Source organism: Anabaena sp. CCY 9910, assembly GCF_963920875.1.
In the GTDB taxonomy this organism is placed as follows: domain Bacteria; phylum Cyanobacteriota; class Cyanobacteriia; order Cyanobacteriales; family Nostocaceae; genus Trichormus; species Trichormus variabilis.
Map to the genome: position 1 here is coordinate 57,672 of NZ_CAWUDJ010000013.1, position 83,010 is coordinate 140,681.

Genomic DNA, 83,010 nt, shown 5'->3' on the forward strand with positions numbered 1-83,010 from the left:
AACTCCTCTCCTACTTGCTCATAGCCTTGAATATGATTTGTACCTGTGGTACTTCTTTGACCAACATACTCTGGCTGTTTAATCCTGGTAGCTGCCAAAATTGCTTCCACTTGTTGACGCACACCCTCTGGATCTTTCAATGCTCCCAATTGTTGCCACCAAGCTAAATTTCGTGTTAACACTTCACCTGCACTGGTTTGCAACATGAGAGGCCAAGGTAGGCGCTCTAATAACTGTACCAATGGTTGGAGTTGGTCACCTCTAGACGCTGGTGGAGCATCTCGCAGAGAACGGGCGACATCCTGCAATGAATGTAGCGTCGGCGTTCCACTCTCCATAGGTGATCCCCTCAAACCAGCCTCGACACCATCTATATATGTAGAGTTAGGGGCATGAGAATGATTCGCTGTTTGCTCTTTTGCCAATGCTGCCAATAAACGCACACTGTCGAGAATCCCCAAGAATTTACCTTCTTCATCAACCAGTACATATTCCCAGTTATGGGCTTGGTGATACCGCCAAAATACGCCTAATTGCTCTACACTATGGCTGACTGGTAATATCTGTATTGGTTCAATTAAGGCTTGACTAAAGGTTGACAGTGGCTGTTGTAAGTTTAAAAATAGTTCATTACCTGTGGCTGCTAACAACTTCCGTGCTAGCTGGCCAGAGTGCAGCAACCCAACGGGGCATTGCTGCTCATTTACTATCACCAAGCGATCGCCAAAGGCGGGCGGTAGGCGATCGCATTGCTGTTGCTCAAAAATCTCCAGCACCATTGCCAGAGTACTTGTTTCTAAGCAACTGGTTACATTGGCTAGAAATTCATCAAGCGGATACTGTAGCATTGACATAAGGCTTTGGGGGATCATTCTTCCTCTGAAAGCCTCTAGCTCCACCATAAGCATTGGAGCAGATAGTGTTACTGCCGGAGGCAATATCTTTCAAGAAGACTCATATAAGAGATTTTGGTAGAGCTTTAACACTATTGAAACAATAGATTGGTTCTCTCGAACACTGCTATTTGCATTCACTAGCTTTCAGAGCGGTGACATTTTCCTTTGCTCCTCCGAACTCTGGCAAGATCAGCACGCCAGTTTTCTACAGATGTTTCAATTTTTTGTTGATAATGACGGCTAGAACAATTATGGCTCCAAACATTCGCTTTAGAACCTTGAGGAATTATAATGATTGAGAATGCGACAATACTTTAATTCCGTTTAAGTATCTTATCAAGGAGCAGAATAGGAAATCTCTATTCAGATAGATATACATCTGTAAATCATGAATTAGCTAACGTATTTTCGATTATGTGCAACTTTACAAAATGTAATCATTTTACTTATTTACTATTACAGATAGACAAATGAGTAAAAGACCATAACTCTATGTTTTGACATAGGCTATCTTTTAACAATGGGATTACTAATTTAAAAAATACCAATTATTCTCACTAATTTTCATACCTCTATGGATGACAGTAATTGCAAAATACACAAGTATGTAAATGCTACTATTAATATTGGTTCTTCCACCAGATGTTAAAGAAAATTTAGATCATCCACTAAAACTAGCTACTGGTGCAGTATTACGCACATGGCCGTGGATTTTAAGGTGGTCTACAAACATTTCCCCATCCCTCTCGTCTCTATTTGCTGCCATCAGTACAAAAACCTATCACTTACTGAGATGGTCAAAACCAGAGACTAACGGAAATCTTTTCAGTAAATCTCCTTATTCGTATGCCAAAAGCAACAAGCACAGTAGGTTTGTCAGCACATGACTCAAGAAGTTGATCAGCAAGTATTATTGCAGCAACTCAAATCAGATTATCGCCAGATTCTTTTAAGTTACTTTACTACAGACAAAGCATTAAAAGAAAAAATTGATAAATTTATCAATGCAGTATTTTGTGCTAATATTCCTGTGCCAGAAATTATTGAAATTCATATGGAACTAATTGATGAATTTTCTAAACAACTACGACTAGAGGGCAGAGGTGATGAAACTTTAATGGATTATCGCCTCACCCTGATAGATATCCTGGCTCATCTTTGTGAAGCCTATAGAGGGGCAATCTTTAAATAATAGAATTTCCTTACACCATAAGTAGTCACAAAAAAGAAACATAACTGACTACAAAATTCATGAAGATACCTTATATTGAAATGCTTACTTCTATCATCTACCTTTATGAATAAAGCCAGAAAGACATACGTCCTCAAGCTTTACGTAGCAGGCAATACACCGAACTCAGTCAGGGCGTTAAAAACACTCAAAAATATTTTAGAACAGGAGTTTCAAGGTATTTATGCCCTAAAAGTAATTGATGTGCTGAAAAATCCACAATTAGCAGAAGAAGATAAAATATTAGCCACCCCAACATTATCAAAGATTTTACCCCCACCAGTCCGCAAAATCATTGGTGATCTTTCAGACCGTGAAAGAGTTCTGATTGGTTTAGATTTGTTGTATGAAGAACTAACAGAAGAAGATTGGGAAGCACAAAGTAGTCTTTAATCTTTGGTGTTAAAAATAATTTACCAACTTTAGTCATATAAAAACTGGGGATAGCACCCCATTATTAGCAAACGATGAGTGAGAAAGAGCAGCCGGAACAACAAAATACATCTGGTAATGGTGTAGAAAAAATTCGCACAATGATTGAAGGCTTTGACGATATTAGTCATGGCGGTTTACCTGTTGGTAGAACTACGTTAGTCAGTGGAACCTCTGGAACAGGCAAAACTTTATTATCTCTACAGTTTCTCTTTAACGGTATTAGCTTCTTTGATGAACCAGGAGTATTTGTCACCTTTGAAGAATCGCCCAGCGACATCATCAAAAATGCCCATATTTTTGGCTGGAACTTACAACGCCTAATTAATGAGGGTAAATTATTTATTCTGGACGCATCTCCAGACCCAGAAGGCCAAGATATCGTTGGCAACTTTGATCTTTCCGCATTAATTGAGCGCTTGCAATATGCAATTCGTAAATACAAGGCCAAACGAGTATCCATCGACTCCATCACCGCCGTATTCCAGCAGTATGAAGCAGTGGGGGTTGTGCGTCGAGAGATTTTTCGCCTAGTAGCGCGTCTCAAACAACTCAATGTCACTACAATAATTACCACCGAACGCAGCGAAGAATATGGGCCAGTAGCCTCCTTTGGTGTAGAGGAATTTGTATCCGATAACGTGGTCATAGCCCGTAACGTTTTAGAAGGAGAACGTCGCCGCCGCACCATTGAAATATTGAAATTGCGTGGTACAACTCACATGAAAGGTGAGTATCCTTTCACAATTACCAATGATGGTGTGAACATTTTCCCATTAGGAGCAATGCGCTTGACTCAAAGGTCTTCTAATGTCCGGGTTTCTTCTGGTGTCAAAACTCTAGATGGAATGTGCGGTGGTGGGTTCTTTAAAGACTCAATTATTTTAGCCACAGGGGCTACTGGTACAGGTAAAACCTTGTTAGTGAGTAAATTCTTACAAAATGGCTGCGTCAACAACGAGCGAGCAATATTATTCGCTTATGAAGAATCACGCGCTCAACTATCTCGGAATGCTTATTCTTGGGGTATTGATTTTGAAGAATTAGAAAGCCAAGGTTTACTGAAGATTATTTGTACCTACCCAGAATCAACTGGATTAGAAGACCACCTGCAAATTATTAAGTCGGAAATTGCCTATTTTAAACCAGCAAGAATTGCTATTGATTCCCTGTCAGCACTAGCTAGAGGTGTAAGTAATAATGCTTTCCGGCAGTTTGTTATTGGTGTCACAGGTTATGCCAAACAAGAAGAAATTACGGGCTTCTTTACTAACACAACTGACCAATTTATGGGATCTCATTCCATAACCGACTCTCACATCTCTACAATTACCGACACAATCTTAATGCTACAGTACGTAGAGATTCGTGGGGAAATGTCAAGGGCAATTAACGTATTTAAGATGAGAGGTTCCTGGCACGACAAAGGAATTAGAGAATATAATATCACGGCAGATGGTCCAGAAATTCAAGATTCTTTCCGTAACTACGAAAGAATTGTCAGTGGCTCTCCAACCCGCGTTAGTATTGACGAGAAAGCGGAACTTTCTCGGATAGTCCGACGTTTTGAAGACAAACAGGGTTCCGATTCCTAAATTTGGTATCGTACTATATTCCTCTTTAAATTTAGTATCGTGCTATATTCTGTGGTGAAGAAAAGTTTTCTGCCGCCAGATCAATTTTCGTGTGAGGGGATGCGGTGAAAGGACAACACTTATTCTATAGTTTCTTGCCTGGTGTAACAGCAGCAGTATTGACGACTCAGCCAGCTGTGGCTGAAGCAATGAAAGTAAGTAGTGTACAACTTGTGCCTTCTTCTAGTGTTGTGACTACTCAAAATAGTCAAACTTTGCTAGTAGACAAAAATCAGACACAACTGCCTAATGCTACAGTCCAGATTTTTCCAGACATCATTCCCACTTCTGGTGTGACTACACCAAAATTACAATTTTCCAGTAGTCACAGTCACCCAGTAATCTTGACAGAAAATACTGGTATCGATAGAGAACAAAAATCCCGAAAAGATGAAGTTAAAAATTTCCCTCTCAAATCTAAACTGACTCTTTCTCAAAGGCTAAAACAAAAGCGTTTTCCCAGCCAACAAAAACAAATTAACTCAGGGATTACTAAACCGAAGTTAGTAACAAAAGTAGCTTCTGCTACCTCTACTACGCTGCTGGCTGAACAACAAACTTTTTCTCCGTCTTATATACAAAATCCTGCGCCACAGAAAAAACTGCAAACCCAGTTACCAATGGTTTTACAGGCAACAGCAAATCACGTCGGCGCAGCAAAACTCCTAAATATCAGCAGTTGCTCACCACAAACTTGTCAACTCACCAAGCTAACCGGACAGCAGATAGCTCAGGGTAATACTACACAAGACCCTACTGCTGCTCCTGTACCGGAAGAATCAACCATAGTAGATATTCAAGCGCCGACAGCTACTCCTGTCCAGACGGAATCAGTACCAGCAGATACTCAGTCACCAAGAGTTGCACCTGTCCAGACGGAATCAGCGCCAGTAGAGACTCAAGCACCTGTAGGTGCTGTAGAAGTGCCACCAAACCTGATTCCCAATGCCAATCCTCTGCAATTTCCCACCAAACCAGAAGAAGTGACACTCAAGGAGAATCAGCCGATTACCTTGACTCAGGCGCTGGAACTGGCACGGCGGAGCAATCGGGATTTACAAGTTTCTCTGTTGGAACTGCAACGCACTCAAGCCCTGCTACGAGAAGCACAGGCAGCTTTATTACCCAACTTATCTGTCAGTAGTGATGTTACCCGCAGTCAGTCTGCAGGCGGTCAACTCCAGAACGAACTGATTAGTAAACAGGGGGGAGTTGGCAACAACGATGAACCTGGTACAGCCTTTAATAGCCAAGCACAATTATCCTACGACCTTTATACTTCTGGGAGAAGGAAAGCTGCTATTCAAGAAGCTGAGGAACAGGTACGTTTTAATGAATTGGATGTAGAGCGCCAGTCAGAAGAAATTCGCTTGAGCGTGACTAGAGCATATTACGACTTGCAACAGGCAGATGAACAAGTCCGTATTGCTCGGTCGGCGGTAGAAAATGCCCAAGCTAGCTTGCGAGATGCGGAAGCCTTAGAAAGGGCTGGGGTGGGTACCAGATTTGATGTACTGCGATCGCAAGTAAACTTAGCTAATAATACCCAACAGCTAACCAATAACCTATCTCGGCAACAAACCACTCGCCGTCAACTAGCAACCCTGTTAAGCATTCCTCAGGCGGTAAATATCAGCGCTGCCGACCCTGTACAATTAGCAGGACTGTGGAACCAATCCCTAGAACAAAGCATCATCCTCGCTTATCAAAACCGTCCCGAATTGCATCAGCAATTGGCACAAAGAAACATCAGCGAGCAACAACGTCGGCAAGCATTAGCAACCTTGGGGCCACAAGTCAGCTTCGTTGCTAACTACAACTTACTGGATCAGTTTGATGATGGTGTCGGTCTGACTGACGGTTATTCTGTCGGAGTGAGAGCAACCTTAAACTTGTATGACGGTGGAGCCGCTAGAGCCAGAGCATCCCAAGCTAGAGCTAATATTGCGATCGCCGAAACTCGATTTGCTAGCCAGCGAGACCAAGTCCGCTTCCAAGTAGAGCAGGCCTTTACCAACCAACGCTCCAACCTAGAAAACGTGCAAACTGCCAATGTTGCCCTAGAACAGGCTAGAGAAGCACTGCGTCTAGCGCGGTTGCGTTTCCAAGCTGGTGTAGGTACTCAAACAGATGTGATTAACTCAGAAAATGACTTAACACAGGCTGAGGGTAACAGAATCACGGCAATTCTCGATTACAATCGTGCCTTAGCCGAACTACAACGTGCTGTTACTTCTAGAGCATTAATTAGTAGTCAGTAGTCGGTAGTCAACCGTCAACTAACCATAACCTATAAACTATGGACTATGGACTACTGATTATTTACTCATGACAACAGTTACATCACAAGAAATAGCATTGTTTCGCTCTCAATTGGCAGATGATCTGGGAGCAATGGAGGCTTTGGACTTAATTGAGGACTGCGAAGGAGATTTAGAAGATGCGGCGATGACACTAGCCATCAAAGCAGGACAAGAACCAGAACGAGCTAACGCCGAATGGCTAGATGCTCTGGCAAGAAAGTGGCGTGCTGTTATTTGTGAGCCAGAATTCCGTAGTTCCTTGCTTAACGGCTCAATTATCGAGATGATGGCTCATCTCAAAACCATGCCCACCTTCCCGAATATTTTGGCAACACCAGTTTTGATATATATTCTCAAGCAAGGTGTCGATGACTTTTGTGAGCCTTTAGATGCGCTTAAGTGAGGAGGTAGGGGATTGGGGACTGGGGACTGGGGATTGGGTAAATTTTTCTCCCCTGCTCCTCTGCCTCATCTCCTCACTGTCTGCATTGATGGAACAATGACTGATAACCTGTTAATTAGGGCAAAATTTTTATCAGACAAATTTTTCTATCAATGAATTACCTTGTAGCCGTATTACCAGATCGCATCCAAGCAGAAGCTGCTTACTTAGCCTTAGAACGAGAAGGTATTAATAGCACGATCTTGGGTAGAGGGTATAAAACTGCTGATGAGTTTGGCTTGATTGATCCCAATCTCCAAGCTAAAAAGCAAGTGAAGCTAATGGCATATTGGTTAGTACCATTCGGCTTTTTTGCCGGTTTTACCTTTAGCTACATCACTGGTTTGAATACCTTCGCCTGGGCGGGTGAAATTGGTAATCACGTTGTAGGCGGTATTTTAGGCGCTGCTAGTGGTGCTATGGGTAGTGTAGTTGTTGGCGGAGGAGTAGGCTTAATTATTGGTGGTGGTGATGCTTTACCTTACCGTAATCGCTTAGATGCAGGTAAATACTTGATTGTAGTTCAAGGTTCGGAAACGCTGTCTCGCCAAGCAACCCGAATATTGCGCCAGTTTGAGCCAGAAAATATCCAAGGTTACGCTGATACAAGTCCTGTGTGAGGAGTTGGGGATTGGGGACTGGGGATTGGGGACTGGGATTAGGCAAGTATCGAACGATAACAACCGACAACTGACAACTGACAACCGACAACTGACAACCGACTATATAAAAATGCTGCCACGAGAAGAACTTTTAAAGGGTGTGGAAAATCGAGATAGTGTAGCTCGTGTAATTGACCAAGCAGAGCAAGCTATTAAGACTTGGGAAGTGGTTGTGACAGATTTTTTGTCTCCGCCGGAGTTGGCAGAGATTCAACGGGTGTTTAGTCGGTTAACAGACGTGCAGTTGGTGGCCTGGGGTGGATATCCGCAAGCAGAACGCCAAAGATTAGCGATCGCCCGTGCTGAGTTACCCTTAGATCAATCTCAAGTTAGTTTGGTAGTGCTAGAAATTGCAGGTAATTTCCTATTTGACTCGGCGACTCACCGCGATTTTTTAGGCGCAATGCTGGGAACGGGGATTGTCAGGGAGAAAACTGGCGATATTATTGTTTTGGGTGAACGGGGAGCGCAAGCCATTGTTGTTCCAGAGTTAGCAGAATTTTTGCAAATTCATCTTAATCAGGTGCGTTCTGTTCCTGTGAAAACCCAACCCATTGAGCTAGCTGAGTTAAAAGTTCGGGAACCGAAGAAGAAAGAATTGACGACAGTGGAAGCTTCTTTGCGGTTAGATGCGATCGCCTCTGCTGGTTTTGGGATGTCTCGCAGTAAGATGGTAGACTTGATTGATTCGGGTGATGTCCGTGTCAATTGGAAAGAAGTCACCCAAGCCAGTTCCCAAGTAAAATCAGGTGACTTAATCGCTATTCGCGGTAAAGGACGCTTAGAAGTTGGAGAAATTGCCGTAACGAAAAAAGAACGTTATCGTGTCCAACTGACTAGATATATGTAAGTTGAGAGTTGACAGTTGACAAAATAAAAAATTAACCGCAATTGATGGTTTGGTGGGGTGCTAACACTACTGGCGACAGCTATATCCGAGAACTAATACTAATTCTCTATAAATTTGCGCCCAATAGATGATGTAGAGACGTTGCATGCAACGTCTCTACAGTACAGAATAAAGTGCATCTCCATCAAGAACCGGTATAAGCTTTAAAGTGTTTAGCTAAAAGACTAAGCAAAGTTTTGCGTGGTACAAGTCGAGCCACATTGCTTCTAAGTTGGGTACTAGTATCACTGATAATTACCGTTGGTTCCCAGTTTTCCAAGGCTTTGAGTGATTTCAAGACAACTTCTTCAGAACTCATTACCTTATTTGTGGTTTCCGCCAAAGCTTGGGGAAAATTAGCCTCAGTAAAAAAGTCAGTTTCTGTTGGCCCTGGACAAGTAACTAAAACACGAACACCATATTGGCGATTTTCTGCCCATAAAGCTTCACTAAAACTCACAATAAAAGCCTTACTTGCGGCATAAACGGAAAGATAAGGTATCGGTTGAAAGCCTGCAATAGAAGCGACGTTAATAATGCTTCCCGAACGGCTTTGACGCATTAAAGGCAAGAATCTATGGGTTAAATCTACCAATGCTAAAACGTTTAACTGGACAATTTTAATTTGTTTTGTGCGATCGCTTTGGGCAAATTCACCATAATCGCCGAACCCAGCATTGTTAATTAAACAATCAATCGTCAGTCCCTTGCTTTTGGTGATATCAAATACATCCGCGACTGCATCTGTTTCTGTTAAGTCTTTAGCGATTACATCTACTTGAATTTTGTGTTGCTGTTGTAATTCTTGAGCTAATTGATGTAACTTATCTTGCGATCGCGCTACAAGCACAAGATTGCTCCGACGCGCCGCTAATTCTTGAGCAAAGGCTTTACCTATACCGCCAGAAGCACCCGTAATTAAAGCAGTTGGCATTTGAGATAATAAGTATTTTCTTATGCTACTTATAAATTTTAACAATATATCTTATGGTCTTTAGTCATTTGTAAAAATCCAGTACCGTAGATTATTGACCTGATGACACGCTGTCTTATTTCTGCCAGTTAAGTTTTTTGGGTGATGATGGGAATACTAGTATCATAAATTATACTTTATCTCTATGTATCGCCTCAATCAAAGAGCCTGGAAACTATTGCTAGCAGAAGTGGAAAAATGTAGTGGTAATGACCAAGTTAGTAAGATTGAACGGGAAATAGTAATTAAACGATTAGAGAAATTGCGTTTAGAAACAGGCTCTCCTGCTCAGATAGACGAGTTACGGGATATATTTTTGGACATATATCCGCAATTCAGTGAGAAAGTCCTCAAGCAAGCTGCAAAAGCAAATCAAGCGCCTGGACTTTTTACCAAAATCAAATGGACAGTAATTCTCGTGGGTAGTTCGGCGGGGATTGTCTGGCTAGTGAATTTACCTTATCCCATGATTCGCTGGCCTGTGGCGAGAACAGTACCAATCCTACTGTTACCCAGCTATATGAGTATGGACTATCACTATCGGGGAGTAATTCAAAATCTGGAGCAAGCTGACCAGTTAATTAATAAAGCTACTAGTTCATTTGATATTGAGGAGGGCGCAAAAAAGGTTCAAGAAGCACAAAAACATCTAGATAATCTACCAGTTTGGTTTCTTGGATATTATCCCCAGGCTTACTGTAGTTTGTTTGGTTGCAGTTGGCGATTTACTTTAGATGAGTTTGAAGCAGCTCGTCAACGGACTGCACGAATTAGTGCTGTTGTTTTCCAAGACAAGAATGCTTTAACACCACTTAATCAAGGTGAACTAGCCATAGAATTGGCGAAAAAACAATATGAACAAGCGGCTAATAGCAAAGATAGAGAACAGGCGATCGCCTCTTGGCAAGCAGGAATCGACCAGTTAGAAGAAATTCCCTCGCAAACATTAGCTGCAAAAACCGCAAAAGCGAAGCTAAGAGCCTACACACGGGATTTTGACAACGCTCGAATTGGTAGTTTTATTGTTGCGGCTCAAGAATTTGATCTCGCCGCCGAGAAAATCAAACAAACACAGCCACAAACAGCCTCGGAATTATGGCAACAAGCCATGAACCGCATTAACCAGGTTCCCTTGGAAAACCCTAGATACTTGGAAGCACAAAAGTTATTGGCAATTTACCAGGGCAAAATTCAGGGCATTGTTGATCCTAAAAGTGGCAAATTAATTGAGGGAGCCAAACAATTCGCCTTGGCTGCGGCTCAAGCCTCCCAAAACCCACCACATACAGAAACAAAATGGAAGCAAATTGCTAAACTGTGGTCAACAGCAATTGAGCAATTACAAAATGTGCGCGTAGAAGAACCCGGTTATGTGGAAGCGCAGAAGTTATTAGCAAGTTACCAAACCAACTTAGGAATTATCGAAACTCGACTGCAAGCTGAAACTGAGTCGCAGTCATCACTGAAACAAGCTAATGAACAAATTCAAAGTTTGATTGCGGCTCCTCCCTCCGACCCGCAACAGTTCCAAGGTCAAATACAAGGGATTATCAATCAGCTCAACACTATTAAGCCTGGAACAACAGCCTACCCTGAAGGGCAAAGACTAATAGCTTTGGCACAGCAGCGACTGAAACAATAAAACTTTGCTTTTATAGGAAATGTGTGTTACTGTTATAAATCGTGTGGTTAAGGACGTATAGCTCAGTTGGTTAGAGCGCTACGTTGACATCGTAGAGGTCACTGGTTCGAATCCAGTTACGTCCATTTTTTTAAGGCAAAAATACTTTATTTGATTTGCAAAAACTTATCTAAGGCTGACACCATACTAGGCGGCCAGCGACGGATATTTTTTACCCAGTTCATATCTTTATATCGGGTATCTAAACCATAAGCCGCAACCCAGTTGCTTTCAGCTTCACCTTGTTGTCCGTTTACCCAGTAAATAGCTGTTAGGGCGGCGCGGACATCTGCGAAGTTGGGGTATTTACGAACAATATTACGCATCTCCCGGATTGCCTCATCTTTTTGCCCAGTTTCATAAAGGGCAATGGCGTAGTTAGCACGGGCGAAGGCAAAGTTGGGAGCAATTTCAAAGGATTTTTGGTAATCGGCGATCGCTTCCGACCATTGCCCTAAACCTGCTTTAGCATTACCCCGATTGTTATAGGCCATTGCATCGTTAGGGTCGAGGTCTAGGACATGATTATAATCGGCGATCGCTTCAGACCATTTCCCTAAGCCTTCTAATGCTGTACCCCGATTTAAATACGGGTCGGTAACATTCGGGGCTAATTCTATAGCTTTGTTGAAATCTGTCAGCGCTGCTTGTAACTTATTCTGACTCACCCGCGAATTGCCGCGATTACTCCAAGCCCCAGCATTAGTAGGGAAATTATCAATAATTTTTGTCCAATACTTTTCTGCGGTGACAAAATCACCTTTATTTGTGGCCTTAAATGCCTGATTTTTCCATTCCTCCCCTTGTGCTATTTGTTCCTGAGTAATCGATGGTTGCGGAGATTGTGCCATGACTGGTGTACCCCAGCCAAACAAAACTAATAAGCTGAGAACAACACTAATTAACTTAATTATCATCTGGGTTGAGTTGGGGCTATGGGATTGGGGATTGGGGACTGGGGACTGGGGATTGGGGATTGGGTAGTGTAAAACGATTGACCAATTACCGATTACCCATTACCCATTACCAATCATTAAAGTAAAGATAGCTGCTCATTTGGTGGTGTGAAGCCCATGTGTTTATAGGCGGCTTTGGTGGCTGTGCGACCACGGGGAGTCCGACTGAGATAGCCAATTTGCATCAGGTAAGGTTCGTATACTTCTTCTATTGTTTGGGTATCTTCTCCGGTAGCTGCGGCAATTGTTTCTAAACCTACGGGGCCACCGTTAAACTGCTCGATAATCACACTGAGCATTCGACGGTCTGTCCAATCGAGTCCGCATGGGTCTACTTGAAATAGCTGTAGTGCTTCGGCAGCAATATTTTGGCTAACTTCTGTGCAGGATTTTACCTGTGCATAATCGCGGACACGTTTAAGTAAGCGATTGGCGATACGTGGTGTTCCCCGTGAACGACGGGCGATTTCTGTGGCTCCGTCGTCGGTAACTTGGGTTTGGAGTAACTGAGCGCTCCGCAGGACTATTTGGCTGAGTTCGTCAACTTCGTAAAAGCGCAGTTTTTGAATTAAGCCGAAGCGATCGCGCAATGGTGAAGTTAATGCACCTACGCGGGTTGTTGCCCCCACTAAGGTAAACTTGGACAAAGGTATACTCCGAATCCGGGCGCTGGAACCTTTACCCACGGTGATATCTAAGCGGTAATCTTCCATTGCCGGATAGAGGATTTCTTCGGTCATCCGCGAAAGTCGATGGATTTCATCAATAAATAAAATATCACCGGGTTTGAGGTTCACTAGTAGCCCGACAATATCTCTGGGACGTTCTAAGGCGGGCGCACTAGTGATTTTGTAATTGACTCCCATTTCCGAAGCTAATATCATTGCCATTGTTGTTTTACCCAATCCTGGCGGGCCATACAGTAGCAAGTGATCCAAAACTTCACCCCGCGACTTGGCTGCTTTGATGGCAATGTCCAGCACGTCTTTCAGGTCTTTCTGCCCAATGTAGTCGGCAAATCTTTGTGGTCTGATACTTTCTTCTTGCTTACCTTGCTCATCAATAGCAGCTTCAGGTTGCAAAACCTTCTCTTTAGGTATGGGTGCTGCTGACTCCGGGCGCTTGTTTGGTTGTCCGTTGGGTTCTGGGGGCTGTTTTTTTGAGGAGATGATCGCCATAATTCAGCTTGCAACTCTAAGTTTAGGACTGTTTGCGTTAATTCTTCGCCGTAATACTGGTAGTAGAAATGGTGGCGAAGATTTTGGTGAGAAAATACACAGGTCAATTTAAAATTTAAATTCCGGACAATTACCCAGGAGTAAAAAATTATTATGTTATCTAAAAGAATCTTACCTTGTTTAGATGTGAAGGCGGGACGGGTAGTTAAAGGAGTTAACTTTGTTGATCTCAAGGATGCTGGCGATCCGGTAGAACTGGCAAAGGTTTACAACGATGCTGGGGCTGATGAGTTAGTGTTTCTGGATATTACGGCTACTCATGAAGACCGGGATACTATCATTGACGTTGTTTACCGGACTGCCGAGCAGGTCTTTATTCCCCTGACTGTAGGTGGTGGTATTCAATCCTTAGAAAATGTTAAAGCTTTGTTACGCGCTGGGGCAGACAAGGTTAGTATTAACTCTGCGGCGGTACGTGACCCAGAATTGATTGATCGGGCGAGCGATCGCTTTGGTAATCAGTGCATCGTTGTAGCGATTGATGCTAGACGTAGAGTAGATCCCAGTAATCCCGGCTGGGATGTTTACGTGCGTGGTGGTAGAGAAAACACTGGTTTGGATGCCTTATCATGGGCGAAAGAAGTTGAAAAGCGCGGTGCAGGTGAACTCTTGGTAACGAGTATGGATGCTGATGGTACTCAAGCTGGTTACGATCTAGAGTTAACACGGGCAATTGCTGAGTCTGTAGAAATACCAGTTATTGCTTCTGGTGGTGCGGGTAACTGTGAACATATATACACTGCTTTAACTGAAGGGAAAGCGGAAGCTGCTTTATTGGCATCTCTGCTACATTACGGTCAACTCAGCGTGGCTGAAATTAAGAATTATTTGCGTGATTGCCAAGTTCCAGTCCGCTTATACGCATAGTTCTAAAGACATCATGGAATTTACATTACGTCTAGCACAAGTCGGGTACAGTTCTCGAAAAGGATGTTAAGATTGATTTACAAGTATTAATAAATATTAAAAAATATGTTGATTCCTATTTTATTATTTGATGTAGCCTTGGTGGCATGGTCGCTGCACCTAATGGAGAAGGCTGTGGAGAATAAGGAATTCTCTCTTATGTTGGCAGGGACATTAGTGGCGCTGGCTGCTGCGGCTATGTTAGTAGTCTACTTTCTCATGGGGCATTGTATGAGCTATCTGTTACAAGTTAAGTAATCAGTAACCAAGAGCAAGTATAATGAAATCCTATTTATAATATTGGTTAAACTTGAGGAACTTGTGAGGATTGAGGGACTGACAAATAAAATCTAACTAATCACTGCCTCAGCACAATAGTAGGAAGCTTTTATCATTCCTAACCTCCACAAACATTATTGGTGCAATGGTAATTTAATAGTGAAAGTAGTTCCTTGTCCCTCACCCAGGCTATTCACATGAATCGCCCCGTCGTGTAATTCTATGAGATAACGGGCGATCGCTAACCCTAAACCCAAACCGTGTTGTTTATGTTGACAGTCCGCTTGACGGTAGCGCTCAAAAACGTAGGGTAAAAATTCTGGCTTAATCCCAATACCTGTATCAATCACTGTGATGTGAGCTTCAGAGTCTGTGTATGATAGTTGGACTGTGATCTGTCCCTCTGGAGGTGTGAATTTAATCGCATTTGAAAGCAGATTGCCTAAAACTTGTAACAAGCGATTGATATCACCAGGAATCAGTGGAATTGATTCATCTATCACCGACTTTAAATGAATATTTTTAGCTTTGGCTGAGGGATAAGCAGTCTCAATTGCTACGCCGATAATAGCAGGTAACTCCACTAGGCAAAACTCCAACTGTAACTTACCCCTGAGGATACGAGACATATCCAGTAAGTCCTCCAAAAGTTTTGACTGTGATTGCGCGTTGCGTTCAATGGTTTCTAAGGCACGGGTAAATGTGCTTTCATCAAGCTGACGAGTTCGTAACAATTGTGACCAGCCGAGAATTGCATTCAATGGCGATCGCAAATCATGAGATACCATCGCCACAAACTCGTCTTTCGTTTGATTGGCGGCTTCTGCTTCCGCACGGGCTAATTTTTCTAATTGCAATAGTTGGTTGCGTTCTGCTTCCGCAAGTTTGCGATCGCTAATATCGGTTGCACTACCGACTACTCGCACCGGCTGGCCATTTTCATCCCTGGTGATTAACCCTTGGTCTAATACGTATAAATACTGATTATTTTTGTGTCGGATGCGATATTCAAAAGTATAATGAGTTTGATTAACAGGTGGATTTTGGAATTGCTCAACCAAAAAGTCCTGGTCGTCAGGATGAATTTGCTCTTGCCACCATTCAATAGTTGGGGTGGCTTCCTCCACAGAGTAGCCTAAAATCCGTGTCAATCCCTCCGTCCTAGTGACCGTACCTTTTTTTATATCCCATTCATAAATGAGAGAATTCACGGCGGCGGCTGCTAGTCGGAAACGTTCATTGCTAGAGCGTAGTTCTTCTTCAGCTTGCTTACGAGCGGTGATATCAAAGGCTGTACCGACTATTTGGCGTGGTGAACCATCACTGTTTCTCATGAACACAGAATTACGACTATAAAACCAACACCATCCACCATCAGCGTGTCGCATCCTATACTCATGTTCGATGATGTCTCCGTCTTTGGCTGAGTCAAACTGCTGAAATACTTGCGGAAGCTGAACTAAATCCTCAGGGTGCATGAATGTAATGAGAAATTCTTTTCCCAAATTTTGAATTGTTTGGGGAGTATGACCTAATAAATTAGCAACCTTACCATTGATATAAACATTCCGCTTTTCGACTAAATCGTGAACGTACAAAATCCCCGGAGTGGTTTCTGCAATGCGTTCAATAAATTTTTGGCTGTCGTGTAATTGTTCCTGACTCCGGGAAAGTTCTTGGCGTAATCGCGTTTGGATAATTGCAGAGTGAAGAGTGGAACGCAAACGTTCTGCTGTCGTTTGTTCTTTCACTAAATAGTCATGAACACCACTTTTCATTGCTTGTACGGCGATCGCTTCATTACCGTAACCCGTTAACATGACTATAGCTGGCATACTTCCTTGCAGCAGCTTTTGTAATTCAGCCAGAAGTTCTAGTCCATCTTGGTCTGGCAGTAAAAAGTCTAATAAAATTACATCAGGTTGCAACTGCCGACATAATTCCAGTGCCTGCTCTCCTGATTCTTGTTCCAGAATTGTATAGTGATGCTCTTGGTCTTGCTGGAGATAGCGGCGATAAACTTGGCGATCTTCAGCACAATCATCAATAATTAAAACGGTTAGCGGTTGTGCCATGACTAATTGCTAACAGCATCAGGAAGAATCACAATATCTAACCAATAAGTTAAAAAGCTTTGAATAGTTTTAACTAAACGGTTAATGTCTATAGGCTTAAGGATATAACTAGCGGCGCAATATTGGTAACATATTTCAATATCTTTAGGATTACAAGAAGTTGTGAGGACAATCACAGGAATATGTTTGAGATTATGATCCTGTTTAATTTGCGCTAATATTTCTCGCCCATCAGTTCCCGGTAAATTTAAATCAAGCAAAATAATCGAGGGACAAGGAGCCGTTGCTGGGTCGAGATAAGCTCCTGTATGGTAGAGAAAATCTAAAGCATCTTCACCATCAGTGCAACGAAAAACAGGATTTAAGACAACTTCTCGTTGTATGACTCGCTGCAAAGCCTCAAAATCTTCGTCGCTATCTTCAATTACTAATAAAGGTTGGGTGTTGCTACCAATCATCTGGGGAGTGCTTAAAAGTTCTCTAAATTTTGAATTTTATTGGCGCAGCCTAGTTGTAGGCTATTTGAAATTGGTTATGTTTCTACACACCTTGCAGTGTGAAATAGAAGGTACTACCTTCGCCGTAGGTTGACTCCACCCAAATTTTACCGCCATGTCGTTCGACAATTTTTTTGGCTATGGTCAGGCCTGCACCTGTACCACCACCATATTTGTTGGGGCTGTGTAGTCGTTTGAAGATACGGAAAATGGCTTCAAAGTGTTTTTCTCGAATACCAATGCCATTATCTCGCACGTAAAATGTGGGTGGTAGAGGTTGGTTGTCAATGTAGCCAATTTCAATCCATTTGTTGGCTTTGTCGTTGTATTTGATGGAGTTGGCAATGAGATTACTGAAGACTTCGCCGATTTGTATGCGATCGCAGTACACTACAGGCAGTAATTGTACAATCCTAATTTCCACCCCAGTCTCCTCAATTCGCCCACTTAACATATCTAGAATGCGATGCACAATTTCATTGAGGTCGGTGTCCTGCATGGATAAATCAACCCGTCCCAAACGGGAAAAATGCAGCAGCGAATCGATTAAATCTTCCATCCGTTGGGTGAGACGAATCAGGGTAAGTAACTTTTCCTTTCCTTGTGCATCGATAATTTCGCCATAATCTTCCATTAAAAAGTTGGAATAATTATGAATTCCCCGCAATGGTTCTTTCAAGTCGTGAGAAGCGATATAAGCGAAAGCATCTAGTTCCTGATTGCTGCGTTTCAGTTCAATATTTAGCTGTGCTAGTTCATCTGCTTTTTGCAACACTATACCAATAATTGCACTTCTTAACTCTAGTGCTGCATTCACTTCATAAGATTTCCACGGATGTGATTTTAAAAGTACTGTTTCTTTCCATAATTCAAAAGACTTACGAGGTGATAAGCGTATTCCACCATTGGCTATAACTTCTACAGGTTTATGAGGATTTCCTCCCCAATCTACAGTTCTTACCACCTCTGGACGAAACCATAAAACATAGTTTTTCTGACTTCTAGAAATAGAAAGTGCTATCAAGCCGCTAGCCACTTCCCGCGACTTTTCTGCATCTGGGTAAACTGTTGCGAGTGAATCTGTGGCAAAAATCTCCTCATGTATATTTTGGCTCATCCATTCCACAAGAACTTGAATATCTGGGATTGGCGGAACTTGGCCGACTGTACGAAAATTACCGTTAAAACAAACTGCTGCTCCTTGTGCGTTTACCAGGTCAAGTATATTCGGCTGATGGTCAATTAAGGCATTAATAAAGTCATTTTCCGCCGACATATATTGTACTAATTTGCTATGCACAGACTTCACTTGAATTTTATCTGCTGTATCTTCACTATCTTCCTTAGCACTCATTTCTACAGAAGTCATTTGTCCTAAAAATTCACAGGCACTCCGTATTTCATAGGGTATGTATTTTGGTGATTGATGATGGCAAGCAATGAGTCCCCATAATTTCTGATTTTTCATGATTGAAATCGACATAGAAGCTGTCACGCCCATATTCTGCATATATTCAATGTGTATTGGGGAAACACTACGAAGAACTGAGCGACTTAAATCTAAAGGCTGGTTATTGAGCGGATGATTAGTAGGAACAATTGGTACTGGTTGATATTTAGCATCTGGGATTAGCCTCAGCCAGTTTTGGCTATAGAGTTTTCTAGCTTGTTGGGGAATATCAGATGCTGGATAATGTAAACCTAAATAAGATGTAAGATATTCTGGTCTTACTTCGGCAATAACTTTACCATTCCACTGTTCATCAAAGCGATAAACCATCACTCTGTCAAAGCCAGTAATCTTTTGGACTTCTTGAGCTAATATCTGGCTGGTTTCTGTTGTTGTTGCCGCACCTTGGAGTTTTAGCATCGCTAGCTTTACAAGGTGATAAAATCGGAAAAATGAATAATTTTTGTCTGATAAATTAGCTTCCAATTCTAAAATCAACAAACCATTAGAACGATGGACAATAACATCGAAATTAATGCTTTGGTTGTGGAATTTTATAATAAATTCTAGGGGATTGATTATTTGTAAATCTTCTTGCGTCAAACAATCCTGTAATAAGTTAATTTGTTCTGCTTCTAGTAAACAACTTAAATGTTGATTGAGTAACTGTTCAGGATGTCTTCCTAAGAGATTGAATGTATTATTACTAACTTGCAGAATCGTTAAGTCTACTTCTTGTAATGCTAAAAGTACTCCATGAGGTTGAATTAACCCAGGAATATGAATTGGCTCTTTGTTACAGTTACTGAGGTCTACATGAAAGGGAATAGTGATATCGTTGATGTTCACTTCTCAATCCTTAAGATTACAATCAGTACCAAGACTGATTTTTGATGTAACAATTCTCTTGAAGCATCAAACAATACTGAAGTCTTGTTCATCAAAAATACTTGACTGTCTCAGCATAACAATTCGTGCAGATATGAGTAATCATCTCTTTACTCATTATCTTTACTTACATACATGAGTAGGCTTATATTCAATTCAAAATGCTAAATATAGGAGTAAGACTTTGTTTGTGGAAGTATAAATAAAGATGTAGTTGTATTAAATCAAATAAAGCGATCGCCATCCTATTTGATTTTTTCGTAGCTAGGTGCGATGACAACAGCCTTTTTTCCCTATTCTCTATTTCGATCCAGTTTCAAAACTGATTTGCTCAGACTCATAGGCTGGTGGTTCGACGTGAATGATAATCCTGACTGGACTGAAGCGTTCTTCTAGCCGTCTTTCAACCTCTTCGGTAATGCGATGAGCAGTTTCCACATCTGGCGCATCGACTATTAAGTGCATTTCCATGAAGACTTGACGACCAAGGACACCCCGTGAGGCGATATCGTGACAATTAATTACCCCAGGTACAGCAACAGCGATCGCGTGTATGGCTTCTGGTGCGATCGCCATTTGATCTACCAACCAAGGTAAATTCTCTTTTAAAACTGACCAACCACTCCAAAATACCAACAACGCTACCGGAAAAGCTAACACTATATCTAGCCATTGATACCCAAGCCAAACCCCAATCAAACCAAATATTACCGAGATTGTTACCCACACATCACTCATAGTATGGGTCGCATCAGCAATTAAGATTTGACTACCTACCCGCTTACCCTCATTACGTTCATAGAACGCCACAAAAATATTTACTCCCAAAACAATCAGCAACAACCACAACTCAGGCGGCGAAATTCTTACAGGTGCGCCACCCTTGAGAATGCGCTCAATCGCACCTTGGAGAATTTCAAAGCAGGCTATTCCTAAAAATGCGGCGATTCCCAAAGCACCTACAGCTTCAAATTTGTGGTGTCCGTAAGGATGTTCGCGATCGGGATATGGAGAAGAAAAGTTACTAGCAAATAATCCCAGAATATTGTTGGCGCTATCTGTGACACTATGCAACGCATCGGCTAACAAGCTGAGAGAACCAGTTAAATACCCTACAACTGCTTTTAACCCCATCACAAACAAATTTAGCAGTAGGGTAATCAGTAAAACTTTGCGTACTGCCGCACGGTTATCGTAAGCCATAGATATTTTTAAACACCCAGTTCTATGACTTATAAGTTTACTTCTAATGTAGATATTTAAACATCAATCAAATGTATCAAAGTCTTACACCGTATGAGTTATATATCTCTATTACCGTTAATTTAATATCTATTTTATTGAGATTAATTATAATTTAAAATCGTTATAACATAGGTAGAGAGTAGTAATTGCTTGAAAAAATACAGCATATTTTTATCATTAAGAGCGAACAGTCAACCCTCCGAGTGATGCTCCTAATGTCCCTACCACTACGCTAACGGCATTCCGCCTACGACGCAAAGCGTCTTCCCTACCGGACATTGAACGCGCAGCGTCTGTCTTGGCTACGCAACGCTACCGCGAAGGTAGAGAAGAATACTACTGCCTCACAGTCAACAGTCCTTCCTCATCTCCCTCACTCTCCGTTTTTCTGGGAAAATGGACAAAAAAAATGCCAAATTGGCTGAATTAATCGTAGGAAAATTGTATTCTGTAGTTTAGGTAACTGTTTTGCGATAAATTTTTTGTCTGTGAAAATAGTATCTGGGGTTAAGAAATGGTAATAAGTCTTCAATCTTCCAACGGCAAAATTCAACAATGGGATCATCAAAGTGATGCTCTTGATCACTTAATTACTATCTTCAGCATTCCAGAACAGACAAAATTACACACCATCGAGTCAGCAAAACTTTTCTTGGGCAATTGCTAACTATTTTGACGATTACTAGGCCTGATCGTTATCACAAGCATCTTTTGATTAAAAAATCATGGTAAGTGCTTCTAAACTCTTATAGTTGAAAAATTTTACTTAACTCAACTACTGGGTTTAAAAAGCAAGATGGATGGAGCTAAGAAGGCTATCTTAATCGCAAATGAACTGACCGACAGCAAAGTTTTCATTCAATTCAGCTTCCATGAAAATACCATATCCAAAATGTACGGTGCATCAATGTGATAGCACCTAAATATGCTCAGAAATTATTCATACTGACGCACCCTATCAAACCATCAATTTCGGATAGTTTATTTTTTCTGTTCCCTAAACAGCTAAACACTGATGTAATCAGTCTATAACTTTCATATTTAGATAAATATCTCCAACACATTATGAGCTACCACATAAATTCTTCCCAAAATCGGTTTCACAAAATAATTACTACTGAACAGTTGAATCAAGTCATTGAAGCTATTACTGATGGAAGATATTCTTGGGCTTGTGTTTTAATTTTACGTTTTGTTGGGTACAATCCTCTCCACTTTATTCCCCAACGGACTTATAGCCGTCTTATGAAGGACAATAGACAAGTTGCCAATATACCTGTTTCATTAAATAACGGAAAATCCATAAGTACCAATTCCTCCGTAACTAACTCTAGCGTAGTTAATAAAGTTTCCTCTCAGGGTTTAAAGCAGTCGAATGCTTCTGATTACTTAACCACTTCCGAACCAGATAAGGTGAAAAATATCCCAGGGTACTTAGAAACAAAAATAGCTGTAATGTATAGCAGGAATAAATAGAAAGCAGGACTCACCCAGGTTCTCTGTTGTTTGGGTGTAAGGGGGTCAGCCGAACTGGTATAGGGGTATAAATGTTTAAAACCTTTACACCCCTCTTTTATCTCCTCTGTGTGGTAAATACAAACCACATGACAACAACCATCAAACCCAAATATGCTGATACAGTCAACCATTCTTGCCAGCTACCAGATAAATAATTCATCAGTAAAAACGCGGTAAATTACAACAAAATCTCTGCTTATCACCATCTTACGCCCTCAAACTATCAGTATATTCCTCGTTGAAACCACAAAAAATTTCTGCTATTTTTCCGGAATTGCTAAAAATGCCGTGGTATTACCTATCAGTACAGCGAATTATACAGAACTTCTATATCAAAACCTTTGGGGAATATATCCCCACTGCATTTACAAAAGCCCGGACATAACCACCGGGCTTTTGTCTGTGATATCCCCCTGTGGTAGCAAACAGCATACTAATATTTTTGAGTAGATTAAAAATAGGCTATCTCTAGGACAGTTATGACTTTTGGAAGAACTGAAGACTTGGTGTTAGTGGTTGGTGCGACTGGTGGAGTAGGACAAATCGTAGTTGGTAAGCTATTGGAGAAGGGTGCAAAGGTTCGCATCCTCACACGGAACGCCGAAAAAGCTAAAAAGTTGTTCAATGAAAAAGTTGAGGTTTTTGTGGGCGACATCCGCAAAGCCAATACACTTCCAGCAGCAGTTGATAATGTCACCCACATTATATGTTGTACTGGAACTACAGCCTTTCCCTCTGCTAGATGGGAGTTTGATCCAGAACCCAACTTTTTTGAATGGGGTAAAATTCTTCTAGATTCTGACTATAGAGAAGCAACAGCAAAAAACACTCCCACAAAAGTTGATGCAGAGGGTGTGAGTAACTTAGTCGCCGCCGCACCTAAAAATTTGAGTAGGTTTGTCTTTGTATCTTCCGTGGGGATTCTCCGTAAGGATCAGCCGCCTTTTAATATTTTGAATGCTTTCGGTGTGCTGGATGCCAAAAAAAAGGGAGAGGAAGCGATTATTCATTCCGGGCTACCTTACACCATCATTCGCCCAGGACGCTTGATTGATGGCCCCTATACTTCCTATGACCTGAATACACTCTTGAAAGCAACCACAGGCGGTAAGCTAAATGTAGTCATTGGCAAAGGTGACACTTTAGCAGGGGATGCTAGTAGAATTGATGTCGCCGCAGCTTGTGTGGAATCTATTTTTTATTCAGCTAGTGAAAGACAAGTTTTTGAACTGGTCAATAAGGGAACAAGACCACCTACTATTGATTGGGAAAGACTTTTTTCACAATTACCCACATAAAAAGCCGAATTAAGGATTAGTCTCGCCGCTAGCCGCAATACATCCTCCAGCTAGTAAAAAAGCTAAAATCAACCCAATTAGACCTGCAATTGGTGTAATTTGTTGGGGTTGGGGAAAAATTGCTCCAAATAAACTCATCGCTAAAGCAAACCCACCAAAATACATCCCAATTCCCAAACCTTCCCAAGGTTGAGACACTAGTCGTAAACAAAACGGAATTGTACCGTTGATAATGACACTAAATCCCACAATTAGGGTTAAGAAAAAAGGAATTGGGATATTGAAGCAAACCATAATTAGTAGTGACAAAGTAGTTAGGCCAATACCAATCAGCATGGCTTGACGATCGCCTATTTTCATAGTGAACCATGCCGCAGGTAAGCTGGCAACTGCGATCGCTAGTCCCACCCATACCATCAACCAATCATTATTGGTGATTTGCAGTTGGACTGGGAGAATTTTTCCCAAAATATCCATGACTAACCGCGAACCCCAGGCCACACCAAAACCGGTACCCAAAATTAAACTTAATTCTCTGTTGGGTAACTGTGTAATTTCTCTTGGTTCGGCTACGGGTGCATTAGGAGGGTTGACTAAGCGCAATGCAGCCGTTACCACCAGTAATACGAAAGAGGCGATCGCAAAAGCGAAAATTGGCCCTAAATTGAGGATAAATTTATTGGCAATTGGTCTGAATGCACCAATTATGCCTCCTGTCAAGACGACAACACTAAATGCTAAAGGTAACTCGGCAGGCATTGAGTATTTGGCTAATAAAGCGATCGCTGGACTGCGAAACACTGTCATAGACAAAGCCCAGGCTACTAATGCTATTGGTAAAAGCGATCGCCAGACAACGCCAGGAGGAACGAAAGTAACAATACAGGGGATCGCAATTAATAGTGTCGCTGAGAGAATCACCCCTGCGGAGATTAACAAAAATCGACTACCCACCCAACGCTGTGCTTGATCCGAAAGCCCACCCATGAGTGGTTCCATAATCACAGCCAAGGCATTTTCCACCACCAGCAAACCCACTGCCAAGGATGGGGGAAAACCAAACTGAACTAGAAGTTTGGGTACGTAGGCATTATATATGATCCAAGCCAGGGTGATTGCTCCCTGTAGTGCTGCCAATACCCAAACTTGTACCCATAAGATATGCGATTTTGATACATTCATAGAGAAATCAACAGAGGGGTGAATCTTGCATTATTCTTCCCCCTCTGAGTCTCCTTTTGAATTTTTATTATTTAATATTCATGATGTCCCATTAATTTTGTGAGGTTGTTAGGAATAATGAAACCAAAACACCTTTCATTGAACAGAAATCAAATCGGATTTTTGTAGAAGAATTTACGCTGTAAACCCCTAAAAAATATGCATTATTTGTTTTTTCAACTAAAATTCAAACAACTAAAAATATCTTCTACAGTTAATTGCCAATTCGTCAATACACTCATAACAGGTAAAATCTCTTTCCCTGCTTTGATTTCTGGCAATATATCGGGTTGAAAAACCATGATAGATTCATCATTAGGATCAAGAAACCAACCTAGCTTTGCACCATTTTGCATAGAAAACATTATTTTACGGATAACCCGATTAGGGGATTGTTCTGGAGAAAGAATTTCAATAATCCAATCGGGGGAAATTTCAAATTTATTAGCAATTCTGCCATTAGGACGTAAAGGAATACGTGACCATTCAAAGACAGCAATATCTGGAACTATAGAATTTCCCGAAAACGTGCAGCGTAACTCAGGAAATGCGTAAGCTAATTTTTGTGGTTTAGCAATCTCATTAATAGCTGTCACCAAACTACTTTGTAAGGTGCTATGTTCTCCTTGAGGCATCAATTTTTGGTTGATTTTACCGTCAATATATTCACTGGCGGGTTTAGTTTCTGGTAATTTCAGAAACTCCTCTAGTGTCTTGTTGGCAAATACTGGAGTTGATAACGACATCAGCAATTACTCCTAAAACAATCCCAGCAAACAAATATTGACTATTATTCAAATTATGCAATGTTAGATTACAGAAAAGGGGAAATTCAAAGTTGTGAATTTCCCCCGCTTGTTCTCTACATTACAATTATTAGTCTTAATATTCAGGAACTGATGGGTCTACTTCCCGACTCCAAGCGGTGATTCCGCCTTTGACGTTTGTTCCCACAATCCCCGATTCTTTGAGGATGGCTAAGGCTTTCGCCGATCGCCCACCCATTTTACAATGAGCAATTAAGCGGTGTCCGTTGAGGGCTTCTTTGACTTTAGCCACACCGTTACCATTTTCAATGTCTGGTAAAGGTATTAATACAGAACCAGGAATTTTGGCGATTTCGTATTCGTTGGGGTTACGCACATCTAACAAAACAAAATCCTTCGCCCCACTATCTAGTAATTCCTTCAGTTGGGTAACAGTCATTTCTTGGATTTCTTGCATTTTTTGCGCCTCGGCTGCTTTGGCTTGAGGAATACCGCAGAATTGTTCGTAATCTATCAGCTTTTCAATGACTGGACGTATAGGATTAGGACGCAACTTCAACTCACGGAATTTCATATCTAAGGCGTTGTACAGCAATAATCTACCACTGAGGGTATTACCGTTACCTAAAACAATTTTCACTGTTTCTGTGGCTTGAATTACGCCGATAATCCCTGGCAAAATCCCTAATACTCCACCTTCTGCACAGGAGGGAACTAGTCCTGGTGGTGGTGGTTCTGGGTACAAGTCGCGGTAGTTCGGCCCGCCTTCGTAGTTAAAGACTGTGGCTTGTCCTTCAAAGCGGAAAATGGAACCGTAGACGTTGGGTTTGTTCAATAATACGCAAGCATCGTTGACTAGATATCTGGTGGGGAAGTTATCTGTACCATCCACCACAATATCGTAAGGTCTGATGATATCTAGGGCATTCTCGGAACTGAGACGAGTTTCGTAGAGGTCAACCTGACAATAGGGGTTAATCTCGTGTATGCGGTTCTTTGCAGATTCAATTTTGGGTTTACCTACCCAGGATGTACCGTGGATGACTTGGCGTTGCAAGTTGGAAGTATCAACCACATCGAAATCTACAATCCCGATGCGTCCAATACCTGCGGCGGCTAAATATAACAGTAGCGGTGAACCCAGTCCACCTGTACCGATACACAGTACACTGGCAGCTTTCAGCCGTTTTTGTCCTTCCACTCCCACCTCTGGCAAAATTAAGTGGCGGGAGTAGCGTTCGTAGTCGTCTTTAGTTAACTGGATGTCTTCCAGATTGGGATTAAGCATAGGAGTTTGAATGAGGAAGCGCGGACTACTGATTGTATCGAAAAATGATGTCGGTCTTTAGTCTTAAGTATTTAAGTTATGTTATCAATTATTTCTGATTGAAACTGATGATGATCATCAAGACTCCAGCTAAGGATGTCGCTGGCTATACCTTTTTGGACGGAAACTATTATATACGAGTATCCAGCCCAAGCATAGAGGAGGTCGCATTCTGAAGGTACGGCATGATGATCAGGGTGAGAGTGATAGATACCAATAATATTGAGTGACTTATCCCGCGCTTCTCTTTGTACCTGTAACATAACTTGAGGTGCGATCGCATATCTTCTTTTTAAACTGGAAGCTGGGGAAGTGATATTTGTCTGGTTTATTTCTTGGGTAAAGTTATCTGCTTCTGTCTCCCAAGCGTTAGCGGTAGGTATGACTTCCACTACAATTTTCACCTTATCGGCTACGTATCCCATAATCAACCCACAACACTCTTGAGGATAGACGCTTTCAGCATGACTAAGGATGGTTTGCTGATGTTGTGGTAAGAGTTTGATAGTTGGTTGATTCATCTTTCTACCTTGGTGGGTCTTTGTGCATGAGGGGACGTAAACCATTTAACCCGGCTGCAATGGCTGAACCATTATGAACTACCGTCGCCGCTAGGGGATGTATTCCTACGGTGGTTGCTAGTCCTAAAGCGGCTAAATTGGGAACGACGGCTAAACTGATATTTTGTTTAATTATTGCTTGGGTTTGACGAGCTATCGCTATTGCTTCGGCAAAACTAGTCAAGTTATCATCCATCAGGACAACATCGGCTGTTTCCCTAGCTACTTCGGAACCACTACCAAAGGAAATGGCGACATCGGCATAAGCGAGGGCGATGGAATCATTTAAACCATCCCCTGTAAAGGCGACAGTTTTACCTGAATTATGTAATTTCTGGATAATTTCGGCTTTTTGTGCGGGGAATGCTTCTGCATGGACTTGAGATAGGGGAAGATGCAGTTCCGCCGCAACAGCCATAGCCCTTTGCTGATTATCCCCTGTCAGTAGATGTATTTCCATACCGTATTGGGTTTGTAGTTTCTCAATCACGGCTGGACTTTCTGGGCGCAGGGGGTCGGTGTAATAGATTACGCCTTGGAACTCCTGATTTACTGCCACATACAGTAAAGAATCATGGGCAGAAATGCGACAATTGAGGTGCTTGGGACAATCTGCATGATTGCAACTATGTGGTTCATAAAGACAATCGAGGGGAATACCACACTGACGCAAAAAGCGATCGCTTCCTACTATAACTTGTTCACCGTCAATTTCGGCTCTTACACCCAAACCAATTTCGTACTCAAATTCTTGCCTGGGCAAAATTTCTACACCTTGTTTCTCGGCATAACGTACCACCGCTTCGGCGACTGGGTGGGTTAGGCGTTGTTCGGCGGCGGCGGCTAGGGCTATAAGTCTGTGGGTGGTGATTCTGTCGGCAATGATTTCCACTTCCACAACTTCGATATCACCTTTGGTTAATGTGCCTGTTTTATCAAAGACTAATGTATCTACCTGTGCCAATTTTTCCAAAGCGCGACCACTGCGGATGAGAACACCGTGTCTTGTGGCGTGGTGTAAGGCGGCGAGGAAAGTCGTTGGTAGGGAGACGCGGATACCTGTGACAAAATCAAGGGTGAGGATAGATGCAGCCCTGGCGGGGTTACGGGTGGCTGCCAATACCAGTCCGGCAAAAATTAGAGATGGTAATATGGCTTGGTCGGCAATGTCCGCCGCATAGTTACCCATGCGTGTATCGTGGACTGGTGCTTGTTGGACTAACTCAATACTTGCACCGGCGCGGGTAGCTGTACCCACACGTTCAGCTTGGATGTAAATTTCTCCTTCCCTAAGTAAGGTAGAGGCATAAACCGCTTCTCCCACCTGACGTAAAACTGGCATGGATTCACCAGTAAGTTTTTGTTGGTCAATTAAAGCTTTACCGCGTAATATTTGCCCATCTACGGGGATTTGTTCACCGGGATAGACTATTACCGTATCTTGAGGTTGCACCTCTGTAGCAAGGAGGCGTTTTTTCTGCCCATCTGGTTGTGCAACCCAAGCGTAATGCCCCAAAGAAGCCAATAAATCGGCAGCATGGTCTTCCGTAACTCTGGCGGTGCGATCGCGGATCATATCGCCAATTTCATGCAGTGTCATCACCAAAGCTGGTGTTAAAAGGTTGCCTTGGGCAGAAGTTAAGGCGATCGCGATAAAATCTAGACAATCTATATTTAATTTTCGTTTTTGGGTAATGCTAGCATAAGCACGTTTTGCTATAGGTAAAGCTGCAAGCCCTACTGTCGCTGCAATTATCGCCCTGGGGATGGGAAACCCCAAACCCAATAAAGCTAACATAGTTGCCAAAGCTGGCAATTTTAAATCAGCATCATCTGATTTTGTGACTTGCTGACTGTTGACTGTTGACTGTTGACTAAATTTAGCCTGATGCAGTAAACCTACCAGATAAGCTTGCATTAGCCTATTGTTGCTAGCAGATTGTTCATATCTAATAGCAACAGAAGCCGCCCAGGGATTAACCCGTACTTCCAATACGTGACAGTCAGATTCTAGTAATTCTTGCAGGCGTTGAGCATAATAGAGGTCATGGGCTACCAGGGGAACGCGAAATCTGATTCTGCCAGGAATTTTATGGACTACACTATAGTCAATTCCCGCGATGATATTTGATTTTAGAGCCACTTGCTTACTAATATCAGACTTGGTGGCGATCGTCATGATTTCCCCCTCATGATGGTGTAGCGACGTAATGAGTGGGATTTATCTTGGTAATGACTTCAATATCCCACGAAACAGTTATGCCATAGCAAGACTAGACCTACCATAGTTAAATCAAGTGCTTGCGAGGAATCTAACTGCGAACATAAGTATATTGAATACCCTTGAAAATTAATCTCTAATCAACGCAATTATTTTTAAAGATTAGCTTTAAGAGGATGTTTGAAAAGTCTTATGCTTGGTAGCAAAACATTTTATATCCCCTAAATCCCCCTTAAAAAGGGTGACTTTGATTCATTTTCCCCCCTTTTTAAGGGGGGTTAGGGGGATCAATGAGTGCTTAAAATCACAGCCAATCACTTTTCAAACAACCTCTAAAAACCGAAATCTTAATTTAGGTTAATAAAGTCACCTTGCCGCTAGCTAAATCATAACGACCACCAGCTATTTTGAGCTTACCTTCTTTGATTAAACCTCTCAAAATGGTCGAACTTTCTTCCAACTTTTCTGCCTGATATTGGACATTAGCAATAATAGAATTTTCCTCTAAATCGCCAGTTTTATTTCTGACCCTTTCTACAGCCGGCTTAATTTCTTCCACAAACACACCAATTCTCCCAGGAAGAGGGTCACCTTTCGTTGCGGCTATAACTGCACCACATCTTGCATGACCTACAACCACAATTAGTTGTGCGCCTAATACGGCTGTAGCAAATTCTAGGCTACCTATAGCAGTTTGGCTGGCAACATTACCAGCAACTCTGACAACGAATAAGTCTCCTAATCCTTGATCAAAAACAATTTCTGCCGGTACTCTCGAATCTGCACAGCCAAGTATAGCGGCAAATGGATATTGAGCAACGGCAGTTTCTTGTAAACGCAATCTTGACTGGTTAGGGTTGAGGCGTTTACCATCTACAAACCGCTTGTTTCCTTCTAGTAATCTAGCTAAAGCAGCTTGTGGATTAACTGGTTGTGGTTTCTCTGGATTAGTGGATGGTTGTTGAGCAACAGCAGGTTCTCCTTGCCAAAGTAAACTACCAACAGCACTAGCACCAATACCTACACCGCCGACACCTGCTAGTTTCAAAAAATTCCGTCGCCCAGCAAATCCATTAATTCGACTCATGATACACCTTATTTCAATTGGCAAAATTTCACTAAATTGCTGTTTGAATAACTCATGACTAAAGACCCTCAGACACTATCAAATTGATCGAGACAGCATCTTCAGGGCAATAAAAAAGTTACGAATTATTGCAACCTAGTGATATAAAGCTTTGTTATTCTTTGGAATATACCAAAATCAGGTCTAACAATTGAATAATCTTATGATTTGATAAAACTATCGTTATGCCAGACTTATATCTATGATTAGCGATCGCTGCTATACATACATATTTATGGACAAGAAATGATCAAAATATAAAATTATTAACTAAAAAGTGGAAATATTTTGGTATTGAAAGTTAGATAGTTCAATACCAAATACGGGGTGATGAATTAAGAAATTACTGAGACTATTCCGGTATCAATATCGTAAGCAGCACCAATAATTTGGACTGTACCTTTATTAATTAACTGTGCCAAAATAGTTGATTTTTGTTGCAGCTTTTCAGTTTGGTACTGGATGTTAGCAATCACAGCTGCTTTATTAACATCCTTGGCAATTGATGGTAATTTTGCCAAAGCCGGTCTAATACTCTCCGTCAAATAGCCAATTCTGCCTGGAAGCGGCTCATTTTTCACGCTGGCAGTTACAGCACCGCATTTTGTATGCCCTAAAACCAGAATCAACCGTGTATCGAGTACAGAAGTAGCATATTCCAAACTAGCGATCGCCATATCACTGGCAATATTACCAGCTACTCGCACCACGAATAAATCCCCCAGCCCTTGGTCAAAAACAATTTCCGCCGGGACTCTCGAATCTGCACAACCTAAAATAGCCGCAAAGGGATACTGTGCTTTGGCAATTGATTGTAAACGTTGCTGAGATTGACGAGGATACTTTGGTTTTCTGTTAACAAATCTTTGATTACCATCCAGTAAAAATTTTAAAGCTTGTTGTGGATTTACTGGATTCAGGTTAATTGATTTGATATCAGCAATAGCTGGTTCTTCTTTACCTACAGTCAAACTACCAGCACAAGCAGTAACCGCAACAACCAAACTCCCTGCGCCTGCTAACCCTAAGAAATTACGACGGCCAATAAATCCATTGATTCGACTCATTTCTTTACCTAACAACAGTTTGACTGTCATTAGAAAGATACCAAACTTAACAAAAGTGCAAGAGTACCTTTGCACACGCTTTAAGAGTTATTTAATTATTAGTTAATGAATTTTGAATTGGTATCATAGCTGTTCACGGTTGACAGTTCACGCTTAACTGTTAACTGTCAACTGTGAACAACCAACAATTGCCAGATTACATACTCCCCAGTTCAACTGTTCTTGACCCCAAACCATTTATCATACAGTGATTGATAAGTGCCATTTTCTTTGAGTTTCAGTAAGGCATTATTAATAGGTTTACGGTAGGGGCTATTATTAGGTAAAACAATACCGTAGTTTTCTTCGCGGAAGACACTGCCCACAACCTCTACTTTTCCCTGACCTTGATTAGCAGCATAGAACAGAAGTACAGGAGAGTCAAAAACAACAGCTTCAGCTTTTTTTGTTTCTAAAGCATCGTAAGCTTGCTCAATTTTGGGGACTTCTAAGACAGAAATTTTCTGCTGTTTTAAGTATGTTGCAGCTGTGCTGCCGGTTGTTGTTGCCACCACCCTGCCTGGTAGATCACTTACACTGTTGATATCTGCTTGTAACTGTTGCACAGTTAGCGAGGTGGTAGCAGCTGCTGTAAAGTAAGTGACAAATAGTACACCAATAAACATCCAAATAATAGCTAATATGCGACCGATGACTCCTTTGGGCATTTCGTCAGCTTGGGTTGCTAAGGTAGCAGCAGCCCACCAACAGGCTTTGAAAATCCCAGGAAAGTAGGATGAGGAAATCATACCTTCTTTTTGATGACGCTCAGATAACCAAATGACGTGTGCGGCTACGACAATAAGGAACAAAGCCAAGCCCAGCACTTGTAAGATCGTTGTCGAGAAAAATAGTGACAAAATATTAGGTGTGCCACTATTACTGAGTTTGGGATTACGTACCAAAATCTGTAATCCCCCACTAAACATGGGTAAGGAAAAGTCAAATTGTTGCTGACGTTCAGCTGTAATTGAGATGGCTGCAATCCCTGCATTGGCTTTACCATTCCGCACAGATGAGAGTAAATCAGCGACATTCGGATATTCTACGAATTTAGACTCTGCACCTATCTGGCTGGCAATACTGCGCCACAGGTCAATACTAAATCCTGATAGTTCGCCATTGTCATTAAATACGAAGGGGGGAATGGCTCTAGTAGCTACGACTAGGGATTTTTGATTGTCTGGTTCTTGGGACTGCACTGGATGAACAACCAGGAACAACAGTAAAATTCCGCATACCATTCCCAACCAGATATGGAGTTTCAGGAAACGTCTTATATTCCTAGCCGCGAGAAATTGAGAAAATCTTTGGGCGATCGCACTTATCATAAGTATTCTCTAAGATTTATATGCAATATCTATCATTCCCAATCCATGACAAATATTACATCCCACTTAGATTTCCCTAATGCCTTTTCCCTGCACCTAAGTATAGTTCAGCTACTTTGGGATCAGTTAATAACTCTTGTCCGGGGCCGGATATGGCATCACGTCCAGATTCTAGTACATAACCACGGTCTGCCATTTCTAAAGCTTTACGGGCATTTTGTTCGACTAGGATAATTGCTGTTCCCTCTTGATTGATTTGTTTAACTTGCTCAAATACTTGTGTTACTAAAATTGGCGATAAGGCAGCAGATGGTTCATCTAACACCAGCAAACTAGGTTCTAACATTAAAGCTTTGCCCATTGCCAACATCTGACGTTCTCCACCGGAGAGTGTGCCTGCGCGTTGACGACGGCGATCGCTTAATCTAGGAAACATCGCAAATATTTTGTCTTTCAATGGTTGCAGGGAATCATTGCGGATAAACGCCCCCATCTCTAAATTTTCTTCCACACTCAGGGATGGAAAGACATTGGCAATTTGCGGCACATAACACATTCCCAAGCGGACGATTTGATTCGATTTCAGTCCAGCAATATTCTTACCTTTGAAAGTAATTTTGCCTGTATGGGGTGTCAAAAGTCCAAAAATAGTTTTTGCTAAGGTAGATTTACCAGCACCATTTGGGCCAATTACTGTCACTAATTCCCCTGATTCAACTCGAAAATTCACCCCCTGCAATATGTCTACATCTTTGATGTATCCTGCATGGACGTTTTCAACTTCTAGCAGAGGAGTAAAATTTTGTGCTGAACCTGACATAAAATCCTTAATTCTGAAAATCACAAAACATAAGCTGTTACGCATTTAAATTGTATATTCCGCACTCAGGTTGTCAAAAGTCCACAGTCCAAGCTAGCCTTTGACTCTGGACTCTTGACTATGGACAGCCCTGACGCAAGAATATTGGATTTAGGTGCGTATCACCTTAGGCATTCAACCTATGTTTTACAAAAACTCAATTATAATTTATCCGAAATTAGGCAATTTTCTTCTTTTTCCCAATACATCTTGTTAAGTAGAGTCCTATTAAAGACAAAGCCCCTAAGCTAGCAGGTTCAGGAACAGTAGTTGTGCTACTGATTGTGCCAATAGCCGTCACTTGACCTCTTACCTGCTCACCATTATTACCTACCTCCCCAATGTAAAGATACAATGGGCTAGCTGTTGAGATTCTTTGGGTGAGTTGAAATAAAATTTCCCCACCTACGCCTAAACTGAGAAATCCCCTGGCTGTATTATCAGTTATGGCATTGGCATCAAAGCTACCTAGTGTAGCAATACTGTTATCAACTTCACCGTCTTTACTACCAAATAAATCGTTACCAGCAAAATAGTGGGCATAAATTGAAGTGCCAGGATCACGTTTAGTTCCAGGGGAAAAAATGGTTTGCGGTGGAGTAAAATCAAACACATCTAACCCAGGAAGGGTTTTGACATCTTCAGCATTTGTAATCAACCTGTCACTGATTTTAATTGCATCCAAATCAAAACCGCTAAATTTACCAGGAGAACCTGCGGATATACCTATAATGTCACTGATTTTAATTGCTGTAATATCAAAGCCAACCATTGAAAGATCGGCTCTATATATACTAGTTGAAGCTTTATTTAATGGATTGACATTAATTGTTCCCGCTAAAGATGTAAAACTCAGATCAAAACTAGCGGCTGTGGCGCTTTGTGACGACAGCAAGTTAATAGCTACACAGGACAAGCTGAAAACGCAGAGATGAACACTAGGTAAGATACTGAGCCTTTTCATAAATTATCGTTATCATTTCTTGATAAATACGGATGTCTACAACTCTGCCTGAAATAATAGTTTAGGGAATACTGAGGATTGAGTAGCTAGATGGCTTCTCATCTTCACAATAAATTTAGCAACCTTTCATATTGTTTTGGTATTTGATTTAGAATTCTGTACATTTACAGAAAAACAGGCAACCTTCAAGTTTGAAAGATGCCTGTTTGCTTAAGTATGTTCCCTGAATAAATAACCGAAATTACGGAGTTTTCTGCAAATCTGGTCTTTCTTCTGGCACGATCGCCTTTTCTACAGGGCATACTTGTAGACAGATACCACAATCAATGCAAGTGGAAAAATCAATCCAGTACCAATCTGTTCCCTTGACATTTTTACCAGGGCCTTCATGAATACAAGCCACTGGACAAGCATCTACGCAGTCGGCAACACCTTCACAGACATCAGTAACAATAGTGTGTGGCATATTCTCGCTCCCCTCTCTTTTTCATTGGTCATTAGTCATTGGTCATTGGTCATTGGTCAAGGGTCTGTCTTCGGTACGCTCTGCGAACGTAGAGAAGACGGCGACTGCCTCACAGCCAACAGCAATTAGTTAGGTTGCAATTATTGCTGTGGACTATTGACTCTGGACTATTGACTCACCTTTTCAATTATTAGTGATCCGTCGGCCTTGATCCAAGCGATTTGAGCAATACTGCGATCGCGGGCATATTGTTGAATAGCTGGTATATCTGTGCCACTCAAGTCTAATTCTACTCTAACTAAATCAGGAGATTCACGTAGTTTTTGAGCGTAAGCAAAAGCCGCACTATGGGCTTTTGGGTTTTCTGGCACGACTAACCAATCACTAGCCGGGGTTTCTTGTGGTAATTGCTGTGTAGTTAAAAGAACTTGGTATAAGTCTTCAATATTCAGGACAAATCCAATCCCCGGAATATTTTCCCCTTGGGGATGATACAACCCTAAAAGCTGGTCGTAGCGTCCACCACGCCCTAAAACCCTTGCTTGTGAATCGGTATTATTGACAATCTCAAAGACAAGACCAGTGTAGTAGTCTATGGTTTGAATCAGACTCAGGTCGAGAATGATCGGAAATTTACCCCCAGATTCTAATAACTCTACTAGAGACTGGAGGTTATTAACCGCCTCTTGCTGTTCTGCATCTAAATTGAGACTACTGACTTTCTGCAACACATCGGCGCTGTTTCCTCGCAAATCCAGCATGATTCTGGCACGTTCGCGCAGTTCGTCAGTTAAGGGGAGAGTGTCGATGGTAATGCGGTCAAGGTGAGCGATCGCACTACGAACTTTAGCACGTAAATTGATGGGAAAAGCATCTAAAAGCGATCGGGTGATTCCCGCTTCACCTAAAATTAAATGCCAATCTTGTAAACCCAGTGCTGTCAAACAATTACCCGCCAACAGCAACACTTCCGCATTTGCTAACAGTCCACCGACACCCAACAATTCCACACCAGCTTGATAAAACTCTTGCTGGCGATTGTGCCTATTTTCCCAGATGCGACGAAAGACGTTGGCATTGTAATAAAGGCGCTGGGGATGACGCAGATTTGTCATGCGTGTAACAACAGCACGAGCAATAGAAGCTGTCAACTCTGGACGCAATCCCAACTCTTCATCTTCAGAATTTTGTAGTTGAATCACCATCTGACGTTGAATTGCTTCACCCGCCATCAAGGTATCCATGCGTTCCAGCGTTGAGGTTATGATTCTGTGATAACCCCAACGGTGAAACACTTGTTGTAACTTATCTTCAATCCAGCGTTTTTGAGCCACATCTAAAGGTAATAAATCCCTGGCTCCCGCTGCTGGTTGATACACCATTCATCCTCCGTTATGTGATTCCCCACGCTGATTGGAACGCGGCTAGAAATATTTGTCTTCAGCACCTTGTGGTTGGTAGTGAATTTGCTAGTAGCGCGTCAATGTCAGCTCGTGTATCGTCCCATCCCGCAGGTTAGGGGCAAACTTCCCCCATTATGCAATCGCACTTAGGGTGAGTCGCTGACTATTTTTTCTTCCCACCAAACAAGCCACCAAACAAACCACCTCCAGATTTATCTGGCTGTTTATCGCCATTACTGGAAGGTGCATTGACATTAGAGCTACCAGATTGTTGACCTAGAGCCTTATCTATTTTAGGTTTCCATGTCAACGCTGTTTGATCATTGGGGTCTAATTTTAGGGCATTATCGAAATGAATTTTCGCCATTTTCAGCTTATTTTGCTTCAGATATACAAAAGCCAGCAAGCTGTGACAACGGCTACTCTTAGGAGCTATCTTCAGCGCATCTTTCAACTCTACTTCAGCTGGGGGGAATTGGTTCTTGTCAATCAAAGTTTGAGCGCGGCGTAAATACTGGTCAATAGAGGAATCTTCTTTTGGTGGTTCTGGTGGGGGTGGTGCAGAGGTGTTGCTTGGCTGAGTAGGAGTTGAGCTAACTGTGGATTTAGCGGTTGGTGCTGCTGCGGCTAGAGCTTTCCCCGCAGTCCGCATCAAGTAAACTAAATTCAACTCGCTAATTTGGGAAATGATGGGAATTGATTCTTTCAGCGAGTTATATTGAGTTTCCCCCATTTTAGCGATCGCACTTTTATAAAGTAGATCAAAATTGGGGGCAGATGCTAACTGTTTAGCTAAATCAGTAGTCAATTCAATAGAAGCCGATTCCTGTAATAAACGCTTACCTATTTGGGATAAAACAATAATGTGTTCGGAACGAGTTCGTTCTGCTGATAGAGTCTCATAAGCTGGGTTCACCAACTTTGATAATAATTCGCTAGCTAATTTTTTTTCTGTGTCGGTGACAATAGCACTGCTATCAGGGTGTAAATGGCGAGCAATTGTCAGATATCGCTTGCGGATTTCTTTATTATCCGCATCAACAGCTACACACAAGATTGCGTGATGGTCTATGAAATCATATTTAAATAATCCACGATCTATTCTCAAAGACATATAGCGGTTTTGCACCAAGGAAGGCGTAAGATTTTTTCTAGTTTACTGCGCTTGATCGGGTAAACGTCAGTGGTATACAGAAATTATTTACTACTCTTTGGTAAATCTTTATCTATTAAGGAGTCAGGAGGCAGGAGGTAGAATACAGAAGCCAGGAGGCATGGTGTAACGGACAGAAAATTTAGGTTTACCTCAGTAATTTTGCGTATAAACGATGTGAGTTAAACCGTAGCCATCGGCAATTACCAATTACCAATTATTCCCAAGCCGATAGCGGTGGCACTTGCATTAATGCCCGACTCAAATTGTCATGAATAGAACCATTGGTTGCAAGAATTCTGCCAGTGGCAATTTTTAGAGGAGTACCATCATAGGCAGTCACTTTGCCACCAGCTTCCTGTAATAGAATCACCCCAGCGACAATATCCCAAGGTGATATTCCCCGTTCCCAATAACCGTCCACACGGCCACAAGCTACATGGGCTAAATCTAAGGCTGCTGAACCGCTACGCCTTACGCCTTGGGTGAGATGAGTGAGGTGACAAAATTCCGCATAGTTATTATCTGGTGTTTCCCGGCGATCGTAGGCAAATCCAGTTACCAACAAGCTTTTACTCAATTCTGAAGTATCAGAAACCTTGATAGGACGACGATTGCGTGTTGCACCCAAACCAGCAGCCCCCCGGAATAACTCATCATGAAATGGGTCGTAAATTACGCCAACCTGGGGTACACCGTTAATTAATAACCCAATAGACACACAAAAAGCTGGGTATTGGTGCGCGTAATTAGTTGTTCCATCTAAAGGATCGATCGCCCAAAGATATTCATTATCTTGATTCCCCAACTTTCCCGATTCCTCAGCCAAAATGGAGTGTTGAGGAAAGTGGCGACGAATAATTTCTAAAACTACCGCTTCTGAAGCTTTATCGGCGGCGGTAACTAAATCACCAGGACGACCTTTTTCTGTAACTGCATCCTCTAACTTACCCAAGTAACCCTGTAAAACCGCACCCGCAGCCAAGGCGGCTTCTGTCGCAATATCGAGAAAAATTTGTAAATTTGTCATTAGTCAATAGTCAGTTGTCAATAGTCAATAGTCAATAGTCAACACTTTTCTTTTCCCCCTGCTCCCTGCTCCCTGCTCCCTGCTCCCCAGCCTCCTATGTCCTAACGATTCAGGCGACGAAACTCAGTAGGTGTTTGACGCATGGGTTTATCTGGACTCCAAATACCTTGACCCATGATTCTTGCCCATTGTTGGGCGCGTTCTAGACGCTGATCGTATTTGTGGTTAGGCGATCGCTCTACAAACAAAGCATACCCTTGTTTAACTACTTGTTCATTTAATAACTTGTCATCTTTCCACACGTAAGCCAATGTCCGACCAATTGTGTCTTTGGCTTCAATATCAAACTCCAACATTACAGGTTTGTCTAAATCGCCTATGGATTTTTCTAAAAATTCCTTAGACTGATTGCCCCAAGGACGTTGGCGCAAATCTGGTGCATCCACGCCAATTAATCGCACTTGAGAAATTAAATTTGGTTGTTCCGCCATACCCACAACTTCCAGAGTCTGGCCACTCACCACCCGCGCGATCCTGACCTGAGTTGACGTTGTGGCAGGGTTTTTGGCTTGACAACTCACCAGCAGTAACAAACAGGCAAACATGGCAAGTTTTTGCACCCAGGTGGGGAGGCGCGGGGAGTGGGGTAGCGTGCAGGTGGAGAGAAGGAAGCTTTCCCCCCTGCCCCCTGCCCCCTGCCCCCTGCCCTCTGCCCTCTGCCCCCTGCCCTCTGCACCCTGGTTCTTCATCTTGCTTTTAATCTTCATCTAAGGGTAAACCGGCTTTCACTCTTCCCTTGGCAAAATAGCGCCCAAACTGAAGCTCATAAACTTCATCTTCGTCTTGTGTTTCTACTTCCAAATCAGAACGGGCATAACTGACGCATAACAAAGCATAACCTTGACGACGCAACTCTAGGGATAGTCCCACTGCCTCTGGTTGATAAATGTCACCAGATACCACCTTGACAGCACAAGTGGTGCAAGCCCCATTGCGACAAGAAAATGGCAATTCCACCCCTTGTTGTTCGGCCGTGTGTAAGATATATCGGTCTTCTGGTACTTTTAGGGTATACTGTTTGCCAGTGGCGCGATCGCGTACTTTAACTGTGTGTGTCTCGGACATCTTGATTCGGGATTTTGATTGGGACTTTCAGATTGCTCTAAAAAATTTCTTTCTTTATCTTTGCATTTTTTAGAGTTTCAGCGTACAATAGTAAATCGTGACATCTGGAGAGATGGCCGAGTGGTTTAAGGCGCAGCACTGGAAATGCTGTAATGCGGAAACGTATTCTAGGGTTCAAATCCCTATCTCTCCGTTACTCAGCCTAGTCTAAATATATAGTTTTAGCCCAAACTCTACCAATAGTTGGGTGAAACAAATTCTTAGATATTACTAATATTTAATTTAAAACAACCGCTTGCTGGGGATTGGGAATCGGTCAAGTTTGATATTGATCACAATTCGATAGACAACCCAAACACTCTTAGAGGATGTCTAGTCAGTAGGGGCGGGTTTATGAAGATCAGTGTTAGGCGCTAATTTCCCAGATGATTGGTCACAAAATAAATATCCTCGCTCCTAACGCACCATGCGTGAGGCGGTGCGTTACGGCTAAATTTTCTTGTCTTTCAGTCCCAAATCCTTTCATAGCCGTAACACACCCTACTTAAGATTTACTTTATAAATAGTCTCTAACAACTGACAACTAACAACTAACAACTAACAACTAACAAATGAATACAACTAAAAAAATTGCTGTAGTTACTGGCGGAAACCGTGGTTTGGGATTTGAAGCCTCCCGCCAATTGGCTAAAAAGGGATACCTGGTAGTTCTCACTAGTCGGGATGAAGCTAAAGGGAAAACTGCGGCTGGAAAATTACAAGCTGAGGGTTTAGATGTGGTTGCTTATCCTCTTGATGTCACAAGTGAGAAAAGTAGTCAGCAGTTGGCTAAATTTATCCGTGATGAGTTTGGCAAAGTAGATATTTTGATTAATAATGCAGCCATATATATTGATTCCCAAACAGGTAATAACAACATTTTTCATACAAAAATAGAAACTTTACAGCAAACAATGGATACAAATGTTTATGGAGTTTTGCGAGTAACTCAGGCATTAATACCCTTAATGCAAGAACAAAACTATGGTCGAATTGTGAATGTTTCTTCCGGCGCTGGACAGTTAACTGATATGGGTTCAGGTATACCCACATATCGCATTTCCAAAACAGCCTTAAATGCACTGACGCGAATTTTTGCCAATGAATTAAAAGGGACGAATATTTTAGTTAATTCTGTGTGTCCTGGTTGGGTTAAAACTGATATGGGTGGGCAAGATGCACCACGAACCCCTGAAGAAGGAGTTGATACAATTGTCTGGCTAGCAACTCTTCCTGATGGTGGTGCGTCTGGTGGTTTCTTCCGCGATCGCCAATCAATAGATTGGTAATGAAATATGAGGAATTAAATATGATTATTAAATATATTTAAGTATTTTTAGGTTGTGCAATCCCCATAATTTTATCTATTGGCATGATTGATTGATCCCATAAATCCCCAATTATCTGTAAGTCTTAATGCAGTGGTGATCATGCTTATGAGAGACTCTAAAAACTAAATAAAAATGTGTGTCTTGATACAATACTTTTAAGATAGCTGTTATATGCTTTCTAAGCCCTTTACTTTTACCCTAATTGCGGAATTTTCCGCTTAATCAACACCAGAGTGTTGGGAATTATGACTAACTAAGTGCAGTTTGAGCTGATTAAAAGCAAGGATTGTGAAGAGAGTTAGGTTTTTTCCTCCGCCCTGGTGATTTATTTATGTGGGCTAGAGGAAAATTATAACAGCACTTTTTTGACGCACATAACCGAAAAGCTAGCCACTCACATTACAATCAATGTGCTGGAGTTACAATTTTGATAGTTTTTTCGTCCTGTGCTTACCCCCGTGTTATCAACAATCAATGTACTAAAGCAAACTACCAGTGAGGCTTGGATAGAACAAGCGATCGCTAACTTAGATATCATATTGCTTGACCACTCCCACTGCGAACGCAAAGCGGCGGGTGTGGCGTTAAATTTTATGTTTCGCTACCCATCCAATACCAAAATGGTAAGGGAATTAACAGCGATCGCCCGTGAAGAATTAGAACATTTTGAACTAGTAAATCAGTGGCTAGAACGTCGCAATATACCCCTAGCACCCCTACCCCCGCCTCCCTATGGCGCTGGCTTAAAAGCGGCTGCACGTACCAACGAACCCGAACGCTTTTTAGATTCCTTACTTGTGACTGGTTTAATCGAAGCACGAAGTCACGAACGCTTAGGCTTATTAGCGACACACTGTCCCGAACCAGAACTAGCCAAGTTTTATAAAGGTTTGATGGCCTCAGAGGCGCGACACTTTGGTACATATTGGGTTTTAGCGGCTACTTACTTTGACCGGGAAATTGTTAGTCAAAGGCTCGATGAATTAGCTATTGTTGAAAGTGAGTTACTAGAAAATTTACACCCAGAACCTAGAATTCATAGTTAGTATAATCACTCATAAATATGCAGATACAGTTAACACATATCAGGTTGCTTGTCTCCAACTACAAAGATTGTTTTTTGTTCTATCGGGATGCACTCGGATTCTTTATCGATTGGGGCGATGAAAATAGTGGTTATGCTGAGTTACATACCGGCGACTATATTAAGTTGGCTTTGTTTAGAAAAGAGTTAATGGCAGAAGCCGTTCCCAGTGCTTATCAACCTTCGGCGATTGAATGTCAGAACAAAGTAGCTTTAGTTTTCGCTGTAGATAACGTAGATGAGTTTTATTATCATCTTAAAGACCACAATGCCATTATTGTGACTCAACCTCTAGACCGTCCAGAATGGGGTTTAAGAACAGCACATTTCCGCGATCCTGATGGTAATTTAATTGAAATTTTTAGCAATATGAGCAATGTTAATTAACATTATTTGCTAGTTATTAATTGAATAGTATCTGTAGGGTGGGCAATGCCCACCAAAACCATGAGCCGGTGGGCATTGCCCAACGCCACTTGCGCCAAGCAGGGAAACCCTTTCAGCAGTTACTCCACTTGGGGAAACCCCAAGACCGTACTGCTTCACCAACGCAGTGGCTCCCCTACGTATATTTCAAAAATCAAGTATGAGTCCTATAGTTATTAATTGAATAGTGGTAATGGGTAATAGGTGATTGCTAATAATTTATGATTTATATGATGAATTAGTCCGATCGCCTCTATCGTCATAACTGCAACGACTGTTGTCTTGCATAGATAAAATCCATGCTTTGCAAGTGTCACCTGAGCTAGAATCAACAGGAGAAGCTATATGCTGGGTAAATTGGGAATAGATCCAGAAGACTTTTCTGTAAAAACCTGACCCACAAACGGTAATGAACAGCTACTATCAAGACTTCTTAATTCGTAACTGGCAAAAAGGCGATCGCACTAAAGCTGCCGCAGTCATCAGTTACGTATTATCAGAATATGGTTTAGGTTGGGAACCCAAAGGTGCAGACCGCGATGTGTTGCAAGTAGAAGAATGTTACTTAGCAACCGGAGGTGAGTTTTGGGTAATTGAACACCAAAGCCAAATAGTAGGTACTGGGGCATACTATCCTGTAAATCGCGGGGAAAAGGCTGTAGAAATCAGGAAAATGTATCTGTTACCCAGTGTTAGGGGTTTGGGTTTGGGGAAATATTTGTTACAACAGTTAGAAGCAGCGATCGCCTCTCGTGGTTTTCAAGAAATTTGGATTGAAACAGCCAGTGTTTTGGTAGAAGCAGTCAAGCTATATGAAAATCATGGCTACCAACCAGCCACGGGAGTGGAAACAGCGCGGTGCGATCGCGTCTATGTCAAATTCCTCAACTAGCTTTAAATGCCAACATGGAATCAACGCTTTCAAGGTCTGCTTGACCTGTTTTTGCAATCTAACTGTCCTCTGTGTCAAAGACCTACATCTACTGAATTGTGTCCTAACTGCACCAAACAGTTACAAAAATGCCATCACACACACCCTGATGAGTTGTGGAAACAGCCAATACCAGTATTTAGCTGGGGCTTGTATGGTGGTACTCTCAAACGAGCGATCGCACTGATGAAGTACGATAATCAACCCCAAATTGCCCGTCCTTTGGGACAATGGCTAGGAGAAACTTGGTTGTTACATTCTCTTCATCAAACAACACAAATTGTAGTTGTACCAATCCCACTCCACCCCAGTAAGCAAAAACAAAGAGGATACAATCAAGCAGCCTTAATTGCCCAAAGCTTTTGCCAAACAACTGGACTAAAATTGAAACTAAATGGTTTGGCGAGAGTGCGCGAGACAACAGCGCAGTTTGGTTTATCAGTATCTGAACGAGAAAATAACTTGGCTGAAGCTTTTGCGATTGGGCAAGATTTTCGTCATAGCTGCCCAAAAACTCCAGTATTGTTAATAGATGATATTTACACCACTGGTGCTACTGTTAAATCTGCCGTGCAGATACTTCGTCAAAATGAAATTACTGTCTTAGGGTTAGCAGCTACAGCCAGTGCTGTAAAAAATAGATACATCAAAAATTAATGGCAAGCTATCTCTGGGAAATCTATAATTAACCAAACCACCCAATTGTTGTGGGAACATCACTTACAATGATCAGTAAATTTCTGACTAAAAATTTCACAAGAATAAATATATTTCCCGCTACCTTAATGGCAATTGCCATCAGTACAACACCAGCATTTGCTCAAAGTAAGCTGTACAGTCCTATCTTGTTGACTGACTTTAAAGAACTTTCTGATTCGCTTTCAGATAAAGACATTCCCACTGGTCAGGGTGGATTTGCCCGTGACTATGCAGTCAAGCTAAATAAGGGTGATAATCTAGCAGTTGATTTATCCTCGGAAAGTTTTGACAGTATCATCACACTACTAGCACCTGATGGCTCAACGCTAGCAGAAAATGATGATGGCCCCGATGGCACTAGTAATTCCCTACTGTTTACCCGCATCAATGAAACAGGGACTTTTATTGTTCGTGTTCGGTCTTTTGGCGAAACTGGCGTAGGGCCTTTTAAACTCAAGGTGACTAAGTTGCAACCAATGAAATAAATAGCAAAATCATACTAATTTGTAATTAAGAAAGATTGGTATGAGGTGTTAATTGCAGATGTTACATCAAAAAGGCTCAAGCATTCTTGCTTGAGCCGATATTAGTAATAAGTTCTGTTCAAAAGGAGCATTAAAATTTTAGGGGGTTAAGAGGTAGAAATAACTACTTCTTCATTCCCGGTTCTCCAGTTCAAATCTATATTTTCTTAATAACGGTTACGGAAGTTGTTGTTGCTGCGATTGCCGCCAAAGGAACCCCTAGAACCGCCTCTGTCTTCTCTGGGTTTCGCCTTATTTACTTTAAGGTCGCGTCCCATCCACTCAGCACCGTCAAGTGCTTCAATTGCTGCTGTTTCTTCTGCATCACTACTCATTTCCACGAAGCCAAAGCCGCGTACACGGCCGGTTTCACGGTCTACAGGTAGCTGAACCCGCTTTACAGAACCATATTCTGCAAATACGGCGTTCAAGCTTTCTTCTGTAACGTCGTAAGAAAGATTGCCAACATAAATAGACATATTATTGTCTCCAAAATCAGAAGTGTCTAGGGATTGAGATTTCGGAGAAATGTCTGTAAATACCAAAAGGGAAAAGCCTGTCAATACTCAAAACAAACGCGGTCGCCGAATTAATTCTCATCTCTTAGTATGACATAGCAACACAAAATCAGGGGAAGTTAACAGAAAAATTTTAAATGGCTTCGATAACTAGGCGATCGTTGAGAGGTTGGACTGGACGTGCGTTTTGGGGAAACGTTTGACTAAACTGAGCTATCTGTGCAGGAGAGGCTTCGATAGGAGTTGCCATCACGCACCAGAGAACATTTTCTGAACAAGGTGGGGTTGTGAGAGAGCCAGAATAAGTAAAAAATCTGCGTTGTGCTGGGAGAAATTGAGAAACATCTATATTTATATCCGCTATTTGCTTTTCTGTTCCTTGCTTTTGAGGTATGGCATCCCAGATAATTTGCAGCGTGGGGTTAAATGCTCCTGCTTGCAAGAAAATACCCATAACGGCTAAGTCACCAGATTTACTCCGGTGAACTAAATGGAGTTCCATATCGTATAATTTTCCATCAACTCGATGTTCGCTGAAGTGATGAAAGTGGAACTGAAGTAGCTCAAATTTTTGGTGAGCATACTTAAGATAACTGCCTGGTGGATAGTTGACTTGGACGGTTTTACCGTTGTTTATTAGGTGTAATGCCGTTGGCTGATAATTGACAACTAACAAATCTTGACTGCTGCTGTGGACATCTTTCACATCTGCAATCTGCAAATCAATCGGCGTTTGTTTTCTGCCTATTTGGCAAAGCGCAAAGTCAGGGGAAAGCTCACCCCAATGCTCTGGGCCTACTTTGCCGATATATCCCCAGTTGACTGTTGTTGCCCTAGCTGGAGATGTGACACAACTGGAAAATGAGGTTCCTAAGACACTCATACCCAATAATTTCAGTAGTTGCCTTCGATGTAAAGTACTACTCATTTTCCTGCGGTTGAAACATACTGTGATATTAAACTAAACGCTGCAAACGACTGAGACGTTCTGAATAATTTCTCAGGACATTGAGAGCAAACATTGGTGTTTCTTGGACAGCGAATAAGAACCTTTTCTCATCTAAGTAAGCTAGTTGACAATCAGTTTGAGCGATCGCTGTATAATTCCGATGATTCACTCCTACTAATATACCTGTACCAAATATTTCCCCAGCCTCGATTGTTTCTATAACCTTACCATTGATCAATAAATCAACGGCTCCTTTTACAATACCGTACATATAATCACCCGCTTGTCCTTCTTCAAAGATGACCTGTCCTGCTGAAAATACTTGAGGATTGGGTTGCTTTTGAAAGATGGCGATCGTCACTACAGGATTTAACATAAGCACAAACCTAGATTTTTATTGTTAGCTCCAGCCTTTGGACAGGCAATATCAGAGCCGGGAAAATTATACTACTTTGCCTTGAAGCATCAGCCCCGGAATATTTTTATATGTATCTAACTTCAGTGTTTTTACTGTATTAAATTTGATAAGTACGGAAGCGGATTTGTGGCAATTTGGCAGTCAAAAGACTTTAAACGCTGTTATTTTTTATATATGCAAGGAGTGTAGCAGAAGTTAGCCCAATCTAACAGTTAGGCTGACTTCTGCGCCTTTACTAACATCAATGAATTTTAGATTTTAATATTTTTTATTTGCTAGTTTATGACTGTGGGTCGCAGCGAATTTCAATCATGAAGCCGTCGGGGTCGTAGAAGTAAACGCCTCTACCAGTAGGACGAGTGACGGGGCCATGAGCGATCGTAATTTGATTTTCTCGCACAACTGCCACGGCTTGCTCAAATAACCCAGGATCAATATCAAATGCTAGATGGTATGCTCTAGTAAAACTTTGTTCTGGGTCTGGGTTTGGTGGTGTTAATTCAGGTGTCCAGAATAAGTCTAGAATTGTACCGTCGGGGGTGGCGAAGTTAGCAACTTTTCCACTAGCGACAAGTTCCACCAAAGTGGCTGGTACTTCATCACCTGTGAGTTCATGTAATCCCAGGATAGTACCGTAAAAATGGCGAGAAGCCTGCATATCTTTAACATTGAGAGCAATGTGATGCACTCTCCGCAGATTACCCGGTGATAGTACGCTGTTTAGGGATTGAGGAGTAGTTACCATAGCAGCAGAAATTTCCCTACATGGATGGAAGTGTAACTATATTTTGAGAGTTTATTATCCATGATAAAAAACAATCATGGCTTTTGATTATTCTTTAGACTATAAAAATCTCGACTTTCGCCAACATCCTGAACTCTATCGAGTTGGCAAAGGTGAACAGGGTGTACTTTTAGTTGAGCCATATAAATCAGAAATTCTTCCCTACTGGCGATTTAAAACACCTGATATTGCTAGGCAATCTAGTGAAAAAATCTACGCAATTTTTCTTGATTATTTAGACAAAGATGATTTTGTTGGTGCGGACATGGCAAGAAAGTTTTTGCAAATGGGATATACGCGATCGCGCCGTTATGCTAATCATAAAAGTGGGAGGAAGTATAAGCAGCAATCTTCAGAAAAAACTCATGATAAGAGAGAAATTTTACCCTATGATGTAGACCCCCTCAAAGCTGAATCAGCAGCAATATTTAAAACTAAGTGGCTAGCAGCAAAAACAAATGATAAATATCTCCAGCTTTTAGCTAAACATAAACAAATGTACGAAATGACTTAGTTTTTTGTTGAAAAGTATCACAATTATAATTTCTGTAAAATTTGGTTTAAAATATTTTTTTTTACTAATAAAGATACAGAGGCGCAAAGAAAACAATATTCTTTATTTTTGTAACAAAACTGTGTTTAATGGCTAAACTAATTACTTCTACACAACGACTCGGCAGACAGTTGATGGACTGGTTGCTGGAAGAAGATAGACAAGAGAAAGAAGGCCCTTACCGTAAGGAAGAAGCCCACCGCAAGCATTCCTGGTGGCAGGTCATGTGTTTGACTGGCGTAGATTATTTTTCTACCCTTGGTTATCAACCAGGTATTGCGGCACTAGCAGCCGGCGCTCTTTCTCCGATAGCGACGCTGATTTTAGTTCTACTAACACTTTTTGGTGCATTGCCCATTTATCGTCGCATTGCTAGTAAAAGTCCACATGGACAAGGATCTATTGCCATGTTGGAGCATTTGCTTTCTTGGTGGCAAGGCAAATTACTCGTATTGTGCTTACTCGGTTTTGTGGCGACAGACTTCATCATTACGATTACTCTCTCGGCTGCTGATGCTACAGCCCATATCATCGAAAATCCCCTCGTCCCAAATCTATTTCATCATCAAAGCATTCCCATCACTCTTGTACTAGTAGCATTACTAGGGACGGTTTTTTTGAGAGGTTTTCGAGAAGCAATCGGTATTGCCGTCGTTTTGGTAAGCGTATATCTGCTGTTAAATTTAATTGTAATTGGCGTTGGCTTGTATCAAGTTCTCATTTACCCATCAGCGATCGCTAATTGGCAAACGGCAATTTTTGCCCGTCACTCAAATTTTTTCGTCGTCATCGGCCTATCTATGTTGTTATTCCCCAGGTTGGCACTGGGTTTATCAGGCTTTGAGACTGGCGTTACCGTTATGCCTCTGGTACAAGGTAGTAGCAGTGATACACCCCAACACCCTAGTGGACGTATTCGCAATACTCGCAAGTTACTAACGGCGGCGGCGGTAATTATGAGTTTCTTTTTGCTTACCAGCAGCTTTGTCACAACTTTGTTGATTCCCGCAGCCGAATTTGCTACAGGCGGCAAAGCCAATGGACGCGCCTTAGCTTATCTGGCACATCTATATTTAGGTAACAGCTTTGGCACAATTTATGACCTCAGCACAATTTCCATTTTGTGGTTTGCAGGTGCATCCGCAATGGCGGGACTACTCAATATTGTGCCTCGCTACTTGCCACGTTATGGTATGGCTCCCAATTGGGCATTAGCAGCAAGACCTTTAGTTTTAGTCTATACAGCGATCGCCTTTGTCGTCACAATTATCTTCCGCGCCAACGTGGAAGCCCAAGGGGGAGCTTACGCCACAGGTGTACTAGTTTTAATCAGTTCCGCCGCCTTTGCTGTCACTCTTTCTGCCCACCGTCAAAGATCCACAAAAGGCCAATTTCTGTTCGGTAGCATCACCCTAGTATTTATATATACGACTATCGTCAATATTATTGAAAGGCCGGAGGGTATTAGAATCGCTGGTTTCTTCATCAGCGCCATCATTTTTACTTCCCTAGTTTCCCGCGTTTGGCGGTCAACAGAATTGCGCGTAGAGCAAATCGAAGTTGATGAACTGGCTCATCAATTTATTGTTGAAGAAAGTCAAGGTGCAATCCGCCTGATTGCCAATCGATTGAATGATGGCGATGAACAAGAGTATTTTTTAAAAGAGACAGAGGTACGTGAAGACAATCACATTCCACCCACCGATCCCATCCTGTTCTTAGAGATTATTGTCTCCGATGCTTCCGATTTTGCCGATGTCATCAAAGTCAAAGGCGTGCAAGTCGGAGCTTATCGCATCCTCCGAGCTGAGAGTGCAGCCGTACCCAACGCCATTGCAGCTCTACTTTTATATATACGTGACCAAACAGATAAAATTCCTCACGCTTATTTCGGTTGGGTAGAAGGAAACCCCATCCAATATTTGCTACGTTTCATCCTGTTTGGTGAAGGTGATATTGCTGTAGTCACCCGTGAAGTTCTACGCCGTGCAGAAAAGAATCCCCACAGAAGACCAGCCATTCATGTTGGGGGTTAAAAGAGGGTGTGAGGGTGTGAGGGTGTAAGGGAAAGAAAGAGTTATCACTAAACCCCTAAACCCCTGTACCCCTAAACCCCTAAACCCCTATTTCCAACTTCCTGGGAACCGTCTCCAGTTGAGTAACCGTCATAGGCGGGAAGAGAAGAACCATCAGGAGTAATGTGTCATGAGTTTCTAATTGTCATCTCTCCCCGAAAAGTAAATCTTGCTCCCGTATGCTTACCCTTTTCATTCTGGTGTAACGTGGTTAACAATAGGTTGAACATATTTTAAGGGATTCAACCTTATGCCGAGAACTCCAAACGAATACGCCGTACACATGATGCTGGAAAGTGGTCATCGAGAAGAAGTACGGTTTCCCACTATTCAGGAATTCCAAAAATGGTATAGTGGCGAACTAGTACCCAAATCTGGTTCTAGTGACTTTATTAGCGTACCCATCAAGAATATTCAAGGGGAGTATATGGTTGTGCGCCCTTCCCGGATTGTAGCGATCCGAGTAGAACCTGTTTTTAGTTCTAGTGTTGAAAGATTCAACTAAATGATGAGAAAAACCCTTGCTTTGTTTTCCTTGAGTCTGGGAATTGCTTTGGTAAATCCGATCGCAGTAGCCCAGGTGATTGATGTCCCGTCACCACTCCCTAGCAATCCTGAACTACCTTCGCCTGTAACTCGGACTCCCCTGAAACTTGTGGAAATTGGTAACAGTTGTGTTACACAAAATCCTTGTTTGGGTTTCGATGAGCAAATTTTTGGTGTAGGTAGAGCAAGTGACCGCAAAGCGCTATTAGCGTCAATTGACAATAGTCTGCGTTACTTACAAACGAATACCGCCAAACGAATTTATCAGAATTATCCAGTTAGAGGAATCACGCTGGATCGGGTACGGCGGAGTTTATTACGTTTCCGTCAACTAGTTGTCAATTCTAAAACTCCAGCCCAACTGCAAGCTGCGGTGCGACGAGAGTTTGCTTTTTACCAGTCTGTAGGTAATGACGGCAAGGGTACTGTTAAGTTTACTTCTTACTATCAACCAGTTTATAGAGCTAGTCGTGTCAGAACTTCTGTATATAAATATCCTGTATATCGCTTACCATCTAACTTCAAGCAATGGTCTAAACCACACCCGACAAGATTAGAACTGGAAGGTGAAGACGGTTTACAAGGGGATAATAGCCCATTGCGTGGTTCAGAATTGCTCTGGTTTAGCGATCGCCTAGATGCGTACTTTGTACAAATTCAAGGTTCTGCCCAAATTCAATTAACTAATGGACAACGAACTGCGATCGGTTATGCAGGTGGAACCGATTACCCTTGGACTAGTATTGGGCGAGAACTGGCTAAAGATGGCAAACTTCCCTTGTCGGGGATGACACTACCAAAAATGATCAGTTTCTTCCGCCAACAACCAGAGGAGTTAAATAACTACTTACCACGTTGGGAAAGATTTGTTTTCTTCCAAGAAACTGGCAGTAGACCAGCCACTGGTAGTATAAACGTACCAGTAACAGCAGAACGTTCTATTGCCACAGACAAATCTTTAATGCCTCCGGGCGCACTGGCACTTGTTCATACTTCTATTCCCTTTCCCTCAGATGATGGTGGAAGAATGGAGTATCGCACTGTCAGCCGCTATGTATTAGATCAAGATACTGGTAATGCCATCAAAGGCCCAGGGAGAGTAGATTACTTCATGGGAACAGGGAAACAAGCAGGCGATCGCGCAGGTGTGACAGGCGGTCATGGTTCACTCTATTATTTGTTGTTGAGGAAATAGACCAAAAAACAGGGAGTAGGGGAACAACTCAACACTCACAATTCCCTACTCCCCATTTTCCATTCTCCACTTTCACACATTCAAATAGATGTAAGCCCAACTGCTGAGACAGTTCTTCACACACCTTCACTCCTCGCACACTGTTACCTCGAATATCTAAAGGTGGAGAAAACACTGCAATTCCCATCTGATTGGGGACAACTGCCATAATTCCCCCACAAACACCACTTTTTGCCGGAATACCGACTTTATAAGCCCACTCTCCCGCAAAGTTGTACATCCCGCAGGTGTACATGACGCTGAGGATATCTTTTATATATCTACTATTTACCGCTTGTTCTCCTGTGACTGGATTCACCCCTCTGTTCGCCAAGGTGGCGGCCATCACGGCCAGGTCGTGACAGTTAACCATCACAGCACATTGCTGAAAATATAGGTCTAATGCTTCTTCTAGATTTCTATCTATCATGCCAAAGTTGAGCATGAGATGTGCCATCGCCCGATTACGGTGTCCTGTACTGCGTTCGGAGGTAAATACAGAAATATCAACAAATACATCATGACCAATATATCGGCGAAACATTTCCAGCAATCGATTGAGGCGTTCCGTTGCTCCAGCACCTTTGATTAAACTGGTGGTGGCGATCGCCCCAGCATTTACCATTGGGTTATACGGTCGCTTCGATTGCTCATCTAAAATAATCGAGTTAAATGCTTCACCCGTTGGTTCTACACCAACTCTAGTCAACACATAATCCCGTCCATGATCTTCTAGTGCTAGTCCGTAGGCGAAAACTTTAGAAATAGACTGGATAGTAAATAGTTGTTGATAATCTCCTACCTGATAAACCTGACCGTCCACTGTAACGATGGAAATACTAAACAGGTCTGGATTGACTTTGGCTAGTTCTGGTATGTAGTTCGCTACTATCCCTTCTTTCAGTGACTTGTATTTAGAATGCAAATCGTTGATCACCGTTAATAGGGGAGAGGGACGTATTTCTAAATCTCCTTGATTGGCTTGATCGCTCATCAGCTAATAGCTTGCTCTCAAAAATTGCGTTTTATTAAGTAATTTGGGGCTTTTGGAGTAAAAGTTATATTTTATACATTGATAAGTTGCTCTACTCAAACTAACGCCCAGTTTTTCATTATCTCACTATATAATTCAGGTTTTACTTAAAAATAAATAAGCTACAAATGTCAGCAGTTTTTTTTACTTAGCTTTACTGTGGTCAATTGTCATCGGCATCACGTTTTTTTACTAATTTGAGAGTAGTATTACATATCTATGTATCATAAAAATTAACTGAGGATAAATACTCATGAGTATTTGTCCCTAAAATATTTATCTCTGTAACTGTTGACATATATCAGGTGTAAGCTAATATAAAGGGAATATAAACATAATTTGGCTCAGTAGGTTTAACATTACTGTTTTGTATTATAATTGATTATTATAATCCCTATCAGATAAATTGATAAGTATAAGAAAAGACTTATCGCCTAAGCAATAGTACTTCCATCTATGGCAATTTCTAGGGCAATTTTTAGCCAGGAAATTGTTAAGTTTTGTTAAGAAAAACTTGGTAGATCGAAAAAAACGCTACATGGGCAAAATCCGCATTTGAACAAGGTTTCAAGCTTATTATCAGAAAACAAATTTGGGAAAAGCGCCGATCCCTACGATAAAACCCTGATCCCCAACGCCAGAAGTTCATGTTAGTCTGATGCGAGTTATAAAACGGAAAGTGAAAGCGGAACGAGTTTGCATTTTTAGGAGTTGCCACTAAAAGTGAAGCAAATTCTTATGAGTTAACAAAACTGCTGTTCTACAGTCGCTTTAAAAATCGGACGCATGAATCAAAGACATTTGTGGACTATTGTTGCCCTATCTGTAACTGTTTTGGGTACGCCCGCAGTCGGTCGGACTCAAACTACTAAAGCTACAGCACCAGCTGAGCAAATTCTAGCTAGTGATGTAGTCAAGGTAGGAGAGTTTCAATCATCAGAAGGGAAAAGAACCTCGGATGCTGTGATTACGAGCATTCATCCCCATAATCTTGGAGGTCGTAGGGCGGCAACCCTATTTATTCGGAAAATTCCAGTTCTCACCTTTGTAAGTTCTAACCCAGTTGCCAGCGTGGAGACAAAAGTAGGAGCAATTGGAGATACTGAGGGCGTGCGATCGTACGCCCTTAATACTGAGAAATCAGTTCAGGTGGCAAGTCTGGGGAATTTAGCGGATGCCAGAATCCAGAACCGTTCGCAAAATGACGATCCAGTTAAAAGAGCTAGTTTAGTAGCAGCAAAAATCAACCAGCTCATCAGAAATAATGTCAAGGCTGACCAGATTACCGTAAGTTGGAAGGGCGAAGACTCTTCATTAGTTGCCTCTCAATCTCAAAATAAAAGTTCTTCCAATCAACAAAAGTTAGAGCGTTATACCATCAAATTCAATAATCAAGAATTGGTGGAAATTAATCAAAACACAAGGCTAGCAGATTCCACCAACAATCTTGCTAACGATGCGCTGCAAGCAACTAATCGTCTGCGGAGACTTTTAGGTAATGCTTCGCCTCTCAAAGAAATCGCTAATTTACCAGCACGCTCACCAAAACGTTCCTCAAACCCTATAGCAAATCTGCCGCAGCGAATTGCTAGCAGTATCAGACTTAGTTTCCAAGGGATAGCTTCCTTTTATGGACATGGAGATGGGTTTGCTGGCAAACCAACCGCTACTGGTGAGAGATTTAATCCAGAAGCCATGACGGCTGCTCATCGTAGCTTACCTTTCGGCACAAGAGTCCGTGTTACCAATACCCGTAATGGTCGTTCTGTAGTGGTGCGTATCAACGACCGGGGGCCATTTACTCGTGGCCGAGTGATTGATTTATCCACAGGTGCAGCCAGACTGCTAGGAATGATTGGTAGTGGTGTTGCACCAGTAAGGATTGAAGTTTTGGGAAGATAGGGATTAGGGACTGGGAAAAGCAGGAGAGCAGCATCCCCCACTACCCAGTACCCAATTCTTCATACCCAATCCCCAATTCCTCTAGTTCACTCATCTCTTACCCCTATTTCAGATATAAACTAACGGGGGAGAGGTTCAATGAGGAACTAGGGGTATTTTTTTGTGCGCCTGTTGACAACAGTTGCGGCTTTACGCTGCTATTTAAATAAACGTCGCTGGGAAAGTCAGCTGACAGCATCAGAAGAACAGATACTAGATAGTATGACTAGCTGGTATCAGACTGCAATTGGCTTGGTGCCAACAATGGGGAGTTTACATCAAGGCCATTTGAGCCTGATTGAACGGGCGCGGCACGAAAACTCTACTGTAATTGTGAGTATTTTTATCAATCCTCTGCAATTTGGCCCAAATGAGGATTATGGAAGGTATCCCCGCACTTTAGAACAAGACCGACAATTGTGCGAACAAGCGGGAGTTGATGCGATTTTTGCTCCTTCTCCGGAAGAATTAGGCATACCCCAGAAAAATATACAAGAATCTCAAGTTACACAAGTAATCCCTCCATCTGTTATGATATCTGGCTTGTGTGGTCATTCTCGGTTAGGTCACTTTCAGGGTGTGGCGACGATTGTGACCAAGCTTTTGAACTTGGTACAACCTGACCGAGCTTATTTCGGTCAAAAAGATGGTCAGCAGTTAGCTGTGATTAAACGGCTGGTGGCTGATTTAAATTTGCCTGTAGAAATTGTTGCTTGTCCCACTGTGCGGGAAGCGTCGGGTTTAGCCTGTAGCTCTCGCAACCAGTATTTAACTGCTTCAGAAAAACAGCAAGCAGCAGTATTGTATCGTGGCTTGCTGCAAGCTGAGGCTGCATTTAAGGCAGGTGTCCGCTATAGCAGTAGGTTGCGAGAAGTGGTACGGCAGGAATTAGCCAAGGTTAGTAGTGTTTTAGTGGAATATATAGAATTGGTTGAACCGACTACGTTAATGCCATTAGATAAAATTCAGGAGGAAGGAATGCTGGCGATCGCTGCTCGTCTTGGCTCTACACGTTTGATTGACAATACCATTTTGCGCGATCGCCAACCTATCATCGCTATTGATGGGCCAGCCGGTGCGGGAAAATCCACCGTGGCTCGTCAAGTAGCAACTAAACTCGGTCTAGTGTATCTAGATACAGGAGCGATGTATCGTGCTGTGACTTGGTTGGTGCTACAACAGGGTATTGCTATTGACGATGATTGTGCGATCGCTGAATTAGCTAACAAGTGTAAAATCGAGCTGACTCCTAGCCAAGATTTACAATCTCCGGTGCGTGTTTGGATTAATGATACTGATGTTACCCAGAATATTCGCACGATTGAGGTGACTTCTCAAGTATCGGCGATCGCTGCTCAAGCTGCTGTACGTGAAGCCCTAGTAAAGCAACAACAACGCTGGGGTAAACGCGGTGGACTGGTAGCTGAAGGTAGAGATATTGGTACTCACGTATTTCCTGACGCTGAAGTAAAAATCTTTTTAACCGCCTCTGTGGGTGAACGCGCTCGTCGTCGCCAGCAAGACTTTCAAAAACAAGGTCAACCAGAAGTAAGTCTAGAACAGCTAGAAAAAGATATTGCTGAACGCGATTGGAAAGATAGCACTCGCAAAGTTTCCCCTCTACAAAAAGCAGCAGATGCAGTTGAACTGCAAACAGATGGACTCAGCATATCGGATGTTGCTAGCCAAATTGTTGATTACTACCAACAACGCTTGTCTCAATGGTAGCCGTTATCAACTGTTGTTAGTTCTGAATTTTTTCAATTTATTAGGGAGTAAGTGATGCAACACTGACTCCCTATTTTTTATTGTGCTTCTCTGGGGGACGCTCTGCGTTAAGCGGCGCTATGTCGAAGGCTTTACGCGTCTCATTTTTTAAAGACGCGATTAGTCGCGTCTTTACAATGGTCTAATACCCCAACCCCTTGTGGGTGGAGTTTTTATTTTTTCTTCTCCATAAATAAATTTCGCGCGAAGTCGGAGAGCAAGTTTCCTCCGTAGAAGCGCAAAGTTAAAATATCATTCATCTAACTTTAGATAGATTAGAAAACTATTCAATCCTGTTTCTAAAGATGGAAGTTTCTGCAATTAGCAGATATGTAAATATAGGAATCATATTTGACTATTGAACAAACGTAAGTATCTGTAGGGTGGGCAATGCCCACCATATCGGGGTTTCTATGTATAATTCACAAATCAAATAGTAGTCCTATACATTTGTAGAGAACAATTTCTTGATTAAATCAATTATTTTTAGTAATATACTCAGTAGGTGCGTGTAAATAAGCATCACTTTAATATATGCCCAATATCTTGAAAAAGCCGGGCGTACATCACTTCCAATCATCTTGCATCCCACATTGTTAATAAGATAAATTCTGAAGGTATAGACTTAGTAGCACCTTTGCTGAGATATGGAGGCGAAAGCTTAAAAGTTTTGTGCCGTTTATTAAGCATTTTCATACCGACAGAATTTTATCAAGGTTGACATCAAATGTATTGACCGTATTTATTTGTAGTCATTGATTTACCGGATTTTGACTTATTAAAAAACTACTTTGTCTGAATCTTCACTTTGGTAGTAGAATGACGATGTTAAGTTTTATATCCCAAGATTTAAGGATATAAAACCAGTCAGCACCAAACCTGTAATTTCCCAGGCTGCTGCAATAGCTTTTAAATGGAAACTGCTAAAGAGAGGAATTCACAAAATGGCATTTGTACAGGAACCACTACCCTACGACTTTAATGCTTTAGAGCCATATGGTATGAAAGGTGAAACCTTTGAGTATCACTACGGCAAACATCACAAAGCTTATGTAGATAACCTGAACAAGCTTACCGATGGTACAGAATTGGCTGATAAGTCCTTAGAAGAAGTCATCCAAATTGCCTTTAAGGATTCCTCTAAAGCTGGAATCTTTAACAACGCTGCTCAAGTGTGGAACCACACTTTCTTCTGGAATTCTTTAAAGCCCGCAGGTGGTGGCGCACCTACAGGTGAATTTGCAGCCAAAATCAACCAAGACTTTGGTAGCTTCGACAAATTGAAAGAAGAATTTTCCAACGCTGCTGCAACTCAGTTCGGTAGCGGATGGGCTTGGCTAATTGATGATAACGGTACACTGAAAGTCACTAAAACTCCAAACGCCGAAAATCCCCTGGCTCATGGACAAAAAGCACTCTTAACTTTGGATGTGTGGGAACACGCTTACTACATCGACTTCAGAAATGCTCGCCCAGCTTTTATCAAGAACTATTTAGATAACTTGGTTAACTGGGACTTTGCTGCTGCTAATTATGCTAAAGCTTAGTTGTCCAGTCAGATGAGGGCTGTTGGTGAACTTCTCCAGCAGTAATAATTAATCTTTTCTTCAACAAAACAAGCAGTCACGATGGAATCGTGGCTGCTTTGCTCTCTAGTTATTTGCTAGTTCCTACAGGAGGAAGTTTGCAGAGCGTGTCCCAGACAAAGCAGGAGATAAACACTAGGATGCTTGAGTTTATTTTTTGTCTTCTGTTCCTCACTTACTCGCAAGCTGCTGTATTTTCTGTAGGAGTAGATTTTGAATTTTCAATTAGTATTACATATCCTAAAAGTAGTGGGAAAATCAACACCAGAAATATATGGATAGTAAACAACTAGCTCAATACATGGAATCCACTGATAGCATTGCTAAACCTTGGCTATTGGTGCAACTACGCTTGAAAAAATTACAAGAACACCGAGATACTATTCCCGAAAATGTCTATGCTGAGGAATTAGCAGATATTCACCAAGATTTAATGAATTTGGGTGAATGGTGGCGTGGTGTTGAAGATGAGGTTTTTTGATGAGTCAGCCCTGTGAGGGGGAAGAAAATATCCTTTCAGGTTTTGCAGGATAGTAAGAATGGTTTTTTGAGTTTGATCACGCTGTACTAGTATTCTGCCACGGGAGTATTTACAAATAAGCGTGTTATTAGTAAGCACTTTAGTGCTTAAATGTTTGAGTACTAAAGTGCTTACTATAAATTTAGTAAACTTTTGCTGTTGACTACTCCAGGAATCACAATATATTTCAGCTTTTTGTAGATTGAAAATATAGTAAAAATTGAGTTGCATTTTATACGGTTTTAAAAAGCGACTCATGTGTGAAAAAGCTACGATCACTCTATAAAATAGATTATTTAAGGATTATTTATCTGAATACTTACCTAAGTACGCAAATAGTTGTGATAGCAATATTCGTCACTGCTACTTATGAAGGCAATTGGAAATACTCATGACCAGAAGCATTGAGATTTGCTAACGTAGTCTTAACATATTGAAAAATTTCTGCTAATTGGCACTAATCTAACGTGCTAAGTATTGCTCTTTTATTTAAGTGTGGTGTGCTGGTCTGTGAGAAATCGAGTATTTTTATTCAGAGGGGGTTATGGTTATAAATTTTGCTCGAACATCTGCTTCCACCGAACTATTAAAGCAAGTATTTCAGACAATTGATGCTCAAAGTTGTCCGAAGTTATTTAACTTTCATATGCACACTGTTTATTCGGATGGCAGATTACAGCCAAGTGTGTTGATGGAGCAGGCGATCGCTATTGGACTACAAGGTTTTGCAATCACTGATCATCATACTGTAGGTGGGTATGAAGCAGCGCAAGCTTGGTTAGAAAACTGGAAATGGAACAATCCTGGTGTAACAACTCCTCACCTGTGGAGTGGTGTAGAAATTAATGCCAACTTGTTGGATGTAGAAGTTCACATTTTGGCTTATGCTTTCCAGCCAGAACATTCTAGTCTGAAACCTTATCTGCAAAGAAAAATAACAACCGATAGAGAATATCAAGCAGGTAACGTAATTGAGTCCATTCATGCAGCCGGAGGGATAGCGGTATTGGCGCATCCAGCACGTTATCGAAAATCTCACTTTGATTTGATTCCGGCGGCGGCAGAATATGGGATTGATGGTGTAGAAACATTTTACGCCTACAACAACCCCAACCCTTGGAAGCCCAGTGTGATTGAATCCGAGCAGATACAAAATCTAGCCCAAGAGTATGGCATTTTCAATACTTGCGGTACTGATACCCACGGTTTAAGCTTACTCCAACGGTTATAAAGATGCGTTCCGCTTGCACAAAACTCCTGGTGTAAACAGCCAGGGGCGACTAATCACAAGTGGTACGATGAATATTTGAGTATAGCTGGGGACTGGGTAAAAAGTCTTGTTGTGTCTAGGTTGTATCATCTATTGATGTCCTAACACTACTGGCAACAGCTATAACTTATGAATGCGATCGCTATATCTAAGATACCGCGTTGCTCAAATACTCTACAGCAAACGCAAGCATCAGAGAATTCCAAATTAATACAGCGTTAACGTTTCATTGGTAGATTTATTTACGTCACGCTGTACCTCATACTGATAAAAGTTGCTGTAAATAGCATCTTAGGGACGACAAACTTCCTAATCTTGAAAAATCATGATATTGCCGGAATAACAAGCTACCCAAACTTCTCTAGTTTTTGGATCGTAAGTAATACCGATAGGATCAGGTTCAACTTTGACTTTTTGTAATACCTTCATGTCACTAGTCCGAACCTTGCTAACTGTATCTTCACCGTAGTTCACAACATAAAGTGTTTGACCGTTAGCTGATAAAACCATGCTCCGGGGAGCATTACCTGTAGCGATTTTTTTGACTAAATTACCTTGAGGCAAGCTGATTTTAGCAATTTTGCCTTCACCATTTAAAGAAGCATAAAGATATTTACCCTCAGGATCAATATTTAAGTGACGCGGTGAACTACCAATGTTTCGCAGCCACTGTACAGAAAAATCCCTCAGGTTAACTTTAGCAATGTTGTAAGACCCCATAACAGCGACGTAGGCTGTTTCAGAAGCTGCATCAACAACAATTCCGCGAGGATAAGGGCCTAATTTAATCCGTTTGATTTCTTGATTTTGATTAATATCTACCACACTCAAATCCCAAGAACACCAGTTGCTTACTAGTATTAGGTTTTCATCGGTAGAAGTAGCCACAAATTTCGGTACAGAACCAACTGGAATAACTCTATCTATCTTGAGAGTTTCTGTATTGATGCGATATAAAAAACTCTTATCAGTTTTTTGGGATGGATGACATTTATCACTACCGGGGTTATTAAAACCAGGCCCGTACATTTGATAGTTAGATATCCAAGCATACTTGCCGTTATGGGAAAAACTAGCTTCAACTGGAGCGCCTTTATACTTACCCTTGAAGCGAGAATGACCATATTTAGATAAGTCTACTTCGTCGGGAATAACTTTAACTAATTCATAGTTGCGGTCATATACAGTAATTGTGTGGTTATACATCATATTTTGGGCAAAGAATAAACCATTACCCGAATAAACCACTGATTTAGGGGAAATTTTCCCAGAAATAGTTTTAATGAGCCGCATTTTTTGTGAAGAACTGGGAGGCGCGGCTGATTGGGGTGCTATTTTTACCTGATTTTGTGGCTTTTGTGGCTGCTCTGTTAAAAAAGGTTTGAGGGTAGTTTTTTGAGGTAACGAAGCCGCTAATTTTCTGGTACTTGATGCTAAAACTGATGATGTTTTTGTCCCGACAATTCCATCAGCGACGAGCCGATTAGCTTGTTGGAATTGAATTACAGCTGCTTGGGTTGCAGTGTCAAAATTTCCAGTAATCGCTCCTTGATAGTATCCATCAGCTTGCAGTTTTTCTTGCAAAGACATCACCCTATCGCTAATATCACCCCGTTTGAGGGACGATTTAGATACGGCTATTGGGGGAGTAGTGATACTAGATTCTGATACACCTATATTAGATTCTAAAGCTGCCAAGGTTGCTGCCCCAACAATTCCATCAGCCTTTAAACCATTAGCTTCTTGAAATCTCTTCACAGCTGCTTCAGTAACAGAACCAAAATATCCTGTAGCGGCTTGCGAAAAATATCCGCTTGCTCGCAACTTTTGCTGGAGCGATGCTACTTGAGGATTTCTGTGACCTTTTTTCAAAGCAGCCACAGCAGGAAGACACCAATTTAAAGAACCCATTGCAAAAGAAGCCACCAACATTAAAGCGCCACTCTGGTTCTTTTTCCAAGGTATTTCCGGGGAAGATTCATCTGTGGTAGATGTTTCATAAGTCTCAGCCAAATGCAAATAAGCAAGTGTGTCCATAATTCAGGGAATCACTAAGACTCTGGTAAATTTAGTAAAAATTATAACTCATTGTACTCAATGTACTGACAAAACTGCGGCTTGCTGATGACCAATTTGCTGGTATGCTATGTATAAATTGCGGTGGATAAGTAGGATGAGTGCGATCGCCCCTATTAGTTGCGATCAGTTCTAGTCAATCAATAGCTTCAGAATGATGAACTGAATCTTCGGCTTCCAAAGCCTGGTGGGGCATAGATTTTTTATTCTAATTATTTATGACTGTGACAATTCCTCCCAAAAAACGCAAATTACCCACTCAAGCTATAGGTGCTAAGATTTTCCACTCTGTTAATATCGTTAGCTTATTCCTCATGCTCACCAGTGGACTGCAAATTTACAACGCCAATCCCGTTTTTGGTGGACGCGCCGGCTTACACATTCCGCCAATATTTACCTTAGGCGGGTGGTTAGCTGGAGGTAGACATTGGCATTTTGCCGCCATGTGGTTATTCTCTTTAAATCTTTTGTGGTACGGATTTTATATATTATTTACTCAACGCTGGCGACATCGATTTGTAGGTGCGAATGACATCAAAGCATTGCAAAAAAGCCAAAATAATAAACGTTTAATATACGCCTGGCATCGCATTATCTACACATCGATAATTCCCATATTGCTGCTAGCTCTACTAACTGGTGTGGGTATGTATAAACCTGCTCAATTCCCTTGGATTGTCGATATGTTTGGTAATTGGCAAAGTCTACGAGTCGTTCATTTTGCCTCAGTACCGATGGTAATTATATTTGTTATAGTCCACTCTTTATTAGGACGTAAAGCAGGTGGTGAGGAATTAACAGAGTCGATGTTCTGGTAAAGTCTAATTAATTGGTATTGAAAATATGGGTTTAATTCACATACGTCGTCCACAATTAACGCGCCGACAGTTTCTGCATCTTTCTGGGATATCAAGTGTAAGTCTGCTGTTAGGTGGCTGTGGTACACCAGCTTTAGAAGATTTAGTGGGTACAGTTTCTCAACCATTAAACCAAAAGGTAGAAAAGTTAATATTTAATCCTCAAAAATTAGTACCAGAATTTTCCCCAAGTGAGATACAACCAGAAGCATTAATAGTTAATAGCTTTCGTTCTACACCGATTATTGATGTCGATAAATATCGTTTAATTGTGGACGGGGAAGTTAATCAGACTTTAAACATGAGTATGGCAGAAATCCAGAACTTGCCCTTGACTTCCATGATTATACGCCATATTTGTGTGGAAGGTTGGGCGGCGATCGTGCAGTGGGGTGGTGTACAGCTAAGAGAAATTATTGCCCTCGCGCAACCCAAAGAAAATGTACAGTATGTTTCTTTCAAATCTGCTGATGGTTACTATGAAAGTTGGGATATTGCTTCTGCTTTGCATCCCCAAACACTATTAGCTTATGAGAAAAATGGGGAATCTTTACCAGTTGATAATGGTGCGCCTTTACGTTTGGCTGCACCAATTAAGCTTGGTTATAAGCAGAGTAAATGGGTAACTCAGATTACTCTGGCTAGTCATTTATCAATATTTAAAGGTTATTGGGAAGACCAGGGTTATGAATGGTTTGCAGGAATTTAAATTGTATATTGCACTCATACTTTATTTTTGAAATTTAGGTAGGGTGGGCATTGCCCAGCAAAACCATGAGCCGGTGGGCAATGCCCACCCTACAGAAATTAAATCGGATTCCTATATTACCTATTACCTAACAAATAAAATGATTTTTTCCGACAAACTACATCAGAAGATATCACAAAATCAAAGTTTACTTTTTGTTGGACTTGATCCAAATCCTGAGATGATGCCCGGACGCTATAGCTCTGAAGATATCATAGATGGGTTATGGAATTGGTTGCAATTTATTATTGCTGAAACTGCTGATTTTGTTTGTGCGTATAAGCCAACATTAGGTTTTTATGAAGCCTTAGGTGTCCCCGGCTTAGAACTATTACAGAAAACTTTAGCCGCTATTCCTAGCCATATTCCCATAATTTTAGATGCTAAACATAGTGATTTAAATACAAGTACTATTTTTGCCAAAACTGTATTTACAGAATGGGGAGTAGATGCAATTACTCTCAGCCCATATACAGGACAAGATCATGTGGCTCCATTTTTAGTTTATCCCGATAAGGCTGTGTTTATTCTATGTTCTACATCTAACCCTGGCGCAGAGGCTTTACAGCAATATCCGACAAGAGAATCACCTCTTTATTTACAAGTTGTACAAGAGTCAAAAAATTGGGGGACTCCAGAACAATTAGGACTAGAAGTCGGTACTACAGATGCTGAAGTTTTGGCAAGAATTCGCCAAGTTGCGCCGGAAAGAATAATTATGGCACGCAGTATTTGGGCTGAAGGAGGCAATTTAAACCGCATTTTAGAAGTTGGTTTAAATACTGATGGGAATGGTTTGTTAATTCCTGTCCCCCAAGATATGTTAGCTAGTGCAAATTTATCTGAGGAAATTCAATCTCTACGTGCAGAAATTAATCAAGTAAGGGATATAACTGTTCGTGATGTTTCTAGCTGTTCTGTATGGCTACCAGATGTTTCTATTGTTAAGCAGCACCCTCTACATGATTTAATTTTGCAGCTATACGATATTGATTGCATTATGTTTGGCAATTTTGTTCAAGCATCTGGTGCAGTTTTTCCTTACTATATAGATTTACGTAAAATTATTTCTAATCCTCAGGTATTTAATCAAGTCCTTAGTGGCTATGAAAATATCGTTAAAAATCTCACTTTCGATAGATTGGCAGGTATTCCTTATGGTTCTTTACCAACAGCAACTGGTTTAGCTTTACGTCTCAATTGTCCAATGATTTTTCCGCGTAAAGAAGTGAAAGCCCACGGAACTCGCAGGTTAATAGAAGGTAATTTCCATCCTGGTGAATTAGTGGTTGTAGTTGATGATATTCTTATCAGTGGTAAGAGTGTGATGGAAGGAGCAGATAAGTTAAAATCAGCAGGGTTAAATGTTCATGATATTGTAGTGTTTATTGACCACGAGCAAGGTGTGAAAGATAAGTTACAAGCAAATGGTTATCGGGGTCATGCAGTTTTAACTATTTCGGAAATTACTAGTGTTTTACACCAAGCAGGGCGGATAAATGATGAGCAGTTTTTGGCTCTAACTGCTGAATAAAATTGAATTTGTCAGTTGTTATTAGTCAGTGGTCAGTGGTCAAGAATTTTTAATGCAGGTTATGCCAGGATAAGGATTTAAAGTAGATAGAAAAACAACTCAACTTAACTATATATATAGGACTCATACTTGATTTTTGAAATATACGTAGGGTGGGCAATGCCCACCAAAACCATGGGCCTGTGGGCAATGCCCACCCTACAGATAATGAGAATTTTATGCGCAAGCGCAGGCTACGCCAACAGAAATCAAATCGGATTCCTATAAAAACAACTGACATTAACTATAAGATTCATACTTAATTTATAAAATGTATTTAGCAATGCTCAACAAAAATAAGATAGGGTGGGCATTACCCACCCTACACATACTTATATTTTTCAAAAATCAAATCTGATTTATATATGAATATTTCACTCAATCAGTTGCTTAAATGGTTAATAATAACCCTACTGTTTCCTCTAGTTTGTTTAAATGGTTGGTTAGTTTTCGCATTTTTCCAGTATTTTAAACCGTTAGTAACAATATTCGTCCTGTCAATATTACTGGCATTTGTTTTAAACTACCCTGTTTCTTCTCTTCAGAAACGGGGTATTAAACGTGGTAATGCAGTAGGATTAGTTTTTGTTCTGACTGTGATTATCTTAATTGCTTCAGGTGTCACTTTATTACCTATAGCAGTAGAGCAATTTCATGAAATTGCCAAAGTTTTACCCTTATGGATTGATTCTAGCCAAGAAAAACTACAAAACTTAAATGATTGGGCTGTTGGTCAACATTTTAAGTTGAATATAGGGCAGATATTAACACGAATTATTGATAAAATTCCTGATGAATTAGAGTCTGTTTCCAATCAAACTTTTAAGATTATTGTAGAAACAGTGGATAGTATTTCTGAAGCTATAGTTACAGTAGTTATCACCTTTTACTTGCTAGTAGATGGGCAAAGAATTTGGGAAGGAATATTTAAAAAATTACCTATATCTTTGGCTCAAAAATTAAACCAATCTATTCAGAAGAACTTTCAAAATTATTTGATTGGACAAGGGACTTTAGCTTTACTGATGGGAACTTCTCAAACTCTTTTGTTTTTAGCTTTTCAAGTGCAGTTTGGGTTACTGTTTGGCTTAGGAGTTGGGTTTTTAAGCTTAATTCCCTTCGGTGATGTTGTTAGCTTGATTGTGATTACGTTGATTGTGGCTACCCATGACTTTTGGTTAGCGTTGAAGATTTTAGCAGTAGCCGTGGTCATTGACCAAATTATTGATCAGGCGATCGCACCCCGTCTTTTAGGTAGTTTTACAGGCTTACGACCAATTTGGGTGTTAGTTTCTTTGCTTGTGGGAACATACATCGGCGGTTTGCTAGGATTGCTGATTGCTGTCCCTGTTGCTGGTTTAATCAAGGATGCAGTCGATGGTTTCCCATCCTTACCTACTGGTATTGAGAATGTTTTATCGACAGAAGCCTTAAGTCCAGAATCAACGTCATCATGAGGTGATGTAACTATTTTTATATAGGCGATTAGCAAAGCTAGGGGTTCCGCGATCGCCTAATTCACGTTTTCTTGAGTTTTCACCCAATTTGCTGCTGCATAATGACCGCAAAAGTATCGTAAATATACATTTTCTCTGACCAAAATTCCACTTAGTTTCCAAACAAGCATTAAAATTATGCAATTATTGCATTTATGCGGATGCGCTAAAGTCCAGTCAATGGCATTCTCTATATTTAGGAATAGAGTTGATGGCATACTTAAACACCCCTGGGATTTTCCGGGGGCTTTTTATTTCATATACAGGAGAGGGAACGACTTAGTGCTGTTAGTGGTAGCGGGGTAATCGATTACCTGCATAAACAGCAACGCTAATACATATGAGTTAATGGAAGGTACAGCTTAACTTTAGGTATTGGTGAAGTATCATGAAAAACATCACAAAATGGCTTTTAGGCTTGGCGATCGCTCCTGCAAGTTTGGTATTAATATCTAGTCATACTCAAGCTAGTCAAGTTGCTGGTGAGTGGTTCTTTGGTTTGTGGGACTGTAATATTGACGGTAGACCAGCCCAAATGCAATGGAAAGTAGTAGATGACCCACAAACTACTTGTGACGGTAATGTTTGCTCTACTACTTCTGGTGTCCGTCTCATCGGACGGTTTAGTGATAATGGTAGTGCGTGGGTTCCTTTAGGAAAACGTTTTTCCAGCAGACAAAGACAGGATTTAGGGATTCGCTATTTAGGTGCAGAGCAAGATAATTGGTATCTTAGATACAACAGTCGTACTAAGATTGCCGATGGTTGGACAACATGGCGGGGTAATCGTTATCCGCTACAATGCCGCAATCGTAGATGAGTTTAGGGGTGTAAGGGTATAAGCGTGTGGGGGTGTAGGGGAAAGATATCTTTCATCTATGACTGTGAAACTTGTTTCATGGGGACTGCCTATAATAAGTGTGCATCTAATACCAATTTGAAAAAAGGGCGTTGCTGATTAGTGAGATGATTTTTGTCGGGCTTACGCCCCGCTTCGCTAACACGCAAAAGCGCAAAGGCGCAAAGAATCAATATTCTGCTTTTTACGTTGCGTAAGTCCTAGTTAATTTTGAATTGGTATAAGTGTGCATCTAACTTCAGCCTGGAGGAAACAATTGTGAAAGCTGTTCTGATGACCGCACCGGGGAATCCTGAAGTACTGCAATTGCAGGAAGTACCCAATCCCGGCGTTCCTGTGGGTAGTACAGAACTTTTAGTTCGTTTGGTAGCGGCTGGTATTAACCCCATTGATACTAAACTACGCAAGCGTGGCACTTTTTACCCTGAGAAAATGCCTGCCATTTTAGGATGTGATGGTGCGGGTATTGTGGAAGCGGTGGGCGCTGGTGTCCAGAGTTTTGGTGTGGGGGATGCAGTGTATTTTTGCATTGGTGGTTTAGGAGGACATCAAGGCAATTACGCTGAATATACTGTTGTTGATGAACGTTTTGTTGCCCGTAAGCCAGCTTCTCTGACCTTTGCTGAAGCCGCCGCCGCACCGTTGGTACTAATCACCGCTTGGGAGGCTTTATATGAGCGGGGAAGATTAGAACCTGGACAGAAAGTTTTAATTCATGCGGGTGCGGGTGGTGTGGGTCATGTAGCGATTCAATTAGCAAAACTGAAAGGTGCAACTGTCGCCACTACGGTTGGTTCGGAAGATAAGGCGCATTTTGTAAAACAACTGGGTGCGGATCATGTGATTTTCTATAAAAATACAGATTTTGCCCAAGCTGCTTTAGATTGGACGAACGGCGAAGGTGTAGATTTAGCTTTTGATACTGTTGGCGGCGACACTTTTCACAAAACCTTTCCCGCCGTGCGTATCTATGGCGATATTGTGACGATTTTGGAACCAGATGCAAATACAGTTTGGAAAGTTGCTAGAAACCGCAATTTACGTATTGGTTTGGAATTAATGCTGACACCGATGTTTTTAAATTTAGTGGAGGCGCAGCAACACCAGGCAGAAATTTTGACAGAATGTGCTGATTGGATTGATCAAGGTAAGTTAAAAATTCACGTTAGTCATAAATTTCCTTTGCAAGATGCAGCTAAAGCTCATCAGTTACTTGAATCTGGCAGTATTGCGGGTAAAATTGTTCTGCTGATTAGCGATGAATAATAGAGAATCCTATTGCATACGTTGTTGACTTGCTGGCGGAAAGCTAAATTTTTCATAAGTTTGTGTGCGTTGTTAGTATTCTTGCTCCCTTCGCCAGTTTGGGCTGCACCAACACAACCAGAACGCACTCCACTAACCCTAGAATTATTACAAGAGCGATTAAGAACACCGGCACTACGGGAAGGGAATTTAACTGTAGATTTGCGGCAATTGGTAATTGATTTGCGTCCAGAAAACTCTGTGTTTCGAGATGGATTTTATCAATTGTTGCGTAAGGAACTGCAAAAGACTGGTGCGAAACCTTTGGGTTTAGACCTGAGTTATTCTCTGATTCAAGGGAATTTTGTGGGTAGTGATTTGGGTTTAAGAACACCTTTATATGCTCAGGCGATCGCTCCCATTTTTACCAAAACTGAACAAGAACAATTGGAACGCTTGCGCCTGGTTTGTTTGCAATCATTGGCTGTGAGTTTACCTAATTCTAAAGATTGTCGATCGCTTCTAGGAACTCAGCCAACAGTAGCGGGTGATGTGACTGTTTTTCGCGGTGCCTTAACTCTGGAACAAACCAGATTTAATGGAGAAGTAACCTTTGCTAATACGTTTTTTCTGCAATCTGTCAATGCTAAAAATGCTACTTTTCTCCAGTCAACTAACTGGCATGAAAGTAGATTTAGCCGTGGGGTAGACTTTAATAATGCCAGTTTTAGACAAGTCAGCGATTTTCAAGACAGTGTTTTCTTTGACAAAGCTAATTTTAAACAGACTCAATTTCAGGAGACAGCTAATTTTCAAAGAATCACTTTTGAAAGTGTGGCTAATTTCAACGAAGCCCAGTTTAAGCAATTCGCTAAATTTAGTGGTGTCCAGTGGCAAGATAATGCCGATTTTTCTGGGGTGAGGTTCGCTAATCAAGCACAGTTTACCAGAGCTAATTTTAATCAGTCACTATCTTTAGTAGAAACAACGTTTGAGCAAGCAGTCATTTTTCGAGAAGCATTATTTAATCAACCTGTAGATTTACGTGGTGCAAGTATTCTCAATCAAGCAGATTTTAGTGATGCCATATTTTCATCATCATCATTTTTAAATGTCCCTGGATTAACTTTTAATTCTAATCAAGCCAAAATTTTAGGTAATCCTGGGCAAATTGGACAAATGTTTTATATCCCTACATTACAAGGCAATCAAAATGTTTTGCGAAATTTAGGGCAAAATTTCCGACAACAACAGCAAGTTGCTGATGCAAATCAATTAGAATATACCAAACAACAATTACGCCTCAAAGAGTTAAGTAAACGTTTAATCGGCACAAATATTAATAGTGCTTCTGTAGTAAATTTAGTTAAATTGGGTTTTTCTCCTACACAAGCAAATGTCATTGACCAACGTCGGCAAATTAAAGCATTTCGCAACAGTAGTGAGTTATTGAGTTTAGCAGACATCGATTTAGAAATATACAACAAACTGAGCGATCGCCTGGTAGTTGCGGAACCTCTCTCCTGGGGAAGCTGGTTGCTGGAAGCTTGGCGTTGGTTAGCTTTGAGTGTATTGCTGTTGTTGAGTGGCTACGGTACAAACTTTTGGTTAGTGTTTGGAGTGGGGGGAGTAGCGATCGCTTATTTTGGGTTAGTTTTTTGGTTAGTAGATCGCGCCCGTCGTCTGCGTCCTGTACCAATTATTCCCACCTACTACGAAACCGTTTCTGTCCTGATTAGTTTTAGCTGTTTAGAGTTTTTTAGTTTATTAGCTATTTTTCAGAATGCGGAACAGCCTTTGCTCACACTCGGCTGTATTTTGATTATTATCGTTCCCGTACCTGTAACTTTATTGATACGCCTTTATCAACAAGGTCGTTATCACGATTTAATCAATGTTTCTTACTTCACAGAAGACGGAACCTTTAGACAACTGCGGTTACTGATTGGACGTTTACCAGTCATTCCCCGAAATCCCACCTTTCGGGAAAGATATATGCCATTATTAAGCGATCGCCATTGGAACTGGCTCAATTATTATGACTTTAGCCTCAATAATTTAGTCAGGTTGGGATTTAACGATATTCGCCTCAGAGACGAACATTTACCGGGAATTATCGCTACCCTGGCTTGGTATCAATGGAGTTTAGGCGTACTCTACATCACCCTGGTTCTGTGGACACTATCCCGCACTATCCCAGGGTTGAATCTATTAATTTATCTTAAATAATACTAACTCTGGTTTAAAACCCTTACACCAATTCTCTATGAAGTTGCGCCAAATAAATGATGTAGAGACGTTGCATGCAACGTCTCTACAGTACAGAATAGAGTGCATCTATGGCTACGCCAGGCAAGCTACATCAAGAAATGGTCTAAGTACTAGGTTTCATCCAACACAGCTAAAACAGATTTGGGTAATAATTTATCTTTAAACCAAATGATTTTTGCTGGCACATTATCTAGCTTAACTCCGGCTTTTTCCAAATTCAATCTTTCCGAAATCGCCAAAATTAAATTATCACAACCAGAACGCCGCACTTGGGAAAACTTTTTTTGTAAATATTCTGGTCGCCAATAGCCAACTATTTCTAATAAGAATTCTCTACCATCAGGATGAACTAAGCGAAAATCGGGAATCATCACACTTCCAGGAATGGGAATTAAATCTACTTCTCTTTCTAATGCCCATGCTGTTTTTAAGGCATCCCATTTATCAGCAAAGGACGCTTCTAGCATACTATCGTAGGGTTTACCTTTGGAGTAATGAGAGACTAAACCGCATTCGGAATTAAGGGTAAATCTGCCTGTTTTCCATGTATCTGTGTAGACATCACGGGTTTGTAATGTGGCTGCTAGACTCCATTTGGTGACATGAAGTAAGGCGGGGATGAGTTTGGCGATCGCTAACCCATAGCGTGTACTAGAATTAAATAAGCTGGTCGGGCCGTCAACGGTAATTGTAAAACCGTGGTCAGCATCGCCTTCAATATAAGCCATTAATTGAAATAGCTTGAGATAGCGGAATAAGAGTTTATATTCCCCTGGAACATTGCGGTGGGCATTTAAAATTAACTTACTCGCTTTATAGAATATTCCCTGTACCTGGGACAAGTTATAGCGATTTAATATATCTACTGGTGTGGGAACATCAAAGTTTGTCAAAATCTTATTTTCCGACAAATCAGCATAAAGTCCATCACGGACTTGTTCTAGTAAAATTTCCCGTTCTAATTCTTGAGTTAATTCATCAGCAATTTTGCTCAATGTCAGTTGTGTTGATTCCCTACTAGGTGCGGATTTCGCAGCCAGAGAAAACACTCTTTCTCTCAATATTGGTGGTTCTAGAGGACTTACTACTTCAAAGGTGCAGAAATTGCTTTTGATAATGTAAGCTAAACCCCGCTTAACTCGATAATCTGTAGCATCTCCTTCTAAATCCAAAAGTTGACTTTCCAAAAAGCCTTGAGTCTTACCTTGTGCTGCTTGAAAACAACTGATTAATTCATTGGTTAAATCAATAGTTTTCTGATCAATCTTCAGTCTTTTTGGTATTATTTCTTCGCCGTTTAGGCGATGGCTGAGGAGTTCCGTTGGTAGCATTTCCCTGGTTGTTGGCTGATGAATTATCGACTACATAATTAATTTCTATTTGCTCGGCGGCTTTAGCAGTTTTTCCTTTACCACTGCCATAAATAACCTGTAAATTCCCTTGTCTTTCCTCCCCGCGTCGCCGTGCAGAAGTATTTTCCTCGCTGGTATCTTCGGCTATCACTTCATATAAAATCGCTTGTTTATTTTCAATATTTCCCTTACGTAAAATCCTACCTAAACGTTGAATATATTCTCTAGTTGAACCTGTCCCAGATAAAATAATGGCGATCGCCGCAGCCGGCACATCAACACCTTCATTCAACACATGGGAAGCAACTAAAGTATTATATTCACCTTCTCGAAATTTAGTTAATATTTCGTGGCGTTCTTTGACTGGTGTTTGATGAGTGATGGCGGGAATAAGTAAATCTTGAGATATTTTATAAACGGTAGCATTATCAGCTGTGAAAATTAACACCCGTTCTGGATAATGCTTGGTGAGTAAATTGGCTAAAATTCTCAACTTGCTATCAGTCCCCAAGGCGATTTCTTTAGCTTCGCGGTGGGCTAACATGGCTCTACGTCCAGATTGCGATCGCGCACTCATCTGCACAAACATCTGCCAGCCTTGTATACTACCCAAAGAAACCTTTGATTGGCGTAAGAAATCGTTGCGAATTTGAATTAAATTATTGTATCTTTCCCGTTCCTGCTGAGATAACTTCACTTTAATCTGTACAATTTCGTGTTCAGCCAACGCCTTCCCCGCCAAATCCTCAGCACGTTTGCGATAAACTTCCTGTCCAATGAGAATATTTAAATCGGCGTGTTTACCATCGGTGCGTTCTGGTGTGGCTGATAATCCCAGACGGTAGGGAGCGATCGCATATTCGGCAATCACCTTGCTAAAATCTGTAGGTAAATGATGGCATTCATCAAACACAATCAAAGCATACTGATTGCCCAAGGCTTCGGCGTGAATGGCTGCACTATCGTAAGTTGCAACCAAAATTGGTGATTTATCCCGCGAACCACCCCCCAGTAAACCCACCTCAGCATCGGGGAACGCCGCCACCAAATGAGCATACCATTGGTGCATCAAATCTAAAGTCGGCACGACAATTAAGGTAGTGCGCGGTGTGGCCTGCATCGCCAACTGTGCCAAATAAGTCTTTCCCGCCGCCGTTGGGAGTACCACGACCCCCTGTCTTCCCGCCAGTTTCCAAGCTGCTAGAGCCTCACTCTGATGGGGATAGGGTTCCATTTCTAAACTAGGAACCAAATCGATGGGGTAAAATTGCTTGGCTTCATCGACGAAAAACACATCTTCCGCTTGTAGTGCTTCCACCACAGCACGGTATCTCATCGCCGGAATCCGAAATTTCTCTACCCTATCATCCCACGTAGCATAATCCATCCAGGCTTTGCCCCGTGGTGGTGGATGCAGAATTAGTGTACCGCGATCGTAGGTTAAGGTGGGAGTACGAGCCATTGGGAAATTGGGGAGTTTGGGAACCTCTTTCAGAATAAGGGGTGATGGGAACTGGTACTAGAATACCAATTCCGTGTTCCAAGAAGAACCCCTCCCCTGCTAGGCTACCGTCTACACACACAAGTCTGATCAACCTTGCCCAATAACCCATTAATTATAGCTGTCGCCAGTAGTGTTAGGACATCATATAGATGATACAACCTAGACACAACAAGACTTTTCACCCAGTCCCCAGTCCCCAGTTCCCAGTCCCCAGCCATAATAGCTAAAAACCTAAGTTAGTTAGAAGAGGACGACTTAGGTCTAAGTCTTTCCCGCCAGGAAGGTGTTGGTGCAGAACTTGCTGAGCCAGAACTATTATCCACGGTGGATGAAGACCGTCGAGACCTGCGGGTTGGTTCTGAAGTATCTGATTCTACAACTGGTCTGCGCCGTCTTCTGCGGGGTGATTCTTCACTACCAGTAGAAACTGATTCTTGGCTACGATATCGCCTACGTCTTCTAGGTGAATCAGTGGGAGTGGTTTCTTCTAATCGTTGGGAGCGTCTTCTGCGTCTGGTTGATGAACCAGTCTCTTGCACTGATTCTTCATTAGGTGTCAGAGGACGATTGAGAATTTGTTTGGCTTTGATGGGTTTTGCTTTAATACTGCCTTTGCGACCTTCCAGCTTTGGTCTTTCGGGAAATTTTTCTATTGGCATTCCCTCTACAGCTTTTTCCATAAATTCATGCCAAGTGTAAGCAGCACTGCCGCTACTACCATAGGTAGGACGATTATTATCGTTACCTAACCAAACCCCTGTAACTACTTGGGGAATATAGCCAATAAACCATAAATCGCGGGCTTCGTCAGATGTGCCTGTCTTCCCAGCAACGGGTCTATTAGGCAGTTGGGCAGCTGCACCGGTGCCTGCTTCGACCACGTTACGTAACATCCAGGTCATAATAGCGGCACTAGTAGGATCAAGCACTCGCTTCGAGTCAAATTTTGCTGACCAGATGACCTCACCTTTGCGGTTGAGGATACGACGGATGCCATGAGGTTCCGAGTGTAACCCTTGGGTGGCAAAACTGCCGTAAGCACTGGTTAACTCTAAGAGATTGACTTCATTGGAACCAAGGGCTAGAGAATAATGAGGATTGAGTTTTGATTTAATCCCCATGTTCTTGGCTAGTTGAATTGTTGGCTCAAATCCTACATCTAGCATGACTTTCAACGCTACCACATTCACCGAACGGGTGAGGGCATCGCGCATATTCATTGTGCCTCGGAAGGTTTCCCCGTAGTTTTTCGGTTCGTAACCATCGACTACCAAGGGAGCATCTACATAAGTATCGTAGGGGTTTTTGCCAGTGGCGATCGCAGTCGCATAGACAAAACCTTTAAATGTAGAACCTGGCTGACGTTGTGCTTGGGTAACACGGTTAAATTGGTTTTTACCAAAGTCCTGACCCCCAACCATTGCCTTAATTTCCCCATTACGGGGGTCAATGGCGACTAAAGCTGCTTGTTTGAAGTTTTGCCATCGTCCTTGATTGCGTAAAGTTTTAGCAACGGCTGCTTCTGCGGCTTGCTGCCAGGTTGGGTTTAAGCTAGTTTCCACAGTTAAACCCCCATTTGCTAACACTTGGGGGGAAACATACTTGGGCAATTCTTGCTGAATATAGCTGGTGAAGTAGGGGGATTCTACTTGTAACCGCTTGGGTAAACTAGGTTTGAGGGTAATTGCTGCTTGAGTGGCTTCTTGCCTTTGGGCTGGTGTAATAAAGCCCTCTTTTTCCATCCGTTGCAATACCAAATTTCGTCGTTGTTTGGCTGCTTCTGGGTTTTTGTCTGGTGAAAATAAGCTCGGTGCAGGGGGCATTCCCGCGATTGTTGCCGCTTCCGGGAGGGTAAGTTGGTCTACTGGTTTACTAAAGTAAACCCAGGCTGCATCTGCTACACCGTAAGCCCCTGCACCTAAATATACCAAATTTAAATAACGCTCTAAAATCTGGTCTTTGGTTAATTCTTGTTCTAGTTTTTGGGCAAGGCGTACTTCCTTGAGTTTGCGCCAAACTGTACGCTCTTGTTTAAGGAAAAGAATCCGTGATAACTGTTGAGTAATCGTACTCCCACCTTCTACCACATTTTGCGATCGCAAATTATTTACGGCTGCTCTGACAATCCCTTGGGGGTCAATACCTTTGTGCTGACTGAATCTGCTGTCTTCGGAGGCAATAAAAGCTTTTTTGAGAATCTCAGGCATCCGCTCCAGATTGACTTTTTCTCTGGTGGCTTCGCCTTGCTGTTGTAATATAGTGCCATCAACAGCTTTGATGGTAATTGTTTGCTCACGGACGACAGCTTGCAGTTCCGCTTTATCAGGTAAAGTTTTATCAATTTCCCCTAATAAGTAGTTGAAGGCAATAATGCCACCGCCTACACTTAAGCCCGCCCAAAACCATACACGGCGATAAATTGGGCGTTCACGGCTTGTAAACCTAGTAACAATCCCAGATGTTATACCACTTATCTGGTTTAATAATTTTCTTTGTCTTACCACCTGCGTTGGCGGTAAGTTCTCGTTTGTGGTTTCCTCTTGCTCGTAACGATTACTAGGTGGCAAGCGCGGTTCCCCCTTGTCAGAGTCACTCAAATTTATTTGCTGATTGCTTGAACCTGGAGGTTAAGTTTCTCCACATTAGTTCGGTGCAGAATATTCTGCACTAACTCTTAAGGGATAGATTAGAGTTTGGTGCAAGACGTTCGTGTTAGTATAATATCCTATAAACAATTAACTGAATTCATTGCTACAGAAAAATGTTTTTAAAGTAAATGTTAAACAAGCAACATTTCAACTTGTAATTACCTCAGGAAATTAATCAAGACCTAATTAATTTTGTTTTCTTATAACGTCAAACCCTGATATAATAGCCGTTCTTAAGTCTTTAAAGCTGTTTTCAATTATTTTTGAGCAACATGATCCCCAATTTTTTAGAGAAGTTGGGGATCTTTAGCTAGAAGCCATCGTCAGATAGGCATGAGTGCTATAGTATTTAAGTAATCAATGTTTGTAAAATAACAACAAATTAAATCATATTGTCTGTTGAGAACAAAAAAAATAGCCCAGAAATATTCACAAAGCACGATGCAGAGTTTAAACCAAAGATACAGGCAAGTGCGATCGCTCTTGGTAGTAATATCGGTGATTCTTTAGCAATATTAGAAGCTGCTACAGCAGAGCTAGCGGCGATTGCAGGTATTCAACTAACAGCAAAATCCAGTTGGTATATAACTAAAGCCGTGGGGCCGCCACAACCAGACTACATCAATGGTTGCATCAGCTTACAAGTACAGATGAGTCCGCTAGAATTGCTAGAAACATTACTAGCAATAGAACAGAAATTTGGGCGGGTGCGTCAAGAACGCTGGGGGCCGCGATCGCTAGACTTGGATTTGTTATTGTATGATGACTTAATTATTGATACACCAACTCTCCAAATACCCCATCCGCGAATGCAAGAGCGAGCCTTTGTTTTAGTACCTCTAGCGGAGATTGCGCCCGACTGGTTAGAACCAATTTCCGGATATGTAATTAGAGAGCTGGTAAAAAAGGTAGACTGTTCTGATGTACATTTGTTAAAGGGCAGTTAAAACCATTACCCAGAGCAGAAAACGCTGATAGAACAATCAACTCCAGTGTTTATCTGTGCTATTTAAGACAAAACAAGCTTAAATTATGCCATTAGGTAGAGAATTACCACAGCTATTAAAACAGCGCTTGTTCTATAAAGGGCGCAAGTTTGATTTTGAAGTTAATCGCTTGCGTTTACCCAACAAAGCTGAAGGAGAATGGGAGTGCATTCGTCACCCCGGCGGCGCTTTAGCTGTGCCTGTAACGCCAGAAGGTAAACTTGTACTCGTCCGCCAATATCGTTTTGCTGTGCAAGGACGGATACTCGAATTTCCCGCAGGAACTTTAGAAACGACAGAAGATCCCTTAACAACAGTCAAGCGCGAAATAGAAGAAGAGACTGGTTATAGCGCCCAAAAGTGGGATAAATTAGGCGAATTTTTCCTCGCACCCGGCTATTCCGACGAAATTATCTACGCTTTCCTGGCACGAGATTTGGAAAAGCTCGATACACCGCCAAAACAAGATGATGACGAAGATATTGAGACTGTACTGTTAACACCAGAAGAACTGGAAAGAGCCATTCTGGACGGAGAACCCATAGACGCGAAGTCAATTACTAGCTTTTTCTTAGCACGGCCGTTTTTAGTTTAACCTCATCGAACTTGCTGAGATAGATGATTGTGGGGATACGCAGATGTGTATCCCTACTAAATTTTTGGCGATAAGCAAGTTGCCAAACAAAACACAGTATGACAACTTTCCTTACAGACTCCACTGACATTAATAGGATTCAATTCTGCTCAAGACTCAATCTGAACCAACGTAGTGAACTGGGACAGTTTTTTACCCCTGCTCCAGTTGCTCGTTTTATGGCGAAACAATTCAGTAATCTATCTGGTAACATTAGTCTTCTTGATCCTGGAGCCGGAGTTGGTGTATTAACTGCTGCTTTTGTAGAGAGAATCTTGGCAAATCCTAACAACGTTAAAAGCTGCTTCATAACAGCTTATGAAGTAGAATCAGCGTTTATGTCTTCTTTAAGGAAATGTCTGACAGACTGTTGTGTGGCTTTAGAAGAAAGAGGAATTAAAGCCAATTACTACTTACATGACGAGAGCTTTATCAAATCTCTTGTGACTAATTCCACTATTAATTTTACTCATGCGATTCTGAATCCACCCTATAAAAAAATTAGTAGCCAATCAATCGAAAAAAAAATTCTTTCAAAACAGGGAATTGACACTGTTAATTTCTATAGTGCATTTATTTGGCTGACTCTATTACAGCTTACAGAAAATGGGGAGATAGTTGCAATCACGCCCAGAAGTTTCTGTAATGGCGTTTACTTTCGTCCTTTTCGTCAAGCTTTTTTGAACAACATAGCACTTAATAAAATTCATATCTTTGAAAGTCGTTCCGCCGCTTTCGCGGAAGATAACATATTACAAGAAAATATTATTTTTCATGGTATTAAATCTAAAATTAAGCGTAATTATGTCGAGATAAGTAATAATTCTGAAAAGGATTTAGATGAGTTATCAGAATTAAGATGTGTTCCTTATAGTGAAGTCGTTGAAGCTAATGATTCAGAGAGTTTTATTCATATTGTAACTAACTATCTGGAAGATGCTTTGAGAAAGCAAATGAATAAATTCTCATCTACTTTGAATGAAATTGGTTTAGCAGTTTCAACGGGGCCAGTTGTCGATTTTCGTCTCAAATCAGCTTTGAGAACTTGTTCTGATGAGCAAAGTGTTCCATTAATTTATCCAGAATCTATCAAGGCAGGGAAAGTTTTATTTCCACCTAATAATGCTCGTAAAGCGATCGCCATTGAAAAAAACCAAGACACAGAAAAATGGTTAGTTCAACCGGGTTGGTATGTCTTGACAAAGCGTTTTTCCGCTAAGGAAGAAAAGCGTCGTGTTGTTGCTGCTGTGTGTTCTCCACTAGATGCACCAGCATTAGGTATAGAAAATCACCTCAACTATTACCATGCAAAAGGTCAGGGAATGAACCCTGACTTAGCAAGAGGTTTAGCAGTATTTCTCAATTCCAGTTTATTTGATCATTACTTCCGGCAGTTTAGCGGACACACACAAGTCAATGCAACGGATTTGCGGAGAATTAAATACCCTGACAAAGATGATTTAATCCGATTGGGAAGCCAAATTGGTGATTTTCACTTTGATCAGCAGCAACTTGATCAAGTTGTACATCAAACCTTGTCAATTATGAGCGAAGCAACAAAGGCGATAGAGGCTAGTAAAAGAATTGAGGAAGCACTGGCTATCCTCAAAGCGATTTCTACTCCCAAAGAGCAACAAAACGAGCGTTCAGCACTTTGCTTACTGGCATTGGCAGACATTCGCCCTGAAACACCTTGGCATCAAGCAACAGCGCCCAGACGCAGAATTACAGAAATGATGAATTGGTTTCGTGATTACTACGGCAAACAATACGCACCGAATACCCGCGAAACAGTTCGACGACAAACAATGCACCAGTTTGTGCAGATGGGGATAGTTGTTGAGAATCCAGATCAACCAGAACGCCCAATTAACAGCCCAAAATGGTGTTATCAAATCCATCAACAAGCACTCTCACTTCTTCAATCCTATGGTTCTGAGCAGTGGGAAGAGGCTCGTCGCAACTATACTGTGTCAGTTACAAATTTATTACAGGATAGGAATCGCAACATACCGATAATTCCTGTAAGTTTGCCTGACGGTCAAGCGATTCAGCTATCATCAGGGGGACAAAACTTATTAATAAAAGACATTTTGGAAAATTTCTGTCCCAGATTTACGCCTGGTGGTTTAGTTCTCTATGTAGGCGATGCTGGGGATAAGTTCATCATTAATGAAACTCAGAAATTCCGAGAAATGGGGATTGAATTAGATCCTCACGGAAAAATGCCAGACATTGTACTGTACTATGAACGGCAAGACTGGCTAGTATTGATAGAAGCCGTTACCAGTCATGGACCGATCAACTTAAAACGTCATAATGAGTTGAAGCAACTGTTTCAGTCATGTCATAAAGGATTAGTTTTTGTGACTGCTTTTCCAAGTCGTAAGGAAATGACTAGGTATCTGGCTGAAATTTCTTGGGAAACAGAAGTGTGGGTAGCAGATCAACCCGAACATTTAATTCATTTTAACGGGGAAAGATTCCTTGGCCCCTATCATAACTCAGACAATAGTTCTTCAAAATCTGGGTTGTGAGAGTGCGATGGGCTACGCCTGCATATCTTTAGCCTCATACAATCAAATTTTAGAAATGATAGATAAAGCCTGATATCTTGAGTAGTTAGCGCTATCATTGCAGGTGCGGCACGACCAGGTAAATCATTAATGGTGGGGTGAAATGCTTAATAGAAAAGAACACATTTCCCAAATCATAGTTACGGCTGCACAAATGCGGGACATTGAAGCGCGCATATTTGCAGCAGGAATGCCTGTACCTGCTTTAATGGAAAAAGTCGCAGGACTAATTAGCAGACGTATTCAAGCTATTTTTGCACGGATCTCATTTCCCCGTGTAGGAATCCTCGTGGGGCCGGGACATAATGGTGGTGATGGGTTGGTTGTGGCGCGGGAGTTATACTTTAGCGGTTATCAAGTATGGGTTTATTCACCTTTCCATAAGTTGAAGGAATTAACATCACAGCATTTACAATACGCTCAGAGTATAGGTATACCTTTCTATCAAGAAATTGAGCAATTACCAGAGTGTGATTTCTTAGTTGATGGGTTGTTTGGCTTTGGTTTAGAAAGAGAAATTACTGATAATATCGCTTCGGCAATTAATCAGTTGAATGAATGGAATAAGCCAATTATTAGTATTGATTTACCTTCGGGTTTGCATACTGATACAGGTGAGGTTTTAGGGACTGCAATTCGCGCCAATTATACCTCGTGTTTGGGTTTATGGAAACAAGGTTTGTTGCAGGATCAGGCTTTAGATTATATTGGCAAAGCTGAGTTAATTGATTTTGATATTCCCTGGGCTGATGTGCAAGCTGTATTGGGAGATGTACCCAAGATTAAACGCATTACAACAGCAACAGCCTTATCTACTTTGCCTTTACCTCGGCCACCAGTAACGCATAAGTATAAGGAAGGGCATTTACTGTTAATTTGTGGTTCTCGCCGTTATGCAGGTGGAGCAATTTTGACGGCTTTGGGTGCTAGGGGTAGCGGTGTCGGGATGTTATCAATTGCTGTACCCGAATCTCTCAAGCAGCTTTTGGTATCACATTTGCCAGAAGCTTTAGTGATTGGTTGTCCAGAGACGGAAACTGGAGCCATCGCTCAACTACAATTACCAGAGAATACTAACTTAAGTTCCTTTAGTGCGATCGCCTGTGGCCCTGGTTTAACCAAAGATGCTACATCTATTGTGGAAGAAGTATTAGCAAGCGATCGCCCTTTAGTTCTCGATGCTGATGGTTTAAATATTTTGGCACAGTTGGGAACAATCCCCACATTACAACAGCGCCAAGCTGCAACAGTACTCACACCCCATACAGGCGAATTTCAACGATTGTTTCCCCATATCTCTGATGCCAAAGGCGATAGAGTCAAAGCCGTGCAGGAAGCAGCCTCTCAAAGCGGTGCAGTGGTATTGTTAAAAGGAGCGAGAACTGCGATCGCCAATCCTCAAGGTTCAGTATGGATTAACCCCGAAAGTACGCCAGCTTTAGCTCGTGGTGGTAGTGGCGATGTGTTAACGGGGTTATTGGGTGGATTGTTGGCACAAGCGGTAAATAAAGAAATACCTGTAGAAGATATCGTGGCTACTGCTGCATGGTGGCACGGACAAGCAGGTATTTTAGCCGCCAGTGAGCGCACAGAGTTGGGTGTGGACGCATTTACATTGTCACAATATTTGCTGAAGGTGATTAGTTATAACCGTAGCCAGATATATTAGGACATCAAGCTAAGACAAAAGCCTGACAACACAAAACTTTCAAGTCTGTCAATCGTCAACAGCCCTACTTAAATTTGTATGGCTGAAGGGGTGACAAAGAGGCTGAAGCTCAGGAAATAGAAGAGTGTGACTGTTT

73 protein-coding genes and 2 tRNA genes (1 of these 75 cut by a window edge) are annotated in these 83,010 nt (G+C 41.6%); 42 read left to right on the forward strand and 33 right to left on the reverse strand.

The annotated features are described in order from the left end of the window. Positions 1 to 854 carry the 5' portion of an ATP-binding protein gene (locus ACM5QX_RS12315; protein WP_414753763.1) on the reverse strand. 2,446 nt of this gene lie to the left of the window's left edge, so 854 of the gene's 3,300 nt are visible here — the first part of the coding sequence; its start codon is at positions 852 to 854; the stop codon falls past the left edge of the window. A 925-nt stretch (positions 855 to 1,779) separates the two neighbouring features. On the opposite strand from ACM5QX_RS12315, the gene ACM5QX_RS12320 reads away from it, so the two are divergent. From ACM5QX_RS12320 to ACM5QX_RS12350, 7 genes are all read left to right on the forward strand, one after another. Next, positions 1,780 to 2,088, forward strand: a complete 309-nt coding sequence (locus ACM5QX_RS12320; protein ID WP_153228496.1) for a circadian clock protein KaiA — start codon at positions 1,780 to 1,782, stop codon at positions 2,086 to 2,088. Between the two features lie 105 nt (positions 2,089 to 2,193). Next, positions 2,194 to 2,520, forward strand: coding sequence for a circadian clock protein KaiB (gene kaiB, locus ACM5QX_RS12325; RefSeq protein ID WP_011317867.1), 327 nt, complete (start codon positions 2,194 to 2,196; stop codon positions 2,518 to 2,520). 74 nt (positions 2,521 to 2,594) lie between these two features. After that, complete coding sequence (gene kaiC / locus ACM5QX_RS12330) at positions 2,595 to 4,154, forward strand: circadian clock protein KaiC (protein WP_011317866.1); 1,560 nt, start codon at positions 2,595 to 2,597, stop codon at positions 4,152 to 4,154. Between the two features lie 104 nt (positions 4,155 to 4,258). Beyond that, positions 4,259 to 6,454 carry a TolC family protein gene (locus ACM5QX_RS12335; RefSeq protein WP_414753764.1) on the forward strand — a complete coding sequence of 732 codons (2,196 nt, stop codon included), beginning with the start codon at positions 4,259 to 4,261 and terminating at the stop codon, positions 6,452 to 6,454. 67 nt (positions 6,455 to 6,521) lie between these two features. After that, positions 6,522 to 6,899 carry a hypothetical protein gene (locus ACM5QX_RS12340; protein WP_414753765.1) on the forward strand — a complete coding sequence of 126 codons (378 nt, stop codon included), beginning with the start codon at positions 6,522 to 6,524 and terminating at the stop codon, positions 6,897 to 6,899. 152 nt (positions 6,900 to 7,051) lie between these two features. Next, positions 7,052 to 7,558 (forward strand): hypothetical protein, encoded by a 507-nt coding sequence (locus tag ACM5QX_RS12345; protein WP_011317863.1) that lies wholly within the window; start codon positions 7,052 to 7,054, stop codon positions 7,556 to 7,558. 112 nt (positions 7,559 to 7,670) lie between these two features. Further along, complete coding sequence (locus ACM5QX_RS12350; RefSeq protein WP_190567113.1) at positions 7,671 to 8,450, forward strand: photosystem II S4 domain protein; 780 nt, start codon at positions 7,671 to 7,673, stop codon at positions 8,448 to 8,450. Between the two features lie 184 nt (positions 8,451 to 8,634). On the opposite strand, the gene ACM5QX_RS12355 is transcribed toward ACM5QX_RS12350, so the two are convergent. Next, positions 8,635 to 9,423 carry an SDR family NAD(P)-dependent oxidoreductase gene (locus ACM5QX_RS12355; RefSeq protein ID WP_414753766.1) on the reverse strand — a complete coding sequence of 263 codons (789 nt, stop codon included), beginning with the start codon at positions 9,421 to 9,423 and terminating at the stop codon, positions 8,635 to 8,637. A gap of 184 nt (positions 9,424 to 9,607) precedes the next feature. Here ACM5QX_RS12355 and ACM5QX_RS12360 point away from each other — a divergent pair, with 184 nt between their 5' ends. Together ACM5QX_RS12360 and ACM5QX_RS12365 are read left to right on the forward strand one after the other, a co-directional pair. Further along, complete coding sequence (locus tag ACM5QX_RS12360) at positions 9,608 to 11,104, forward strand: hypothetical protein (RefSeq protein ID WP_414753767.1); 1,497 nt, start codon at positions 9,608 to 9,610, stop codon at positions 11,102 to 11,104. A gap of 51 nt (positions 11,105 to 11,155) precedes the next feature. Beyond that, positions 11,156 to 11,229: transfer RNA gene (locus tag ACM5QX_RS12365), tRNA-Val, on the forward strand. A gap of 21 nt (positions 11,230 to 11,250) precedes the next feature. On the opposite strand, the gene ACM5QX_RS12370 is transcribed toward ACM5QX_RS12365, so the two are convergent. Continuing rightward, a complete protein-coding gene (locus ACM5QX_RS12370) occupies positions 11,251 to 12,057 on the reverse strand; it encodes a tetratricopeptide repeat protein (protein ID WP_414753818.1) in 807 nt (268 codons plus the stop codon). Positions 12,058 to 12,176: 119 nt separating this feature from the next. Beyond that, positions 12,177 to 13,277, reverse strand: a complete 1,101-nt coding sequence (gene ruvB, locus ACM5QX_RS12375) for a Holliday junction branch migration DNA helicase RuvB (RefSeq protein ID WP_414753768.1) — start codon at positions 13,275 to 13,277, stop codon at positions 12,177 to 12,179. 153 nt (positions 13,278 to 13,430) lie between these two features. Between ruvB and hisF the strand changes: the two genes are divergently transcribed. Then, on the forward strand, positions 13,431 to 14,204 hold the full coding sequence (gene hisF, locus ACM5QX_RS12380) for an imidazole glycerol phosphate synthase subunit HisF (protein ID WP_011317857.1): 774 nt from the start codon (positions 13,431 to 13,433) through the stop codon (positions 14,202 to 14,204). Between the two features lie 105 nt (positions 14,205 to 14,309). Next, on the forward strand, positions 14,310 to 14,501 hold the full coding sequence (locus ACM5QX_RS12385) for a hypothetical protein (protein ID WP_011317856.1): 192 nt from the start codon (positions 14,310 to 14,312) through the stop codon (positions 14,499 to 14,501). Positions 14,502 to 14,656: 155 nt separating this feature from the next. Here the strand turns inward: ACM5QX_RS12385 and ACM5QX_RS12390 are convergent, their stop codons facing one another. The 4 genes from ACM5QX_RS12390 to ACM5QX_RS12405 form a co-directional block, all read right to left on the reverse strand. Further along, a complete protein-coding gene (locus ACM5QX_RS12390) occupies positions 14,657 to 16,597 on the reverse strand; it encodes a PAS domain-containing protein (RefSeq protein WP_414753769.1) in 1,941 nt (646 codons plus the stop codon). Positions 16,598 to 16,599: 2 nt separating this feature from the next. Then, positions 16,600 to 17,055, reverse strand: a complete 456-nt coding sequence (locus tag ACM5QX_RS12395; protein WP_414753770.1) for a response regulator — start codon at positions 17,053 to 17,055, stop codon at positions 16,600 to 16,602. 82 nt (positions 17,056 to 17,137) lie between these two features. After that, positions 17,138 to 19,393, reverse strand: coding sequence for an ATP-binding protein (locus tag ACM5QX_RS12400; protein WP_414753771.1), 2,256 nt, complete (start codon positions 19,391 to 19,393; stop codon positions 17,138 to 17,140). 339 nt (positions 19,394 to 19,732) lie between these two features. Beyond that, on the reverse strand, positions 19,733 to 20,635 hold the full coding sequence (locus tag ACM5QX_RS12405; RefSeq protein WP_414753772.1) for a cation diffusion facilitator family transporter: 903 nt from the start codon (positions 20,633 to 20,635) through the stop codon (positions 19,733 to 19,735). A 556-nt stretch (positions 20,636 to 21,191) separates the two neighbouring features. Between ACM5QX_RS12405 and ACM5QX_RS12410 the strand changes: the two genes are divergently transcribed. The 3 genes from ACM5QX_RS12410 to ACM5QX_RS12420 all read left to right on the forward strand — a co-directional run bounded on the left by ACM5QX_RS12410 (position 21,192) and on the right by ACM5QX_RS12420 (position 23,493). Continuing rightward, a complete protein-coding gene (locus ACM5QX_RS12410; RefSeq protein ID WP_414753773.1) occupies positions 21,192 to 21,344 on the forward strand; it encodes a hypothetical protein in 153 nt (50 codons plus the stop codon). A 398-nt stretch (positions 21,345 to 21,742) separates the two neighbouring features. Continuing rightward, the gene (locus ACM5QX_RS12415) at positions 21,743 to 22,153 is read left to right on the forward strand and encodes a HetP family heterocyst commitment protein (RefSeq protein WP_414753774.1); all 411 of its coding nucleotides are present in this window, start codon (positions 21,743 to 21,745) and stop codon (positions 22,151 to 22,153) included. Between the two features lie 521 nt (positions 22,154 to 22,674). Beyond that, entirely contained in the window at positions 22,675 to 23,493 is an 819-nt protein-coding gene (locus ACM5QX_RS12420) for an SDR family oxidoreductase (RefSeq protein WP_414753775.1), read from the forward strand. Between the two features lie 9 nt (positions 23,494 to 23,502). Here ACM5QX_RS12420 and ACM5QX_RS12425 read toward each other — a convergent pair whose 3' ends face one another. The 16 genes from ACM5QX_RS12425 to ACM5QX_RS12500 all read right to left on the reverse strand — a co-directional run bounded on the left by ACM5QX_RS12425 (position 23,503) and on the right by ACM5QX_RS12500 (position 40,152). Further along, complete coding sequence (locus ACM5QX_RS12425; protein WP_414753776.1) at positions 23,503 to 24,675, reverse strand: MFS transporter; 1,173 nt, start codon at positions 24,673 to 24,675, stop codon at positions 23,503 to 23,505. A 215-nt stretch (positions 24,676 to 24,890) separates the two neighbouring features. After that, entirely contained in the window at positions 24,891 to 25,460 is a 570-nt protein-coding gene (locus tag ACM5QX_RS12430; RefSeq protein ID WP_414753777.1) for a Uma2 family endonuclease, read from the reverse strand. Between the two features lie 136 nt (positions 25,461 to 25,596). Continuing rightward, positions 25,597 to 26,769: a molybdopterin-synthase adenylyltransferase MoeB gene (moeB, locus tag ACM5QX_RS12435; protein ID WP_414753778.1), complete on the reverse strand. Its 1,173-nt coding sequence runs from the start codon at positions 26,767 to 26,769 to the stop codon at positions 25,597 to 25,599. A gap of 71 nt (positions 26,770 to 26,840) precedes the next feature. After that, positions 26,841 to 27,329, reverse strand: a complete 489-nt coding sequence (locus tag ACM5QX_RS12440; RefSeq protein WP_414753779.1) for a Mov34/MPN/PAD-1 family protein — start codon at positions 27,327 to 27,329, stop codon at positions 26,841 to 26,843. Between the two features lie 4 nt (positions 27,330 to 27,333). Then, the gene (locus ACM5QX_RS12445) at positions 27,334 to 29,547 is read right to left on the reverse strand and encodes a heavy metal translocating P-type ATPase (protein WP_414753780.1); all 2,214 of its coding nucleotides are present in this window, start codon (positions 29,545 to 29,547) and stop codon (positions 27,334 to 27,336) included. Positions 29,548 to 29,941: 394 nt separating this feature from the next. Beyond that, positions 29,942 to 30,676 carry a carbonic anhydrase gene (locus ACM5QX_RS12450; RefSeq protein ID WP_414753781.1) on the reverse strand — a complete coding sequence of 245 codons (735 nt, stop codon included), beginning with the start codon at positions 30,674 to 30,676 and terminating at the stop codon, positions 29,942 to 29,944. 374 nt (positions 30,677 to 31,050) lie between these two features. Next, positions 31,051 to 31,782: a carbonic anhydrase gene (locus ACM5QX_RS12455; RefSeq protein WP_414753819.1), complete on the reverse strand. Its 732-nt coding sequence runs from the start codon at positions 31,780 to 31,782 to the stop codon at positions 31,051 to 31,053. Between the two features lie 212 nt (positions 31,783 to 31,994). Next, positions 31,995 to 33,152, reverse strand: a complete 1,158-nt coding sequence (locus tag ACM5QX_RS12460; protein ID WP_414753782.1) for a transporter substrate-binding domain-containing protein — start codon at positions 33,150 to 33,152, stop codon at positions 31,995 to 31,997. A gap of 76 nt (positions 33,153 to 33,228) precedes the next feature. Then, positions 33,229 to 33,972, reverse strand: a complete 744-nt coding sequence (locus tag ACM5QX_RS12465) for an ABC transporter ATP-binding protein (protein WP_190567144.1) — start codon at positions 33,970 to 33,972, stop codon at positions 33,229 to 33,231. Between the two features lie 217 nt (positions 33,973 to 34,189). After that, a complete protein-coding gene (locus tag ACM5QX_RS12470) occupies positions 34,190 to 34,975 on the reverse strand; it encodes a PEP-CTERM sorting domain-containing protein (RefSeq protein ID WP_414753783.1) in 786 nt (261 codons plus the stop codon). A gap of 241 nt (positions 34,976 to 35,216) precedes the next feature. Beyond that, on the reverse strand, positions 35,217 to 35,441 hold the full coding sequence (locus ACM5QX_RS12475; RefSeq protein WP_010997065.1) for an indolepyruvate ferredoxin oxidoreductase subunit alpha: 225 nt from the start codon (positions 35,439 to 35,441) through the stop codon (positions 35,217 to 35,219). Positions 35,442 to 35,608: 167 nt separating this feature from the next. Further along, entirely contained in the window at positions 35,609 to 36,823 is a 1,215-nt protein-coding gene (locus ACM5QX_RS12480) for an ATP phosphoribosyltransferase regulatory subunit (RefSeq protein WP_414753784.1), read from the reverse strand. Positions 36,824 to 37,007: 184 nt separating this feature from the next. Beyond that, positions 37,008 to 37,958 (reverse strand): J domain-containing protein, encoded by a 951-nt coding sequence (locus tag ACM5QX_RS12485; protein WP_414753785.1) that lies wholly within the window; start codon positions 37,956 to 37,958, stop codon positions 37,008 to 37,010. Positions 37,959 to 38,214: 256 nt separating this feature from the next. Beyond that, a complete protein-coding gene (locus tag ACM5QX_RS12490) occupies positions 38,215 to 39,027 on the reverse strand; it encodes an inositol monophosphatase family protein (RefSeq protein ID WP_414753786.1) in 813 nt (270 codons plus the stop codon). A 101-nt stretch (positions 39,028 to 39,128) separates the two neighbouring features. Next, entirely contained in the window at positions 39,129 to 39,794 is a 666-nt protein-coding gene (locus tag ACM5QX_RS12495; RefSeq protein ID WP_414753787.1) for a thermonuclease family protein, read from the reverse strand. After that, positions 39,784 to 40,152, reverse strand: a complete 369-nt coding sequence (locus tag ACM5QX_RS12500; protein ID WP_011317833.1) for a 2Fe-2S iron-sulfur cluster-binding protein — start codon at positions 40,150 to 40,152, stop codon at positions 39,784 to 39,786. Before ACM5QX_RS12500 ends, ACM5QX_RS12495 begins: the two co-directional genes overlap by 11 nt. 106 nt (positions 40,153 to 40,258) lie before the next feature. Here ACM5QX_RS12500 and ACM5QX_RS12505 point away from each other — a divergent pair. From ACM5QX_RS12505 to ACM5QX_RS12540, 8 genes are all read left to right on the forward strand, one after another. Then, positions 40,259 to 40,345, forward strand: a tRNA-Ser gene (locus ACM5QX_RS12505). A gap of 418 nt (positions 40,346 to 40,763) precedes the next feature. After that, positions 40,764 to 41,480 carry an SDR family oxidoreductase gene (locus tag ACM5QX_RS12510; RefSeq protein WP_414753788.1) on the forward strand — a complete coding sequence of 239 codons (717 nt, stop codon included), beginning with the start codon at positions 40,764 to 40,766 and terminating at the stop codon, positions 41,478 to 41,480. Positions 41,481 to 41,968: 488 nt separating this feature from the next. Further along, positions 41,969 to 42,568: a tRNA-(ms[2]io[6]A)-hydroxylase gene (locus tag ACM5QX_RS12515; protein WP_414753789.1), complete on the forward strand. Its 600-nt coding sequence runs from the start codon at positions 41,969 to 41,971 to the stop codon at positions 42,566 to 42,568. A gap of 17 nt (positions 42,569 to 42,585) precedes the next feature. Beyond that, complete coding sequence (locus ACM5QX_RS12520) at positions 42,586 to 42,993, forward strand: VOC family protein (protein ID WP_414753790.1); 408 nt, start codon at positions 42,586 to 42,588, stop codon at positions 42,991 to 42,993. Positions 42,994 to 43,031: 38 nt separating this feature from the next. Then, the gene (locus ACM5QX_RS12525; RefSeq protein ID WP_414753791.1) at positions 43,032 to 43,196 is read left to right on the forward strand and encodes a hypothetical protein; all 165 of its coding nucleotides are present in this window, start codon (positions 43,032 to 43,034) and stop codon (positions 43,194 to 43,196) included. 245 nt (positions 43,197 to 43,441) lie between these two features. Further along, a complete protein-coding gene (locus ACM5QX_RS12530) occupies positions 43,442 to 43,924 on the forward strand; it encodes a GNAT family N-acetyltransferase (RefSeq protein WP_011317829.1) in 483 nt (160 codons plus the stop codon). A gap of 6 nt (positions 43,925 to 43,930) precedes the next feature. Next, complete coding sequence (locus tag ACM5QX_RS12535) at positions 43,931 to 44,620, forward strand: ComF family protein (protein ID WP_414753792.1); 690 nt, start codon at positions 43,931 to 43,933, stop codon at positions 44,618 to 44,620. A gap of 128 nt (positions 44,621 to 44,748) precedes the next feature. Beyond that, the gene (locus tag ACM5QX_RS12540; protein ID WP_414753820.1) at positions 44,749 to 45,147 is read left to right on the forward strand and encodes a PPC domain-containing protein; all 399 of its coding nucleotides are present in this window, start codon (positions 44,749 to 44,751) and stop codon (positions 45,145 to 45,147) included. A 206-nt stretch (positions 45,148 to 45,353) separates the two neighbouring features. Here the strand turns inward: ACM5QX_RS12540 and ACM5QX_RS12545 are convergent, their stop codons facing one another. The 4 genes from ACM5QX_RS12545 to ACM5QX_RS12560 form a co-directional block, all read right to left on the reverse strand. Continuing rightward, complete coding sequence (locus ACM5QX_RS12545; protein WP_190567096.1) at positions 45,354 to 45,665, reverse strand: RNA recognition motif domain-containing protein; 312 nt, start codon at positions 45,663 to 45,665, stop codon at positions 45,354 to 45,356. 172 nt (positions 45,666 to 45,837) lie between these two features. Continuing rightward, positions 45,838 to 46,632 (reverse strand): carbonic anhydrase, encoded by a 795-nt coding sequence (locus ACM5QX_RS12550; protein WP_011317826.1) that lies wholly within the window; start codon positions 46,630 to 46,632, stop codon positions 45,838 to 45,840. Between the two features lie 28 nt (positions 46,633 to 46,660). Further along, positions 46,661 to 47,029, reverse strand: a complete 369-nt coding sequence (locus tag ACM5QX_RS12555) for a Crp/Fnr family transcriptional regulator (protein WP_011317825.1) — start codon at positions 47,027 to 47,029, stop codon at positions 46,661 to 46,663. Between the two features lie 322 nt (positions 47,030 to 47,351). After that, positions 47,352 to 47,816 (reverse strand): VOC family protein, encoded by a 465-nt coding sequence (locus ACM5QX_RS12560; protein ID WP_414753793.1) that lies wholly within the window; start codon positions 47,814 to 47,816, stop codon positions 47,352 to 47,354. 76 nt (positions 47,817 to 47,892) lie between these two features. On the opposite strand from ACM5QX_RS12560, the gene ACM5QX_RS12565 reads away from it, so the two are divergent. The 4 genes from ACM5QX_RS12565 to ACM5QX_RS12580 all read left to right on the forward strand — a co-directional run bounded on the left by ACM5QX_RS12565 (position 47,893) and on the right by ACM5QX_RS12580 (position 52,224). After that, positions 47,893 to 48,369 carry a DUF4385 domain-containing protein gene (locus tag ACM5QX_RS12565; protein WP_414753794.1) on the forward strand — a complete coding sequence of 159 codons (477 nt, stop codon included), beginning with the start codon at positions 47,893 to 47,895 and terminating at the stop codon, positions 48,367 to 48,369. 128 nt (positions 48,370 to 48,497) lie between these two features. Continuing rightward, entirely contained in the window at positions 48,498 to 50,444 is a 1,947-nt protein-coding gene (locus tag ACM5QX_RS12570) for an amino acid transporter (protein ID WP_414753795.1), read from the forward strand. A gap of 289 nt (positions 50,445 to 50,733) precedes the next feature. Further along, positions 50,734 to 50,988 (forward strand): hypothetical protein, encoded by a 255-nt coding sequence (locus ACM5QX_RS12575; protein ID WP_010997083.1) that lies wholly within the window; start codon positions 50,734 to 50,736, stop codon positions 50,986 to 50,988. Next, complete coding sequence (locus ACM5QX_RS12580) at positions 50,989 to 52,224, forward strand: murein transglycosylase A (protein WP_414753796.1); 1,236 nt, start codon at positions 50,989 to 50,991, stop codon at positions 52,222 to 52,224. A 28-nt stretch (positions 52,225 to 52,252) separates the two neighbouring features. On the opposite strand, the gene glsA is transcribed toward ACM5QX_RS12580, so the two are convergent. After that, positions 52,253 to 53,257, reverse strand: coding sequence for a glutaminase A (glsA, locus tag ACM5QX_RS12585; RefSeq protein WP_414753798.1), 1,005 nt, complete (start codon positions 53,255 to 53,257; stop codon positions 52,253 to 52,255). An 825-nt stretch (positions 53,258 to 54,082) separates the two neighbouring features. Here glsA and ACM5QX_RS12590 point away from each other — a divergent pair. The 5 genes from ACM5QX_RS12590 (at position 54,083) to ACM5QX_RS12610 (ending at position 60,341) form a co-directional block, all read left to right on the forward strand. Further along, positions 54,083 to 55,198 carry a septal ring lytic transglycosylase RlpA family protein gene (locus ACM5QX_RS12590; RefSeq protein ID WP_414753799.1) on the forward strand — a complete coding sequence of 372 codons (1,116 nt, stop codon included), beginning with the start codon at positions 54,083 to 54,085 and terminating at the stop codon, positions 55,196 to 55,198. Between the two features lie 162 nt (positions 55,199 to 55,360). Further along, positions 55,361 to 56,965, forward strand: coding sequence for a bifunctional pantoate--beta-alanine ligase/(d)CMP kinase (locus ACM5QX_RS12595; RefSeq protein ID WP_414753800.1), 1,605 nt, complete (start codon positions 55,361 to 55,363; stop codon positions 56,963 to 56,965). A gap of 983 nt (positions 56,966 to 57,948) precedes the next feature. Beyond that, positions 57,949 to 58,551 carry a superoxide dismutase gene (locus tag ACM5QX_RS12600; RefSeq protein WP_414753801.1) on the forward strand — a complete coding sequence of 201 codons (603 nt, stop codon included), beginning with the start codon at positions 57,949 to 57,951 and terminating at the stop codon, positions 58,549 to 58,551. A gap of 313 nt (positions 58,552 to 58,864) precedes the next feature. Beyond that, positions 58,865 to 59,071: a hypothetical protein gene (locus ACM5QX_RS12605; protein ID WP_011317816.1), complete on the forward strand. Its 207-nt coding sequence runs from the start codon at positions 58,865 to 58,867 to the stop codon at positions 59,069 to 59,071. 583 nt (positions 59,072 to 59,654) lie between these two features. Continuing rightward, the gene (locus ACM5QX_RS12610; RefSeq protein WP_414753802.1) at positions 59,655 to 60,341 is read left to right on the forward strand and encodes a PHP domain-containing protein; all 687 of its coding nucleotides are present in this window, start codon (positions 59,655 to 59,657) and stop codon (positions 60,339 to 60,341) included. Positions 60,342 to 60,689: 348 nt separating this feature from the next. On the opposite strand, the gene ACM5QX_RS12615 is transcribed toward ACM5QX_RS12610, so the two are convergent. Next, positions 60,690 to 62,417 carry a peptidoglycan-binding protein gene (locus ACM5QX_RS12615; protein WP_414753803.1) on the reverse strand — a complete coding sequence of 576 codons (1,728 nt, stop codon included), beginning with the start codon at positions 62,415 to 62,417 and terminating at the stop codon, positions 60,690 to 60,692. Between the two features lie 257 nt (positions 62,418 to 62,674). On the opposite strand from ACM5QX_RS12615, the gene ACM5QX_RS12620 reads away from it, so the two are divergent. The 7 genes from ACM5QX_RS12620 to ACM5QX_RS12650 all read left to right on the forward strand — a co-directional run bounded on the left by ACM5QX_RS12620 (position 62,675) and on the right by ACM5QX_RS12650 (position 71,463). Then, complete coding sequence (locus ACM5QX_RS12620) at positions 62,675 to 63,274, forward strand: cytochrome b/b6 domain-containing protein (RefSeq protein ID WP_414753804.1); 600 nt, start codon at positions 62,675 to 62,677, stop codon at positions 63,272 to 63,274. Positions 63,275 to 63,299: 25 nt separating this feature from the next. Beyond that, complete coding sequence (locus ACM5QX_RS12625; protein ID WP_414753805.1) at positions 63,300 to 64,022, forward strand: molybdopterin-dependent oxidoreductase; 723 nt, start codon at positions 63,300 to 63,302, stop codon at positions 64,020 to 64,022. Positions 64,023 to 64,161: 139 nt separating this feature from the next. Then, positions 64,162 to 65,595, forward strand: a complete 1,434-nt coding sequence (locus ACM5QX_RS12630; RefSeq protein WP_414753806.1) for a bifunctional orotidine-5'-phosphate decarboxylase/orotate phosphoribosyltransferase — start codon at positions 64,162 to 64,164, stop codon at positions 65,593 to 65,595. 404 nt (positions 65,596 to 65,999) lie between these two features. Further along, positions 66,000 to 67,091: an AI-2E family transporter gene (locus tag ACM5QX_RS12635; protein ID WP_414753807.1), complete on the forward strand. Its 1,092-nt coding sequence runs from the start codon at positions 66,000 to 66,002 to the stop codon at positions 67,089 to 67,091. A 427-nt stretch (positions 67,092 to 67,518) separates the two neighbouring features. Continuing rightward, the gene (locus ACM5QX_RS12640; RefSeq protein ID WP_414753808.1) at positions 67,519 to 67,950 is read left to right on the forward strand and encodes a DUF6006 family protein; all 432 of its coding nucleotides are present in this window, start codon (positions 67,519 to 67,521) and stop codon (positions 67,948 to 67,950) included. Between the two features lie 297 nt (positions 67,951 to 68,247). Further along, a complete protein-coding gene (locus ACM5QX_RS12645) occupies positions 68,248 to 69,255 on the forward strand; it encodes a zinc-dependent alcohol dehydrogenase family protein (protein WP_414753809.1) in 1,008 nt (335 codons plus the stop codon). A gap of 60 nt (positions 69,256 to 69,315) precedes the next feature. After that, positions 69,316 to 71,463, forward strand: coding sequence for a pentapeptide repeat-containing protein (locus tag ACM5QX_RS12650; RefSeq protein WP_414753811.1), 2,148 nt, complete (start codon positions 69,316 to 69,318; stop codon positions 71,461 to 71,463). A 152-nt stretch (positions 71,464 to 71,615) separates the two neighbouring features. Here ACM5QX_RS12650 and ACM5QX_RS12655 read toward each other — a convergent pair whose 3' ends face one another. From ACM5QX_RS12655 to ACM5QX_RS12665, 3 genes are all read right to left on the reverse strand, one after another. Then, positions 71,616 to 72,836: a DUF790 family protein gene (locus ACM5QX_RS12655; RefSeq protein WP_414753812.1), complete on the reverse strand. Its 1,221-nt coding sequence runs from the start codon at positions 72,834 to 72,836 to the stop codon at positions 71,616 to 71,618. Beyond that, positions 72,766 to 74,319, reverse strand: coding sequence for a DEAD/DEAH box helicase family protein (locus ACM5QX_RS12660; protein WP_414753813.1), 1,554 nt, complete (start codon positions 74,317 to 74,319; stop codon positions 72,766 to 72,768). The genes ACM5QX_RS12655 and ACM5QX_RS12660 overlap by 71 nt, the downstream gene beginning before the upstream one ends. Positions 74,320 to 74,597: 278 nt before the next feature. Continuing rightward, positions 74,598 to 76,928, reverse strand: a complete 2,331-nt coding sequence (locus ACM5QX_RS12665; protein WP_414753821.1) for a transglycosylase domain-containing protein — start codon at positions 76,926 to 76,928, stop codon at positions 74,598 to 74,600. Positions 76,929 to 77,434: 506 nt separating this feature from the next. Between ACM5QX_RS12665 and folK the strand changes: the two genes are divergently transcribed. From folK to ACM5QX_RS12685, 4 genes are all read left to right on the forward strand, one after another. After that, entirely contained in the window at positions 77,435 to 77,956 is a 522-nt protein-coding gene (gene folK, locus ACM5QX_RS12670; RefSeq protein ID WP_104010010.1) for a 2-amino-4-hydroxy-6-hydroxymethyldihydropteridine diphosphokinase, read from the forward strand. An 85-nt stretch (positions 77,957 to 78,041) separates the two neighbouring features. Continuing rightward, positions 78,042 to 78,590, forward strand: coding sequence for an NUDIX hydrolase (locus ACM5QX_RS12675; protein ID WP_011317802.1), 549 nt, complete (start codon positions 78,042 to 78,044; stop codon positions 78,588 to 78,590). A 98-nt stretch (positions 78,591 to 78,688) separates the two neighbouring features. Then, positions 78,689 to 81,166 (forward strand): BsuBI/PstI family type II restriction endonuclease, encoded by a 2,478-nt coding sequence (locus ACM5QX_RS12680; protein ID WP_414753814.1) that lies wholly within the window; start codon positions 78,689 to 78,691, stop codon positions 81,164 to 81,166. 142 nt (positions 81,167 to 81,308) lie between these two features. After that, positions 81,309 to 82,874 carry an NAD(P)H-hydrate dehydratase gene (locus tag ACM5QX_RS12685; RefSeq protein WP_414753815.1) on the forward strand — a complete coding sequence of 522 codons (1,566 nt, stop codon included), beginning with the start codon at positions 81,309 to 81,311 and terminating at the stop codon, positions 82,872 to 82,874. Positions 82,875 to 83,010 lie beyond the last annotated feature (136 nt).

What these genes read in the sequence shown, in the direction of transcription:
- ACM5QX_RS12535 (WP_414753792.1), top strand. Translation starts at nt 43,931, where the DNA reads ATGCCAACATGGAATCAACGCTTTCAAGGTCTGCTTGACCTGTTTTTG.
- ACM5QX_RS12445 (WP_414753780.1), bottom strand. Translation starts at nt 29,547, where the DNA reads ATGACGATCGCCACCAAGTCTGATATTAGTAAGCAAGTGGCTCTAAAA.
- ACM5QX_RS12580 (WP_414753796.1), top strand. Translation starts at nt 50,989, where the DNA reads ATGATGAGAAAAACCCTTGCTTTGTTTTCCTTGAGTCTGGGAATTGCT.
- ACM5QX_RS12420 (WP_414753775.1), top strand. Translation starts at nt 22,675, where the DNA reads ATGACTTTTGGAAGAACTGAAGACTTGGTGTTAGTGGTTGGTGCGACT.
- ACM5QX_RS12425 (WP_414753776.1), bottom strand. Translation starts at nt 24,675, where the DNA reads ATGAATGTATCAAAATCGCATATCTTATGGGTACAAGTTTGGGTATTG.
- ACM5QX_RS12530 (WP_011317829.1), top strand. Translation starts at nt 43,442, where the DNA reads ATGAACAGCTACTATCAAGACTTCTTAATTCGTAACTGGCAAAAAGGC.
- ACM5QX_RS12485 (WP_414753785.1), bottom strand. Translation starts at nt 37,958, where the DNA reads ATGTCTTTGAGAATAGATCGTGGATTATTTAAATATGATTTCATAGAC.
- ACM5QX_RS12440 (WP_414753779.1), bottom strand. Translation starts at nt 27,329, where the DNA reads ATGAATCAACCAACTATCAAACTCTTACCACAACATCAGCAAACCATC.
- ACM5QX_RS12520 (WP_414753790.1), top strand. Translation starts at nt 42,586, where the DNA reads ATGCAGATACAGTTAACACATATCAGGTTGCTTGTCTCCAACTACAAA.
- ACM5QX_RS12350 (WP_190567113.1), top strand. Translation starts at nt 7,671, where the DNA reads ATGCTGCCACGAGAAGAACTTTTAAAGGGTGTGGAAAATCGAGATAGT.
- ACM5QX_RS12640 (WP_414753808.1), top strand. Translation starts at nt 67,519, where the DNA reads ATGAAAAACATCACAAAATGGCTTTTAGGCTTGGCGATCGCTCCTGCA.
- ACM5QX_RS12360 (WP_414753767.1), top strand. Translation starts at nt 9,608, where the DNA reads ATGTATCGCCTCAATCAAAGAGCCTGGAAACTATTGCTAGCAGAAGTG.
- ACM5QX_RS12465 (WP_190567144.1), bottom strand. Translation starts at nt 33,972, where the DNA reads ATGTCAGGTTCAGCACAAAATTTTACTCCTCTGCTAGAAGTTGAAAAC.
- ACM5QX_RS12415 (WP_414753774.1), top strand. Translation starts at nt 21,743, where the DNA reads ATGAGCTACCACATAAATTCTTCCCAAAATCGGTTTCACAAAATAATT.
- ACM5QX_RS12320 (WP_153228496.1), top strand. Translation starts at nt 1,780, where the DNA reads ATGACTCAAGAAGTTGATCAGCAAGTATTATTGCAGCAACTCAAATCA.
- hisF (WP_011317857.1), top strand. Translation starts at nt 13,431, where the DNA reads ATGTTATCTAAAAGAATCTTACCTTGTTTAGATGTGAAGGCGGGACGG.
- ACM5QX_RS12490 (WP_414753786.1), bottom strand. Translation starts at nt 39,027, where the DNA reads ATGACAAATTTACAAATTTTTCTCGATATTGCGACAGAAGCCGCCTTG.
- ACM5QX_RS12620 (WP_414753804.1), top strand. Translation starts at nt 62,675, where the DNA reads ATGACTGTGACAATTCCTCCCAAAAAACGCAAATTACCCACTCAAGCT.
- ACM5QX_RS12510 (WP_414753788.1), top strand. Translation starts at nt 40,764, where the DNA reads ATGAATACAACTAAAAAAATTGCTGTAGTTACTGGCGGAAACCGTGGT.
- ACM5QX_RS12605 (WP_011317816.1), top strand. Translation starts at nt 58,865, where the DNA reads ATGGATAGTAAACAACTAGCTCAATACATGGAATCCACTGATAGCATT.
- ACM5QX_RS12675 (WP_011317802.1), top strand. Translation starts at nt 78,042, where the DNA reads ATGCCATTAGGTAGAGAATTACCACAGCTATTAAAACAGCGCTTGTTC.
- kaiC (WP_011317866.1), top strand. Translation starts at nt 2,595, where the DNA reads ATGAGTGAGAAAGAGCAGCCGGAACAACAAAATACATCTGGTAATGGT.
- ACM5QX_RS12480 (WP_414753784.1), bottom strand. Translation starts at nt 36,823, where the DNA reads ATGGTGTATCAACCAGCAGCGGGAGCCAGGGATTTATTACCTTTAGAT.
- ACM5QX_RS12460 (WP_414753782.1), bottom strand. Translation starts at nt 33,152, where the DNA reads ATGATAAGTGCGATCGCCCAAAGATTTTCTCAATTTCTCGCGGCTAGG.
- ACM5QX_RS12340 (WP_414753765.1), top strand. Translation starts at nt 6,522, where the DNA reads ATGACAACAGTTACATCACAAGAAATAGCATTGTTTCGCTCTCAATTG.
- ACM5QX_RS12450 (WP_414753781.1), bottom strand. Translation starts at nt 30,676, where the DNA reads ATGAGTCGAATTAATGGATTTGCTGGGCGACGGAATTTTTTGAAACTA.
- ACM5QX_RS12590 (WP_414753799.1), top strand. Translation starts at nt 54,083, where the DNA reads ATGAATCAAAGACATTTGTGGACTATTGTTGCCCTATCTGTAACTGTT.
- ACM5QX_RS12575 (WP_010997083.1), top strand. Translation starts at nt 50,734, where the DNA reads ATGCCGAGAACTCCAAACGAATACGCCGTACACATGATGCTGGAAAGT.
- glsA (WP_414753798.1), bottom strand. Translation starts at nt 53,257, where the DNA reads ATGAGCGATCAAGCCAATCAAGGAGATTTAGAAATACGTCCCTCTCCC.
- ACM5QX_RS12625 (WP_414753805.1), top strand. Translation starts at nt 63,300, where the DNA reads ATGGGTTTAATTCACATACGTCGTCCACAATTAACGCGCCGACAGTTT.
- ACM5QX_RS12555 (WP_011317825.1), bottom strand. Translation starts at nt 47,029, where the DNA reads ATGTTAAATCCTGTAGTGACGATCGCCATCTTTCAAAAGCAACCCAAT.
- ACM5QX_RS12410 (WP_414753773.1), top strand. Translation starts at nt 21,192, where the DNA reads ATGGTAATAAGTCTTCAATCTTCCAACGGCAAAATTCAACAATGGGAT.
- ACM5QX_RS12475 (WP_010997065.1), bottom strand. Translation starts at nt 35,441, where the DNA reads ATGCCACACACTATTGTTACTGATGTCTGTGAAGGTGTTGCCGACTGC.
- ACM5QX_RS12615 (WP_414753803.1), bottom strand. Translation starts at nt 62,417, where the DNA reads ATGGACACACTTGCTTATTTGCATTTGGCTGAGACTTATGAAACATCT.
- ACM5QX_RS12545 (WP_190567096.1), bottom strand. Translation starts at nt 45,665, where the DNA reads ATGTCTATTTATGTTGGCAATCTTTCTTACGACGTTACAGAAGAAAGC.
- ACM5QX_RS12470 (WP_414753783.1), bottom strand. Translation starts at nt 34,975, where the DNA reads ATGAAAAGGCTCAGTATCTTACCTAGTGTTCATCTCTGCGTTTTCAGC.
- ACM5QX_RS12495 (WP_414753787.1), bottom strand. Translation starts at nt 39,794, where the DNA reads ATGAAGATTAAAAGCAAGATGAAGAACCAGGGTGCAGAGGGCAGGGGG.
- ACM5QX_RS12455 (WP_414753819.1), bottom strand. Translation starts at nt 31,782, where the DNA reads ATGAGTCGAATCAATGGATTTATTGGCCGTCGTAATTTCTTAGGGTTA.
- ACM5QX_RS12405 (WP_414753772.1), bottom strand. Translation starts at nt 20,635, where the DNA reads ATGGCTTACGATAACCGTGCGGCAGTACGCAAAGTTTTACTGATTACC.
- ACM5QX_RS12395 (WP_414753770.1), bottom strand. Translation starts at nt 17,055, where the DNA reads ATGATTGGTAGCAACACCCAACCTTTATTAGTAATTGAAGATAGCGAC.
- ACM5QX_RS12655 (WP_414753812.1), bottom strand. Translation starts at nt 72,836, where the DNA reads ATGCTACCAACGGAACTCCTCAGCCATCGCCTAAACGGCGAAGAAATA.
- ACM5QX_RS12540 (WP_414753820.1), top strand. Translation starts at nt 44,749, where the DNA reads ATGGCAATTGCCATCAGTACAACACCAGCATTTGCTCAAAGTAAGCTG.
- moeB (WP_414753778.1), bottom strand. Translation starts at nt 26,769, where the DNA reads ATGCTTAATCCCAATCTGGAAGACATCCAGTTAACTAAAGACGACTAC.
- ruvB (WP_414753768.1), bottom strand. Translation starts at nt 13,277, where the DNA reads ATGGCGATCATCTCCTCAAAAAAACAGCCCCCAGAACCCAACGGACAA.
- kaiB (WP_011317867.1), top strand. Translation starts at nt 2,194, where the DNA reads ATGAATAAAGCCAGAAAGACATACGTCCTCAAGCTTTACGTAGCAGGC.
- ACM5QX_RS12600 (WP_414753801.1), top strand. Translation starts at nt 57,949, where the DNA reads ATGGCATTTGTACAGGAACCACTACCCTACGACTTTAATGCTTTAGAG.
- ACM5QX_RS12570 (WP_414753795.1), top strand. Translation starts at nt 48,498, where the DNA reads ATGGCTAAACTAATTACTTCTACACAACGACTCGGCAGACAGTTGATG.
- ACM5QX_RS12610 (WP_414753802.1), top strand. Translation starts at nt 59,655, where the DNA reads ATGGTTATAAATTTTGCTCGAACATCTGCTTCCACCGAACTATTAAAG.
- ACM5QX_RS12680 (WP_414753814.1), top strand. Translation starts at nt 78,689, where the DNA reads ATGACAACTTTCCTTACAGACTCCACTGACATTAATAGGATTCAATTC.
- ACM5QX_RS12430 (WP_414753777.1), bottom strand. Translation starts at nt 25,460, where the DNA reads ATGTCGTTATCAACTCCAGTATTTGCCAACAAGACACTAGAGGAGTTT.
- ACM5QX_RS12345 (WP_011317863.1), top strand. Translation starts at nt 7,052, where the DNA reads ATGAATTACCTTGTAGCCGTATTACCAGATCGCATCCAAGCAGAAGCT.
- ACM5QX_RS12660 (WP_414753813.1), bottom strand. Translation starts at nt 74,319, where the DNA reads ATGGCTCGTACTCCCACCTTAACCTACGATCGCGGTACACTAATTCTG.
- ACM5QX_RS12390 (WP_414753769.1), bottom strand. Translation starts at nt 16,597, where the DNA reads ATGGCACAACCGCTAACCGTTTTAATTATTGATGATTGTGCTGAAGAT.
- ACM5QX_RS12635 (WP_414753807.1), top strand. Translation starts at nt 66,000, where the DNA reads ATGAATATTTCACTCAATCAGTTGCTTAAATGGTTAATAATAACCCTA.
- ACM5QX_RS12560 (WP_414753793.1), bottom strand. Translation starts at nt 47,816, where the DNA reads ATGGTAACTACTCCTCAATCCCTAAACAGCGTACTATCACCGGGTAAT.
- ACM5QX_RS12500 (WP_011317833.1), bottom strand. Translation starts at nt 40,152, where the DNA reads ATGTCCGAGACACACACAGTTAAAGTACGCGATCGCGCCACTGGCAAA.
- ACM5QX_RS12355 (WP_414753766.1), bottom strand. Translation starts at nt 9,423, where the DNA reads ATGCCAACTGCTTTAATTACGGGTGCTTCTGGCGGTATAGGTAAAGCC.
- ACM5QX_RS12550 (WP_011317826.1), bottom strand. Translation starts at nt 46,632, where the DNA reads ATGAGTAGTACTTTACATCGAAGGCAACTACTGAAATTATTGGGTATG.
- ACM5QX_RS12385 (WP_011317856.1), top strand. Translation starts at nt 14,310, where the DNA reads ATGTTGATTCCTATTTTATTATTTGATGTAGCCTTGGTGGCATGGTCG.
- ACM5QX_RS12630 (WP_414753806.1), top strand. Translation starts at nt 64,162, where the DNA reads ATGATTTTTTCCGACAAACTACATCAGAAGATATCACAAAATCAAAGT.
- ACM5QX_RS12565 (WP_414753794.1), top strand. Translation starts at nt 47,893, where the DNA reads ATGGCTTTTGATTATTCTTTAGACTATAAAAATCTCGACTTTCGCCAA.
- ACM5QX_RS12685 (WP_414753815.1), top strand. Translation starts at nt 81,309, where the DNA reads ATGCTTAATAGAAAAGAACACATTTCCCAAATCATAGTTACGGCTGCA.